Origin of the sequence: Microbulbifer jejuensis (assembly GCF_047289955.1) — a bacterium.
Classification (GTDB): Bacteria; Pseudomonadota; Gammaproteobacteria; order Pseudomonadales; family Cellvibrionaceae; genus Microbulbifer.
On record NZ_JBLBUB010000006.1, the window covers coordinates 68389 to 172879 of the forward strand.

The following is a 104491-nucleotide window of genomic DNA, read 5'->3' on the forward strand; positions in this document are numbered from 1 at the left end:
AGAACGGACACAAGAACGTACTTCCGCATGGAGTAAAGTCCGAGAAACGTTTCATGCGGCGCCGAAAAAAAGTCTAACGGTCAAGGCGTACTTTGCAAAGAGCCTGAAATGAGGTACGCCTTCATGCAAGAACACAGGCAAGAGTTCAGCGTCAAGGCAATGGTGCGGGTTTTGAACGTATCCCGCAGCGGCTTCTACGACTGGGTAGCCAGAGGAACACTCTGTTCCAAGCAACAGCAACATCGGGACCAGCTGGATCGCCAGGTACAGGAGTGTTTTACGGCCAGCAAAAAACGCAGTGGCGCTCCGCGGCTGACAAAGGAACTGGCAAGCCGAGGTAATGTGTATAACCGTAAGACAGTTGCTGCCAGCATGTGGCGGCAGGGGCTGCGGGCTAAGGCAGCCAAGAAGTATAAGGCCACTACCTCCTCGAAACACAATCTGCCGGTGGCTTCCAATCTACTGAAGCAGAACTTCAATGCTACGGCGGCGAATCAGAAATGGGTTGGGGACATCACCTATTTATGGACAGAAGAAGGCTGGCTATACCTGGCTGTAGTGATAGATCTCTACAGCCGCCTGGTTGTCGGCTGGGCGATGTCAGAGCGAATGACGGCCACACTGGTCTGTGATGCTTTGCGTATGGCCCTGAGGCGACGAAAAATGCCTAGGGGAGTTATCGTGCACTCTGATCGGGGGAGCCAATACTGCTCCCGAGATTATCAGTCGCCGATCAAAGCGCATAATCTGGAATGTAGCATGAGCGCGAAGGGAAACTGCTACGACAACGCTTGCGCAGAAACATTTTTCCACTCACTAAAAGTAGAATCGATTCATGGCGAACGCTTTCCAACAAGACTGGCGATGCGTGAAACGGTGTTTGAATACATAGAAGTGGATTACAATCGAACCCGCCTTCACAGCGCCAACGGCTACCTCAGCCCAGAAGCGTTTGAGGCACAGCAAGCTGCTTAATGGCGTGTCCGTTGCTGGTGGGCAAGATCACTCGGTAACACCCCCATCGAAAGATATCGCAATAGAGACTTCCTCTGTATCTTAGTCTTTTTGAGTGTCTGCACAATATCAAAATCAGAGGAAAGGCTGCTATTTCAGGTTTGCTTAATTTACTGCTGAGCTAACTCCCTGGAATCCATAAAGAGCCATAGATTTTTACTATCCACTCAAAAAAATGCTCTTCCCTTACCCGCTGGATTATCAACTGTAAAGTGGTGGCAGACCCAAAAGACATTGCCAATACTCACAGGTTAAACCGACCTGCGGACGGCGGTACTATTCTCCATTGCTCCAGTGACCCGTACCGTTGACTTCTCCGGATATAGTTCCGGCACGGGCGGGAAGTTCTCCCTACATCCCGATAAGAGAGGCAAACAATTTGGTACGATCGTATAAATGAATACGTCATACACAGGAAGCTGGAGCGACCTTCCTACTACAATGACGTAAAAAACTACGTTATCGGGGGGATCAATCCTGCTTTTTTAGCAATTTTTTTATGAATAAGTGTCTGATCCGCTTGACTCTATAGTCCGTACCTCTCGCACATCCATACATAACGAGAATATTGGAAGTACGGGAGTTATCTGCGGGAAAATAGAAAGAGTACCAGGCTGCCAAAGGTTTATCCGGTAAATGAAAATTACGCCAAATACTATTGAGTATCTGAAGGTATTTGGGTATCACGGAACTGAGTTTACCTGTTTGTAATCATTGGCCTCTACTCGAGGCGAACGGCTGGCTGGCAACCTGATCAGAGAATGTACACTGCACGGGAGGTACAAGGGTTGAGTGTGCTTACGAACCTGCCCTCAAATTAGAGACACTTATCCATTAATAAATTTATTCTTTGCCGCCCTGCCCAAAAGAGTCACCGGTTTTATGAAGTTGAAATGTGTTGATTACTTCGTGTAACTGCCAGGCACCGGAAATTGCTGAATATTTTGGTACTTACTACCGGGTCGGAAGGAAAGAATACCCCTCTCCCAGGACACACTGTGAATACATCCTTGTACGCTCGTAATCGGCATCCATGCCTCATACGATCCTGGGAGAGGGGTATTCTTCCCTCCTGCTTTACTAGTAGACAGAAGTTGTAATGATGGTAACAAGCCGTCAAGGACTGCTCAGGTACTAATCTATAGGGAGATTTGCCGAACTGATTTTAGAAAAAAGAAATTTCTTGTCCAGCCAAACGGATGACAGGCCGCATATTTTGGCGCACCACAGCAACATCCTGCCATAGACTGCTCGCCTCTCCTAAGGTGTTGCCTGATAAAGTTGTCAATAACGGCAGCTTTAAACCACCACTACAGGAAACTCCAGTATTTTGTCCTCTGCCTGCCTCATCATCCAAGCGTACTCACCTCTCCACTGGGTAGTCTGGATTGTCGGTTTAAAAAACAACTGCCAGGCCACTTAACAGGTGAATGCAATACAGAGACGACTATTTTCTTGCGGAAGGCACTGCTGCTAAAAGAGAAAGAAAAACTGCAAAACCAAACGGTCATTGACAAACAGGGTAAAGACCTACTGGTCATTATAAATTTTTCTTCATAATTGGTTAACTGTATCCGCACAAACACCTTTCTTAACGGAAAAAATTACAAATATTTTTTTTGCAAAAGAAATAATTATGGCACTTATTTCATCATTGTAGTAGTGACAATCGTTTATTAAATTCTCGATTGGGGTTATCCTGACACGGTCATTTTCGAGAGGGGAATTGATAAAAATGCAATCGGTATGTAGAGCACAAAGTCATTACTGAAATTTTTGCATACTTTCCTTGACTTTTGAATGCCGCCTGGGCTAGGCAGGACATTGTAGCCACTCAATGAAATAAGCTTCTCCCAGACTTTATCTGTGTTCAAGCAGGCTGCATGATTAGATGCTGGAAATACAGCGAAAAATAAAAAAAGGGAAAAGGCTCCAAAACGCAATTTAGAATAAATTTACTCAACTGGTGACTTAAATTTGGCACTACCCAATACATTGAATTCTTTTTTCCTGGAATACTAATCGCTCAATAAATTTAATACCAGAGCTGCAATCTACTTCATTCCGATAAAATTTAGTGAACAACCAAGCAGCCTCGTAAGACTGCGCTCACATTTCATGCCAGGGAACCCACTTTTGGAAGTCATATTCGAGCACTGGGCTAGTATTAGCCCTCAATAAAAATGGAATTAATTTGTTCAAGATCAGACACAGATTTCTAGAAAGAAAAAACCACCAGGTCATTTCTATGATTAAGGGCTCTGTTTTCATGCAGGCTGATACCCCCATGTTAACTCGACTCACTCATCCGGTTTTTATATGATTAACCACTGCGAAAGAGTTATTTCCACATGGATGAATGAGTACGGCTCCGGTCTGCGGCGCTATTTCGCACCACGGGTAAACAATGCCGATATTGACGATCTGGTACAGGAGGTTTTCTTCCAACTGCACTTGCAGGTAAGGCAACAGGAAACGGAGATCCACAACCCACAAAGCTACATCTTTACCGTTGCCAGAAATCTATTGATTAGCCGAAGCCGACATCAGAAATCCAGATCCCGTACCTTCCAAGATGCACTTGAATACGAATTCGAGATACCCGACGTTATTTCTCCCGAGCGGGCCGTTATCGGTATGCAGGAGTATCGTCGTGTAGTCAAGGCGATTGTCGGCCTACCGCCACGGGCACGGGCCGCTTTTCAGTTTCATCGGTTCGAGGATATGACGTATCAGGATATTGCCGAACAGATGAATATTTCCAAGGAGTCTGTAAAGGAGCTTATTCACCGCGCACTGGTGCGGATAAGACAGGTTATGGAGGACGAAACATGACATTGCAAACCCATTCCGATCACAAAACACAGCGTGCGGCCGCCACCTACTGGTTCAACGAGCTGCGTTCAGGCGATATGAACGAACAAGAACAGTATTGGTTCACCCAGTGGCTTTGCCAGACACGGGAAAATTGTTTGGCCTACCGGCAAATGGAGTGCGACTGGGCATTTTTCGATGCAATTGCCGAAGATGCGGCAATCCTGGCGGCGAGGGAGGAGGATCGCAATACTTTTTTGGGCAATGGGGTGAGCTGCGTCACGCTGTTTGCAGCGACAACCGGCCAAGCCCTGCTCTCTGCCGGTCTGGCGGGTGGCTAATCGCCAGTATAGCCTCAGCACCCCCGAATAAGTTCACCAAACAATTCCCTGACTTTGATCTTGGCATCGTTTAGTGCACTACGACCCTTGCCGGTAATGGTGTAAACGCGTCTCGGGCTGCGCCCACCACTCTCTCGGCTGGAAATCAGATAGCCTTTTCTTTCCAGCCCATGCAGCATCGGGTAAAGGGTGCCGGCACTAATATCGTAGCCATGCCGCTGTAACTCCTCCATGATTCCAAGCCCAAATACAGGCTCTATGGCTGCATGATACAGAATGTGCAGGCGGATCAGGCCACCGTAGAGATCCTTGTCTGTCATTTTTGCTTCTTTGTCATTTTTTGTCCCCAGGCAGCCTCATATGGCCACCCTGGGAAGGTTGCTGGTACAAAAGCCTGCAAGCTCTACCCCCCAAAGGGCTCGCGCCGGCATCCACTGGTACCGAGTTCAACTGGATGCCCGTTAGGCTACCGGTAGCCGGACCTTACCGGAAGCATCGGGAATAGTCATGGGACCCTCTGCTTATGCTTACTTCCGGGCAGAATCCACAAGCGTGACGGCAACCTGTCTTTTCCAGGCTTTTCGAGAGGCCTTTCACAGCTTGTAACTGGAGTCCAAAGCGACAATTTGCGATTGAACCAATATGGGGAGTTTGGTATTTTATCGAAATTCGATATTGTTGTGGAGAAATGCCTGATGAAAGCGGGAATCCTTATAAAAACCTGGATCGGCAGCATTTTTCTGATGGCCGCCGTGGGGATTGGCGTAGCCCAGCCGGGAAAAGAAAAGCAGGCTACGACCCATTGGCTGACAGATGCAGAAAGCAATTCGACTCGTTTCACCAGACTGCAGCGCTATCTGCGGGGATTTGACCAGCCGATGTGGGAGGTGGGTGAGCGCTTTGAATCCATCTATGAAGCATTGAGGCGCGATAACTTTGCCCTTGCCAGCTACCATTGGAGCAAAATTCGTACCACCATACAAAATGGGTATCTGAAGCGCCCGGCACGCAAGGCCAATGCGGATGCTATATTACTCGGCAGCACTTGGGAAACCGTGGACCGGGACTTTCAATCAAAAGATCCAGCCAGGGCCTGGACGGGGTTTGCCAGGGCGAGGGCCGCCTGTTTGGCTTGCCATGTGGCGGAATCCGTCCCTTTTATGAATAATCAGCCGGTTTTCGAGCTGTACGCACCTTCGCGGAAGGAGACACAGTGAACTCTGTTTTTTTCGGTGGGCATGAGGCCAGGGCTTGCGCCAGTGCCACCATCTTCATTCGGCTGGCGGTGGGCCTCGCGGTGTTCTTCCCAGAAGGCCTGCAAAAGCTGCTGTTCGCCGATATTCTCGGGGCCGGACGCTTTACGGGAATCGGCATTCCGTTGCCCGGGTTTTTCGGCCCCTTTGTGGGTGTGGTTGAAATTCTGTGCGGCTTGATGATCATTTTTGGCATTGGCACGCGTTTAGCGACGATCCCGCTGATTATCACCATGTGTGTTGCGCTGCTTTCCACCAAGCTGCCTATTCTACTGGGACACGACTGGTGGATCTTTCACGTATCCGAAATGGGCCGCTACGGTTTCTGGAGTGCTCAGCACGAAGCCAGGGCGGATATGGTGATGCTGCTAAGCCTCATGTTTCTCTTTATCACGGGTGCCGGACGCTGGTCGTTCGATCACTGGCTATGGGCCCGTCAAAACGCGCGCCTGGGAGCTTCTTCAACCAACAGTTAACGCACATCCAGTGCACGGCGGGCGCCCAACTGCAAACCTTTTTCTCAACACCGCTAGCTCTACCCCGGCACCACCGGCAGTGGGTGGGCTGGCGAGGCCTTTGAAAACCAGCAGCACCACAAACCGGCAACAACATTTCAGATTCCAGACTCCCTTCTTGACTGCCGGGTGATTTAACAATCTCTGCCAAGCAATCGCATAATTTCACAGTTTTCATTTTTAGATAGTTTTAGCCCACTACTTATTGGCTGATCGATTACTGGGTGGTTTTCATTTTAGTCATTGACAACTAAGTGGGTTACAAAATAGCGGAGGTGGCCATTATGGGCAAGGGTGTCTGGGTCTAAGCGCACTTTCCTGAGCTGTGCGTCAATAGCAATTTTAAGGAACACGGATTCAACCATGAATTTGATATCCAGGCTTCTGGTGGAAACAACATGGCACAAACTGGCAGGAGGCCTGGATTCAACTTTTACTCACCGCGTAGCACCTGGAATGAGTCAGGCGGACCAGACTGCCTGCCTTTCCAATTGTACCATCCGACGTACCGATTCTCGCCCAAGGTACTGTATGACACCGTTTCCCAGAACCCATGGGTCAAAGCAACTGGCGCTAAGCACAATTTGTCACGCTCTCCAATCCACGCATTCAGGTTATCGCTGAGGGTGTGCCGCCAGGTTTTACCTGACCACAAAAAACAGTATCCGCTGGCTAAATCAGCCTAAATGCCACAAAAGTTTCTCGGATCACGATCCAGAGACGCATTCTTAGGAAGGGTTGCAAGCCCAGCTTTAACTTTGGTTCACGGTGAGTGTGATTTTTGACTAACGCGTCAAATAAAAAACCCCACCCTACAAGGACATAGCCATTGTGCATTTGCTATGGACAATAGGGCAATTGAAATTAACAATTATCATGAAATTATATATATAATAGAAAGCCAAGATATACAGGGAACTGGCCTATTAAATAATGGTCTGTTGTCACTCATGGAATATCATTCAGGAGAATAGTCACCAGAATGCTCTCTATTTCACAGACCCTCTACCCTGAGGCATTGGGAGTATGTCAAGGTGACGCCATTGAGGGCACCCTATACACGGGAACATTGATGCAGCACCCGCGCAGTAGTGAGGACCCATTTTGAAAGCTTCGAGTGCAATTCGCAATTTCGTAGAACACCCCCTAACCAATTTATGTGTTGGCCTGTTGCTCTTTGGTAGCGGCTTTGCTGAGGCCTATGAAAGCCTGCATAGTGACCTTACAAACATGAACTTCGGCGCCCACCACGGGCTGATGCTGTTTGGCACATTAAACGTACTTGCAAGCATCCCGGATATCATAGAGGGGGTTGGCTCCGGGGCGAATTACCTTGAGCATCGAGCCAAGCGGCATCAACCGTCAGATAAAGACAATCAAGAAGCTGCGTAACGGCACCCCGCCCTCTTGGGCGGGCTTCTCACTTTTCAGACAACGACCAGCGGTTTCCGGATTTACGCTTTCCTCCACCAATAAACGAACACTTCCTCCGCCTTCAGTTACACTATACCCTGCCGCTTAACATTGATCGCCGAATCAATATCTAGATTTTAGATGACACGGTCTATTCGAAAAAATATACCCTAGAGAGGGTTATTTTCGGGTAGGGGATGTGCAGATATTTATTGACGCCGGAAAGGGGCGCCGAACCGCTAGCGCAATTTGTCTCCCTTTTCGACCGGCCGCAGCAACTCTGTCAATGGAATCCAAATGGCATCAGATCGCCTTAACTGGTTTTTTACGATTGCCGCCAATATCGGCGTTATACTCGGTCTGGGTTTTCTGATACTTGAAATCCGCCAGAGCACTCTTGCGACACAAGCAACACTGAATCTTAATCTGGTTACCTACGGGCGAGAAAACGCTGAACTGCTGGCTTCTAGCGATGAACTGGCCGATATCGTCTTTCGCGGGGAGCAGGACCCAACCTCCCTCTCTCCTTTGGAACTAGAGAGATTCCTTATCTTCACGACATGGCGGATGACGGCATGGGAGACCGCATTTTTGAATTATGATACCGGTGTTGTGGCCGACCGTTATTGGATAAGCTTCAATACCTGGTACTCAAGGTTAGTAAAAAGCAAGCCTGGGTACCTATACTGGTGGCTGGCATCTCGTCATGGTTTTGACCTCTATTTTCGCGAGCATGTGGATCAGGTACTCGGGCTCGAATCGGATAGTACTACCAGGCGGCAACAATAGTTTATCATTTGCGATGGCTATTGTTTTGGGTAGTTTGTGCGCGAACTTTATAAAGCCTGCAGAAGCGTTTGCGCTCGATACACGCTGGGGCTTATCTGTGTTTGGGTACCGTAAAGAGATGGGTTAAGATTTTGAACACTGCCAATTTATCCGTAACTCAGGCACGGGAAATTACTGCCCCCGACTTAGATGTTGATCTACCATCCATAATCTGTCCTGCCCCCAAACAACCAGGGAGTCAATGATCATGGCTGGCACGCCCCAGAGCCCGTACTCGTAGATCTCCTGACGGTTCATCTCGGCAAAATCACGCCAGTTTTCACTCATTAATGCACTTTCACAGCTTGGCCAATCAAGTGCTAATTCATGACACAATGACCGCAGGTTTTTCAGATTGGAAATATCAATTGCTTTTGACCAGCTTGCTTTGGTCATGGCGAGCACATACTCACGCTCCTTACCCATATTTTTGGCAACATAAAAAAGAGCCAGGGCATTTTCTACACCTTTGCCCAGGGGATCGGAAATATAGCCGAAGGGGATATCATGACGGTTAGCTTCACGCTTGGCATCTAGCAAAATATATAATCGCTTGGAGGTGGGGACCGATAATCCTCTCATCACCATAGGCAGTATGGGTTTAAGTTCCAATTCACATTGGTAGTGATCTGCCAGGGCAAACAATCTGGTTAATAAGATATATGAATAGGGGCTTCGAAAAGAGAAATAACAGCTAAGGACTTTACCTTTTCCAGAGTCCGCTGTCCCTGTAAAATTGTTTTGATCAGGACTTGGAAATAAAAGTTCTCCATCGGTTAAGCGTCGTTCCAGGTAATGAAGCCTATCGATCCCCCAGTATTTTTCACCAGCATACTCAATCATAGCGGTTAGGTAGTGGCCACGTTTTATCATAACCGTGTTATTGTCAGTGAGCTGTTGTTGTAATATCGGGATATTTGCACTTTGAATACCAGGAATGGCTGTATGTGCTACCCACAAGGATTTAAAAATCGCGGCAATGGCTTTCCATGGATGAGAGCCTTGTGCCGCCTCACACAATACCAGGCTTGCCTTCTCGGAGAGGCTGCTACGCTTTACCGGCGGCTCCAGATTATAGGCGCGCGCTAAACGCTGGCAATCCTCTAAGGCATAATCAGCCAGTAATTGGCGTTCTGGATAACAGCTATCTTCTAGGTGAGTAACAATAATTGGACGGAGTTCACAAGCGTATTTCTCACAAAACTGGGGAAGTACCTGGCTCAACAAATAGGAATATGGATCATCGGCACGAAGATAGCAATCTCCATGGCCCTGCTTGCGGCGCTTCAGCAATTTTTTTTCAGCCCGCCGATAGATCTTTGCTCTTCTTTTGTCACTGGTATACCAGCGAGCAAACATCGAGATTAAACGTTTCTTTACAGTCAACACTAGGCCCTAACGTAGTTTACAATCAATTTAAAAGCCAATATTCCCAGCGAGCCTGCCAATGCTAACCCAGAGTGGGGAGCCAGGGATACTGCGTCGCCCCCTTGCCGCTCCCAATCCTTTTTTGCCATATCCGGCAACATCAATCAATAACAAACCAACTAAAGTTTTGGGTTAGATGCAACAATATTACCAATCGCACACTTGTGCTTTATCAGGCTTTTACTCTGCATCCATTAAAAACAAGAAATTTCTGAGCAGTTAGCTGCAACTGCCCTAACTTACAGAATACTTCAGGCATGAGTATTAAGACATGAACAGCCTCATATCATCGATAGGATATCCAGCTGTTTGCTTTTAGAGTCAACGGTAGAAAACAGCCCTATACTCGATTAAATTCAATTTATGAGACATTCTAAAAGATAAATGAGATTATGTAAATCGTGCGGATATCGGATAAACAATAAATGTGGCGATGATGTGACAATATAAGGGCAATTCAGGCCCTGCCTGTCTTCTGTCGCCACTCCCGCCCATTCATTCCTGCGCCCTATCCCCCCCATCCACTTTCATTGATGACCCAACAAGTATGACCGCCAGGATCAGGGCCCTTCCATGCAACATCTGGCACAGGCCAGGAGCTGTATTGCCAAGTCAACTTTTACGGTGTTTTTCCCTTTTTAATCGGTACATTTTGGCTATTGCATCGAGAAACTAAAATCACTTTCTCTGCTCGATTGTAAAAAGTTCTTCAAAGCGATATAAGGTACAAAGTGATCTAGGCAGTGCCGGGAAATCAACCACGAAAGGTTTCTGAAACCGGAACCGGCGGCAGGCAATGGTCAACTTTGTAAGAGAGAGCAATAGCAACCCGTCAAACCAACTATATCTGATTTAACAATCACCTATAGGAGGTTTTACACAATCGCCAGGATGACGGGATACAGCTATGTAGCAAAACCTTATGTGGTGTATTTCTTTGAACAGGTACAACCTGAAATTCAGCGTCAATACAAAAGATGGATTCATGGAGGGCTTCACTGATGCCAACTGGACGACAATTACTCAATCAGCTGGAAGTAGATTCACCCGTTTTTGGCGTTGCCTACTCAATCATTAGTTGGTCCGGCCTTGCCAAAGGCGTTTCCATTTCTCCATCCGGCATTACCAAACTTTTAGGGAAACTGGTGGAAGATGGCCATGCAACCACTTTTATGATTGAGAATGGCAACATCACCATGACAGGGATGAGTGATGAAGGCTGGGTTTTTTATGGGGGCCCAATAGGCAGGACCAACTGGGCCAGAAACACCCAGAATGCAAACACGGACGTTTATTATACAAAATGCACTGCAGAGGATGTAATAAAATACAAACAAATACAAGATGAACTGGAAAATGCCGACAACACCCAGTACCACGAGGTCTGGCCCAATATCCCCGGCAGAACACGATACGAGAACTGCATAAGTTCCAGCCATATGATTGTACACAAAATGGGCTTTGGCACCGCTCTGGCCACCCAGGGGGTATGGATACCTTCAATCAGTAACTGGGCAACCTGGACGGCCACAAAGATGTCCGCCTGGAAGCACAAGCGGTTTGCACATGTAAATACACATATGCCTTAAACCTCTGCATACGAGGGGGTTTTCTCCATATACAGTTAATGCCCGGCAATCTGCCTGGTTGCCGGACCAGTTTGGCACGGAAGCTTGCCACCATAGCCCCCTGAGCTACAAATAACCCCGTGCAAGCGAGGCAGTATTTTCAAGAGCAAACCCGGCAGGCCCTGCAGCTCCGTTCGGTCATTGTGTGAGAAAAACAGGTATGCCCCGATTTGCTTTACTCTCCCGACTTCTCTCTACCCCAACCTTCCCTCAGCGTCTATAAACAGCACTCTTTTACAAATTTCCAGACAAGGAAATTTCCGCGAATACTATTGCTTTAACCAGAGGGGAATCCTTAAGATAGGCCGCCGGCAGTAATTTGACTTTCCTGCCGAAAACCTCCTGCCCGGCAATCCAATACTTACAAAGCAAAGAAAACTGCCCGATGCTCAGCTATACACTGGTTAAACAGGTCCATATCACTACTGCAGTGATCAGTCTCTTTCTATTTCTCCTGAGAGTAGGGTTGGATTTCGGCAAAAAAAACCACTGGCGGCAAACGCCATTACGCCTGGCGCCCCATATCAATGATACTTTATTGCTGTCGGCAGCCATTACCCTGGCGATTCTCGGGAATTGGAATCCGGTTTTATACCACTGGCTTGCAGCGAAATTGGTGTTGGTATTAGGCTATATCGTTGCAGGCTTCATGGCCCTGCGTCCAACGCTTTCCCGGCGTACCCGTATCATGGCCGCCCTGTTGGCGCTCGCGCAGATAGCGCTCATCTTCTACCTGGCAATCATTAAACCGGTACTTTGGTAGGTTTTCTCAGCTGTATACACCCGGCAATCAAATAGAAATCCATAGGCTACGGATTGCCCTCCCATAAAATATGGCGCAACTGGTTGCTACGGTGCGTATTTTGGAGAGTGGAGAGACAAAAATGTGCACCGGGAAGGGCTTAACCCGGCTGCCTAACAAGACGGAAATGCAGCCGGGGCAAGGCGCCCCGGCTTAATACTGCGCTTACAAAAGTGCTTAATTGAGCTTCTCTTTAATCCGCGCCGCTTTACCAGTCAGGCTGCGCAGGTAGTACAGTTTGGCCTGGCGCACATCACCACGGCGTTTTACCTTAATGCTGTCAACCAGTGGACTATGGGTCTGGAAAGTACGCTCTACACCAACACCGTGGGAGATTTTACGCACGGTGAATGAGGAGTTCAGGCCGCGATTACGCTTACCGATCACCACCCCCTCAAACGCCTGCAAGCGCTCGCGGTTCCCCTCTTTTACTTTCACCTGAACGATAACGGTATCACCGGGTGCGAAAGGAGGCACCTCGCTCTTTAGCTGCTCTTGCTCCAATTGCTGGATAATTTTGTTGGTCATTTGGATTGCTCCCAAACAGGGTTTGTGTAGCTTCTCAGCTAGTTTACCGAACTACTCCCGCCTCCCGGCGAATCCGGCATCAAGTTTTCAGGAATTTCGCTCCCGCCGGATTTCTGCCAGCAATTGCTTCTGTTCCTCACTCAGCTCCAACCCCTCCAGAAGATCGGGTCGGCGCTGTTGTGTGCGTGCCAGGGCCTGTTTGAGGCGCCAGCGGCGTATTTTCTCATGGTTGCCCGAAAGCAACACTTCAGGCACCACCTCCCCCCGGTACACTTCGGGCCGGGTGTAGTGAGGGCAATCCAGCAGGCCTGTGGAAAAAGAATCTTCAACCACCGACTGAGTGTGCCCGAGGGCACCGGGTATCAAGCGGATGATTGCATCCATCATTACCATAGCAGCCAGCTCACCACCACTGAGGACATAGTCACCAATAGACCATTCCTCGTCGATCAGGGACTCTATGATACGCTCATCCACCCCTTCATAGCGCCCCGCCAGCAGTACCAGATTTCCGGCAATCGAAAGCGCTTCGATTCCACCCTGGTCCAGCTGCTGTCCCTGCGGAGAAAGATAGATACTCCGTACAGGCTCACCCTCCGCTCCGGCCCAGGCACGTGCAGCCTCCAGAGCCCGGTATAGGGGTTCAGCCAACATCACCATTCCGGGACCACCACCATAGGGGCGGTCATCCACGGTACAGTGCCTGTCACTGGTGAAATCCCGGGGGTTCCAGCAACGCACCTCCAGCAGGCCCGCTTTCACAGCCCGTCCGCTGACACCATACTCGGTCAGTGCGGCAAACATTTCCGGGAAAATGCTTACCAGAGCGATTTTCTTCATTATCGCTCCAATGCTTTAAAAATCCGGGTCCCAGTCGACGGTGACCACACCGGCCTGCAGGTCTATATCTAGGATAAACTGGCCTGGCAGATAGGGAATTAAACGCTCGCGCCTGTCCGTACCGCCACGTACTACCAACACATCGTTGGCACCCGTTTCCATCATATGCGCGACTCTACCAAAGTCCTGCACTGCACCCTGAAAGTGGCTGATTACCCGCAAGCCCTCGAGTTGGTGCCAGTAATACTCGCCCCGTTCGAGCGTGGGCATAAAATCACGCACAACCGCTATTTCGCGCTGACAGATCTCCGTCGCCTTATCGCGATCGTCTATGCCTTTGATATGTACAACCAAACCCTTACCGTGGCATCTGCCAGCATCTATTTCAAGGGTTTCCCAGCCTTTCGGCCCGCGCAATCTCCAACTGGGGAACTGCAGGATGCTGTCCATCGGCTCTGTATAGGAGTGTACCTTTACCCAACCGCGCACACCATAAGCCATCGTTATGCGCCCAACAGTGACCAAATCTTCGGAATTATTCCCCTCTTCTGTCACAAGCGCACTACCACGGGCCAATCAGGCAGATTCTTTCAGCAGCTTGCTGACACGATCAGAAACCTGCGCACCTCGACCCAGCCAGAAGTCCACGCGTTCGCGGTCAATCCGCAGACGCTCTTCCTGGCCACGAGCAACCGGGTTGAAGAAGCCAACACGCTCTATAAAACGACCGTCGCGAGCATTGCGACTGTCGGTAACTGTCAGGTGATAAAACGGGCGCTTTTTAGCACCACCACGAGCCAAGCGAATGGTTACCATGTAACTTTCCTGTAGGTTCAAGACTGGGTGACCGCACTCTTCGGCCACCGAAATAACTTTGCCGGCAGCGCACCGGACTGAAAGGCGGCGTATTCTAATGCAGCACCAGGAATTTGTATAGCGCTGTATCAGCCCCCACCCAGCGGCCTGGGGCGCTACTTTTTCTTAAGCCCAGGCGGTAAGCCACCGGGCATACCACCCATTCCTCCCATACCGCCAGGCATACCCCCGCCCATACCGGGCAAGCCGCTCATGCCACGCATCATCTTACCCATACCACCCCCCTTGAGCTTCTTCATCATCTTGCCCATCTGTTTGTGCTGCTTGAGCAGGCGGTTCAGGTCCTGCAGGTGGGTTCCGGATCCGGCAACGATTCGGCGCTTGCGGGAACCATTGAGGAGTTCGGGACTGCGGCGTTCAGCCGGGGTCATGGAGGAGATGAGCGCATCCATACGCTTGAACTCTTTGCCCATATCTGCCTGCTGTGCGGCCTGGGCCAAACCACCCATACCCGGCATCTTTTCCAGCAGGGAACCAAAGCCACCCATATTTTGCATCTGCTGCAGCTGGTCGCGCAGGTCTTCCAGGTCGAAACCTTTACCCTTCTGCACCTTCTTGACCAGCTTTTCAGCCTTGCCCTTATCAATCTTCTGTTCTGCCTCTTCAATCAGAGACAGGATATCCCCCATACCGAGAATACGGGAGGCAATACGGTCCGGATGAAAGGTCTCCAGCGCATCGGCCTTTTCACCGACACCGATAAACTTGATGGGCTTGCCGGTCACCTGACGCACAGACAACGCTGCACCACCGCGGGCATCACCATCGGCCTTGGTAAGGATGATACCGGTTAGCGATAGAGCCTTATCGAAGGCGCTGGCGGTATTCACAGCATCCTGACCGATCATGGCATCAATCACGAACAGGGTTTCAGCCGGGTTCAACGCGTGGTGCAACTCGCGGATCTCGTCCATCAGCTGGGCATCAATATGCAGGCGCCCCGCAGTATCCACAATCAATACATCGGCAAACTGTTTGCGCGCGGCCTCAATCGCCCCCTTGGCGATATCCAGAGGTTTTTGCTCCGGGGTAGAGGGATGGAACTGTGCCCCCACCTCACTCGCCAGGGTTTCCAATTGTTTGATGGCAGCCGGGCGATATACGTCAGCGCTCACCACCATCACTTTCTTCTTCTCCCGCTCCTGCAGGTACCTGGCCAGTTTGGCAACACTGGTGGTTTTACCAGCCCCTTGCAGGCCGGCCATAAGGATAACTGCGGGGGGCTGGACAGCCAGCTTGAGGGGCTCTGCAGCTGCCCCCATGACCTTTACCAACTCATCCTGAACAATCTTGACGAACTGTTGGCCCGGATTCAGGGCCTTGCTCACTTTCTGCCCCACCGCTGCGGTGCGCACCTGCTGCACAAAGGCCTTTACAACCGGCAGGGCGACATCCGCCTCAAGCAATGCCTTTCGCACCTCGCGCAGGGTATCGCGGACATTGTCATCGGTCAGGCGCGCCTTGCCGGTGACTTTCTTTAGAGCCGCTGATAAGCGGTCACTCAGGTTATCGAACATAAATTCGCCTCGATTTCTCCGGTTGCGGATTGGACCCCGGTGCGCAGGGTCGCGGAACCATTCACAACACCCTGTCTGAGGCGCGGCAGTATAGCCCAGGTACCCGCGCAGCCGAAATAACACCAAACCTTTCCTGTTCAAGCGGGCTGTGACACACTTCCAGTCAGTTGCAATCATGATACGGATCGAATCAATGGCGGCTTACGCCCACTGGACAGCCATCACACTCTACCTGGCCACTACCGCTGTTGCGGCGACAGCCCTTGCCCACAAGCGCCAACCAGACAACAGACTGCTTCTGGCACTACTTGCCGCAGCGTTGACAACCCATGCGATCTCCCTGGTGCATACCCTGTTTTCCCCCCTGGGCTATCGCTTCGACCTGCTGGCGATGCTGTCACTGGTTACCTGGGTGGTTAACCTGCTGCTGTTAATGCTTGCGGCGAAGCGACCCCTGACCTTGCTGATTTTGATTTTTGCCCCCATAGGGGCAATCACAGAATTCGCCGCCTCGCATACCTGGGGCGCAGTCACCCCACACGGCCAGCTCTCCACGGGTATTGCAGTCCACGCACTGCTCTCAATACTCGCCTACTCACTGCTAACCCTGGCGACACTGCAGGCCATCTATCTCTACTATATGAACCAACAACTGCACAAACACCGACCGGTGGGGGCCGCCCGCTTACTACCCCCTTTACAGAGCATGGAGTCGCTGCTTTTCGGCCTTATCACTTTAGGCCAGTTACTTTTGACCGCTTCTCTGGTGACAGGCTTTGTCTTTGTAGGCAACCTGTTTGAGCAGGGACCCATGCACAAAACCCTACTCTCCATCATCGCCTGGGTGCTTTACAGCATTCTGCTCTGGGGACACTGGCAGTGGGGCTGGCGCGGCAACACGGCTGTACGCTGGACTCTGTGCGCCTTTGCCACTCTGATGCTGGCCTACTTTGGCAGCAAGCTGGTTATGGAAGTGATTCTCCAGCGCGGGTAGCGGGAGAAAAGAATATGACCCGAATACTTGCAGAGGTCGGCATTCTGTTCCAATATCTCCGCTTCGAATCAAAAAGAGTTCTCCCTTGAACGAGATCCACCCGGGCCTGCTGTTCAGCCTGCTGGCCCTGCTGGTCGTCATATCAGCTTTTTTTTCCAGTTCTGAAACCAGCATGATGGCGCTGAACCGCTATCGCCTGCGGCACCAGGCCAAAAGCGGGCATCGCGGAGCCAAACGCGTCATGGCGCTGCTTGCGCGACCCGACAAGCTGATCGGAGTCATTCTGATCGGTAACAATCTGGTCAATATCCTCGCCTCTGTCATTGCCGGCGCAGTGTTTACTAAACTCTACGGGGATGCCGGGGTGTTTTATGCCACCGCAGCACTCACTATCGTGATCCTGATTTTTGCCGAAGTAACACCAAAAACCATTGCCGCTTTACACCCGGAAAAAGTCGCTTTTCCTGCCTCATGGATTTTGCAACCGCTGCTGTGGCTACTCACTCCACTGGTGTTGTTAGTCGGCAGTATTTCCAATGGTTTGGCGCGCCTGGTGGGCGTCGAGACCACTGCAGGGGGCGAATCAGAACACCTGGCCCCGGAGGAACTCAGGACTGTGGTTTTTGAGTCCGGTGCCCGGCTTCCCAGCAAACACCAAGGGATGCTCCTCAACGTACTGGATCTGGATCAGGCCACTGTTGAAGACATTATGATTCCCCGCAACGAAGTCATGGGTGTGGATTTGGAGCACACTGCCGAGCAGATACTCCAACAGCTGGCTGAGAGCAGCTATACCCGTCTGCCGGTCTTTACAGGCGATATCAACCAGGTGACTGGTATCCTGCATCTGCGCCGCGCCGCACAGATATTGCGCGATGGCCCACATAATTTTTCCACGGCGCGCCTCAAGTCTTTCACCGATGACCCCTACTTTGTACCCGAGGCTACACCACTGCCCACACTGTTGATGAATTTCCAGAAAACCAAACGCCGTATGGGGCTGGTGGTGGATGAGTACGGCGAAGTGATGGGCATTGTTACTCTGGAGGACCTGTTGGAGGAAATCGTCGGTGATTTCACCGCAAGTCCGGTGCCCAGCGATGACCAAGAGATTATCGCCGTCGGGGATGGCTGGTATAGAATAGAGGGCGGCACATCCATTCGCGATATCAATCGCACCCTGGGTTGGCACCTGCCAACCGATGGCCCCAAAACCTTTAACGGTCTGGCCATGGAGCACCTGGAAAGCATCCCCGATGGTAACATCAGTCTCTATATCCTGAATTACCTGGTGGAGATTGAGGAAGTTTCCAACACAATGATCACTCGCGCACGCGCTAAGAAAATCAATGCCTAGGGCGAGGCCCAACAGCCAATCACTAAGCCAAATCCATCAACACTTGTCTTACCGGGGCAAAGCTCGCCCTGTGTACAGGGCTGGGGCCAAGCTGCTGCAATGCCTGCAGGTGCACTTTGGTTGGGTAACCTTTGTGCCGGGCCAATCCATATCCTGGATATTTTTTATCAAGCTCCACCAGCTCCCGGTCCCGCGTCACTTTTGCCAGAATAGAAGCCGCTGCAATGGCTGCAACCCGGTTATCCCCCTTCACCACCGTATCACACGGATAAGACCAGTTCGGCTTTTTATTGCCGTCCACCAAAACATATTCCGGCTGTACAGGCAGCTGTTCCACAGCGCGGCACATGGCCAGTAAACTGGCCTGTAGAATATTGATTCGATCAATCTCCTGCACCGTGGCACGGGCAATAGAATAACTCAGTGCACAAGCACAAATCTGGTCATAGAGTAACTCTCGCTTTTTTTCACTCAGTTTTTTTGAGTCGGCGAGACCCTCAATGGGGTTGGCCGGATCGAGAATGACCGCCGCCGCAACGACATCGCCAGCCAGGGGGCCGCGCCCCACCTCATCGACACCGGCAAGCAAAACGCCCTGATAAGTACAAATATAAGGGGGAAGCGCTTTCTTAGGACACATCCATCTCTATCCACTTTGCTCCAATAGGTTGCAAACAGCATCCGCCGCACGCTCAGAAGCATTGCAGCGCAACTGTTGGTGGAGTTCATTAAACTCCCGTTGCAGTTGATCCCCCAACAGGGGATCCTCAAAGTAGCGCATCAACGCAGCCCCAAGGTTTTCCGGAGTGGCATCGCTTTGCAATATTTCCGGCACCAACTCCTTCTGCGCCAGCAGGTTGGGCAGCGACACCCAGGGGGTATGTAGCATTCGGGAAATAATAGCGTAGGAGACTCTGCCCAATTTGTAAGCCACCACCATCGGTTTTTTCAACAGCATCGTTTCCAAAGTGGCAGTGCCAGAGGCGATCAGCACACAGTCGGCAACGGTAAGTGCCGTTTGAGCGTGGCCTTCCAGCACAGTTACCGGAAGCTCGGTAAAACCCTGTAACTGCCGGTTGATCTCTGAGAGGCGCAGCCTGTTGGCGGCGGGCAGGACAAACTTGATATCCGGATTGCGCTGGTGACACCAGCGGGCAGTCTGCAAGAACAGTGACCCTAGTAAGCGCACTTCTCCTGCACGACTGCCTGGCAGCAGGGCGATGACTCTATCGCTATCCGCAAAGCCCAGTTCCCGGCGCTTTGCAGAGCCATTGACCTGCAGTGGAATATCATCGGCAAGGGGATGTCCGACGAAGGTTACCGGCACTTGGTTTTCCCGGTAAAATTTGGCCTCAAAGGGCAGCAATGTCAGCATATGGTTCACTGCGCGGGCAATCTTTTTGACCCTTCCCCGCCGCCAGGCCCACACTGAGGGACTGACATAGTGCACGGTTTTGATCCCCTCGGTTTTGAGGGATTCCTCCAGAGACAAATTGAAATCCGGCGCGTCGATGCCGATAAAGAGATCCGGTGGATTTTTGATAAAATACTGACAAAGGGAGCGGCGGATCTTTAATAATTCCGGCAGGCGCTTCAAGGGCTCTACCAGCCCCATCACCGACAGGCGCTCCATGGCATACAGGGAGTTTGCGCCCAAAGCCAGCATACGCGGGCCAGCGATACCTTCAAATGCCACCCCGGGCAGGCGCTTTTGCAATGCAGCCATTAGACTTGCGCCCAGAATATCCCCCGAGGCCTCACCAACAACCACACCAATGCGAAACGGCTTATTCTTTTCTGACACGCCTTAAAATCCCTCTGGATGAAAGCCGGCCCCACGAGACCAGGCGCAATTCACTCAAAGACCAAACCGGGAAGCCGCGAAGTTGCCCATCCCTGTGTGAATTTCGTGAGGTTAACGGACGATACCGCGGGTGGAAAATTCTAATGAATCAATCCACGGCTGAATGACAGCAGATTGTTCGCGCAGCTCCACCAACGCCTGCAAAGCCTCCTGTTGCGTCAGCCCGCGTCTATACACAATTTTATAGGCCTTGCCAATCAACGCGGTTTCCTCGCGGGAGAATCCGCGGCGACGCAACCCTTCCACGTTAATGGTTTTTGCTTCAGCCGGGTTTCCGGCAACCATCACATACGCCGGTACATCTTTGCCAACCGCAGCCCCCATACCAAGAAAGGCGTGCTCGCCGATGTTACAGTATTGGTGTACCAAACTATACCCACTGAGGATGGCCCAATCCCGCACGACTACGTGGCCAGCAAGGGCCACATTGTTGACCAGGATGGTATTGTTGCAGATTAGGCTGTCGTGACCGACATGGGCGTAGGCCATGATCAGATTATCATTGCCGATGGTCGTCTCTCCACGGTCCTGCACTGTGCCACGGTGAATGGTTACCCCTTCTCGGATAACATTATTATCGCCAACCACCAGCGTGGTCTGCTCTCCCCGGTACTTCTTATCAGGGGTATCCTGACCAACCGAAGCAAACTGGTAAATTCGGTTGTTCTTCCCCAGACTGCTCGGACCACTCAGAACCACGTGCGAGGCAATATCACAACCATCCCCTATTTCCACTCCAGCTCCGACAATAGAGTAGGCGCCGATACTCACCCCAGAACCAATGACTGCCGTTGGATCGACAATCGCTGTGGGGTGGATAGTTGTCTGCATTCTGGAACCTACTCCTCAGGTAGTGGACACTGCGGATACCATAAGCTTAATGCCAATAAGAAGCCAGAAAGTGCACAATTGGCAATTCTCATGCAGGAGGTGAAACGGCTACACTTTTTTCACTGCGCACAGGATCTCAGCAGAAGCTGCCAGCGCATCACCGACACTGGCCTTACAGGAGAACTTCCAGATATTGCGGCGTACAGAGACTGACACAGATTCAAGATCCAGTCGGTCACCGGGAATCACCTGGCGCTTGAAGCGCACCTTATCGACACCGCCAAAGAGGTACAGGTAGCCATCCTCAGGCTTCTTGCCAGAGCTTTTGAAGCCAAGAATCCCGGAAACCTGTGCCATGGCTTCAATAATCATAACCCCGGGGAAGATTGGCATCTGCGGAAAATGCCCGTTGAAAACCTCTTCATTTACCGAAATGTTCTTATAACCCTTGATACACTTTCCTGTTTCGAATTCCACAACGCGGTCCACCAGCAAAAAAGGATAGCGGTGTGGCAGGTACTCGCGAATTTCGCATACATCCATCATTCCAAATGCCCCCAGAAACCACTTCGGGGCGATAAACGCCCCGAAAACAACAAAGCCAAGTTTGATCCACTCAATACCAGCCGGTTCAGTCCTCCCGGCCGATGTGGCGGGACAACGCTTTCAGCTGTTTTTCCAGGTCCTTCAACCTGCGCGCCATTTTGTCCAGCCGCCCAAAACGCACCGCGTTGCGGCGCCAGGTAGGGCTATCGGAAAAAGGCAGGGCACCAGAATAACTGCCTGGGCTGTCAATGGACTTGGTCACAAACGTATCGGCAGTCACGGTGCAGCCATCGGCAATCGTCACATGCCCTGCGATACGCGAGCACCCAGCCAGGGCGCAGTGCCGCCCAATGACTGCACTGCCGGCAATCCCGGAACAAGCAGCAATGGCTGAATAGTCACCAATCTTCACATTGTGCGCGATTTGAACCAGATTGTCGATCTTAACCCCTCTGCCAATAACGGTATCGCCCAGGGCCCCGCGATCAACACAGGTATTGGCTCCTATTTCGACGTCATCACCAATATTCACGCCGCCGAGCTGATAGATCTTGATCCATTCCTGCTGGTGATGCGCAAAGCCGAAACCATCGGCTCCGATCACCGCCTGGCTATGAATAATACAATCTCTGCCAAGGCTGCAACGGTGATGCACAACAGCACCGGCGTGCAAACAACTGCCCGCACCTATGATAGCTCCCTCCCCCACAAAGCAGTTGGCCCCCAGAGAGACATTGGGGCCAATTTTGGCATGCTTTTCTACTACAACGCCGGCGGCCACACTGGCACTGGAGGAAATTTCAGCATCGGGGTGAACCACTGCCGAGGGATGAATACCGACTTCCACCTGCGGAGCCGTGTTAAACAGGGCGCTCGCACGGGCAAAAGCGAGATAGGGATCTTCGACACAGAGCACCGAAACCGGGCACTCATCGGCAAATTCCTCGGTAACCAGCACCGCACCGGCACCCGTATCTTTAAGGAAGCGGCGATAGGGGGAACTGGCCAGGAAAGTCAGATCACTGGCTCTGGCATCCTGCAATGTACTGAGAGCGGAAATTTTGTATCGGGAGTCTACACCAGGTGCCAGACGCAGCTCTGCACCCAGCGCTCGCGCAAGCCGGGCCAGGGACAAATTGTCACTCATGGGGGCTAGGGTTTACTTTTCTGCATTCATGCGCTTTACGACTGCCTCAGTGAGGTCAACCTGGGGACTGGCAAAAAACGCTGTATTGGCATCCAAAACCAAATCCAGCTTTTGCTCTTTGATAATCGCTTCCAGCGCGGCCTTGGCCTTGGGTCCCAAAGAAGCTTGTATTTCCTGACCCACCTGGGCTTCTATCGCACGCAACTTTTTAACCGTGGTTTCGAAATCGGAGCGCTTGAAATTGGCCTTGCGCTGATACTCAGTCTTCTGCTCGTCGGACCAGGTCACACTGTTTTTCTGGGCATCCTCTGCCATTTTCTGCAGCTCAGAGCGAATCGACTCCGCACTGCTTTGCAGTTTGGAATATTCCGCGCTGGTTTTTAAGGAATTCACTTTGGACTTGGCTACATCCGTGCTCATGATGGCAGCCTGCAGGTTTAATATCCCAATCTTGGTCTGCGCCAGTGCGGCGCCGGACAAGGTCAACCCAACCAGCAGAACCACGATAGTTTTTACATTTTTAAGCACTTTTGTTTCTCCAATCAATGTTATTTTCACTGCGCTCGATTTGCACCAAAGATGCCTTTTCCTGTGAGTCTGTGAGGTTAGAAGCTGTTGCCCAGGGTAAACTGGAAGACTTCCTCATCATCATCCTCGTTTTTCTTCAGTGGTTTGGCCAAACTGAAGGTAAGCGGGCCAAAGCCGGTAATCCAGGTCAGACCCAAACCTGCGGAAACATTCATTTTACCAAAATCCACATCGTAACAGTTTATCTGGGTATCTCCACAGCTGGTGTCGAATACATTGCCCGCGTCGATAAAGAAAGCCGACTGCAGAGACCGCTGATCCTTGATAAATGGCAATGGGAAAATCACCTCTGCGCTACCTTCAATTAAGATATTACCGCCAAAGGGGTCCGCATCATCAATCGGAAACGTTACTAACTGGCCATTAGAGTCTACCTCGTAACAACCTTGGGTGATTTCTCCATCCGCGGTCGCACAAGGCAGTCGAGCAGCAAGAACCTCTGCAGGTGTAGATCTGGGGCCCAGGGTATTGCGCTCAAACCCGCGAACCGAGCCAAATCCCCCGGCATAAAAATTCTCAAAGAACGGTAATTCATCGAGGTCCCCATAACTATCTCCGTAACCCAAACGAGTGCGCAGACGCAAAGTCAGACTCCTGGTGAGTGGGCGGAAATACTGGCCGGTATAAATAAACTTGTAATATTCAAGGTCACTGCCAGGCACCGTAAACTCCACGGAAAAATTCTGAGAGGCCCCGCGTGTGGCCAGAATCCCACGATTTAAGGTAGAGCGCGCATAAGAGGCGGTCAAACTCAAGCTATCAAAGGCATCCCCGTTGCGATCAATAAAGCCATCGGAAGGAAACAAGTCATCACTGAGGGGCATTGCCAAGTCCAAGTCTACAGGTTCTTCCTCCTCGGAAGCTGAAACCACTCGATCAGACTCTGCCTTGGTAATAACTCCGTCTATCCCAATTAAACGGGTAGGACTTGAAGCAATTTCTTGCACAGAGTTCGAACTTGTAGAAAGTTCGAGATGACTAAGCCCAATATTCAAACCCACACGGGATATTTCCGAGACCGGATAGCCAAAACTCACACCACCACCGTAAGTTTCAGTATTAAACTCTGAGAGACCAACCTCGGAATAGTCGTTCTCCCGATAATAAATATTGAAGCCACGGCTGACACCATCTGGCGTAAAGTACGGGTCCAGATAGGAAAAGTTAACCGCGGTCTGGTACGTTGAAGCATTCAATCCAATGCCAACCGACTTGCCCGTACCCATCCAGTTGCTTTCCTGGATATTGGCCCCCAGCACAAGGCCGCTGGTCTCGGCATAACCGAGGGTTCCGCCAATAGAGCCTGAGGGTTGCTCCTCGACCGTGTACTCCACATCAATTTGGTCCGAGGTTCCCGGAACTTCGGTAGTTTCAACCTCAACTTCCTTAAAGAAGCCGAGCCGTTCGAGGCGGACTTTCGACTGTTCGATACGTGCAGACGAGGCCGAAGCCGATTCCATCTGGCGCATTTCCCGGCGCAATACCTCATCCGAGGTGCGGGTATTGCCGCGAAAATTGATACGGCGCACATAGGCGCGCTTGCCCGGGTTAATAAAGAAGGTCACCTTGACTGTCTTTTCTTCTCTATTCGGCTCGGGGATACCGTTGACCTCTGCAAAGGTATACCCTTCATTGCCCAGGCGCTTGGTAATATAATCAGAAGTGGTGGTCATCAGTACCTGGGAGAAAGTCTGGCCCTCGCGCACAAGCAGTAAGCGCTGGATTTCCTCTTCCGGCACAATCGGGTCACCGGCCAGATCCACCTCGCTCACGGTGTAAACATCGCCCTCAATCACATTCACGGTAATAAATACACTGCGCTTGTCCGGGCTCAGGGAAACCTGGGTGGAGTCGATCTGGAAGTCAAGATAGCCGCGATCAAGGTAATAAGACTCCAGACGCTCCAGGTCGCCAGTGAGTTTCTCGCGGGAATATTTGTCGTCACTGCGCAGCCAGGACAACCAGCCTGTGGTTTGTAGTTCAAAAAACTCCGCCAGCTCCTCATCGGAGAAGGCGCGATTGCCGACGACATTGATATGCTTGATGGCAGCGACCGAGCCCTCATCCACAATAATCTTGAGCTCCACCTGGTTTCGCGGCAACTCCTTCACTTCGGTTTGTACACTGGCACCGTAACGCCCCTGTGCCACATATTGCCGCTGCAGCTCCTGGGCCAACCCTTCCAGGGTGGCGCGCTTAAAGATCTGGCCTTCGGCAAGGCCATTTTCCTGCATGCCTTTCAACAGGTCTTCCGTTGAGATGGCTTTGTTACCGGTAATTTCGATCTTGGAAATTGCCGGGCGCTCCCGCAGTGTGACAACCAGGACGCCATTTTCACGGCCGATCTGAATGTCTTCAAAGTAACCGGTGCGAAAAAGTGCTCGGGTCGCACCCTGAATATCCAGAGCCTCAATCTCATCGCCCACTCGAACCGGGAGCGCAGAGAAGACTGTACCGGCCGAAACGCGCTGCAAGCCTTCCACGCGGATATCGTTGACCACGAACGACTGCGCTATCGCACTCAATGGCAATATCAGCCCGAGGGAGGCCGCTTTGAGGAAATCTTTCATCTACTAATTCCGAGTCTTTTTATTCGCACACCAGGGGCGAAAGCACCCTGAGAGTACCCGCTTTCCGGACCATTTCCTTTTGCACTCTGTGGGCGGTAACAATCCAACAGATCACAAGCGCAAAATGTCATTGTATAAAGCCAATCCCATGATGCAGAGGACCAGTGCCATGCCCACTTGCATCCCAATCACCTGAACCCGCTCTGACACAGGTGAGCCCTTGATCGCCTCAATACCATAGTAGAGGAGATGGCCGCCATCGAGTACCGGTATAGGGAGCAGATTGAGTACACCGAGCGTGATACTGAGCAGCGCCAGCAGGGACAGGAAGGACTGCCAGCCCGCCTCTGCAGAAGTACCCGCCACTTTAGCAATGGTAATAGGACCACTCAAGTTTTTGGTTGAAATTTGACCAAATATCAACTTCTTCAGGCTATTCAAGGTAAACAGGGTTTTATCCCAGGTTTCCTGCAACCCTTTGTGGAAGGCCCCACCAATGCCGTAGTGAAAAACCCGTACTCGGTCCTTCGGCCAGGGTTTTGAAAATGGCAGCACACCTATCTGACCGCCAAGTTCACCACTGTCAAGGGTAACCTCTGTGGGGGTCACCGGCAGGGTCAGTCGCTCACCCTGTCGCTCCACTTCAACCTGGATTGGGACTCCGGCATGGGCACGCACATACCCACTCCAGGCATCCCAGTCAGAAAATGCCTGGCCATCGGTCCCGACAACCTGATCACCGGCGCGAAGACCAGCGGCACTGGCAGCGCTGCCCTCGACAACGCGATAAAGCGTCATACTGGCCGATGGCGTCCAGAGTTCCAACCCTACCCCGACCAATGGGTCTGGCACCTCCTGCTCCGACAGCCAGCGGTCAATGTCTGCCGCTGCATGGTACTCAAGGTTTGAATCTGGGTAGCGCACAGAGAACTCTATGGCGCCACTATCCCCGAGGCGATTGGCCAGACGCCAGTTCAGCGCCTGCCGGGTTGGGGTTGCCTCACCATCCACAGCGATGATTTCCTGGCCGGGCTCAAGCCCCGCAGCCTCGGCAATACTACCGGGCTTCACAGCGTGGACTATAGGCACAGGGCCGGCAACCCCACCCATAAACACCACCCAAAATAAAACAACCGCCAGGAGGAAGTTGGCTACCGGCCCGGCCGCAGCAATGGCAATGCGCGCCCAAACGCTCTTGCGGTTGAAGGCTTGTTCCACCTGGTTGGCGGCAACAGGCCCCTCCCGCTCATCCAACATCTTGACGTAGCCGCCAAGGGGGATGGCCGAGAGTGTAAATTCCGTACCGTGACGATCATAGCGTGAGATAAGGCGGCGGCCAAAACCGACCGAAAAACGCAGCACTTTAACCCCAAAGAGGCGTGCTACAAGGAAGTGCCCAAACTCGTGGAAAGATACCAGTACACCGAGAGCCACCAGGGCCCAGATTACCGTCTGAATCAGGTCCATATGCAATTACAGTTTCTTTTCATGCGCAAACCCCGCCATTATACGCCCTATCCTATGACTAGAGAGCCCCTATTACCTGTCGGGCCAGTTCTCGCGCATTGTGATCAGTGGCTTCGACTGTATCCAGCCCGGTCAGTTCAACGACTGGAGCACGATTCATGACTTTCTCTATAGCCGTTGGAATGCTGGTAAACGCCAACCGCCCCTGTAAAAAGGCCTCAACCGCCACTTCGTTAGCCGCATTCAGGACTGTGGGCGCACTGCCCGCTGCATCAATCGCCTCTCTGGCCAAACGCAGACACGGGAAGCGTTGAAAGTCCGGCGCCTGAAAGTCGAGGCGCCCCAAGGCTATCAGATCAAGGGCGGAAACACCTGCATCAATGCGCTGCGGAAAAGCCAGCGCATGGGCAATTGGGGTACGCATATCCGGATTCCCCATCTGCGCCAGCAGCGACCCGTCCCGGTACTGCACCATGGAGTGCACAATACTCTGCGGATGCACCACTACCTCAATCTGTTCGGGGCGTGCACTGAACAGAAAACAGGCCTCAATGAATTCCAGCCCCTTATTCATCATGGTGGCGGAGTCTACGGAAATCTTCCGCCCCATGGACCAGTTCGGGTGTGCACAGGCCTCATCCGGTGTTACCCCGTGCAGATCCTCTCTGGCACGGGTTCGAAAAGGACCACCGGAGCCGGTGAGCAGTATCTTTTCAACACCCGAGTTTTCCAGGCTCTCACAGGGGTACGGCAGACACTGAAAGATGGCATTATGCTCACTATCAATAGGCAGCAATTGTGCGCCATTGGCCCGCAGCGCGCGCAGGAACACCGGCCCGGCCATCACCAGTGCCTCTTTATTTGCCAGCAGCACTTTTTTGCCAGACTCCACCGCAGCGAGGGTTGGGCGCAATCCGGCGGCACCGATGATCGCCGCCATCACGGTGTCCACCGCGGTGTCTGCAGCCACCTTGCACAGCCCTTCCACGCCCGATAAAACTTCGGTGGCAACCTCACCGGTCAGCAGAGCCCGCAATTCCTGTGCGCGCCGCTCGCCGGCGACCACGGCGAAGCGGGGGCTGAAGCGCCTGCATTGCTGAGCCAGCTCGGCCACCCGGTTGTGGGCCGTCAAGGCGTAAATCGAATACTGTTGCGGGTGGCGCGCGAGTACATCGAGCGTACTGACCCCAACTGAGCCTGTAGAGCCGAGCACAGTCACGGTTTGCGGAGATGTATTTTGCATGGGTTCTCGCTGTACCTCCGGGCCAAAAGGACTCCCGCCACACCAACACTCCCGGCTCAGCCCCAGTGGCGGGAGCGCGGAGAGACACTTGCTAGAAATTTATAGGCACCGGCTAAAGATATTTGTGCAGCTCACTGGCCAGTGCGGCCATGGTAAACACCGGCAAAGCCGCACAAAGGCTGTCTATCCTGTCCATAACCCCACCGTGGCCAGGCAATATTCGGCTGCTGTCCTTGATGCCCCGGTGACGCTTAAACATACTCTCCAGCAAATCGCCGATAACCGAAGCGAGCGCCGTTACCAACACCCCAAAAGTAAAGAGAAGGGTGTTCTTCAGGGGAAGCTGAAACAGGAAAGAGGTTGCAAGCGCAAGGATCAGGCAGGCACCCAACCCCCCGAAAAAACCCTCCCACGACTTGCCGGGACTCACCTCTCGGGCCAGTTTGCGCCTGCCGAACTTACGCCCGACAAAGTAGGCCCCCACATCCGCTGCCACAACAATGGCCACAACGTAAAGCACCAGCCAAGCTCCATGATCCAGCCCGCGCAGGATCACCAGGGACAACCAACTGGGCACCAATACAACCAGACCAACCAGACCGCGAACCCAGCGGTTTCCCCACAGCATGGCACTGGCCGGATAACTCTGTACCCATAAAAAAGCCAGCGCCCACCAGCCACAGGCAACCGCCAGTATTTGACGTCCGCGGTCAATATCCGGAGAGCTGAAATCCATTGAGAATACATACTGGGCAGTTGCTATTAAGGCGCCGCCCAGAGAGGTGAGAAAAACGAAGCGCAGGGCGCGGTTGAGGTTGGAAAGGTTGGCCCACTCCCAGCCACCCAGCAAAATCACAGCGACAAACACCAGCGAATACCACTGCATGGGCAACAGAAACAAAACCCCGGAAAACAGTGCCAGCAAGACCAACGCAGTAATTATTCTTTGTTTTAGCACCGCAAACCCCTTATCTCTGCACCTGTACTCTGCCTGCATAAACTGCGCCAATCAAGCGCACCGTATAAAGTATCCCCGAAAACTTTGTGCCGGCAAAAAACGATTGCGCTTCCAGCCGGTATCAATCAGGCCAGCACAGCACTACCACCCGCCGCAGCTCGCCCACCAAAGCGTCGGTCACGCTGTTTAAACGTTGCGATTGCCTCATCCAGGGCAGCCTCGTCAAAATCAGGCCACAATATATTGGTAAAAAAGAATTCACTGTAAGCGGCTTGCCACAAAATAAAGTTGCTGATGCGCTGCTCCCCACTGGATCTGATTAACAGGTCTACCGGTGGCAAATCGGCGAGTTGCATATGGCCTTCCACTGCCTCCTCACCAATGGACTCTACTGTGCGCTTGCCATCCACGACCTCTTCTGCAAGCCTGCGCGCAGCCTGGGCAATATCCCAGCGCCCGCCGTAATCCGCCGCGATCACCAGGTCTCCCTGCCCCCCCCTGCGGGTGATATCCTCCGCCTCGGCAATGGCGCGCTGAAGACGCAGAGAAAAGCGGTCCCGCCGCCCAATCACCCTCAGGCGCACACCTTCGTCGCACATACGCCGGGCCTCCTTGCGCAAATAGGAGTGGAACAGGCGCATCAACAGCGCCACCTCTTTAGGCGGCCGCTGCCAGTTCTCACTGGAAAAAGCGAACAGCGTCAGCGCTTTTACATCACGACTTCTGCACGCAGACAACAGGTCACGGATGCGCTCAACCCCCGCTTTGTGACCTGCCGAAGGAGAGAGGCCACGGCGTGCGGCCCAGCGCCCGTTGCCATCCATAATGATGGCGATATGCCTGGGGCCGGGACCAGTCACATCGGTACCACCGAAGGCCATTAAATTTCCATCAGATCTTTTTCTTTGGCCACAAGTGCCTGATCGACACCTGCAACAAACTGATCGGTAATCTTCTGGATCTCTTCGCCAGTGCGGCGCTCGTCATCCTCTGAAATCTCCTTATCCTTCACCAAAGTCTTCACCACAGTCAATGCGTCGCGGCGGATATTGCGAATGGAAACACGTGCAGTTTCTGCCTCGCCCTTAGCCTGGCGAATAAAATTCTTGCGGGTTTCCTCGGTCAGCGCAGGCATGGGGATACGAATAACCGCACCTGCAGTGCTGGGGTTCAATCCCAGATCGGACTTCATAATCGCCTTTTCAATATCCGGCACCAGGCTCTTTTCCCAGGGCGTTACCGACAGAGTACGTGCATCTTCAACGATGATATTGGCCACCTGGGACAGCGGCGTATCGGTGCCGTAATAAGAGACATGGATACTATCGAGAATACTTGGGTGCGCGCGACCGGTACGGATTTTATTGAAATTGCCGGCCAGTGCGTCGAGCGCTTTACCCATTCGGGCCTTGGCATCCTGCTTGATATCTTCAATCACGATTTCAGCTCCTCTTCAATTAGCGTGCCTTCCTCACCGCCAACCACGATATTGAGCAGCGCACCGGCTTTATCCATGCGAAAAACCCGCACGGGCATGTTGTGCTCACGGCAAAGACAAATTGCGGTCAAATCCATCACACCCAGCTTTTTATTCAACACTTCATCGTAGGTCAGTTGGTCGTAACGAGCTGCAGAAGGATCGAGCACCGGGTCGGCCGAGTAGACACCATCCACCTTGGTCGCCTTAAGCACCAACTCCGCCTCAATCTCGATCCCGCGCAAACACGCTGCGGAGTCTGTGGTAAAAAAGGGATTACCGGTGCCAGCAGCAAAAATCAGCACCTCGCCCCGCTCCAGATAACGAATTGCTGCGCGGCGGTCATAATGGTCAACAATACCGCTCATTTGAATTGAGGACATGACTCGTGAGGTGATATCAGACCTCTCCAGAGCGTCGCGCAGGGCCAGAGCGTTCATCACCGTGGCCAACATTCCCATATGGTCGCCCGTCACGCGGTCGAGACCAGCGGCACTTAGCGCGGCGCCACGGAACAGATTGCCACCCCCGACAACCAAGCCAACCTGCACGCCAATACCCACCAGTTGGCCAATCTCCAGGGCCATTTTATCCAGCACCTTGGGACTGATGCCAAAGCCCTGATCACCCATCAGCTCTTCGCCGCTGAGTTTTAAGAGAATTCTCTTATATTTGCGATCCTTAATACCGGGCATGCGTCGGTCCTCTCCTGGGTACCTGTTTAGTGGCCAAGCATTGGCGTCGAAAATTACACTATAGCTGTTATTTGCACAGGGAGATGTGCCACTGCAGCCACAGAGAGCCGAGCACAAACACCTCACCTGTGCGCAGGCACCATTGGCGCCCTCATCACACGATCAGGAAGTGGACTTAACCTGCGCGGCAACTTCCGCTGCGAAGTCCACCTCTTCTTTCTCGATCCCTTCACCCACTTCGAAACGTACAAAGGAAACCACATCGGCACCGGCCTCTTTCACCAGCTTACCGATACTCACATCCGGGTTTTTAACAAACGGCTGTTCAACCAGGCTGTTCTCTTTCAGGAACTTCTTGATTCGACCACCCATCATCTTCTCAACGATTTCCGCCGGCTTGCCATCCATGTCGGGCTGTGCCTTGATGATGTCCTTCTCTTTCTCAAGCACATCCGCTGGCATATCCTCCGGCTTGTTCACCTGCGGATTGACCGCGGTCACGTGCATGGCAACGTCTTTCGCCAACTCAGCAGTGCTGCCAGTGAGGGCCACCAGGGCGGCGATTCGGTTGTTAGAGTGCACGTAAGCGCCGACTACCGGGGCTTCCACCAGTTGGATACGACGCACACCGATATTCTCGCCAATCTTCTGTACCAGGGCTTCGCGAGCAGCCTCCAGCTCGCCTTCCATCAGCGCAGCAACATCCCGTTGGCGTTCAGAGAAGGCCTTGTCGACCACCTTTGTAACAAACGCCTGAAAATTATTGTCACGGGCAACGAAGTCGGTTTCCGAGTTCACCTCAACCAGCACGCCGAAGCTGCCGTCTTCGGCAACCTTTCCGGCAACAACGCCATCTGCAGCAGTGCGACCTGCCTTCTTCGCCGCCTTCAGACCGGAGGCTTTGCGCAGATCCTCAATCGCTTTCTCGATATCGCCATCCGCTGCAGTGAGTGCCTTTTTACACTCCATCATCGGGAGACCGGTGCGCTCGCGCAATTCTTTTACCATAGACGCGGTAATCGCCATGATTAAATCCTCGGAGTTCTATAACTAATAATTAGAAAAAAGGGGCCGTAACCTGGGCCCCTTTTTTAAGTTCGCAGTGTAACGCTATTGGGCTACACCATGGCATCCTGCAAATTACTCTGCAGCCGCCTCATCATCATTGGCTTCAACGTATTCATCTTTCTTGGTCCCCGCACTGCCAGTCTCGGCCGCACCTGCGAGCACTGCGTCAGCAACCGCTGTGGTGTAAAGCTTGATAGCGCGGATCGCATCGTCGTTGCCGGGAATCACGTAGTCAACGCCAGAGGGGTCACTATTGGTATCGACAACGCCGATGACCGGAATGCCCAGCTTGTTCGCCTCCTGGATAGCGATACGCTCGTGCTCAACATCGATAACAAAGACCACGTCAGGCAGGCCACCCATATCCTTGATACCACCTATCGAGCGCTCCAACTTCTCCATGGTGCGGGTGCGCATCAAAGCTTCCTTTTTGGTCAGCTTTTCAAAAGTGCCGTCCCGGGATTGGTTTTCCAGATCGCGAAAACGCTTGATGGAAGCGCGGATCGTTTTGTAGTTGGTGAGCATTCCACCCAGCCAGCGGTTGCTGACGTAGGGCTGGCCACAGCGTTCGGCCTGCTCTTTGACAGATTTCTGCGCGGCGCGCTTGGTGCCTACGAACAGAATCTTTTTTTTCTGGGCAGCCATCCCCTTGATCACCTGCAGGGCTTCATTGAAAGCCGGCACAGTGTGCTCCAGGTTGATGATGTGAATTTTGTTGCGGGCGCCAAAGATGAATTGGCCCATCTTCGGATTCCAATAGCGGGTCTGGTGACCAAAATGGACACCAGCCTGCAACATGTCGCGCATGCTTACTTGCGGCATAATAAACCTTTTAATGTACGGGTTAAACTTCCACACATCCCATGCATCAACCCCTCTCGAGGCACCCAGACACATGTGCCGATGCGTGTGCGGCATTTTTCGCCCCCAAAGCACCAAGCATCGGGAGCGGCGCGCTTTATACCACAATCCCCAACCCGAGTGAAGTTAGGCCGGCAATTTCACGCATGTAAAAAGCCAATCCCGACGCAATCGGGACTGGCAAACGATGCCCCGCCAACGGCAATCCGCTACAATGGCGCCTTGTGTGGGCTCCCCCCCTAACCCAGAGACAAAGGAAACGCATGACCTCAACCATCAAGACCCCGGAACAGATCGCCAAGATGCGCACTGCAGGTCGCCTCGCTGCAGAGGTCCTGGAAATGATTGGCGAGTATGTCGTCCCCGGAGTCACTACGGAAGAACTGGACCAGCGCTGCCACGACCACATAGTCAATGTACAAAAAGCGATTCCCGCCTGCCTCGGCTACCGCGGCTTCCCCAAATCCATCTGCACTTCGGTCAACGAAGTGGTCTGCCACGGTATACCATCCAACAGCAAGACCCTGAAAAAGGGCGACATCATTAATATCGACGTCACCGTCATCAAGGATGGCTGGTACGGCGACACCAGCAAAATGTTCTTTGCCGGCAAACCCGCGGCACATGCCGAGCGCCTGGTGCGCATCACCCAGGAGGGCCTGTACAAGGCCATCGAGATGGTGCGCCCAGGCACGACCCTCGGCGACATAGGCCACGTTATACAACGACACGCAGAAAAAAATTACTACTCCGTAGTGCGTGATTTCTGTGGCCATGGTATCGGCGACACCTTCCACGAAGAACCTCAAATATTGCACTACGGGCAGCCGGGCACCGGGGAGGCACTGAGGGAGGGCATGACCTTTACGATCGAGCCAATGATCAACGCCGGCAAAGCCGCTACCCGTGTCCTCAGTGACGGTTGGACCGCCATCACTAAAGACCGTCGCCTGTCTGCGCAGTGGGAACACACCATGGCAGTCACCAGCAACGGGGTTGAGGTACTGACTGCACGTAGCGAAGAGCATTTTTAGCCCCAGCACTGTACATCGCCCAACACTCAGCTTCGGTTAATCATGATGCAAAGACCCGCTGCGGCATTCCCGTAACAGAACACAGCCAAACGGACCTATCCATGCAGCCGGCCAGCCCCCCCTACTTCGAGCGCCCCCTGTTTTTCTTCGACCAGGCCCGCTTTCGCAAGGATCTCGCCACTGGCAACAAGCCGCCCTTACAGGTTTTCAAGGACGCCGTCAGCGCGGCAGAGCGCCAGATGGCGGAACGATTCCGCGAAGGGGAGGACGTAAGTACCCTGGTACATGAGCGCGCACTGTTTGTGGACTGCCTGCTGCACTACGCCTGGCACCAACACCTCTGGAAGCCCGGTATCGGACTGCTCGCCGTCGGGGGCTACGGCCGGGGTGAACTGCACCCACACTCGGACATCGACCTGCTGATACTCAGCGACGGCAGCCTCGATGCCGATAGTGTGGACAATATCGAGCAGTTCGTGACTTTTCTCTGGGATCTGGGCCTGGATATCGGTCACTCGGTGCGCAGCGTGAAGGAGTGCCTGGCATTGGCCGCGCAGGATATTACCGTTGCCACCAACCTCACCGAGTCCCGCACCATTGTCGGGGACGAGAAACCCGGAAAGCGGCTGGCGATGGACATCGACCGCAGCAAGCCCTGGCCCGCAGAAGCATTTTTCCTCGCCAAGCTCGCCGAGCAGGAAGCGCGCCACAACCGCCAGCAGGCGGCGGAAAATATCCTGGAACCCAACATCAAAAACGCCCCCGGCGGGCTGCGGGATATCCAGACCATCACCTGGGTTGCCAAGTACTTCTTCCCCGTGCGCACCCTGAAACAACTACAGGGCAGGCTGTTAACCGAGGAGGAATTTGTCATTCTCCGCTCCGGCGAAACCTTCCTGTGGCGTCTGCGCTACGGCCTGCATCTGCTTGCCGGGCGTGCTGAGGAACGCCTGCTGTTCGATTATCAAAGAGCACTGGCAAAACAATTTGGCTACCTAGACACGGACTCACAGCTGGCAGTAGAGCAGTTTATGCACAATTACTACCGTATTGTCATGTCACTGCGTGAACTCAACGATGTACTCCTGCAGTATCTCAGCGAGGTAATCCTGCAGCGCGGCAGGGCGCACACTATCACCCCGATAAATGCGCGCTTCCAACTGTACGACGATGCCATTGAGGTTACCCGCCCGCAGGTTTTTAGCGAGCACCCCTCGGCGCTGCTGGAAATCTTCCTGCTGATGGCTCAAAACCCAAAGATCACCGGCGTACGCGCCGCCACCATTCGCCTGATACGGGCACACCGCCTCTTGATCAACGAAGACTTTCGTGCCAATCCGGCCAATAGCGCGTTGTTTATGCAGTTGCTACGCGCACCGCGCGGCCTCTCCAGCCAGCTCACACGCATGACCCGCTACGGCATTCTGGGGCGCTACCTGCCGGAGTTCGGACGGGTCACCGGACAGATGCAGCACGACCTCTTCCACATCTATACCGTGGATGCGCACACCCTGCAGGTTGTGCGCAATATGCGCAGCTTCCGCAGCCCCGAGGCGCAGGAGCGGTTTCCCATTGCCGCGGAGATACTCGGGCGCATGCGCCATCCGGAGCTGCTGTATATCGCCGGTCTCTACCACGATATCGCCAAGGGCCGCGGTGGCGACCACTCAAAACTCGGCGTGGTGGATGCCGGTAATTTCTGCCAGCGCCACCAGCTGCCCGCGCGGGACCAGCGCCTGGTCTGCTGGCTTGTGGAAAAGCACCTGCTGATGAGCCAGGTATCCCAAAAGCAGGACATCAGCGACCCGGAAGTGGTGCACGCCTTCGCCCGCGAAGTGGGCGACCGCGAGCACCTGGATTACCTCTACGCTTTGACAGTGGCAGATATTAATGCCACCAATCCGGAGCTCTGGAATAGCTGGCGCGCCAGCCTTTTGCGCCAGCTCTATCAGGCCACTCAGCACGCCCTGCGCCGGGGGCTAGAGAACCCCATTGATCGCGAGGAGATTATTGACGAAACCCGCAGCCAGGCCCTGGAGAAGCTGAGCGCTCTGGGACTGTCCAAGGCTGCGGTGGAGAGTATTTGGGCGCAGATGGGCGAGGACTACTTCGTGCGCGAGAGCGCTGACAACATTAGCTGGCACACCGCCGCGATCCACGAGCTGCACGGTAGTGCCCCGCTGGAGCGGATCGATACCCTGGTATTAACCCGCAATTCCGGCCCCGGCGAGCACGACGGTGCCACCCAGGTCTTTGTGTACACGCCCGACAAAGCCAACGTGTTCGCCGCCGTAGTAACCGGTCTCGATTTGCTCAATCTGAGCGTGCACGATGCGCGCCTGTATAACTCCGCCTCGGGCTACACCCTCGACACCTTTTACGTACTGGATGAATCCGGCCAACCCCTGCTGGACGAACCGCAGCGGCTGCAGCAGATTCGCGATACGCTGCAGCGGGAACTGGCCCTGGTGGAGGACTACTCCAAGGTCATCCAGCGGCGCACATCCCGGCGCCTGAAAATGTTTGAACTGGAGAGTCGAGCGCACCTGTCCAGCGAGCCCGGTGACCACTACAGCACCCTGGAGATAACCAGTGCAGACAGGCCCGGCCTACTCGCGCGTATCGCGCGTATTTTTATTGCCCACGGCCTGCGCCTGCACAACGCCAGAATATCCACCCTGGGGGAGCGCGTGGAGGATGTCTTCCATATTACCGATGCCGAGGGCCGGCCTCTCTGTGGAACAGAGGCCAACCGCGCACTGGAGGAGGCCATCTGCCGGGAACTGGACGACTACCGGGCGCCACAGCAGCCATAAATTGAGACCGCGGATAACACTGCCATGAACCCCAATCTGGATCGGCTGCAGCCCTATCCCTTCAGCAAACTCCTGGCTTTGAAAGCGGGCCTAAAACCGGCGGATAAAGCGCATATTGCCCTCTCTATTGGCGAACCGAAACACGCGCCACCGGCGTTTGTCTACGATGAACTCATCAAGCATCTGGACAAGCTTCCGAGCTATCCACTCACCAAAGGTATAGCGCCTCTGCGGGCGGCCATTGCCAACTGGCTGCGGGCGCGCTTTCAGCTCGCAAGCGTCTGTGCCGAAACCCAGGTATTGCCGGTCAGCGGTACCCGCGAAGCGCTGTTTGCCTTCGCCCAGACCATGGTGTCACCGGGCAGCAAAGTACTGATGCCCAACCCCTTCTACCAGATCTATGAAGGGGGTGCCCTGCTCGCCGGTGCCGAACCGCATTTTGTCAACTGCCAGGCCGCACATGGTTTCAAGCCGGATTTCGCCGCGGTTTCCGCGGCGGTGTGGCGCCAGTGCGATCTTCTGTATCTCTGCTCGCCGGGTAACCCCACCGGCGCCCTGCTGGACGCTGCAGATTTTCGTCAGCTGATCCAGTTGGCGGACCGCTACGATTTCACCATTGCCGCAGACGAGTGCTACTCGGAACTCTATTTCGACGAAGGGGCTCCCCCAATCGGACTCCTACAGGCTTGCGAGGATATCGGCCGCAACGACTTCCGCCGCTGCGTGGTTTTTCACAGCCTGTCAAAGCGCTCCAACTTACCGGGGTTGCGCTCTGGGTTTGTCGCAGGCGATGCACAACTGCTGGAAAAATTCTTGCTCTATCGCACCTATCACGGCTGCGCCATGCCACTCCACACACAGTACGCCTCCATCGCAGCCTGGCGGGATGAACAGCACGTGCGGCAAAATCGCGCGCTCTATCGGGAGAAGTTTACCGCCGTGCTGGATATTCTCGACGGCTGCCTCGATGTGCAACGGCCCCAGGCCAGCTTTTATCTGTGGCCCTTAGTCGGCGATGGCGAACATTTTGCCACAGAGCTTTTTCGGCAACAGAACGTCACCGTGCTCCCGGGAGCCTATCTGGCCCGCGACAGCGGAGACGTGAATCCCGGCAGCAACTATGTGCGCATCGCACTGGTGGCGACACTGCAGGAATGTGTGCAAGCCGCACAGCGTATTCGAACCTTCTGCCGCTAGGGCACAGAGCCCCCGGCAAATAAATACCATCACAGGAGCCCACCCTCAGGCGTATCAAAGCATGGCAGTAAAAAATCTACTGAAGCGAGAGCGGGTCACCTATATCCAGCAGCGACTGGAGGCACTCTATCCGGAAACCCCCGTCCCGCTCAAGCATAAAGACCCCTATACCCTGCTGGTGGCAGTGCTGCTGTCCGCCCAATGCACCGACGAACGCGTCAATCAGGTCACCCCCGCGCTCTGGAAGCTGGCGGATAACCCCCAAGACATGGCCCTGGTGCCGGTGGAAAAAATCCAGACGGTTATCCGTCCCTGCGGGCTGTCACCGCAGAAATCCAAGGCGATCAGCAAACTGTCACAGATTCTGGTCAATGAATACCACTGTGCCGTACCGGAAAATATGGCCGCACTGGAGACCCTGCCCGGCGTCGGCCACAAAACCGCCAGCGTCGTGATGTCGCAGGCATTCCACCACCCGGCCTTCCCGGTTGACACCCATATTCATCGCCTGGCCCAGCGCTGGGGGCTCACCAGCGGCAGGAATGTCATCCAGACCGAAAAGGATCTGAAACGGCTTTTCCCCAAAGAAAGGTGGAATAAATTGCATTTGCAGATTATTTTCTACGGCCGGGAATTCTGCTCCGCGCGGGGCTGTGACGGTACCCAGTGCGAGATCTGCACCACCTGTTACCCCATGCGCAAAAACCCAAAAAAAACCAAAAAGGCGTGACTGTGATTACTCTCTACGGCATTAAAAACTGCGACACCGTAAAGAAAGCCCGCAAGTGGCTTGAGAAAAATGGGATCGATTACCACTTTCACGATTTCCGTGAAGACGGCATGCAAGCTGTGCCCCTCAAGCGCTGGCTGGGGGAGTTCGGCTGGCAGGAAGTGCTGAACCGCCGATCCACCAGTTGGCGGGCTCTCAGCGACGAACAGAAACACTGTATGGACAACGATACGGCACTGGTACTCGCCAGCGAGACACCCACCCTCATCAGACGCCCAGTGACCAGTACCGCAAACAACACCCGCTTCGGTTTTAAAGAAGCGGAATTCGCCCAGCTCACCGGCCAGCCCAACTAGGAGAGAACATTGATGGACAACACCTACAGTATCGGGTTTGGTATCGGTACCTGCAATAGCAAGGGCGACTGGCTGGAAGTCTTCTACCCCAAGCCGCTGTTTAAGCCCAGCACCGCCGTTGCCGCTGCGGTGAAAGAAACCCTGCACGTTAACGGCGGCAACCACAGCCTCCCTCTGAGTGCCACCCATCTGCCCATCCTCGCAGACAAGCTGCAGCGCGCTGGCGCCGCCGAGCAGGCAGAAATTCTCCAGCGGTTCGCCACCACCGGGCGCCCTCTCGCCGTTGTTGTGCTCTGCAGTGATACGCCACCGCAATCGGTACCCGAGGCCTACCTGAAATTACACCTGCTCTCCCACCGCCTGGTGAAACCCCACGAGACCAATCTGGAGGGCATCTTTGCCAGACTGGTCAATGTCGCCTGGACTAACCAGGGCGCGATTGATCTGGCAGAGCTACCCCAGCGCCAGTTGGAGGCAAGACTTAAGGGCGAATACCTGGCGGTGTCCTGTGTGGATAAATTCCCCAGGATGGCCGATTACGTGGTACCCGCCGGGGTCCGCATCGCCCATACCGCACGGGTGCGCCTCGGCGCCTATCTGGGCGCAGGTACCACCATCATGCATGAGGGTTTTGTCAATTTTAACGCCGGCACCCAGGGCCCCAATATGATCGAAGGGCGTATCTCCGCCGGGGTCTTTGTCCACAAGGGCTCAGACCTCGGTGGCGGCAGTTCCACTATGGGCACCCTGTCCGGTGGCGGAAATATCGTAATTTCCGTGGGCGAAAACTGCCTGCTCGGTGCCAACGCCGGCATCGGTATTCCCCTGGGAGATCGCTGCACTGTGGAGGCCGGTCTCTACATCACCGCCGGCACCAAAGTTGCCCTGATGGATGACAACGGCCAGTTGGTAGAGTACATCAAGGCGCGCGAACTGGCCGGCAAGTCCGACCTGCTCTTTCGCAGGAATTCCACCAATGGTGCGGTGGAGTGCTTGACCAACCAAAGCGCCATCGAGCTGAATGCCGCCCTGCACAGCAACTAGCCCGGTTAAGCGCAGGGCCGGTGCCACTGCAATCTGCGCTTTCGACTCCACAGCGCCCGCAAAAGACAAAAAATCGATACAGGAATGCCCTCGTGACCCCAACCCTGGAACTCGCCGTTGACCTGATTCGCCGCCGCTCCATCACCCCTGAAGATGCCGGTTGTATGGACCTGATGATCCAGCGCCTGGAAAACATCGGCTTTCAAACGGTCAGCCTGCGCCGCGGTGATACCGACAATGTCTGGGCAGTTCGCAACGGGCAAGGTGCGGGCCCGCTGCTCGCTTTCGCCGGCCATACCGATGTGGTGCCAACCGGCCCTGAGGAACACTGGCGCAGCCCGCCCTTCGAACCGCAGATACGGGACGGCTTCCTGTATGGTCGCGGCGCCGCCGATATGAAAGGCTCCCTTGCCGCCATGGTCGTGGCCTGTGAAACGTTTGTGGCAGAGTATCCTGAACACTGCGGACGCATTGCTTTTCTGGTCACGAGCGACGAGGAAGGACCGGCAATCAACGGCACCGTCAAAGTGATCGAATGGCTACAGGAGAGGGGAGAACAGATCGACTGCTGTATTGTCGGGGAACCTTCCAGCAGCGAGCATCTCGGTGATGTCATCAAAAACGGTCGGCGTGGCTCGTTGGGCCTGGCACTGAAGGTGTTCGGTGTACAGGGCCACGTGGCCTACCCCCACCTGGCCAAAAACCCCATCCATGCAATGGCCCCGGCACTGGCCGAACTGAGCACCGAACAGTGGGATCAAGGCAACCAATTTTTCCCCGCCACAACTTTTCAGGTGTCCAATATCAATGGGGGCACCGGAGCCAGTAATGTCATCCCCGCAGAAGTACATCTTCTGTGCAATTGGCGCTTTTCAACGGAATCCTCCGCAGAGGAACTGGAACTGCGCGCGCGTCGTATTTTGGACAAGCACAATCTGCTCTATGAGGCAGTCTTCAACCTTTCCGGGTCTCCTTTCCTCACCGCAGAGGGGCCTCTGGTTCGCGCAGTGCAGGAGGCAATTCTCAAGATCACGGGAAAAGAAACAACGCTATCCACCGCCGGAGGTACCTCGGACGGCCGCTTTATCGCACCAACAGGCGCACAGGTGGTGGAACTCGGCCCGGTGAATGCCACTATCCACCAGATCGACGAGTGCGTGAAAACACAACACCTGGACCAGCTCAAGGATATCTACCGGGAAATATTACGGCAGCTGCTGGCCCGCCAGTAAGCGGTCTCGAGGTGCTACGCAGGCAGGACAATGCGCCCCAATGGTTCACACAATCCGGCCACGCAGGATTCCCAAAGGGCAGCTTACTAAAAGCACTGGCCAACCCGGGGCTCTCCCTCCACCCTCCCATGGTATGCTCAGCCTGACAATAACAACGAGGCAATTCCAAGCGGGATGCCAAATGAGGTGGCATTCTCCCGTTATTACGCTGGCAATTCTATATTTCGTATTAAAGAGAACATGCTTATTTCCGCAGCGTCACAACAAACCCATGCACAGCTAGCACTCGATCCCTTTCAGTATACAAAAGGGATAACAATCAGATTCATCAGGTTGGAGTGTGTACTACCAACAATTCTCCAATAAAAGTGGGAGCGCACCTTTGAATACCCGCAACTGTTTTTTCGGTCTGGTTCTGTTTTTGCTAGGCGCCTGCCAGCGGGATACCGCAGGGGTTATTGATCAGGCCAGTGAGGCCAGCATCGCAACCCAGGAATACAACCAACAGTTTGCCCCTGAATTGGATTTGTCCTCCTCGGCAGAGTTTGAACAAGCCACACGGGGCCTGATTGCCGAAGCGCCCCTGGAAAGTATTGAACACAGTCAGGGGGGTATCCTTTGGGAACCATCCGCCTATGGTTTTATTCAGGGAAAAGCACCGGCAACCGTCAATCCGAGCCTTTGGCGACAGGCCGCCTTGAACAATATTCGCGGTTTGTTCAGAGTGACTGACGGCGTGTACCAACTGCGCGGGTTTGATCTGGCCAATATGACAATCATTGAGGGGGACACGGGCTGGATACTGATTGACCCTTTAACCACAATCGAAACCGCCGGCAGTGCCTTGCGGTTTGCACAAGCCCAGTTGGGCGCCAAACCCATTACCGGCATTATTTTTACCCACAGCCATATCGACCATTTCGGTGGTGTGATGGGCGTGGTATCCCCTGCCGATCTTGAAGTGGGCAATATCGTAGTTGTTGCGCCCGAAGGTTTTATGGAGGCAGCGACCAGTGAGAATATTGTCACCGGTCCAGCGATGACCCGGCGCGCCATGTTTATGTATGGAAAGCGATTACCGCGCTCTGTGACCGGCCATCTTGATTCGGGGCTTGGTAAAGAACCCGTATTTGGCAGTACCAGTATTTTAACACCCACGATAACGATTGATCAGTTGAGACAGCATGAAACGATCGATGGCGTGGAATTTATTTTCCAGAATGCACCCGGCAGTGAAGCGCCTGCTGAACTTATGTTTTATCTGCCAGCCAAAAACGCCTTTTGTGGTGCTGAGGTGGTTTCAAGAACCCAGCACAATTTATATACTCTGCGTGGCGCGAAGGTGCGCAATGCCTTAAGTTGGAGCAAGGCCATAGAAAATGCCCGAACCCAGTTTTCTCAGGCCGACATTTATTTTGGCAGTCACCACTGGCCAATCTGGGGCAGGGACCATATTCAGGCATTCTTAACCAAGCAGGCCGATCTTTACCGCTTTATTCACGATCAAACCCTGCGTTATGCCAACCAGGGCAGCACCCCAAAAGAAATTGCGGAAAAGATTCGTATCCCAAGCTCACTGTCTTCCGTCTTTTATAATCGCGGTTACTACGGCACCCTCAGCCACAACAGCAAGGCCGTGTACCAGTATTATTTTGGCTGGTATGACGGCAATCCTGCCAACCTGAATCCACTGCCCCCTTCACTGGCTGGCAAGAAATACCTGGCATATATGGGCGGCGCTGATGCTGTAGTAAAGAAAGCCAGGGATTCCTTCGCCAAAGGGGAGTATCGCTGGGTCGCGGAGGTGCTGAACCACGTCATCTTTGCTGAACCCACACACACAGAGGCAAAACGACTTCTGGCCGATGCTTATCAACAATTGGCCTACCAGGCAGAGTCTGCTCCCTGGCGGGATACTTATCTGACAGCATCCTATGAATTACTGAACGGCCCCCCCAGCCAGGGGGTGAATATGAATGATGCGATCGAACTGTTGCGGGAGACCCCGGTTGAACACTTTATGCAGGCTTTGAGCGTCAGGCTGAAAGCCGAGGACGCCGAAGATCTGCAGTTGGTGATTGGTATCCATTTTACCGATATCGGCCAGACGTTTACCCTGCAGCTACGCAATTCAGTCTTACACTACCGCAGCGGTGAAATCCCTGCCGGGACCAATGCCCGGCTATCCATTACACATCCACTGTTTATTGATCTGCTGGTGGGCCGCGCTGGGCTCAGTGAGATACTGGGATCTGAAGATATTCGCCTTGAAGGCAGCAAACTGGATTTTTTGAAGTTTATCTCCCTGTTTGATACACCCAAGGGCAACTTCCCTATTGTCGAGCCATAAAAGGGATTGTGAGTACGATGTAAACTCACAACGCAGAGATGAAACGTCCAAATACAGATAGGGCTGGAAATAACCTGAACTGCCTATGCACCAGCGTCCCTTAGGCCACAATCGACCTATTCCAAATTCTTGTATGGCTTGCAGAGGCCAGCAGTGAAGATCACTGGCAAAAAATGTCCCGGGCCCTTTGCGGGGATACTACCTTGCGCCCACACTCTTCTGCCACCGCTACCAGGGCTTCAATCAACTGGCCATTGCCATTGGAACGATCCCCGTCAGGCAGATAAAATGTATCCTCAACCCCCGTGCGCAAATGTCCACCCAGTTCGGCCGTCTTGCGGTGCACCGGCCAGATTTCGTCCCGTCCAATCACTGTAGTTTGCCAAAGACTGCCGGGCTTCATATATTTGGGCATCAATGCCAATAGCTCAGGGTCAGCGGGCATTCCAGAGGCTACCCCCATCACCAGATTGTAATTGGGCTTGTCCACCATGCCCACATCCGCATACATGCCAACTGAGCGCACAATGCCCAGGTCGAAACACTCAAACTCTGGTCTTGTGCCCACTTCAGCACAAACCCCAAGCAGCTCCGCCACTTTGTCTACGGGGTTGTCGAACACCATCGGCGGCCAAGCCCAGGACCCGTTGGCACGCGCCTTCAGATAGTTGAGACTGCCGGCATTGCAGGCGGCGATCTCCGGCTTGCCGGCGCGCACACATGCCAGAGGACCGCGTTGGTCGCGCCCAATGGTACCGGTGGAAAAATTCAGAATAACGCCCGGACATTTATCCCGAATCGCAGCGGCAATTTCCAGTGCTACTTGCGGGTCCCAACTGGGCAGGTGCCCCTTCCCGCGCTCCTGGTTACGAAAGTGCACGTGCATAACCGAGGCCCCGGCATCATAGGCTTCACGGGCAGAGTTCGCCATTTCCTCCGGTGTTACCGGTACCGGATGTTGCTGAGGATTGGTGAGCACCCCGGTCAGGGCGCAGGTAATAACCACTTCATCGGACATCGCGGCTCTCCTGAATGTTCTATTAAGGCCCTCTGGAAGGCCAATATTTCTAAACCGATTCCAGCGAATGCGTACAGACAGGCCGGCAACAGAGACCAAGCGCTTGCTTGGGTACAGCAGCCTAGCACAGGGCAAGCGCCAGAAAAAGACACCTTGTAACCACGCTACCCGCCCTGCAGAATGCCCGAAAACCGCTAAGGAAGTGAAAGCCCAATGATTGAGGCCCCTGTGACGAAAACCGCCCCCTACGGCAGCTGGAAATCCGCAATCAGTGCCAAGCTCATTGCCAAAGCCAGCGTGCGTCTGTCGGAAACCAGTTTGTACAAGGGGCGCTATTACTGGCTGGAATCCCGCCCGGCCGAGCAGGGTCGCAATGTGCTGGTTGAATACTGCTCGCAACAGGGGCGGCGGGACCTGATTTCGGCCCCCTTGGGCATCCGCTCCAAAGCCCACGAGTACGGCGGTGGCAGCTATCTGGTGCAGGGAGATACCCTGTTTTTTGTGCTTGCCGAGGACCAGTGTCTCTACCGCATGCCGTTAAGCGGTGCCCAGCCCGAGGCCATTACCCCCAGGCGGGATTGCCGCTATGCGGACCTGGTGTTCGACGAAAAACGCAACCGCCTTATTTGTGTGGAGGAGGACCATTGCGACCACAGTAAAGGGGTGGAAGCCCGTGCACGCATTATCGCAATCGATCTGGACAAACCTATGCCCCGTACACCCAGGGTTTTGCTGGAAGGGGCGGACTTTTACTCCAACCCGGCCCTGAATGCCGAGGGCAACAAATTGAGTTTTCTGCGCTGGCACCACCCCAACCTCCCCTGGGATGCCACCGAGTTGTGTATTGCCGCAATGGACGATAAAGGGGAAATCAGCGGAGTCATGCAAGTTGCTGGTGGGGAAAACGAGTCGATTTTCCAGCCTCAGTGGTCGCCAAAAGGGGAACTCTTCTATGTTTCAGATCGCAACAACTGGTGGAACCTCTACCGTCTGGGTTCCGACACGCCTCTGTGGGAAAAAAAAGCAGAGTTCGCCACACCCCAGTGGACGTTCGGCATGTCCACTTACGGCTTTATCGGTATCGAGGACATTCTTTGCACCTATACAGAGGCCGGCCGTTGGCACCTGGCGCAGATCAATACTCTGACCGGTGTGCATCAAACCATTCAACAACCCTATTGCGATATCGAAAGCCTGCGCTGCGAAAACGGCATAGCCGTGATGATTGCCGCCGGCTCAGACCGGTTTCCCGCCGTAGTCGCGTTTAACCGCGCCAACCAAGCCCTCCGAGTGGCTGCCAAGAGTAACAGCCATGATTTACCGGCCAACCTCTTTTCCAGTGCCCGCGAAGTTGCCTTTACCGTGGATGGCCGGGCGGTATACGGCTTTTATTACCCACCATACAACCCGCAGTTTGGCGCTCCGGAGACTGAAAAGCCCCCGCTCATTGTCTTCAGCCACGGCGGCCCAACCGGTGCCACCTCTGCCGGTCTCAACCTGAAAGTACAGTACTGGACCAGCCGTGGCTTTGCCATTTTGGATGTCAATTACTCCGGCAGCACTGGCTACGGGCGCAGGTATCGTGACCGCCTCGCACACAAGTGGGGGCTCTACGATGTGGAAGAGGTTTGCGCCGGAGCGCACTATTTGGTTTCCCAGGGCCTGGCAGACCCGGAGCGGCTCTTGATCAAAGGCGGCAGTGCCGGCGGCTATACCGTGCTCGCTGCCCTGACTTTCCAAGATACCTTCAAAGCCGGCGCCAGCCACTATGGCATCGGCGAATTGAGCAGCCTGGCCAAGGACACCCACAAGTTTGAATCCCGCTATCTGGACAAACTGGTCGGCCCCTGGCCCGCAGCAGAAGCCGTTTACCGTGAACGCTCGCCGATCTACCACGTGGAAAAGTTGCGCTGTCCGGTGATCTTCTTTCAGGGTATGGAGGACAAGGTGGTCCCGCCCAACCAGGCCAAAACCATGGTACAAGCACTGAAGCTTCGCGGAATTCCGGTATCTCTGATCACCTTTGCCAACGAGGGTCACGGTTTTCGCAGTGGAGACAGCATTGAGGTGGCTCTGGAGGGGGAACTGGAATTTTACAGCCGTATTTTTGGCTTTCCACTGGCAGAACCCGGTCCAGGTATTGATATTGAGAATCTTGCTTAGATGCCCCCTGGCAATAAGGGAAATTACATGACCGGGATGGGGACCTGTAGTTGCCTGGAAACCCAGTGGGTTACCAGGCTGAAAGTCGTGCGTTGAAAGCTATTGTTTATACTCGATCAAATTGATAGACCAAATCTTGACCCCGGCATCTGTCACCACCTCGGCCTCATCACCCACCGCCTTGTTCAAAAGCGCCCTGGCCATGGGGGAGTCGACGGATATGTAGTCTTTACGGCTAAAGATCTCGTCATACCCCACGATGCGAAACTTCAGCACCGCACCCTCATCATCCTCTACCTCCACCCAGGCACCAAAGAAGACTTTGCCTTCCTGTTCGCGGCTGTACTCGACAACCTTGAGCGTCTCTATGCGCTTTCGCAGATAGCGGACACGACGATCAATCTCCCGCAGACGTTTTTTATTGTACTGATAGTCCGCATTCTCACTGCGATCTCCCAGGCTGGCGGCCCAGGTAACCCGCTTTGTAACATCGGGGCGTTCTACGCGCCAGAGCGCATCGAGTTCTTCTTTGAGCGCTTCATAGCCCTGCTTCGTTATTAGTAGCGTTTTCACTGAAAACCTGCATATTTAAATTTCTGAAGATTTCCCCGGCCACCCCTTCCAGATCAGAGACATACCCAGATACATTAATCACCCAATAACCAGGGGCCGCTGAATCAATAATAACCAGCGAGGAAAAGGGTAGCCTACCCGCTTCAATGAGGAAAGTGGTCAATTTTAGGGATCATTGCCCCAGGCTCTCACAGGAGCCTAAAACGGAATGCGCCCTACCCCGGATGGGGCAAGCCCTGCCTGAAAACCGCGCTGTCGCAACTGCCAGCCACTGCGACCCTCGAAAGAACCCGGGAAAGCGGCGACGGTACACTTTTTGACCCGGCACCCAAACAAACTGCCGGGCAGATGGAGCACAGGCTATTGCCGGCTCGAACCCAAAAGCCTGGCAACCCTGCGCAGTTGTGCTGGGAATGCCAAGAATAATGATCAACCCAAGTATGCAATGCCTAATTTGTTGCCCAACCAGTTCCCCCTGTGAACAATAGGGGGGTTGAAGTAAAGGGAATGGATCTCTATGCGAAATTTCAACGATATTACAGCACCGGTGATCGACCGGTTTGGTGGTGAAGGCAATCTCGAAGCCAGGCTTGTCAAGCCCAAACTGCCACAATACCTAATGCTTATCCCAAACAGCCAGTGGCTATCTGCAGCCGCCAAAGCCGTATTTCAGGCGGGGTTCAGCTGGAACGTTATAGAGAAGAAATGGCCGGGCATTGAGCCGGTTTTTCACGGTTTTGATTTGTCTTTTTGTCGCTATCTGTCTGAGGAGGCCCTCGATAACCTGATGCACCAGAAGGGGATGGTACGGCATTGGAAAAAGACCCGATCCATTCAAAAAAATGCGGATTTCTTTTGGCACCTGTCCCATACCCATGGCAGCCTGGGAAACTACTTTGCCAGTTGGAATGCCGGTAACTATGTGCAAAACCTGAAACTACTGAGGAGGGGAGGCCACAGACTGGGGGGGAAAACTGCCCAGGTGTTTCTGCGCCGAATGGGGGTGGATACTCTGATTTTTGCCAGTGACACGGTACGGGCTTTGGTTCGGGAAGGCGTCGTGGAAAAGTCTCCCTCATCGAAAAAAGACTGGGCCGCCCTGCAGCAGGCGGTTGATATCTGGCAGGCGCAGTCCAACCGCAGCTTGAATGAAATCAGCCAGATCTTATCGTTTTCGGTGGGGTAGGCGCGGTGGTTTTCTTTTAAACCAGCCGTTTGACCAGCGCGCATAAAGACCCATTGAAACAACCTTAAGCAACCCAATAGGTTCCTGATCTTCCAGCAATAGCAGGGCAAAGGTGGGGTGAGAAAGTTTCAACTGTACGAAATACCCCGGATCAATCCTTTTTGATATTGATCCTTGCGCTGAGCACATGGTCCTCCCAGCAGCCATTAATCAACAAATAGCGTTTTGCAGTGCCTTCGATCGTAAAATCCAGGTTGCGCAAAAGTGCTGCGGAGCGATGGTTATCGGGCATGTAGTTAGCCATCACCCGGTTTAGTTTCAATACATCGAAGGCATAGGCCACTACATGGCCACACAGTGTTTTCATCACGCCCCGTCCCTCATAGTGTTGGTCTACCCCATAACCCATGTTGCACGCCTGAAACGGCCCCCGAATAATATTGGTCAGAGAGCAGACGGCAATAACCCTGGAAGCGCCCGGTAGAATACCCAGAAAGTGGATAGATCGCCCTTGCAGAAACTCACTCTGCCAAGCCTGCAGTCGCCGCTCCCAGACCGGGATTGTGTGATATGCACCGCTTCTGGTGGGTTCCCACCGCCGCAGGTGATCCGTATTTCTGAGATAAAAATCAGACAGTGCTTCCCCATCACCCACCCCAGCCAATCGAATATCCACCAGTCCTACAAACACTACCTATCTCCAAGCGGCAAGGAGCCGTCAAACCAAGCGGATAACGCCGCTGCAGATCCGAATAGCAGAGTCCTTTGCCGGTTTATGCCATTTTTATTGGATTTACTCAGCTGCGGATACCGGAGGGTCTATTCCTATCGCGTCACGCAAGAATTTCCACCCCAGTGCCCTGCCACACGCATATCCTTTCTCCAGCAGATCGGCCTCCTGGGTAAAGCGTTTTACCGGAAAATGTTCCGGAGGCGCTATCACCGAGATGCGGCAATCTTCTGGGGGAGATTCAATGAAGTCCAGGGCCCGGTTGTATCTTCCCCCCCGATCCAGCACCGTTTCAAACAGGCGCGCGTGGTCATGGAAAAACTGCTTGATAAATTTTGGCGCGGGCCCGACTCGCTTCCGATATCCCCGTGGACGCGACAGCACAATGGTTATATCACGGGCACCTTGCCGGTAAGCCCAAATAACCGGGATAGAATCCGCCAGGCCCCCGTCAGTCATCGGTTCACCATTTACCGGGGGGAAATTCCGGTACACGACCGGAATAGCGCAGGATGCGGGAAACACCTCATGCATATTGTGCGGCGTTACGCGCACATAGCAGGCCCGGCCGCTGGCGATACTGGTAGTCACTGCATAAAGTGGCACCGCATTTTCTGTATAGCGCTGGATATTGAGGGGCTCATCCTTGTAAGAAGCGTGCCACAACCAGCTGATATCACAGAAGTGACCGCCCCGTAAATAACGGCGCCAGTCGATAAAATCCACCCGTCGCGCGTGATCCAACAAAATCCTGCGGCTGCGACCGTGGTCCCCCGCCAGGTAGCCAATCAGGTTGGTGGAGCCCGCGGAGACACCGATGGCAAAATCAAAGGGCCGGTAATCCGCCTCAATAAAGGCATCCAGCGCCCCGGCCGCAAAGATGCCCCGCATAGCACCCCCTTCCACCACCAGTGCGGAAAGAGGCGCCTTATCCATACCTGCAGTACTCATAGATTCACCACCGCTATCACTGTGCATACTGTATTACGCCTCTGTAACCCCCTGTCCAGCCGGGAGGCAAGCAACACCGGCAACCCCCCCACTCCCCGTGCCGTGACAGAATGCTTTTGCCAAGGGGGGTTGAACAACACTATGATTGCGATACCTAAGCCAGCCATCTTCCAAAAAAACCTCTATGCAATCCGCTGTTTTTCAAGCGCCCTGGAGCCGTCAGCTCAAATTGATCACTGCGCTGAGCACGGCTTTGCTACTGGCGATCCCCCTTATCCTGACGCTAAAAACTCCGGAATCTCCCTCCCCCCTCTATAGCATCGCCATTGCCCTGCCGCTCGCCATACTGCTGTTCTGCGCCCTGTTTGCCATCCGCGGCTACACTCTCCGGGACAACACCCTGCTGATTCTCCGTCCCGGTTGGAAAACCGCCATTCCCCTGGACGGTTTGACCGAAGCCCAGGCAAGTCCCTCCGCGATGCAAGGATCGGTGCGCATATTTGGCAATGGGGGACTGTTTGGCTATATCGGCCTCTTTCAGAACAAGACACTGGGGCGCTACAGGGCTTTTGCCACCAATCATGATACCGCCGTGGTACTGCGTTTTCGCACAAAAACCCTGGTAATCACCCCCGATAGGCCCGAGCAGATGGCGGAAGTACTTCGGCAATGCCGCTAGTCCTCTACCAGCCGGGTTGGGCTGCTCACTGGCGCACTTGGCATTTTCCCGGGGGGACAGCATACTGCCCCTGAAACTCGCACAACTGAAAGGAAGCCGATGAAGAAAATGATTGTCGCCCTGGCGATTTCCTTGGGCACACTATCGGTGAGCGCCCATTCTGCCTGCGTGATTCTTTTGCATGGCCTGGCCAAGTCCGATGCCTCCATGACCAGATTGGAGCAGGCGATCAGTGCCGCAGGCTACAAAACCGTCAATGTGAACTATCCCTCCACAAAATTTCCCATTGAGGAGTTGGCCGGAAAAGCCATCACCCCGGCACTGGCTACCTGTGCCGATCAAGGCGAAGTCAATTTTGTCACCCACTCCTTGGGCGGGATTCTTGTCCGTCAGTACCTGAGTCAGGCGGGGATTGAAAACCTGAGCCGTGTGGTTATGCTGGGACCACCCAATAGCGGCAGTGAAGTGGTAGACAAACTCGGCCATTTCCCGGGCTTTCAGTTTGTCTTTGGCGATGCCGGCTTGCAGCTCGGCACCGGTGCCCTGAGTGTTCCCAACAAACTGGGGCGGGCAGAGTTCGATGTGGGCATCATCGCCGGCACCCGCAGTATCAACCTGATACTATCTCAGCTGATTCCAGACACAGATGACGGTAAAGTCTCGGTCTCCAGTACCAGGCTCGAGGGGATGAATGACCACCTGGAAATGCCGGTTACCCACGTATTTATGATGAAAGACAGAAGAGTCATTGCACAGGTTCTCCACTATCTGAAACACGGCAGTTTCGCCCGCAAGAACAATACCACAATTGCTGATTAATGCGATGTCCACCCTCTTCGACTGGCGCAAGCACCGCTTCGATTCAGGCAACGCAACCAGTCAATATTCATCCTTCCTTCGGCCAGAGCCGGAATCCCTGCTTGGGCCATGCAGGGAATTTTAAAATCCACCCTTGTACGTTTTGTGAAAGCCAGCATTCAGTTTGTCGACCAAAGCGTCCGGGGCTACGCGACCTGGTCCCGCCATGAGCGACAGAACGCTCAGCGCGGCCCACAGTTCCAGCGCGGCCTTTACACAAAACAACCCCAAAACTCAGGGTGAAACAAGATGCAGTGGCAATGGTGCAGCTTTAGTGAACTCTCAATCGACCAGCTCTATGAAATACTGCGGGCCCGCCAGCAGGTCTTTACCGTAGAACAGAACTGCCCCTACCAGGATGCCGATGGCAAAGACCAGTACGCCTGGCATCTGACCTGCTGGGACAGCAACCACAAGACCCCACAACTTATGGCCTACCTGCGCGTCTTGTTTCCGGGCAAGAAGTATCGCGAACCCGCCATCGGGCGGGTACTCACCACGGAATCCAGCCGCGCTGCCGGACTCGGCAAAGCACTGATGTGCCGGGCTGTCCAACATACTCTGGACGAGTATCCCAAAACGGCTATTCGTATTTCCGCTCAGGAGCACCTCAGCCGGTTTTATGCAGAGTTTGGTTTCGAGCAGGTATCTGCTCCCTACGAGGAGGACGGCATACCCCATATAGAAATGCTGCGCCCGGCACCCTGATCGATACCGGCCAGGCTAAATAACTAGCCGCTACTGACAGCACCACTGACTGAGGGGGCAGGGTTGCACTCGCGACGACGCACCCAGGTATACAGGCAGGAGGCAGCGATACCGGCTGCCGTTAGCAACCATACAGCGTTGGCCACCAGTGAGGCGCGCACAAAGGAATCCGCTCCAAAAATAGAGACATGCGTTATCACCGCCAGCAGGCAAGTGACAATAGTGGCCCCCCTGAGCAGCATGGACCACCCCGCCACTGTGCCAAAAAATGCAGCAACCACACTCAAAACAACTGTGGTTAACCAAAACACCTGCACCGCAGACACAGCAAAGACCAGGTAAGTCACTGCGCTTAAGGCGATGGCAAATGGTATTCCCCACACCTGGGCCATCCACACGCGCTCCAAGCGCACCGCAGGTGCGCCCCTCTGACGCTTGCGTATCAGCCAAATATTAATACCGGAAACCACCAGCACACACATGCCGACCCCCAGCAGGAAGTAGGCGATTTTCACCGGGAAGCCGGAAAAATGGCCGAAGTGCAAGCGGAAATTGGAAGCGTACACCTGCTTACCGGCCTCCCCGTCAGACCAGCCCTCCTTGTGCATTAACCGGCCCTGGGCGTTGAACCGATAACGCTCTCCCCACACCAGGCGCCCGGGAACCCGGGTGACAATCTCAACCATCTGCCCTTCGCGGCCAGGGTGAAATATGCGCAGACGATTCTGCTCATGGCCCGGTGCCAGCCGTGACATCTCCGCAAGAATCTTTTCAAAGTCTGGCAGCGGCACCTGCCCGGCATCTTGCGCTATCGCAGACTCCTCCCTATACAGCATCGCCTCCACCTTCTCCACATCGCCGCCGAAGAAAAGCCCCGCAATCGCAAAGGCCACCACCTGTGACAGACCGATAAAGGCTCCCGTGACAGCAATCGCCAGGTGGAAAGGTGCGGCCCAGACACCCAGGCGGTTGTGCAGGTCCACCTGCTGTAAGCGCCTGGAACCCGCCATACGAAAAGAGAAGGCATCCTTGAGGATTTTAGGATGTGCCAGCAAGCCGGACAGGATCAGCGCCGCCATCAACACACCGATCAACCCTACCAGTGGCACCCCCAGTACCACCGGCAGATTCAGGGCAAAGTGCAGATAGGTGAGAAAGTGGGTCCAATCGTGAGAGACTGTACCCTGCAGCGAGCCATCCTCTCCCAGATGCCGTTCAATTTTGCCAACACGCACAACCAATCTCGGCATATCCGAGTTGGGAATGGTAAAGGTGACTGAATTGAATTTTTCCCCCTGTGCGCTCGCCAGTGCGCTGACCTGCTCTGTGGCAGTTGCGTAAACAGCGGGTTTGACCTCCAGGGTTTCCAGCTCGGAAGCCTGCTCCCAGCGCTCAAATTCGTTGTAGAAAACCGCCAGGGTACCGCTGACACACACAATATACAGCAGTGTGGACAGGGTCAGGCCCAGAACCGAATGCCCGTCGGTCATATCGCGTACAAAGGCCGGTGAGGGTTTGAGGGAGAATTTCACGATACCTTCCTATTCCACAGCACGGGCACTGCACACCCGCTTATACAGCAGGCAACAGATACAGGCCGCTCGCCGCTAAAAACAGCACCAGGGCTGCACCCGGGCGCAGCAGTTTCCGATCAGCACAACACCAGACAACCGCCAGGGTCCAGAATGTGATGGCAACAAATCCCGCACCAATCAGGCGACTGCTGTCGACCAGATTGGCTACCCCAAAGAACAACAGCCCTGCAGCCACGCCGCTCAGCGCCGGCAGAATAACCACCGCCAGGCATCTCGCAATACCACGCAACCCTATTAAATTCGCAGCCCTCGCGGGAGCAGGTTTGGTTGTCACCCTGTGTTTATCCTGTCGAGGTGGGCCACTGGGCCAGTCCCCGTTGAGCGCAATCAAACCAAAGACCCCCAACATGACGATCAGGGTGGCAATACTGATTCCATACTCAACACCGACCACCGCACTCCACCCCCAGGCGGAAACCACTACCAATGCCCAACCGAGCCAGCGGCGTACTGGCTGTACGCCAGTGTGCAACCAGGCCCTGTACAAAGTCACTATGCCGGCGAGGGCGCTGAGGCTGGCCAGCCCAGCGATGATGTAGATTGCATTTGGCATAAATACCACAAAGAAAGTCTTTGGCTCGCTCGATGAGTTCCCCTGAACAGACAATTTGTCCAGTCAATGCGTCACAGGGACAAGCCGCTACTGTCCCTGGCCGACGCACCCCGAAAACTCCTGCAATTTCGCCCAAAGGCGCCTGTATTGCAAGGACGGTGATCACATAGGGTTTGCAGGCCCTGTCAGATCGCCGGGATTATTGTTAAAAGGGCGAGACGTGTACCCGCACACACGCCATGCCGGTAAAAGCCCTGGAAGCAAACTCAGAAGGTGTAACGCGCTTCTGCCGTCACATAACGGCGCTCGCCGTAAAAACAGTCCCCGCGGCTCAGGCAAGAGGTGGTGTGGATTTCATCCGTCAGGTTTTTTACATTTAGCTGGAAATTCCAGCTTTCCAGGGTGTAGCCGATAGTTGCGTCGTACAGGGTGTAAGAGGGGTTTTTGGTAGGGAAATCCGCGAAAACGAAATCGTAATAGGTGACATTGGCTGGGTCCATAGCTACCAGTTGTGCATGCACTTTATCTATGCCTGTGTAGCTGTCACTGACGTAGCGCGCTCCCAACCCAATACTAAGACCCGGAGCCCAATCACTGAAATCATAATCTCCCCAAACAGAGAACTGCTGCCCGGGCACAGCCTCAAGTTCGGTGCCAACCTCGAATGGATTGCTACTCTCTATAATCTCACTATCAAGATGACTGTAGTTAGCAACCAGAGTGAAGTTACCCCACTGTCCACTGGCCTCAAGCTCAAGACCATCGATCTTCGCTTCGCCGATTTGCCGTAACCTATTATCAATACCGGGGGCTATGCGATTCTTCTGCTGAATTTCATAGACAGAAGCCGTCATCAAAATATTAGTACCCTCCGGCTGGAATTTTATACCCGCTTCAATCTGTTCACCTTTAACAGGGTCGAAGATACGCCCTTCTCCACCAGGATCAGATAGCACTGCCTCAAAGGATTCAGAGTAGCTGACGTAGGGAGATATGCCACTATCGAAGGTATACAGTATGCCAAATCTTTTGGTAACCTCTCTCTCTTTCTGCCTTGAGCCGACACTCTCAGGCACATTGCCATATATTCTTGATGATGTTCTATCTTCACGCAAACCGGCATTAAAGATGAAGTTCCCAAGTGCCACTTGATCTTGGAAATAAAAACCTACTTGATCAGTATTGGTGTCTGAGATTTTTCTTTCCAGATTCTCCAACCCTTCTGGTACATAACCATAAACAGGGTCAAAAATATCAATAACACCACCGAGACTGCGCTCTCTGAGAATACTGTCATCTATTTCAGCTTTCTGACTATCAACACCAAATGAAATCTGATGCTCAAAAGAACCTGTAGAAAGCGCTCCTGAGAGACGCAGGTCGAAAATCAAAAGATCACTCTTTGCATCCTTCATATAGACAGTTCGTGACACTTCACGAAGATCTTTTTGTAAACGAAGTGCTGGCGTATAGTCAGCATACATTGAATTATAATCGACCTCCCCCTTTGAATACCGAAGGTTTGCATTGATGCCCCAGCTATCATTTAAACGGTGGTCTATCCACAAACTATAAGCGGTTTGCTCAGTATCATATTTATCCCAACCGGGCTCACTTAAAAATACATTGGTTGCAATCTCGCCATGTACATTTTCAACAATAGTGCCGCCCCAAGGTAAAAAGGCTGCAGTTGTGCCTGACTCATCCTCTTGATAATTAGCTAGAAAAGTAATTTCTGTATCCGCACTGGGGCGCCAGGAGATAGAAGGCATAAACAAAGTGCTGTTATCCTCGACATGATCCACCTGGGCATCGGCATCACGGGCATAACCCACTACGCGATAGAGCCATTTGCCTTCACTGTCCAACGCACCAGTCACATCGCCGGCAATCACTTTGCGGTCGTAGTCACCACCCTGCACCATTAGCTCACCGCCAAATTCGCTCTGGGGACGCTTGGAAACCAGATTGACAATCCCGCCTGTAGAGCCCTGGCCGTAGAGCACAGAGGAAGGGCCTTTGAGGATTTCCACCCGTTCAAAAGCGTAAAGATTGGCACGGGCACTGGTATAGCTGCCAAAAATGGACTGCAAACCATCAATAAACATCACGGGATCTACCCCGCGCACAGAGGACCAGTCACCACGGGCATCCACACCAAACAAACCGCCATTCACACCGGCGGAATATTGCAGCACATCCTGTACAGATTTGGAGCCGGTAGCATCAAAGAAGTCTTTATCGCGCAGTGAAATAGAAAAAGGCGTCTCATCGACCGGGATATCCAGCTTGCCGATAGAAGTCTGGCGGGACAGATTCAGCGTGCCGGTAACCTGAACTTCCTCCAGGCGCTCGCGCCTGTCTTCGGCTGCAATCACCGCAGTAGAACTGCCGGCAGCAACAGCGAGTGCCAACAGGGAGCGGCTGAGGCCAGCCACAACAAGAGACATATTTTGGCACAAACCTTGGCTTCGAGCGCTACCCATGGAGATCCCTCAGTACTCAATAAGACATGTATTGACCGCAGCCGGTGTGTACGGTCTCGAATCCTGCGGATACTAATGGTAATGGTTATCACTTGCAATATTGTTGAGGTGTTTTTTGCTATCAGTTGCACCCCATCGTGAAAAGGTCATGACAAGAGCCCTGTGGAGTGCGGCATATGGTGGGATTTGAGGGTGTTGTTATTCTCAGGCAGCCGATCCCTACGCCCCAGCAGGTGCTGCCTTTATTATTCCTCAAGCCAGGACTGCCAGAGAAAGGCCGGGATCTTTTCCTGTTTGTCAAATGCAACGGGAAGGAAAACGAGGGCAACGCCACGAGGGTACCCGGGCGGGATTGCAGCGGTACAGAGTCTGCACCGCTGCCGCAGGAGGGTCTATTTCAGAGTCGTCCGCCAGGATTATTTTCTGGCGCCGGCACTCGCATCACGGATTGCGCGAAACTCGTTGCCTGGATACCAGTTGGGCCAATCCTGGTTATTGGCCAAGACCAGCCCCAGTTGCAGCCCCAACTGCAGGTCCATGGCTGCCCCCTTTAAATTCCACGCCGGATCATAGGCATCGCCCGGCTTGTGATAGTGATCGCTGAGATATTCCTCACCTTTGCGCCGAGCCCATTCGCGACCGTGCTCCAGGTTGTCGGTGCCGGAGTCAAAATACAGCATGGGAACCCCTTTTTTCGCCAAGCTGAAATGATCCGAGCGATAAAAGTAACCACGCTCAGGGTGCTCCTCGGGAACCAGGTAACGGCCCTGCGCCTTTGCGGCGGTCTCCAGCAACGGTTCCAGTTCGCTGCTGCCATAGCCGATAACAATAATATCCCGGGCTGGCCCGAGCACATTCATGGCATCAAAGTTTATGCCCGCAACCGTTTTCTCCAGGGGCGCAGCGGGGTGCTCAGCGTAATATTTGGAGCCGAGCAGGCCGGATTCCTCAGCGGTGACCGCAACGAAGACCAGTGAGCGGTCGGGGCGTTCAAGTCTTACCGCCTGGGCAGCCATGGCCAGCAGACCGGCAGTACCTGTGGCATTGTCCACGGCGCCATTGAAAATCTGGTCTTCGCCTTTGGCATTGCTGTTTACGCCCAGGTGATCCCAGTGCGCGGTGTACACGATCACCTCATCCGGGCGCTTCCGGCCCGGCAATTTGGCCACCACGTTGCGGGAATTGGAGGTTTGCAGGCTGTTTTGCAGCCGGATATTGGCCTTGAGGCCGAGTGCCTTTGGCTTGAAGTCGCGGGTTTTTGCCGCGGCCATCTCTGTTTGCAGATCCAATTCAGCGGAGCGAAACAATGCCCTGGCAGCATTGTTGGTTATCCAGGCCTCCACCGCGACGCGGTCGACATTGCGGTCGTCGGTTTCCAAGCTGATTTGTGCGCCGGACCAGGAACCGCTGACCACCTCCCACGGATAACCGGCGGCCCCGGTCTCGTGAATGATGATGGCACCCTCAGCACCCTGGCGGGCGGCTTCCTCAAATTTATAACTCCAGCGTCCATAGTAAGTCATGGCGTTGCCATTGAAGAGAGACTCGTCCTTGCTGGCATAGCCGGGGTCATTGACCAAAATGACGGCGGTCTTGCCGGACATGTCCAGGCCAGAGTAGTCGTTCCAGTCATTCTCGGGGGCAACGATGCCATAGCCAACAAATACCAGTTCGCTGTTCTCCAGGGCGGATGCAGAGGTTTGCCGCTGAGTGAAAGCCACCATGTCAGTGATTGGCTGCAGTTCCTGCTCGACACCCGCGCCCGCAATGCGGAGGGGAGTGGATTCGATCTGCATCTCAACGATGGGCACCTGCTGGAACCAGCTCGGCTGGCCATCTGCACCCGTGGCGCCGGGTGTCAGCCCCAGCGTTTTAAATTGTTCTGCCAGATAGCTGACGGTCAGCGCCTCGCCGGTTGTGGCGGGGGCACGTCCCTCGAACTGATCGGAAGCGAGGATCGCAATATGTTTGTGCAGATCTGCAGCGATGGTATCGACCTGGGCCTGCTCAACTTCACCAGGAGTGGGGCTGGAGCCGGTGGTGGTCCCCACTGGATGCTGGTAACGGGTGTGGGCAGCTGCCGGTTCCGCTGCCTGCTGCCCGGTCGCTTTGGGATCGCCTTGGCTGCAGGCGGTGAGTGCGCTGCCGACAGCGATAGTCAGGCCGAGGCGGCGCCAGAGGGATGAGATTTGCATAATGTTGTCCTGTGAGCCTTGCTGCACAGAATTATGCCTGATCTCGATCCATCTAACGACAGCTTGCTGAAGCCTGCTGCAATGGATAAGGGCCAGGTATCAAACAAAAACCGTTAAAACGCACCTGCCCGATACCGTATACAAGGGGCATTCTGGCCGGCATTTGGCCTGGCGCTACGACAAGGTTTTCAGCACTGCCCGGATCGGGTAGAGGATATCGCGGGCCAACTGCTGGCTGCGGGCGGGGGACCACCCCTCGATCGGATCGGGCAGCTTGTTATTATCCTTAAAGGGCATCTCCAAGGTCAGGGCCAGGGTGCGAAACTGGTGCCCGGCCCAGGCGGTGCCTATGGACAGGCTGGCTTCACCGGGCTTGTCGCGCTCGTAGCCGTGTTCGGTCTGGAAATCCGGACTGATCGCCTCGTAGGCACGTTTGAAGGTCTCCTCCAGTTTCGCATGGCGGTCGTCATAGCCGGGAATGCCCTCACAGGCAGCGACAAAGTTGTAGGGCAGTGCCTCGTCCCCATGAATATCCAGAAAAAGTTCCCCGCCGAGCTCCAGCATTTTCTGTCGCACCAGAAAAACCTCCGGACTGCGCTCCAGGCTGGGCTCAAGCCATTCACGATTCAGGTTTGCCCCCGCCGCATTGGTGCGCAGGTGGCCGCGCACACTACCGTCGGGATTCATATTCGGCACCACATAAAAAACGGTATCCGCCAGAAGACTTCGGGCTGTAGGGTTGGCCTCGTCCAGCAGCGCATCCAGAAAGCCTTCCACAAACCATTCCGCCATGGTTTCCCCGGGGTGCTGGCGAGCGATCATCCAGACCCGGTGCCTGGCACTACTGACAGCCCCAACCGTCAGCATGGTCATATCGCGACCGTCGAGGGTCTTGCCGAGACTCTGCATGTGTACCTGATCGCTGCTTTGCGCCCAGGCGAGTAAATCCAGGTGCCGCTCCCAGGAATAAGGGGCGAAATAGGCGAGATAGATACTTGGCTCATCCAGCGTTACGGCGAAATCCAGGCTATTTCCGTCATAGCTGGCGCCGAGACGAAACCAGTGCTGGCGGTCGTAGGAAGCGCACACCCGGTAGTTTTCCCATCCCTCCGGATAGGCGGACTTACCGGCATTCACAATGCGCAGGGGATAACTCGACCCTCTCTCCCCCTCCAGGCGAAAGTGAAACCACTGATAAAAATCGGAATTGTGGTCCTGGCGGATGGCCAACTCAACCGGATTGGTAGTGGAATTGACAACTTCGATATTTCCGCTGTCGAAAGCACTGGTTATATTCATACACGCCCCCCTTTTTTGTTGCTGGGCGCAGGATACAGGGCTCGAGCATTTTTTTCAGGCGCCTGGTGGGGGAAACTGCCACTTTATAAGTAAATTGTCATGTCACCCATCTGATAATTTGGACCGCTTGCAGAAGAGGGGTTGAGGAAATCTGCGCCGGCAGTTACCAGCCCATAAAAGAAAAATAGAACTTGCACTGCACACTTGTGTCAGCTGCCGGGGCGTCAATCCCCCGGTCAAGGAGGCACAATGAGGCCAGTTGTGCAAATAATAAAAAAGCACGGTACCGGATTCGATACCGTGCTTTAGCCAATCCCTGGCGGCACCTGCTGCGACTACTACTCCCTGAAATTTCCGGTGTCGGTCCCAGACAAATGCTTGCTGCCCGGACTGTTCACAAGTGCGTCACTCCACACTGTCAGAAATCAATGACATCTCCATAACATTCCGTAGCAGGCGCTGATTAAAGTTTAGGCAGCTTTTATTGCACTTTGTTGCACCCTGGTGCAGATAGGCGTAAATTTAGTGGCTTTTCCCTTTACCCATGGAAGGATATTTGGCTGGGCAGGCGAGAATGGCGATCCCTTCTCTGGAATTGGCCTGCTGGACCCGAGGCCGGACAGCAGACTGGGATTCCGGATTCGATCATAAGCTGCAAGAGGTTAGAAGTTCATGGGTAGTCGTATTAAGCGCAGCATTGCCCTTAGCAGTGTGTTGGTGATGGTAATCAATGTCAGCGCCTGCGGTTATTTTCTGTATCCTGAGCGCAAAGGCCAGACGGGCGGTCGCGTGGACCCGGCAGTGGTTATTTTGGATGGCGCCGCACTGCTTTTTGGGTTTCTTCCCGGTGTTGTAGCCTTCGCAGTAGACTTCACCAATGGCACAATCTACCTGCCGCCGGGCAGCCCCTCGGTGATCGACCGGCACACCAGCAGTGTCGATACAGACAAGGTACAAAAAGTGACTGACGAAGATGGCCACGCCTGGCTTCAACTATCTATTGAGGGCAAATCTGACGATAGTGGGGATCTGGCAGATCTGGAGGTCATCCTGACAGACGTTACCGGGCAAAAAGTGGATGCTGATGACATTGTCTGGTTGCAGGATGCCGCAGCTTTGCAGGCAGCCATCACCGCTCAAGTCGCGGCACGTTAAGCGCTCCATTAGACGGGAGCTGAACTTTTACCCGGCGCAGAGAAGTACCCCCGTCCGCCGCAGTCTGTTCTGGGCCTTTCGTATACCGGCAGGCCCAGAGACGCCGGTTATTCCAAGAGGGCAATCCCCGGTGATTGTGAGCAGGTAATGGCTAAGGGTTTTTACTACCCTGTCAGAGGCATAAGAACCGGGCTCATCACCCCATCCTTAACAAAATACCATGCCAAAAGCCCTGTCGTCGCAGCAATCCTGAAATACGGCGCATTCGGCACTTTTTTCTTCCAGCCCAGCAGGAGCAAAAATTATGAGTCTCTCGTATTTTTATAATATTCCCGAGCGTCACGTTTACACAATCGCAAACTGGATCATGGTGGTGTACCTCGTCTGGACCGGCGTTCTCTCATTCGGAGAAACCGGCTCCCAAATAATCAGTAACTGGTTCAGTCAGCATCTTCTCTTTTCAAAAATCGACATACCGTGGATGCTTTTGGCATGGCTGATCGGTGCAGTAAAAATTGTGATCGCGATCGGGCTCAGCCAACGTAATCGGCATAGCAGGCGTTATCAATGGTCTGCACTGGCCGCTTTTATACTGCTGATTGCCCCCACCACGCTTCTGCTGACAAACCCGGTGTGGGTGGCGTCCTACGGCGGCTTCCCGTTTATCGGCTCGGGCCAGGGAATCATAAAGTACTTCTCCATGGCTGGCGTGGCCCTGTACTTGTATGCCTCCAGTAGGTCTTCACAAGGGTGTCGGCGCATTGCCATTGGTCTGTGCATTTTTGGCGTCGCCATTGTGATGGGGTGGATTGGTGCGATGAAATTCACCGCCTTTGAGGCGCAGGGTATTTTCCCCCTGATGAGCACCAATCTCTTTTTTTCCTGGACTTACACTGTTTGGACTACCCAGGGGGCCTCAAATTTCATTGGTATCGTCGAATTACTGTTCCTGGTAACGCTGCTACTCGCACCGGTATCCAAACGTATTGGGTTGTTCGGTCTGGCCGGCATCCTGGCCACAGCGATCGGAACCACAACCTTTCTTTTCAATACCCCCGGGTATGACCTCTTTATTCTCGATCTGAATACAACAGGTCAGTTCATCATCAAAGACTGGCTTCTGTTTGCAGCCGCATTAATCTTCTACAGCGCTATGACACGCCGGGAAGGATCCACCACCTAACGAAAGCATGCAACGGGCAGAGCCCCCCAGGGGCTCAGTTCAGTGTTATCGCTCTTTTTGCCCCCAGAGCGATCAGGGGCCGCCAATTGAGGCGGCTACCCCTTACTACCGGGTCGGAGGGAAAGAACACCCCTCTCCCAAGACGCGCTGTGAAATCATCACTGTACGCTCGTAATCGGCATCCATGTCTCATACGATCCTGGCAGCGGGGTATTCTTCCCTCCAGCCTTGCTAGCAACTGTGTCATAGAGAAGTTCTCTACCGCTTGAGCAGAAAAGTGGTCGGACTCAGGGAGTCGATCATTTTGTGGAACCGCACAGCCGTGGACGCCTGGACCCGAAATACCCTGTGCCGCTGCCCCCGCACTTCCCCGGGTCTTATACACCGGGAAGGTCCGCCTGTGCAGCGGATAGGTTTTTGCTGCACACAACTGTTTTTCGGTGCGATACCCTGCAATTCTTGGCTGTTACCCTATCCGGCAACCTCCCCCGCTGGAAAGCCTAGCCCAATAGTAGCCAGGCTGTACCGGCAATAATCAGCGATGCAGTCACACTCAGCACCGCACCCTCACGCACCATATCCTGCATACGCACTTTTCCGGTGCCGTAAGCGATCGCATTGGGTGCTGTGGCCACCGGTAACATGAAAGCGCAGCTGGCACTCATGGCGGCCGGTATCATCAACACCATCGGATCGAAACCTGCAGAAGTGGCCGCTGCCGCAAGTATCGGCATCAGCAGTGTAGCTGTAGCAGTATTGCTGGTAATTTCTGTGAGGAAGGTGACACCGAGACAGAGCAATAGCAACATCACCCAGAGGGGCATGGCGGTCAGGAAGGAAAGTCCGCTGCCCAGCATACTGCTCAGGCCCGAAACGGAAAAGCCTTTGGCCAGGGCGAGACCACCGGCAAAGAGCAGCAACATGCCCCAGGGGATTGTCTCAGCGGTCTGCCAGTCGAGCAAGCGACCGCCTTTCCCGTCGGGAATCATAAACATGGCCACCACAGCGGCAATAGCGACTGTGCTGTCTCCGGCAGATGCAATATCCAGCCACCCACTCCAGCCGCCAAAGGGGGCATTGCGGGTGATCCAAAAAGCAATGGCGAGGCCAAACACCAGCAGTGTGCGCTTTTCCTCTGCACGCCAAGCCCCAACCGCCGGCGGTTCGATTACATTTTTAAGATGGACACCGCGGGTAAGCCAGAGCGTCATAATCGGCAGAGTGGTCACTACTACAGGAAGACCGATCTTCATCCAGCTCACGAAACTGAACGTCCGACCGGTTACCTCCTCATAAATGCCCATAAAAATAACATTTGGAGGCGTACCCAGCGGCGTACCCACGCCCCCGAGACTTGCGCCATAGGCAATACCCAAAATCAGTGCAATGCTCAGTCGTTGATTTTGGATACGGGAGAGAATTGCCAGGGCAATGGGCAGCATCATTAGAGTTGTGGCGGTATTCGAGATCCACATACTGAGAAAACCTGAGGCCAGCATAAACCCCAGAACCAACCGCCGACCGGAGGATACGCCAACGATGCGCAGCATATACAGGGCCAGGCGCTCATGGGCCCCACTCTTTTCCAGAGCCTTGGACAAGATAAAGGCCCCCATGAGCAGCATAATCACATGACTTCCCAGCGATGCCGCCACCATTTTATAATCGGCCACCCCGAATAAGGGTAGAAGTATAAAAGGCACCAGAGAAGTTGCCGGGATAGGCAGTGCCTCGGTAATCCACCAGATCACTGTAAGCAATGTAATAGCCGCAGTGACCGCAGGCAGATACGCCAAATCTAGCTCACGCAAAAACACGTAAAAAAAAACGGCCAACAACGGCCCCAAAACGACAAAGCGCTGGCGCGCAATCGACATACCCACCCCCCAACAATCCAATCTCCCCCAGGCACTATGTGCACCAGAGGAAAATGCCCTTTTTTTCTGTAACCAAAGCGCCGGTCGCTGCCACCCTACTTTTCCGTTACTTCTTAACCAAACACATCCCAGAGTTCCTCCAGGATTACCCCTGAAACATCGCCTTAAATGGGCGAAGAAGCTCGCGCATCAAGGATAATACGGCCCGCAGTGTCATAACACCTCCCTGTCTAAGTATACACCGCTATGATTTGGGAAATTACTACCGGTTCGGAAGGAAAGAATACCCCTCTCCCAGGACGCGTTGTGAATACATCCCTGTATGCTCGCAATCGGCATCCATGCCTTAAACGGTCCTGGGAGAGGGGTATTCTTCCCTTCTGCCATGCTAACCGCGCACACAAGTATCGCGTGTATAGAAATCGCAGAAAATCCTAAAGCAGTATATCCAATAGGATGGAAATCTGGAAACAACGATGCCGGGCCAATGACTCTAACGGACATGGCCACCCCGATATCACGAGCATTAATTAGGATTTACCGGACTGGATCAAGCAAAGTAATGTCACACTGAACCTAGGATAAGGTATACGAATATCCTGCCATCTCAAGTGCAAATCTGAAGATGCGTAACCCGGAAGATAAGCTGTAGCTGGCCATCTACTGGAAACGTGGATAGCCCATTGCGCTTTGGCCTGGTCCTAAGGTAACACTGGAACCGCTGGCGATAAAATAACTGAATCCTTTCGTCAAATCTATCAAAAATCCCGCAGCTTCAAATTAAGATATCCAACCCCCCGACCTCGCAGCAGGCAAGGGATGCACTGCTCCGTTACTGCGCAAGGCCATTAAACCTCAACAGAGCCCCACAGACGACTATGCAAATGTGAGACGAGCTCCTCAAGATTCAATAATCCGTTAATCTGGCACCTTTACAGTCAAATTATTCTTATGTGCATAATCCGGATCACCTCCAAGCCGCTTGTTGCAATTCAGGCCATTGATTGCTCCAATATCATTATTACTCAAAGTAAACCCTGACAATAACAAATTGCTGCGAATGTTATCCAGTTTTTCTGCCTTGGGGATCACAATACGATGCTGTTGCACATTCCATTTCAATATGACTTGTGCCGGAGACACAGAATGATTTTCTGCGATTTCTACAATTAATGGGTCCACTATCGGTTTTTCACTCTGTGGCACACCACTCCAGGAAGATCCGGAACCCAGGGGAGACCAACAGCTAATAGCAATTTTGTGAAACTGGCAGTAATCTACCAGCGGCTGCTGGGTGAAATAAGGATGTAATTCAATTTGATTGCAGACCGGACGAATCTCGGCAAATGTAGCAATTTGTTCGATATCCGTCTTGCGGAAATTCGATAAACCCAGGGCGCGTACCTTCTTCTGCTGATACAGCGCCTCCATAACCTCCCAGGTTTCCCGGGTATAGGCTGGCACTGGCCAGTGAATCAGGTAGAGATCCAGATATTCCAGTTGCAAACGTTCCAGGCTGCGCGCGAAGGCATCGTGGGTTTTGCTACGCCCCTGCTCGGTATCCCAGATTTTACTGGTTATAAAAAATATCTCCCGCGGCAGGCCGGATTCCCTGATCGCGCGCCCCAGGGCGCGCTCATTGCCATACACAGAAGCTGTATCAAACTGCCTATAACCGATCGATATCGCCTTTAGAATGGTATCAGTGACATATTCATTATCCTGTTGCCAGCCGCCCACAGCGGCCAGCCCCATGCCGACCTGGGGAATCTGCACGCCATTATTAAACTCGATAAAGTACATAATCGATATCCCTTCCAGCTACTGCGCTGTGCACTGAACACCACTTCCTATGGCTAAAATTATCCGCTCTCGGCGGTATCGAGTGTAAGAGGTCACCCCCTGTTTCTTGGAAAACCCTACAGTATATAGGTAATGTAATGCCATTCTTTCACTTGCGAGACACTAAAATCACCTTGCAGATTGGTTTAGGTTGAGTATGGTCTCAGACTTTATTTGGGAGGCAGCGAACCGGCGAAGTTAACGCCGCGGCTCACCCAATTGTCAAGGTCTTCGGCAACGGCATCCTCCTCAACATACACCATCCCTTTCAAAGGACGCCCGGTATAGTCCATTGGGCGTGTGTAGCGCTCCGCCAGCGCCTCCTGATAGTGATCAGGCCCTACCCTAACCATCAGTTCTTCGCCGACCACACCACAGGCCATGTTGCCATTTAACATAAACGCCAAGCCCCCAAACATCTGTTTTTCACTGAGGCCCTGGTTTTCCTGTATCAGATTGCGCACTTTTTCTGCCAGGGTTTTGTTATACGCCATAACAATCTCCTTAATTTCTTTTACCGAGCGGGAAGCCATATTTCCACAGTCGCTACAAACCGCATAAATGCAAAGTTGACGAAAGTAAACTCCACTGAAGACAATTCGCCGGAATAGTCCGCCTTCCTAGACGGTTGCGGCGGGTTATTGACAAGTGTCTAATGATGGGTACAGATATCATCCCAAGAGAGAAAAACAACTGCGCCCATTCCAGACAGTCTGCAAATATACCCCTACAGGATCGCGACCGGTCACCACACATCATATGGCTCTGGTAGACGGAGCCCCATCCCCTACCCTGCATAAGCAGCTGCATCCTGGCGATAAAATTTATATTGAATAATCATTTAAGTGTAGCAGGAAATAGCAAGACTTCTTCTTGATAAGATGCCGGCGCAATAGGAGCACTACATCAGTAAAAAGTGGATTTTAACGACATGCACCTTCTGAATAAATCGCCAGGCCGGTGGGATATTCACACTGCTTTTTCAAATATTGATACAAGGGAATATGGTAAATGGCAATTCCAGTGGAATTTACTTGTTGTATCTACCATGCCCGATCTTAATAAGCTATTCACACGAATTTTTTCTGTACGTCAGGGTCACGCTTTCCGGCATTTTTGGCAACGTCTAGAATCGGATTTCTCGAACACAACTTATTTGTAGAATACGGATACGTCTTACATAGGAACAATTGCTGTTATTTGGATGAAACTGCGCTTCTGTAAGGTAAAAACTCCGAAAGTGGACATTCAGGGCCTGAACCAGAGCTGACAGAACACCTACTGAATACCCAACGACCTTTGGCACTTGTAGCGTATTGCAACTCATACGTCTCGATCAGTATTTGGCAACACTTTGAAACAGCGCTCTCCCCTTCAATAAAAGCGGTCGCGGGCGTGCGCAAGCATTTTTCAACTGTGCTTCGGCTTTTGGCAAATACTGAATGCCCATGTGTGGTCGCAACGTCTTTTTGTCAATGCGTTTCACGCAACAGGCGTTGGGATCTGGTCTGTCGCCGGAATCAATTGCCACAGACAGGGGGCTGGAGATCTGACTGGTCCCGCTGATACCAGTGCAATTTCTCATGCAGGCTGACAACGCCACCGACGATAGTCAAAGTCGGCGCCTTTACTGCCTTGTTTTGCGCGAGGTCTGGTAGTGTCTTGAGGTCACCCACAATGACCCGCTGCGCCGGAGTTGTTCCCTTTTCGATCAGTGCCGCGGGCGTTTCCGCTGAGAGACCGTGGCGGGTGAGTTCGGTGCAAATGGTTCGCAGGCCCGTCAAGCCCATATAGAAAACCAGGGTTTGGCCAACAGAGGCCAATTCGCTCCAGGGCAAATCGAGGCTGCCTTCCTGCAGGTGTCCGGTAATAAAACGCACTGACTGGGCGTAATCGCGGTGCGTCAAAGGAATACCCGCATAGCTGGCACACCCGGACGCAGCGGTAATGCCCGGCACCACTTGAAACGGTATGCCGTGCTCGGCCAGTTTGTCGATCTCTTCGCCACCTCGGCCAAAAATAAAGGGATCTCCTCCCTTCAGACGCAGTACCTTTTTGCCTTTGTTGGCTAAATCCACCAACAGCTGGTTGATATCGCTTTGGGGAACCGAATGAAACGCTTTTTTCTTGCCAACATAAATACGCTCGGCATCCCTGCGCACCAGGTCCAGAACCGCCGGGGATACCAGGCGATCATAGAGCACGGCATCGGCCTGCTGCATCAGACGCAGGGCGCGAAAGGTCAGCAAATCGGGATCTCCAGGGCCCCCGCCCACCAGGTAAACCTCGCCAGTCGGTGCAGGACTGCCCTGCCAGACCTGCAGGGCATTGAGCAATGCTTTTTCCCCTTCCGCCAGCTTCCCTGCCTCCATACAGCTGGCGACTGGGCCTGAGAAAACCCACTCCCAAAAATCCTTGCGCCGCGCTTCGGGCAATGCGGCTTTTACCCTGGTGCGCACACGGGCGGCAAGCTCCACCAGGGCGGCAAGCCCCGGGGATAGCAGCGCTTCGATCTGGGCGCGGATACGCCGGGTAAGCACCGGCGCAGCACCGCCACTGTTAATACCAATCGAGAGATCGCCGCGCTCCACCATTGCGGGAAAGGTAAACGTACACAACTGCGGCGCATCCACCACATTGACCGGCAGGTGCCGGGCGCGCGCATCGGCAGAGACCTGCGCATTGACCTCCGCACTATCGGATGCCGCGATCACCAGTTCAGCCCGCTGCAAATAATCGGCGCAGTAGGTTGTCTCAAACAGGGCTCCGTTTGAATCGGACACCAGTTGCCTGAGTTCGGCGGCAATCTCCGGGGCAACCACCCACAGGCGGGCTCCCGCCTTGCATAGCAAGCGGGCTTTGCGGGTGGCAATGGCGCCTCCACCCACAATCAAGCAAGGGCGGTTTTGGACATCAAACGCGAGAGGGAGATAGCGCAACGTCTTATCCCATTAAGTGGCAGACGGGAACAGTATTCCTCCAGAATACCCGGGGTAGTTAACAACCCGGTAGCCGGCCAGAGTGCCGCATCAACACTATGCGGGGAAAGCAGCAATCACTTCCCGGCCGCCCATATAGGGACGCAACACGGCCGGAATTTCCACACTGCCATCTTCGCGCTGGTAGTTCTCCAGTACCGCAACCAAAGCTCGGCCCACCGCGAGGCCGGAGCCATTCAGGGTATGCACCAGCTCCGGTTTGCCGGATTCCGGGTTGCGCCAGCGGGCCTTCATCCGGCGCGCCTGGAAATCACCCACCAGGGAGCAGGAGGAAATTTCCCGGTACCGGTCCTGAGACGGAATCCAAACCTCAATATCGTAGGTCTTGCGCGCGGCAAAACCGATATCTCCACCACAGAGTGCCACAGTGCGATACGGCAGCTGTAACTTTTGCAGAATGGTCTCCGCATGCTGCGTCAGGGTTTCCAGCGCCTCGCCAGACTGGTCCGGGCGGGTCACCCACACCAGCTCCACTTTTTCAAACTGGTGCTGGCGAATCATGCCGCGGGTGTCGCGACCATGGGAGCCGGCCTCGGAGCGGAAACAGGGTGTGTGGGCCACCAGTTTGTGCGGCAGGGACTGGCTGTCTTCAACAATATGGTCGCGGTACAAATTCGTCAGCGGCACTTCCGCAGTCGGAATCAAATAGAAGCTGCGCTCGTCGCTCAGTTTGAACAGGTCTTCCTCAAACTTCGGCAGCTGCGAGGTGCCATACAGGGAATCCCCATTCGCAATGAACGGCACATTGGCCTCTTTGTAGCCGTGCTCTTCAGTGTGAATATCCAGCATAAACTGGGCCAAGGCACGGTGTAGTCTCGCCACCGCTGCGGTCATTACAGCAAAGCGTGAACCTGTGAGCTTGACGGCCACTTCAAAGTCGAGACCGCCGAGCCCGGTACCCAGGTCGACGTGATCTTTGACTTCAAAATCAAAACAGCGCGGTTGTCCCCAGCGCCGGATTTCAACATTATCGTCCTCGCTCTCGCCCTCTGGTACCGACGCATCCAGCAGGTTCGGAATCGCGGACAGAATAGCAGCCAGCTCCTGCTGCAGTTCAGCCAGCGTCTGTTTGGCACTTTGCAACTCGCCGCCCAAGGACTCCACCGCTTTCAGCAGGGGGGCGATATCTTCTCCGGCGGCCTTCATGCGCCCAATATTTTTCGACTTGCTGGTGCGCTCATTTTGCAGATGCTCGGTGTGGACCTGCAGCTCTTTGCGGCGCGCCTCAAGCGCTGTCAGTTTGACCGTATCCAGTGTCACACCACGCTTTTTCAGCGCCGCGGCCACCTGGTCCATATCCGTGCGAATCAGTTTGGGATCGAGCATTGTTTCCAGTTCGCCTGTGCTCAGGCGCCTACCACAAAATATTAAATGGATGTTGTTTAAAAATACCGTGTCGCCAGGGCGACAGCGACTCCCGTGGCTGCCAGGCAGCAAACCAGGCTGCCGAGAATATAGCCAATGGCCACGAATGGTTGGCCATTGTGCCACAGTATCAGGGTATCCAGGGAGAAAGTGGAGAAGGTTGTGAGCGCACCAAACAGGCCCGTCATAAGCAGGAGCCGCCACTCCTCCCCCAGCATCGCGCGGTGAATGATCAGTACGTAGACGATTCCGATTAGAAACGAACCGAGCACATTGACGATCAACGTACCCAGGGGAAACTTGCCGCCGAAAACCGGGTAACTCCAGATGGTGATCAAGTGGCGAAGCACTGCCCCCAAAGCGCCACCCAGGGCAATTGCCAGCCACTGCATTTCGTTTCCCCCGCAGTTCAGGTGTTATCTGTGTAACGCTGAACGGCACTGGTGCGGTTCAGGCGGCGCAGTGTGTCCAGTTTCTCTGCGATTTTCAGTTCCAATCCGCGCGATACCGGATGATAGTATTGCCGACCAGCAATGGCCTCGGGAAAGTAGTTTTCCCCCGCGGCAAAGGCATCGGGTTCATCGTGCGCATAGCGATACTCGGCCCCGTGGGACAGGCTTTTGGCCAGCTTGGTGGGCGCATTGCGCAAATGGATCGGCACCTCGTAACTGGGGTCGCGGCGGATATCCGCCACCGCGCGCTTATAGGCGCTGTACACCGCATTGCTTTTGGCCGCCACCGCCAGGTAGAGAATCGCCTGGGCGATGGCCAGCTCCCCTTCCGGGCTGCCGAGCCGCTCCTGCACATCCCAGGCATTGAGCGCCGACTGCAATGCGCGGGGGTCTGCGTTGCCGATGTCTTCGCTGGCCATGCGCACCACCCTGCGCGCGATATACAGGGGGTCGCAACCGCCGTCGAGCATACGCACAAGCCAGTAGAGCGCCGCATCGGGATCGGAGCCCCGCACCGATTTGTGCAGTGCCGAGATTTGATCGTAAAAATAGTCACCGCCCTTATCGAAGCGCCGCACATCGGCGCTGAGCACCTCGGCGAGCACAACCTCATCGACCTGCAGCGCCCCACCTTCCTCTGTGGCCAGGTCACAGGCAACTTCAAGCAGGTTCAGGGCACTGCGCGCATCCCCATCAGCGGCGCGCGCAATCTTCAGCAGCACCGCTTCTGGCACTGTGACATTGCGATCGACCAGTGCATCGTCGGTTTGCAGGGCGCGCTGCAGCAAGGCCAGTAAATCCGCTTCCGAAATACTGCGCAACAGGTAGACCCGGCAGCGCGACAGCAGCGCGTTATTCAGCTCAAAGGCCGGATTTTCCGTGGTGGCACCGACGAAGGTTACCGTGCCCTCCTCTACATAGGGCAAAAAAGCGTCCTGCTGGGCTTTGTTGAAGCGGTGTACTTCGTCCACAAAAAGGATGGTGCCGCGACCGGATTGCACCCGGCTCTGCTCGGCCTCCGCAACGGCCTGGCGGATATCCTTGACCCCGGCCAAAACCGCGGACAATGTCGAGAAACGGGCATCGCATTCCTGAGCCAGGAGCCGGGCAAAGGTGGTTTTGCCAACGCCCGGCGGCCCCCACAAAATCATCGAGTGCAACTGCCCGCGCTCCACCGCCTCACGCAGCGGTTTCCCCGTTCCCAATAAATGCGACTGGCCCACATAACAGGCCAGGGAGATGGGCCGCATCCGCGCGGCCAGGGGCTGATAGTTCCGGGGGGACTGAAACAGATCACTCATCTCTAATAACGTCGGTACCTGCGGGTGGTTTGAAGTCGAATACCGAGGCGGAAAGCTCGGGGTTGGCCTGAATGTCACTGAAAGTGATCTCGGTGGTCTGGCCCATGCTGTCGCGCACCGTAATCGCCGCGGGCAGCCCGTTTTTGGCAAAACCTATTTCCATGGCTTTAAAGGGCGCCGAGGGATTTTTCGGAACCAAGTGGTAGACGCCGTCTTTCAGGGAGACATTGAACGAATTGCGAATCTCTGCCACCTTGCCGCCGAGTAAGAGCGCAGGTGTTTCTTTGATGCGCTTGTCCACCGGCCGTATCGTCACCTGTTCCAGATCCGGATCGTAAAGCCACAGGGTTTTATTGTTGGTCACCAATAGCTGCGCGTAGGGATCCCCGGTTTCCCAGCGCAGTTTACCGGGCCGCTGTACAGAAAAGCTGCCACTGCTCTTCTGGGTCACTTTGCCGCGCTCATCAAGCAGGGTCTGCTGAAAATTGCCCGACAGCGCAGCGAGGGGCATAAGTCGCTTGCTGAGGTCATCGGTGGCATCGGCCCAGGCCCCTGCGGCAGCAACACTCACCGTCAACAGTAGACTGTGCAGAATGCTTTTCATAGTTGGATTCCAGTAGGTTGAGTTCACAAAGCATAATGGCGGGCCGGTGAACAGGCGCTTAACCCTCTTCCTGCCCGTCCGATGGCGCGTTCATTCAAGGGGGTGGGGGGGCCAATACCTCCCGGTTGCCGTTGTGCCCGGCCGGGGACACAACCCCTGCGGCTTCCATGGCGTCAATAATACGTGCGGCACGATTGTAACCAATCCGCAACTGGCGCTGCACAGAAGAAATGGAAGCCTTGCGTGATTTCGTCACAAAGGCGACTGCCTCATCGTAGAGGGCATCCGCTTCGGGATCCTCGCCCTCCCCCTCTTCAGATTGCAGCCCGGGCACCGGTATACTGTTGTTACTGTCATCGATAATGCCATCGATATATTCGGGTGTACCGCGTCGGCGCCAGTCGGCCACCACCTTGTGTACCTCGTGATCATCCACAAAGGCACCGTGCACCCGCACCGGCACACCGCTTCCCGGAGGCAGGTAGAGCATATCGCCATGGCCGAGCAACTGCTCCGCCCCACCCTGGTCGAGAATGGTGCGGGAATCCACCTTTGAAGAAACCTGGAAACCGATACGGGTGGGCACATTGGCTTTGATCAGGCCGGTGATGACATCCACTGAGGGACGCTGGGTGGCCAGCAGCAGGTGAATACCCGCCGCACGGGCTTTTTGCGCGATGCGCGCGATCAGTTGCTCCACCTTCTTACCGACAATCATCATCATGTCGGCAAACTCATCGATTACCACCACGATGGCCGGCAGCTTGTGCAAAGCCGGGGCCGTTTGTTCCCCTTCCGGAACGCTGGACATGGGGTCCGGCTGCCAAAGCGGGTCGGCAATGGGTTCTCCCGCCTCTTCGGCTTCCTCCACCTTGCGGTTAAAGCCCGCCAGGTTGCGCACCCCCAGCGCGGCCATCAGCTTATAGCGGCGCTCCATCTCCCCGACACACCAGCGCAGACCGTTGGCGGCGTCGTTCATATCCGTGATGACTGGCGTCAGCAGATGGGGAATACCCTCGTAAACCGACAGCTCCAACATCTTCGGGTCCACCAGGATCAGGCGCACCGCTTCCGGCGTCGACTTGTACAACAAGCTGAGCAGCATCACGTTGACGCCCACGGACTTGCCGGAGCCCGTGGTGCCCGCCACCAGCAGGTGTGGCATCTTGGCCAGATCCGCCACCACCGGCTGGCCGGAGATATCGTGTCCCAAAGCCAGGGTCAGGGGGGATTTGGCAGCTTCGTAAACATCGGCAGACAGTACCTCACTCAAGCGCACAATCTGGCGATTCTCATTTGGGATCTCAATCCCCACCACCGATTTCCCCGGGATGACCTCGACAACACGGACACTGATCACCGCCAGCGAGCGCGCCAGATCCTTGGCCAGATTGGAAATCTTGCTGACTTTAACCCCGGCTGCCGGCTGAATTTCAAAACGGGTGACCACCGGGCCAGGCAGCACAGAGACCACTTCAGCCACCACACCGAAGTCCTTGAGTTTCAGCTCCAGCAGACGGGATAACCCCTCCAGGGATTCCCGCGAGAAACCCGCCTTTTTATTCTGGTCCGCCGGGTCCAGTAAGCCCAGCGGTGGCAGAGCGCCGGTGACCGGACCGATTTTGAACAGCTCGCCCTGCTTGTCCTTGGTCGCGCGGGGACTCCGCTTTGGTTTTGGCGCCAGCGCTTCGATCTTCGGCGGCATTCTCTCCACACTGCGCCGCCTCTCCTCCTCCAAAGCGGCTTTGCGCACCACTATGGCCTCCCGTGCCACACGCTGTTCAGCGCGTTTTTGGCGCCAGTGTTTGTAGAACCGGCCGAACAGGGCGAAAAATCCAAGCGCAATGTGGCCAATGGATTCGGCCAGCCTGAGCCAGGAAAGTCCGGTGAACACGGTGATACCAATGGCAAAAATTGCCAGCAGTAAAATGGTTGCTCCCACATAGCCGAGGCTGGCTCCGGCGGCACCGGAAAGGGCCGCACCGATAATACCGCCATTGGAAAAGGGCAGCGGGGTCTCAGCCGGCGCGAAACAGAGGGTTGCCAGCGAGGCGCCGCTGGCAAGTACCAGCAGCAGGCCAAACACCCGTAGCAGGAACAGGGGCCCGTGAAAACGGGCACTGCGATCGCGCAGAATGCGATAGGCACGCCAACCAATCAGCAGGGGCAACAGGTAAGCCATCCAACCCAGCAGAGACAGGCCTACGTCGGCAAGCCAGGCCCCGGTGGGCCCAATTGCATTTTGGAACTGATCGGTTTGCCCTACATGGGACCAGCCGGGGTCCTGTGCATCGTAACTCAGCAGGCTGATTGCCAATAGCAACGCCCCCGCCAGCAGGGCGATCAGAGCCCCCTCTCTGATTAAGCGGGAAATCAGCGGATCCGGCAGGGTATCGCTATTCGCAGCGGTTTCCTCGGTTGCACTCTCGGCCTTCAAAGACTTTCCTCAATACAGTTTTGTTGTTGCCAAAACCCCGGCAAGGGGATCGGTTGCCGGGTGAATCATAAAAGAATTTAGCCCGCAGCGGGTATGCCTTCCCGTTTGGCCGCCCTGTCGGAGTGGACAATTTGGTACAGCAGCGGCAAAACAAACAGTGTCAGCAGTGTCGAGGAGATAATTCCGCCGATCACCACCGTCGCCAGCGGTCGCTGCACCTCGGCGCCAGTGCCGGTATTGAGCGCCATGGGGACAAAGCCGAGGCTCGCCACCAATGCGGTCATGAGTACCGGACGCAGGCGGATCAATGCGCCATCAACAATGGCAGAATGCAGTGCCCCACCCGCCCGGCGCAGCTGGCGGATAAAGGACAGCATAACCAGGCCATTCAGCACCGCTACGCCGGAGAGGGCAATAAAGCCCACCCCTGCAGAGATAGACAGCGGCATTCCCCGCAACCACAGGGCCAGCACACCCCCGGTAAGTGCCAGAGGCACGCCAGTGAAAATAATCAGCGCATCCCTGAGTGTGCCAAAAGCCATCACCAGCAGACCGAGAATCACCATTAGCGTCAAAGGTACAACGACCGAGAGGCGCTGGCTAGCGGATTCCAATTGCTCAAAAGTACCACCGTATACCAGCCAGTAGCCGGGTGGCAGAGGCACGTCGCGCTCGATCCGCGCGCGCGCTTCCTGCACAAAAGAACCGAGGTCCCGGTTGCGCACATTGGCGGTGACCACGACCCGGCGCTTGCCATTTTCCCGGCTGATCTGGTTGGGGGCCGGGGCCATCTCCAGCCTGGCCACTTCAGACAGGGGCACATAGGTGCCCAGTGGGCTGTCGGGGGGCAGGGGTACAGGGAGATCTCCCAGCTTTTCATAGTCGCGGCGCAGGTTCTCCGGCAGGCGCACCACCAGGGGGAAACGGCGATCGCCTTCGTAAATCAGACCGGCCTGCTCGCCGCCGATGGCAGTAGCCACCAGATCCTGCAGGGTTCGCAGGTCGATGCCGTAGCGTGCCAGCGCCAGCCGCTCGGGCACCACCGACAGTACCGGCAACCCTTCCACCTGTTCCATGCGGGCATCCGCCACCCCATCAATTCCGTTCAATACCCGCAGTATTGCATTGGAAGACGCCTCCAGTTGTTCCAGGTCATCGCCAAACACTTTGATCCCCAAGTCTGCGCGCACTCCGGAAATCAACTCATTAAAGCGCATCTGGATTGGCTGGGTAAATTCGTAGTTGTTACCCGGCAACTGCCGCACGGCCTGTTCGATATCCGCCACCAGTGCTTTCTGGGGCAGTTTCGGGTTGGGCCACTGGTCCCGCGGTTTCAGAATGACAAAATTATCGGCCACATTCGGCGGCATCGGGTCGGTTGCCACCTCCGGCGTACCGATTTTTGCAAAGACCTTGTCCACCTGGGGAAACGCCCCGATGCGCGCCTCCAGCAAGCGCTGCATTTCCACCGACTGCGCCAGTCCGGTGCCGGGGATACGCAGGGCGTGCAGGGCAATGTCGCCCTCATTGAGCTGCGGAATAAATTCAGACCCCAGGGTGGTTGCCAGCCAGCCGCAATACAGCACCAGTGTCACTGCCCCACCGAGCACCCACCAGCGCACCTTCAAGGCGGCCAGCAACAGCGGCCTGTAGAGGGATTTGGCGGCCACAATCACCCGGTTTTCCCGCGCACTGATCCTGCCGGTCAAAAACACCGCCACTGCGGCGGGCACCACCGTCAAGGAGAGCACCAGTGCGGCGAGCAGGGCCATCACCACCGTGGCCGCCATGGGGTGGAACATCTTGCCTTCCACCCCGGTGAGGCTGAACAGCGGTATGTAAACCACGGTGATAATCAGCACACCGAACAGACTCGGGCGAATCACTTCGTTGGTGGCCAGAAATACCAGCTCCAGGCGCTCCTTGAGCGGCAGCTTGCCGCCATTGCGGTGCTGGGCCTCCGCCAGGCGGCGAATGGCATTTTCCACAATAATCACCGCACCATCGACAATCAGGCCAAAATCCAGCGCTCCCAGACTCATCAGGTTGGCGGACACCCCCACCTGTACCATGCCGGTAATGGTGGCGAGCATGGACAGGGGAATGACCGCTGCGGTAATAACGGCGGCGCGGATATTACCCAATAACAGAAGCAGAACCCCAATCACCAGAAGCGCCCCTTCAACGAGGTTCTTGCGCACCGTGGAAATGGCTTTGTCCACCAGAGTGGTACGATCATAGACCGCCTCAACCCTGATACCCTCAGGCACGGTGGATTGCACCCGCTCGAGGGCTTGTGCCACATTGTGCGCGACCTCGCGGGAGTTTGCCCCCACCAGCATCATGGCCGTACCCAGCACGGTCTCGCGCCCATCGCGGGTGGCGGCGCCGGTGCGCAGCTCCTTCCCAATCGCCACCTCCGCCACGTCGGAAATTTTGACCGGTACCCCGGCGCGACTGGTAATCACCACATCCTCGATATCCGCAATAGTGGCCAACTGCCCGGGAGAGCGGACCAGTAACTGGCGGCCGTTATTTTCCAGATAGCCGGCACCGCGATTCTCGTTGTTGCGCTCAAGCGCTGCGGCAATGTCCTGCATGGACACGGCAAAATTGAGCAGCTTGCGCGGATCGGGTGTGACATGGTACTGCTTGTTATAGCCGCCGATGGTATTCAATTCAGTGACACCGGGCACCAGTGAAAGCTGCGGTTTGATGATCCAGTCCTGGATTTCCCGCAATGCCGTAGTGTCGTAGGGCTGCCCGTTTGGCTGGGTGGCACCGGGCAGGGCTTCCACCGTGTAAGTGAAGATTTCCCCCAACCCGGTGGCAATAGGCCCCATCTTCGGCGCGAGACCCGGGGGGAGCGCACCCTCAATCGCGCCAAGGCGGCTGTCGATCAGGTTGCGGGCAAAGTAAAGATCGGTGCCCTCTTGAAAAATCACCGTCACCTGTGACAGGCCGTAGCGCGACAGGGAGCGGGTATAGGCCAGGTTTGGCAGTCCGGACAGTGCGGTTTCCACCGGGTAGGTAATCCGCTGTTCCACTTCCAAAGGGGAGTAGCCCAGTGCCTCGGTATTGATCTGTACCTGGACATTGGTGATATCTGGGACCGCATCAATCGGCAGTTTCTGATAACTCCAAAGCCCCAGGCCCACCAGTACAAAAACCAGGGACAACACGAAGTAGCGCCGCTCAATAGAGAAGCGCAGGATGCTCTCAATCATCTCATGGCCTCACTCAATGGCTGTGCGCAGCACCGGATTTTTCAAAGTCCGCTTTGATCAAATAGCTGTTTTCTGTGACATAGCGCTCGCCCACAGTGAGGCCGCTGAGCACTTCCGTCACAGTGCCATCGCTGCGGCCCAGTGCCAGTGGGCGGGCCTCATAGGTTTGCCCGACTTTGACAAACACCACCGTAGTTTCGCGCAGTGGTTGCAGCGCGCGGTTCTCCACCACCAGGGGAACCCGGTTTTCACTGGTCACCACCTGGCCCTGCACCATCAGATCCGTGGTCCACAGATTGTCCGGATTTTCAATCAGCGCGCGGGCTATGGCAAAAGGCTGGCCGTTGCCCCCGGGGGCGAGACTGGTAATGGTGGAATCAAAAGTGCGCTCCCCTGCGCTGATGGACACCCTCTGCCCGCGGCTGATCTTGTCTCGGCGCCCGGGGAATACCCTCAGTTCCGCCCACAGCCGGCTGTAGTTGGCAATGGTAAACAGCACCCGCTCCCCACTGAACTCCCCGAGGCTGGCCTGTTTGTCGATAACCTGTCCGCGGATTGGCGCCACCAGGGGATAGACCTGCAGGCTGTCATTGGATTCAATGGCCGCGAGCTTTTGTCCTTTTTCCACCAGATCCCCAAGTCCTTTCTCGATGGCCACAAGCGTACCGGGATAGCGGGCGCGCACATGGCTGATACTGCGGTGGTCAATCGCGGTTTTACCGTACAGGGTGACACTTTCCCCAATGGTGCCGGGGCCTGCTACGGCCGTCCTGATACCTGCTTTGTGCGCGGTTTTATCCGGGATCTGTATACGGCTTTCACGGAATTTATGCTCCCGGTGAGCCCGCTCGCCGCCGTGGGACACCTGTTCGCCAGGGTAGTTGTCATGACGGTTTTGCTCTGTTTCAGTGGTATGGGTCTGGCCCGCGACCGAGAGCCCCGGAAAGAGGAGCGGGAGTATCAATAGCACCCGCTGAATGATTTTCTTTGCTCTGCTCATTACTCAATCCAAAATTATTGACGGCTTTCCAAGCCCAGAGGCCCGAGTGGCCCGGCGGTCAGTTGTTCAATCTCGGCACCGAACAGCAGCACGGATCGCGCCGCCTCAATTCGGGCGCGCTCCGCACCGATTAACGCTTCCCGTGCGGCAATCAGATCCAAATAGGAATCCCGCCCGTGGCGATATGACCGCTCCACCTCCCCGAGTGCCTGGCGAAGGTTCGGGATAACGGAATCCTGCAGCGTGAATACTGTGTCGAGGGCCTGCTTGCGGTTGGAAACGGCGAGGTAAAGTTGCGGGTAGAGTTGCAATAGCGCGGCTTTTCGGCGCAGTGCCACAGCTTCCAGTTCCGCCGTGGCACTGATCAGGGCGCCCCGGTTGCGTTTGGCGGTAAACAGGGGCAGATTAAAACCCGCCAATGCGGTTGTCTCATCCACCGCCCTGTTGACCAGAACGCCGGCGTACCAGCCCAGATCCGGGCTGGAGTTGGCCTGGACCAGGCGCAGTTGCGAGGCCCGCAGGCGCTCTTCGGAAGCGAAGCGGGCAATTGCCGGGTTTTCCTGTGCACGGGCATAGAGTTCCTCAAAGCTGGCACCGGGTGCAAAGCGGTATAGCGCACGGGCATCCACATCGAATGCCTGCTCCGGTTGCCCCCAAAGTGCAGACAGCGCGTACTTGCGATAGACCAGCATGCTCTGCTCGGACTGCTCGGCCAGAACCGCTTTGGCCAGTGTGGATTCTGCGCGCATTCGCTCTGAAACAGGACTGGCCGCGGCAATCACCCGCTCACTGACCATTTTCAGTGTTTCCCGTGCCAACGAGACCTTCTCTTTGGCGAGCACTACCAACTCCTCGGCAGCGAGCACCTGCGTGTAGCGGCGGATCACTTCGCCGAGCAAATCCAGTGCCCTGGCCTGTTCTTCGGCAATCAGCACATCGAGTTGGGCGCTGACCACATCGACTCGCATCTGGCGCTTGCCGCCCAGCTCAATCACTGAAGACAACGCCACCACCAGCTCCAGCTCATTTGCGGCGGCGTCCTCAGGATCGGGCGCCTCATCCGGTTCATCACCGCCGAAATGCTTGCGTTCTGTCTCAAACCTGAAGTCGAAGGCAGGGCGCAAGGCCGCCGTTCGCGCGGCACCAGCCAGTTTCTTTCTCTGTAACGGGAATACCGCGAGTTGTGGGTTTTGCGCCAGCGTCCGCGCGATGGCATCCGGCAGTGTCAGCAATTCCCCCTTCTGCGCAACCACAGCCTCCGCAGGCAAGTACAAAATGGCCACCACGAGCGGCCAGGCGGCCCGGCGGCAGGTCACGCCCGCAAAGAGCCTGTGGAAAAAATCCATGAATATCTCCCAAGTCACATCCCGGTTGGCGCGAGCGGGCCTTTCGACGCTCTGTTCCCGCGCAGCAATACAACAATCAGACTTGGGTTATAGGTGGGCGCAGAAGGGGTGCAAAGTAACCACTAGGTACAGCGACGCGTGCTAACTCGCGATAAATAATGCCGCCCCGGCGTATTGGTAGAAAGGGTTGCCCCAGCAGCCCGGTAAAAGAGCTTCCGTGGCAGTGGCAACAATGATTACAGAAATCCAGAAGAGGCGCTGAGAGATCGGGCTCGCCGGCGGCAGACATGCCCTCTAATTCGGCATGGGTGTAGGCACTGCCCGGTTGATCCGCCGGGGACTCACCAGGCCCATCCACCGGGTCCAGATGGTGCAGGGAAAAATGACCGGAAACAGCCTGCAAGGCTTCGTGACTGTCATAGAAAGCACCCGCCGTCTGCAGAACCAGAAGCGCAACCAGCAAAAATGACCATCGGACAACGCACATAGCAGCAGATCATAAGACTCTTACGCTGGACTCTAGCAAACAAGTCCGGTCAGCTCAAACAGATCCACCATCAGCCAATGGGCTCAACAGGTAAATGCCGGGCCAGTCATCATCAATCCCACAGCCTTATCCGCCTCCCGGTCCTTTGCCGCCACCTTTCACGAATCAATTAACTACCGTTTGGCTCCTCTTTTAGAGCTTCGCGCTCACGGTGATTCAAAGACCAGTAACCGCCGCAGGGCAGAGGCCGCTGCTGTCGGTAGCGCTACCAATTTTCTGATCATGCCCCTGAGCGGGCAGACTACTTTTTGGTGTCCTCAGGCCCGCCTTCCACATAGGATTTACTGATTCGGCGCAGTATTTTCAGCTGTTTGCCAAAGTTCCGGCATGGCGTGCACATCGCCAGATGAAACCTGAGCCTGGCCTGCTCACGCACATTCAGGCTGCGCTCCTGGGATTCGGACATCAGCCGTGTGGCTTCCCGACACGATTTCATCAAACTCAACCCTCCACGCCAAACCAGTTATCTTCAAGACATTCGCGCAAACGCAATCGTGCGCGATGGAGTGTCACATTCAGGTTGCTCACAGAAATTTCTGCCGAGGCACAGATTTCGTGACTCTCCAGTTCTATGAACTCCCGCATCATAAAAAGCTGCGCCTGGCGTGCGGGAAGATGGCTGAGACAGGCTTCAAAGATCCTCCAGAAATGCTTGTCATAAATTGCCGACTCGGGATCGACCCACTTCTTCGGGCGCTCACTCTTTTGCCAGTGGTCGCTCTGATCAAACAGCTCATCGTGATTGTGCGCCTCCCTATCCTTTCGCACGAGCTGGTCTGCATCGACAAAGCGCCGGCGCTGCCGCAAGATATCCGCAATCTTGTTCTTAAGGATTGCAAATACCCAGGTCTTCAGTGCCGAACAGCCGCTAAAGCTACGGGAGTTCTTCAAGGCCCCCATCAAAGCCTCCTGCACGGCGTCTTCCGAAAGTTGGGCGTCTTGCAGTTGCAAGCGGGCAAATCGCAGCATCTGCTGGCGTAAATCCACAAGAAACTGTGAATTTTGCAGAGATGCTTGCGCACTTGATCCAGGAGAGGCGTCAGGGGTAAGGTGATCGCTCAATTACGTTCCCTCATAATCTCAATGCAGAAACTGAGGATAGTAACCAAAAAACCAGAATTATCTAATAAACAGCCTCAACTGGCATCAAAAGGCAATTTTCCCTTTTTGCCAGGCACAATTACTTAGTCGTGAAAACACTGCGCTTGTTACAGACGCCAGGCAAGGGCAAAAAGACACGCACCGGGGCGCACTGTTGTCCCATAAAAATCACCCCGACAGAGGTATGATCAATGCACGAAATTGTACAGGAATACTACGGACGCCAACTAAAAGGCACCTCGGACCTGAAAACCGATGCCTGCTGCGATGCCAGTGCCGTACCCGCTTGGCTCAAGCCATTGCTGGCAAACATCCACCCGGAGGTTCTGTCGCGCTACTACGGTTGTGGGCTCGTGTGCCCACCATTGCTGGAGGGCTGCCGGGTGCTGGATCTCGGCTGTGGTTCCGGCCGCGATGTCTACCTGCTGTCGCAATTGGTGGGCGCTTCCGGGGAAGTGGTTGGCGTAGACATGACCGATGAACAACTGGACGTAGCCCAGCGCTATTGTGCGCACCACGCCGAGACATTCGGTTACAGCAACGTCACTTTCCTGCACGGCTACATCGAACAGCTGGCGGATCTCGACTTGTCCCCCGGCAGTTTCGACGTCATCGTATCCAATTGCGTCGTGAACCTGTCTACCGACAAAGGCGCTGTGCTGCGCGGTTTGCACCGGTTGCTGAAGGAAGGGGGCGAATTTTATTTCTCCGACGTCTATGCAGACCGGCGGGTACCAAGCACCCTGCGCTCGGACCCGGAACTTTTTGGTGAGTGCCTGGGCGGCGCCCTCTATTGGAATGACTTCCTGGCCCTGGCGCAGGACAGCGGCTTCCGAGATAGCCGACTGGTGGAGAGCCGCCCACTGGAGGTCACCAACCCTACCCTCTCCGAGCGCTGCGGCTCTGTGGGTTTTTATTCCGCCACCTACCGCCTGTTTAAGCTCGAACAGCTTGAGAAGGACTGCGAGGACTACGGCCAGGCGGTGGTCTACAAGGGCACTATCGCCGGCAGCCCGGACAAATTCACCCTCGACGGGCACCATACCATCGAGAAAGGCCGGGTTTTTCCCGTGTGCGGCAATACCTGGAGAATGCTGGCCGGAACGCGACTGGCCCCGCACTTTGACTTTATCGGCGACTTTTCCCAACACTTTGGGCTCTTCCCTGGGTGCGGCCGCGAAATACCATTTGGCAACGGAGGAAATCAGGATTCCGAGTCAGGGGGCCAATGCTGCTGAGGCGCTGCCAGGCATACTCCGCGAAGCTACAACCATCTGCGAAAATCAGGATTGGCACGGATCGGCGGCTTTTTTGATTAAGCCGCCGATCAGAAGCTTTGCCGGGGGACATCCTGCAGCCATCAACCCAATCTTAAAAAGTGATCCCCCTCGATCACCGAACAGAGAAAGCGGGGGATCGTCTCCTCAAGCCAATAGGTTGGGTACCAAAGACTACCACTGACAAAACCCACATGCCCCCCCTGCTGCGACACCTCAAGCTGCACTGCCGAACTGACCTCCTGCCCGGTGGGAATGGCCGAGGGACAGACAAAGGGATCATCAATTGCGTTGATGATCAGTGTCGGTACGCGAATATCTTTTAACAGGGGCTTGCTGGAGGCCTGGGTATAGTAGTCATCCACATTGCGGAACCCGTGCAGGGGTGCGGTAAACGCATGATCAAAACAGCGGAAATTGACGAAACTGCCCCCGTCATTCACATTCGGCAGGACCGCTGCCATACCTGGGTCCGCCGCCTTCTGCCTGAGTGTCATGCGCAGACAGCCCAGCAGATGGCGCTGGTACAATTTCGACAACCCGGTATTGATACGGCGACTGCAGGCATGCAGGTCCATCGGCGAAGACACCGCAACCGCAGCTACAATTGTGCTGCAGGCTCCATCCTCCCCCAGCATCTTGAGCAATACATTGCCCCCGAGGGAATAGCCGACAACCATAATGGGCGTCGAGGGAAACGCTTTTTGCAATTGGCCAACCAACCAGCGCGGGTCTTCGCTGTCTCCGCTGTGGTAAGCCCGGGGCAAACGGTTGGGAATTCCACCACAGCCTCGGAAATGCATCACCGCGACCTGGAACTGACGTTTCAGCAGAGATGCCATCAACCCCTGGACATAGGACGACCTAACAGACCCTTCCAATCCGTGCAGCACCAATACCAATGGGGAGGCGGGGTTATCTTCCAGAGGGCGGGGGGCATGCAGTGCAAGGCAATCGCCGTCGGGGGTTTCATACCATCGACAGTCAGTGCCTATCCAGGGGGAGGGACGGTGGAAGCGGCCAAAAACCGTTTGCACATGACAATTGCCGAGGCCAGTGGCAGGTGAGAACTTCTCCATCATTTATTCGGCCCAGCTGACACTGTGGGTCCCCCGCATGCCCTTCAGGTAACGCCAGCAGTGGCGAATCCAGAAACCTGTCGCACAGATGCGGATTGAAACACCGACCCATAACGCAGACTGACCAAGCAGAACAGATTTCGCATCTATACGGGCACTCCGATTGTCCCCCCAAACCATATACGAACCCATTCAGTATATAACCCACGCCCCCCGGCTGCCGCAGAGTAACCTGCAGCCGGATTGATATACCCGGCCACTATCACAGCGGGCACCAGGTACAGTGACGCCGATTCCCGATTCCCGATTCTGACGCAACTGCAGGGACCGTGTGGTTTTCAAGGTTCTGTACGAGCCTATGGCCGGCGCGGCTAAGATCCTCTCCAAATCCGGCAGCCCGCTTGCATTTGGGCCAGCGTCAATCGCTCCCGGCAGGCCGGTAAGCCCAGGCCCTAGGCACTGCCGAGCCAGCGCGCCAGCGTTTCCCGCAGCAGGTCCTTGTTGAGGGGTTTGGTCAGGTAATCATCCATTCCAGCCAGCAGGCAACGGCCTTCAAACTGCTCTTCCGTGGTACTGGTAAGCGCGACGATGGGCAGGCGATCACCCGGCCTGTGTTCAGACTCCCAGCGCCGGAGCACCTCGATGATCTCCGCACTGTGGTCCGTATTCTGCTGACAGTCCACCAATACCAGGTCGTAGCGGCCATCGGAGAGGCGTATCAGCGCCTCTTCGACATTGGCGGCGACATCCACTTCATAGCCCAGCACCTGCAGCATGTCTTCTGTTACCCACTGGTGTGGGCGAGACTCCTCCACCAGCAGCAGGGAAAACTGGCGCGGTTGATCGGCACCACCGGCTAATACGCGGTGGCGGGTCCTTTTTGCACCACCGAACAGACCCGCTACCACGGCGTCGTGTAGCTCCTTGTGGGTGGCCGGGCGACCCAGGCTCTGGGCAGGCGGCAGCACCGCTTGCAGGCGGGCAAACGCCGCCTTCTGGCCAAAGCCCATCAGGCAAACCAAAGGGCATGCCTTTCCCTCCGATTGGGCCTTTGTGAAGAAACGGGTCAGTGAATCCAACAGGTGAGTGTCTCCCATGGCAGGCGCCAAAACGACCAGCCGGTTGCGCTCAATAGCCTGATCCAACAGCTGGTATAAATCATTTTCGCAGCCGGAACACCAGCGCCAGGATTCTACTTCCATGCCGAAGGAGCGGAGTATCTGTGCCAGACCAATGATAAAGAGCCCTTTCTGGTGAAGCAGCAACGCTTCACCATCCTGCAAACGCCGGTCCGGCGTGAGGTAAGTCCGCTGGTTTGGCTCCACGATGAATTTGATCACCACCTGATAGCGGTTGCCATCCGGGGTAGAATTTAGCTGCAGACAGCCGCCCATGGCCTCGGCCAGGCCTTTGGCAATCGACAGGCCCAGGCCGGTGGTCACCTGGGTGGTGTCCACACGGGAAAATGCACCGAACAGTTCGCTCTCGTCGGGGAGAATCTCACCCTGCCCATCGTCCATCAGGGAAATGTTCAATTGCCCTTCAGTCGCGGTGACCGGGGTGAAACTCACTTCACCCCAGAGTTCGCCACGCTGGGCGATACCGGTAGCGGAATCCACCAGGTTGCGGATCAACTGGGCGGTTTTGCGGTTATCCCCGGTCACCACCACTGGCAGATTGTCATCGATCTGGAAGTTGAACTCCAGATTGTGGCCGTGGGCGGCGCGGGCGGCAAACTTGAAGGACTTCTCAAGGGTTTTGACCAGATTAAACGGCCCCTCGCGCAGGCGGATATGCTTGCGCGCCACACGCGTGAACAAACCCACATTGTCCACCAGCTTGAGCTGCTGGGTGCCGGCGCTCTTGGCCAGTTTCACCCACTCCCGCTGGCGTTCGTTCAAGGGTTCCGCCTCCAGCAGTGCCAACGCCCCCAGGGCTTCCGATAACTGGCTGCGAAACTCCTGGCCGATATTGGCGATAAACTCGTTGGTCAGCTCCACCGCCGCCTCGGAGTGCGTGCGTGCCACGGCGAGTTTGCTGGCACGCTGCTGCAGCTCCTGCATGGCGGACAGCCCCTCCCAATAGTATTTCGATTGGCCGCGCGCCTGGTGTGCGGAAAGCCAGATAAAGGTGAGTGTGAGGGCGCCGTAAATGGTGCCGAGGAATAATCCAGAAATAAGCGCCACTACTGAGGCGGGCAACAGGGCGCCTGCGATAACCCAGGTGAAGACACGGTGGTAGGGAGCGAAGACCGGGAACACACTGGAGAAGAGGATAACGGTGTAAAGCCAAAGAAAGTGTGTTTCAGGCGCAAACCCCATCAGGTACACATAGCAAACCAGTATCAGTCCCCACCAGCAGGTCGCAAGAATGGTGAGAACGAAGTAGCGGTTGCGCCAGCGACTCGGCCCGGCACTGTATAAGCGGTCGAAACCGAATACAAACCAACCCCGCACTGCCGTCAACACCACCAGGACAATTCCAAGGAACAACAGCAACTGGGGGTGCTCCAGGCGCATATCGCCGATCATGGCAGCGATCACAAAAGCGCACAGTGTCAGGATGATGCCCCGCCGGCTGTACTTGGCAATACGCACGTCGGTGGCCCGGCAGAGACGCCGGTCTTTTTGCACCTTGAGTTCAGGGCGATCAATTAAAGGCATTGCAACCTTCCCCGGGACGCTGTGTATACCGTGGCATAGCAGTCACTTAACCTATTCCGAGTACTTCGACCAGTACCGTTTTTATAATAAATCCGAGCAGTCCAAGGCCCAGCGCCAAAAACAGAATAAAGGTCCCAAACCTGCCCGCCTTGGAGTCCTTGGCCAGGCTCCAGACGATAAACGTCATAAACAGGATGAGCGCACCTATCCCCAACCAGAGAGCATAGTGTTCGAACTGCTCAAATGTCATGGGGATATCCGCTTAAAAAAGTGGCGCGCATTGTACAGTGCTTGAAAACAACTGGTAAGGCTTTTCAAAATACAGTTGACCAACGCAGTCACTACCTATGACCAACAATTCACATCTCGCGATGGCAGTCGCCCTCCTCCTGGGCCTCTGTACCGCAGCGCAGGCGGCGAACTTCCTTCTCTCGGTAGCGGCTGTCGTGCCAACACCTGGGCAGGGGTTCACCGGACAGAAAGCACAGCTCTGTCTTGTCGAATACCTCAGGGTCCTGCACCTCCTCACCCCAGAGGTAGCGGCCAACCACCGTCAGTTCATAGGGGTTTGAAAGCGTTACAACATCGGCCACCTCTACCAAATGCCTGGTGGTTACATCTTTGAACAGCATAGTGGCACCTTTTTCCACTTTCTGATTTCAGTATAGGGTTTCGGGTGACAATTTCGGATAAATGTGCCGGTATCCTCTGGCGTAAGGGCGCTGTCCATCGCGCCTTCCTGTAGAAACCAGCGCGTGACTCTCTGGTAAAAAAAACGATGTATAGGAACGGAGGCGTGTGGGAGCCCGCCCCCGAGGGGCAGCGGGTGGTGCTAAAAAGGCCGCGATCAGCCTTCGATAGTCAGGCGCGCAGAGACCATGCCCTGCTCGGGAAGGGCGTCCAGGTTGATGGTGCGCACGGCGAGCTGCGCCTGTATCAGCTGATTCAGCCAGGGCTGTAGGTCCTGGTAGCGGACCTCCTCGATCCACAGGCGGATGCGGTTGTCTCCTTCCGGTTCGAAACGCTTGATGGCGACCTGGTGCTGTTTGGCGGCGCCTGTCACCCGTTGCAGCAGGGTGCCGGATGCCTTGGCGCCGGCGTTGGCAGGCGTGATGCGCCCCAGTACCGGGCGCTGGGATTGCATCCAGTGGACCAGCTCGCGGGATTCCTGCGCGCGGGCGTGGGCCTCATCGAAGAAAGTCTTGGCCGGCACGAACAGGCCGTAGACGATAAACAATCCACCGGCAACAAAGCCGAGAATGCTTAAAGCGCGCTGGTCACTGGGGGACAATTCCCGCCATTTCTGCCGCCACTGTTCGATCTGTTCTTTCATTTTGCACTACTATCAAATATTTTCTGCATTTGGGCAAGTTGCCCGCTTACCCACCCGGCAGCCAACATTTGCCGGATACATTAAAGATCAACGCAAACGCACGCGACCGGATACCCCGTCTTTCAGTTCATTGGCCCCGAGCAAATCGGCGCGCAGGCCGTTGCCGGACAAACTGCTGACAAAGGCATCCAGATCCGACAGGGTGGACGCCTGCAGTTGCAGTACCATCTCACCGCGCTGTCCGTCAAAACGCAGAGACTGTATCTTAAGTTCTTTACCCCTGTGCTCGGTCCACACCCCACTCAGTTGCTGCATCTGTGTGGAAAAGGCACCACCCTGGCTGCCGGCATTCTTGAGCAGGCCCTCGAGTTGTCGGCGCAACTGCGCCGAAGGGCGCGTATTGGGGAACAATTCCGCAAACAGGGCACGGGCTTGGCTTTCCGCCTGCTCGGCCTGCCACTGATAGTAGGCCCCGGCACCCACAAAGAAGAGCAGTTGGGCAGCAAAGCAGAAAGCGGCCACCTTGGCCGGTTTCAGCCACCAGACGCGCTCCGCATCACCGCCCGACAGTTGGTAATCCCCGCTCAGAAGATTGCCGAGTTTGCCAGGCATAAAACGCTGCAGAAAAACCGTTTCCGGCGCTGTTTGGTTGCACTGTAAACGGTCACCGAAGAGCGATTCCAGCTCGGCCACAATAAGGCCGTCGCCCTCCCCCGCGCCCAGCAGCACCAGGCTTTTCTCCCCCGGCTCCCCGGTGGTCTCCCCCTGCGTGTGCTCCGGGGCACTGTCGTCCAGAATCGAGCCGAGCAGTGGTTGCAGGTATTCGCGACGGAACGTCAGCCCCTGGCCGCTGTGCTGCCAGAGATGGGCCTGTTCATGCTCGAGCCATAGGACCAGGTCATCTCCGAGCAGATCCAGCACCTGATATTCCGCCACGGCCGCCACCAGAGGCCATTTCAGTCGCTCCACCTGCGTGTGCAACGCAGCTATTTTGTTTCTGGCAACCGCAGTGATACTGCACTGGTCGCCCTCCCTGGGGGCACAGGTAAAGTGCAGATTCTCGACGTCCTCGGCCAGGCACTCCTCCACCATATAGCCGATCGCATTGGCCTGGCGCCGCGCGGCTTTGGGTATCGTCTCAACACCACTCCAGACCCAATTTCCAGGCAACAGCAGTAGCGCCCTGGTACCCTCGGGAAAACTCGGCGGTGCCATCGTTTCCGGGGTGTCTGTGGCCTCATATCCGGGGTTGAACGCTGAAAGAAAGGCATCATCAAGCGCCACCTGCTCCCAGGAAGCGTCTTTCCATTGGAACAGTTTCAGGCTGTTATTCGCGCCCTCGGTAAGCCGTAGCAAGACTAGGGAGGGTGCTGGCGGGGTGGCAGGCATGCCGATTTCATTCAGGCTTTTCTTTGTAAACATACGATTTTATGGGCTATCCACTCTCTTCACTCTCGGGTGTCGTCGCCGTCGAGAAGCTCCTGCATCATTGCTAAGGAAAAAGTCCGGCGCTGGCGCTGGAGCACTTTGGCCTTTCCATCGGAGTCATCCAGCCACAGGGCCGTCTCCCAATACTGACGGTAATCGCCGGTATCTCCCAGTTGGACAGCAATACGGGCGATAAAGTACTGGCTGTGAAAGGCAAAATAGGTCGTTTTGCTGATATTGAGATCAGCCAGATCTCCGGAATCGTGCAGTATGCCGTCGGATTCACGCAACTGTTCCAGCTTGGCCATATCCACCGCTGGGTCTACCGCTTCAATCAATTCCCGGGTGGCCAGGTTGATATTGATCTTGGTGTCACTTTCCGGCAGTGCGCAGAGGAAGGGGGCCAGTTTCTGCCAGTCCTCCGCTTCCATCCCCTGCACCGAAGACAGCTCGGATATCTCACTGATTTGCGTGTCCGGGGTGCGGTGGGCCATTTCCCGTCCGAGGTAGCCATCATCCTCGGTGGCCGTGGAACGGGGCGTGTCCCCAGTGTCAATCCAGTCGGCGATGGCCCCGGCCAAATCCAACTTGCCGGTGACATCGCGCACCAGCCGCTGGAAGATAACAAACAGATCGGGGTCACTGCTGTCTTGCAGAGTATTGACATTGAAACATGAATTCAAGTCTTTGATATTGATGCGGATTTTCCCATAATCGGGATTGAACTGCAGGGCCGGTGCGGCCCAGGCCTCCAGCGCATGGTCGGCGGAATCCGCCGCCGCTTTATCCTCTTCGAAGTCCTTTTCCAGAGCGACTCTGGCCCAGGCCTCGGCGCCCCCGACAAACTCCGCCAGTTGGGTGTTGGCAAGCAACGCTCCACTGCGGGTGATGGCAATCTGGTCGCGGATGATGGCATGGGTGACCGCAGCAATGGCGATCACCATCACCAGCAGCACCGTGATCAGGGCAACACCCCGCTGGTGGCCGAAAGCATGCATTGCGTTAACTCCTTTTTTCACTACCGCCGCCCCCTGGACCACTTCACGGGGAATTAGCCGGTGGGGCATCGGCACTGACCGTGGGCAGGGGAAAGATTCTGCGGATTTCACCATGCTGACGGGTGAGCAACACAAACTCTATGGCCTTTGGCAGGCGGGCATCGGCACTGGTGGGGGGAGTCGGGCCACCCACCGGCGGCCACTGGGTAACCCAGGCATCGCTGGCGGGATCGAAATAGCGCAGAGACAGGCTCTCCACCCTCATCATCAGGGGTTCCACCAGCGGCTCCGAATCCGGGGCCCTGTCCAAAACCTGCCAGCGGCTGCGCAGCAGCAGGGCACCCGGGTCCTCCTCTTCTGTAAAGGAACTGCGTTCATCGGCTTCCAGATAGCCAATGCTGTAGGCGAGGCGCTGCAATTCACCCCGTGGCTCCGCGGTGAGGTTCGCCGCACCCAGCCGGGTAAACTCGAATTCATCCTCATCCCCACGCAGTGCCGGTTCATAACCGCTGCTATAGGCATCCTTGACCGGTCTCGCGGTCAGCTGACGCAGGTCGTCCTCAAGGCGATACAGGGCCATGGAGAACCGGCGCAGGGTTTCCGCACGCTGCTCAACCAGCCGGTCGGTACTGTTAAAAATATCCAGCAGCGCAAAGGAGCCGACACTGATAATGGCCACCAGCACCAACACCACAAGCACTTCGACCAGGGTAAAGCCGGACTGGCCTTTGCATAAAGGGGGGGGCGTCATACCAGCTACTCCCTTGCCGCCCAGGCATCCAGGGTGAGGGTCGGGTTTTCCGCATCGGGATGGCGCACCTGGATAATGATATGGCGCAGGCGCTCTTCGTTGGTGTCCTCCACCCGTGCAGCCACCGCCCACTCGCGCAGGGCAAAAGTGACCTCTTCTGTCTGCTCGCCCACCGGGGGCCAGGGGGTTTGTAAGCGCATCTGGGAAAGCACCTGTTGCGCCACCCAGTTGGCGGCGAGCCGCTCTTCCATCACGCGCTGCTGGCGTACGCTGCGCTGCGTCGCCTGCAGCACGCTGGCGGCGATGACACCGAAGATCACCAGTGCAACCAGCACTTCAACCAGGGTAAAGCCACCCTGGGGCGCACAATGCCTGCGGTTAAAATGCATCGGCCTGCCACTCCAACTGCAAGCCGTACAGGCTACTGTAGGAAATCGTGGCCCCCCGGGCAAAGTCGCCGTCCTCCACCAGGTACACCACCAGCTCCACCGGCAGGACCTCCCCACTGGAAAGGGCCACAAATTGGGGCCTCGCGTCCACTGCTTCGTCACTCTCCTCCTCGGCAAACTCCGTCGACTCCGCTACGGGGAGTTCCGCCTCGGCAATCACTTCCAGGCGCACATTGGGGGGGAGTTCATGCATCATAAAGCGCGCTGCGCGGGCACCGGCCAGGGCGGCATCCGGGTCCTGCCAGGCCATTGTGGCGGGATCAAAACGCACCACGCGGTAGGACTCGGCCTTGAGGACCACGCCGTAATGGACCTTGTCGATCAAGGCGCGATCCGCGACCAGTTGCAGCAGTGCGGAAAGGCGCTGGACCTCGCCGGTCCAGACCCGCGCGCCGGAACTCCCCAGGGAGAGAATGGCCATCCCCGCCAGTGTGGCAATGATGACAATCACTACCAATATCTCCACCAGGGTAAACCCACGGCTGTGAGCGGGTCTTTTTCGACCGTGTCTTCTGTGCATGCGGCGCTGCCTGACCTTGGCCTACAGGTCCGCGACGAAGATGTCGGCGGCTTCGCCCTCGCCACCGGGCTTGCCATCAGAACCCAGGCTGAAGAGGTCAAAGGCACCGGCACTGCCGGGACTGAGGTACTGATATTCATTGCCCCAGGGGTCTTTGGGCGCTTTTTTCAGGTAGGGTTCGGTCCAGTTCTTGACTTCCGGAAAGCCGGACGGGCGGGCAACCAACGCCTCCAGCCCCTGGTCGGAGCTTGGATATACGAAATTATCCATGCGGTACATGTCCAGTGCCGTTTCGATTGCGCGCAGGTCCACCCGGGCCGCCTTCATGCGGGCCTCACCGGTTCTGCTGAGCACATTGGGTACCACCAGGGCACCGAGAATGCCGAGGATCACGATGACCACCATGATCTCGATCAGGGTAAAACCGCTGCTTCTACGTACACTTTTCATTTTCTTCTCCTCATCACCTGGGTTCAGGGTGGCCCGTGGTTAAATAACCAGTTCATTCATGCTTAAAATCGGCATCATAATGGCCATTACGATAAACAGTACGATAGCGGCCATCACCAGTAACATAATCGGTTCGAACAGGCTCACAAAAGCGGTTACCGCCCCCTGCAAATCCTGTTCCTGGGATTGAGCCGCACGGTGCAGCATCTCGTCCAGGGTACCGGATGACTCTCCGCTGGCAATCATATAGATCATCATTGGCGGAAAATATCCAATATCCTCCAGGGCCCGCCGCAGACTGCCGCCCTCACGTACCGACTTTTGTGCGGCCTGCAAACGCTCCTTGAGAAAATCATTGCTCATCACGCCGCCGGCAATCCCCATCGCCTGTACCAAAGGCACACTGCTGCCGGTAAGGATCGCCAGGGTGCCCACATAGCGGGCACTCTGACTGCCGCGCACGATCCAGCCGATCAGGGGCAATTCCAGCAGGCGGTGATGAAATCGATATCGCACTGCCGGGCGGCGCAACATCAGGATAATCCCGGCGACGACCACCCCCAGTGCGGGCGGCACCAGCCAGCCCCAGGCGGAGATAAAATCGCTCAGGCCGACCAGGATGCGGGTTGCGAGCGGCAGCACCTGGCCGGTCCCGGTAAATACCTCGATCACGTCCGGCACCACATACACCATCAGACCGGTCACCACCAGAACACAGATAAATACCAGCACCACCGGGTAGATCAGCGCCAACTGCACCTTCTGGCGAAACTGCTGCTGCCCTTCGGTATAGTCACCGAGGCGCTCAAGGACGGTATCCAGGTGCCCCGAGTGCTCGCCGGCCTCCACCGTGGCGCGGTAGAGTTGGGGAAAAGCCCGGGGAAAGCTGCCCAGTGCCTGAGCAAAGCTGTGCCCTTCCAGCACCTTGCCACGCACCGCCAACACCACCCGGCGAATCTTCTGGTTGCGGCTCTGGTTGGCGATGGCCCCCAATGTCTCTTCCAAGGGGATTCCCGCGCGCAGCAGGGTGGCAATCTGGCGGGTCAGCAGGGCCAGATTTTTGATACTGAGGCCGGGACTGGCGGACAAAAAATTGCCGGCTCCCTTTTCAGCCCGCTCAGTGGCCGGAGCCACCTCCAGGGGCACCATGCCCTTTGCGCGCAACTGCTGGCGCGCAGCGCGGGCACTGTCCGCTTCCAGGGTACCGCGGCTCTTGCGGCCGGAAGCCGCGAGGGCGGTGTATTCAAACGCGGCCACAATCAGGACTCCTGGGTAACCCGCAGCACTTCCTCAAGGGAAGTCCTGCCCGCCAAAACCTTGGCAACACCATCATCGCGAATGCTCGGCGCCACTTTGCGCGCCTCCAGCACCAGCTTGTTTTCGGAAGCGCGATCATGGATCAACTGGCGCATGACTTCGTTGAGGGGCACCAGTTCGTAGATACCGATCCGCCCCACATAACCGCTGTGGCTGCAGGCTTCACAGCCATTGGGACGGTAAATGATCGTTTCCGCTTCCGGGTCGACGCCGAGCACCCTGCGCTCGCTCTCATCGGCCCTGTGGGGCTGCCTGCATTCCGGGCAAAGCACCCGCACGAGACGCTGGGCAAGCACACCGATCAGGCTTGAGGACAACAGGAAAGGCTCGATACCCATATCCACCAGGCGGGTCACCGCGCCCAGGGCGGTATTGGTATGCAGTGTCGAGAGGACCAGATGGCCGGTGAGGCTGGCCTGGATGGCAATCTGCATGGTTTCCAGGTCGCGAATCTCGCCGACCATCACCACATCCGGGTCCTGGCGCAGGATGGCGCGCAAGCCGCGGGCAAACGTCATATCGGCCTTGGTGTTAACCTGGGTCTGACCAATCCCTTCCAGGTTGTATTCCACCGGGTCCTCCACGGTGAGAATATTTTTCTCGCGACTGTTGATACTGCCAAGGCCCGTGTACAGGGTGGTGGTTTTTCCGGAACCCGTGGGGCCGGTCACCAGAATAATCCCGTGGGGATGGGCGAGCAGATCGGTCATGACGCGCAGATCCTCTGCCGCCATGCCCAGATTGGTTAAGTCCATCTTGCCCGCCTGCTTGTCGAGCAGGCGCATCACCACCCGCTCCCCCGCGGAGGAAGGCATGGTGGAGACACGCACATCCACTTCGCGCCCTGCCATCAACAGGGAGATACGGCCGTCCTGGGGAATGCGTTTCTCGGCGATATCCAGTTTGGCCATCACCTTGATACGGGAGGCCAGCAGGGGTGCCAGTGCGCGCCGGGGCTGTAGGACCTCGCGCAGAACCCCATCGACCCTGAAGCGCACCACCAGGCGCTTTTCAAAGGTCTCGATATGGATATCGGAAGCGCCCTGTTTCAGCGACTCGGCAAAGATCGCATTGATCAGTTTGACGATGGGTGCATCGTCCTCCTGCTCCAGCAGGTCTTCGGTTTCCGGTAAGGCATCGGCCACCGCGGCCAGGTCCAGGTCCTCACCGAGACCCTCGACCCCGGAGAGGTTGCCACCTTCACGGTTCTCGTAGAGGCGTTGCAGCGCCACCTGAAACACCTCGTCTGCAACCACCTGCAGACTGACAGGGCCGCCAAAAACGCGCTGAACCTCGGCAACAGCCGCAGGGTTCACCGGCGCCACATATTGGCACAGAGCCCCCCCCTCCTGCTCCACCAGCAGCACCCGGTGGCGCTTGGCGAATGCGTAGGGCAGGCGGCGTACGGTTGGAACCTCTAAAGCTGTTTCAACCGTCATTTCCCTTCCTCGATCTCCAGCACCTCAACCGGCACCTCGTCGATCAATTCCACAGCTCCACCATCAATGGAACCATCCACGGGTGCGGGGCTTTCGTTGTAGGTACCCGTTGGCGGCATCAGGTCAGGCAATGCATCACCGCGGTGCCAGTCCCACAGCAGGCTGGTCCTGTCTTTAATGAAAATCTGCTTCTGCTGCATGTCCATATAGCGTTTGCGGGTTTCTTCATAACCGGCTACTTGGGTACTCAGGATCTTGGGGCGCAGGAACACCATCAGATTGGTTTTGTTGACTTCTTTTCTATTGTTGCGGAAGAGGCGGCCGATGCCGGGAATATCCCCCAGTAAAGGCACCTTCTGGATACTATCGATCACCTTGTCTTGAATTAGCCCGCCCAGCACCAGGATTGCGCCGTCATCAATCAATACCTTGGTGCGAATTTCGCGTTTGCTGGTGATAATATCCGAAGCCCCAACGCTCTCTTCTGCAGCACGGGAAAGCACATCTTCCACCTTCTGTTCAATTTCCAGTGTCACAGAATTGTTGTTATTCACTCTTGGAGTGACTTTCAGGGTGGTCCCCACGTCTTGGCGCTGAATGGTGGTGAAGGGGTCATCATTACTGCCGGAGAGCAGCTGCTCTCCGGTAATAAAAGGCACATTCTCCCCAACAAGGATTTCCGCCTCCTCGTTATCCAATGCCATAATCGTCGGGGTAGCCAGAATATTCGCATTGGCTTCCGTGGCCAGTGCGTTAATGGCCAAGCGGATATCCATACCGCTCAAATAACCCAGGTGTAATGCATTTTCCCCGGTAAGACTGCCAATAGGCAACGAGAAGGGATTCAGGTTGCCCTCAGCATCTACACCTGGTGTGTTGTTCCACCCCGCAACCACATTGTCGTCAGCACCAGCAATCCAGCTTATACCCAGTTCATTGGTAGTGTCCTCGTTCACTTCGACAATCAGTGCCTCAATCAATACCTGGGCACGGCGCACATCGAGCTTCGCAATCACCCCCTTCATGGTTTCCAGCAGCGCTGGTGGCGCAGTCAATACCAGGGCATTAAGGGATTCGTTCACCTGAATACTCACCTCGACATCGGCGGCCTGCTGGTCCTTTTCCGCATTCTGGATACTGCCGCTCATGCCTTCAAGAATCGGTTTCAGGTCCGCAGCGTTAGAGTACTGCACATAGACCACAGCGGTATTGCCATCGCCATCCAGTGGCTGGTCCAAACGGCCGATAACGGTCTTGATCTGCTGGCGGGTTACCGGGTCCCCGGTCAGGAGAATACTGTTGGAACGCTCATCCACGGCAATACGCAGTGGCTGGACTTCTCTACCTGCCTGCTTGCCGCCACCGGACTGCAGCAACTCATTGAGCACCTGTTTCACCTCTTTGGCAGAGGCAAACAGCAGTGGTACCACTTCAATATCGATGGCACCGGCGCGGTCCAACTGCCGCACCAGGCGCACAATCTGATCGATGTTCGCCGCACGGTCGGCAATGATCAGGGTATTGGTATCGGCATAGGCGGCCAAATGGCCAGTCTGTGGGATAAGCGGCCGCAGCATGGCGATTAACTGGGCCGCAGAAATATTTTCAACCCGCACGGTGCGTACAACCAGGGATTCAGCGGGCGCTAGGGTATTTTCGTCGGCCACAGGAATCGCCTGCTGCTTGGCGAGCGCATCGGGCACCACTTTCCAGGTGCCGCCCTGGCCTATCAGACTGAAACCATTCACCTGAAGCACCGACATAAACACATCGAAGGCCTCATCGTGGGTCATGGGGTCACCGGCAACAACCGTCACTTTTCCCTTGACGTTGGGGTGAACAATAATATTTTTTCCGGTGAAGTCCGCCGCCCAATTAATCAAGTCGCGAATATCTGCGTTGTCGAGAGAGAGTGTTACCCTTTCGGGGCCCTGAGCCAGCGCTGCAATAGACACAAAAAAACTCAATCCGACCGCAATCAGCCATCGATACAACATTTTAATCATTATTTATGGGGCTCTAGTAAATGTAAAAAAACCAAAACGATCCAGTGGGGTGGGTTCATTTAGGCTGGAGCTGCGCGCGACGCTCGCGGGCCAGTTCGCGCAGTTTTTCCATCCGCTCCCGGATGCTCTGTTGGTTTTCCTCTCTTCTGACCGTGCTCCTGGCACTGGTTTGGCTGGCTCTGCGTGCCAGATTGGAATAATTTCTCATGGGAACATCGGGGCGGCCATCCACTTCCGGGTAGGTCAATTTTTCCATCCCGCCATTACGACGAAGAACGACGTGATCCACCTCAATAGAATACAGCTCCGCCCCACCCGGCAGGACATCCCCCACAAACAGGCGCTTTGCCGGTTTGCCCTTCTCAGCCACCAGGGCACTGGCCCTGTCCTTGTTGCTATTGTCCAGCACACCAGAGAGCACGATATTCAGCTGGGTAGCGGGGAGGTTGGCGAGGTCAACTTCAGGAACAACCTCTTTTTTCCTGGCTTCAGCGAGACCGAAGAAAGGGGTATTTGGAATAGAAACCGACTGGGATACGCTCGCTTCGCGGTGTGTGCGTTCTGCCAGCAGGGACACTTGCGGTTTGGCAGGCATGAGCAGGGCACTATAGGCGAACAGATTGCCGGACAGCCACAAAAGACCGACAGCGGAGGCTGCCATGGTACTTCTGGACAACACCTTGTGTGGACCGCCCTGGCGAACCCTGGTACCAATTGAGCTGATGGCTTGCGTTAACGGGGACATGGATATACCCACTTTTAAGTCCAGTTTTTTGAGTTATTGGTTTTTGGCGTCTATTTTCTTGCTTCAGCCCGGGAAAGGCAACGCCCTCACCCAATTAAACGCGGAAACCACCCCATTTCGCCCCTAATAGCACGTCAGTTCCACCTGAAAATAGAAAAGGCGGCTCACTGCCGCCTTTTCCAATACTGGAGAGTATAGTAAATAAGGATTACAGCTTTGCTTCAAGCTCGGGAACCGCTTCAAACAAATCCGCCACCAGGCCGTAGTCCGCAACAGAGAATATGGGTGCATCCCCATCCTTGTTGATGGCCACAATTACCTTGGAGTCCTTCATACCCGCCAAATGTTGGATGGCGCCGGAAATACCGACGGCAATGTACAGGTCGGGAGCGACGATCTTGCCAGTTTGGCCCACCTGCATATCGTTGGGCACAAAACCGGCATCTACTGCAGCGCGGGAGGCACCAACCGCTCCGCCGAGTTTGTCGGCCAGCTTGTTCAACATCTCGAAGTTGTCGCCATTTTGCATTCCACGCCCACCAGAGATGACCACACGGGCCGCGGTAAGTTCCGGACGGTCGGATTTGGCGAGTTCTTCGCCGACGAAAGAAGAAACACCCGCGTCATCAGCACTGTCTATTGACTCAATGGTAGCGCTACCTCCCTCAGCGGCCACGGCGTCGAAGGCAGTGGCACGGACTGAGATCACCTTGATGGTATCGCTGCTCTGTACAGTTGCGACAACATTGCCGGCGTAAATCGGGCGCTTGAAGGTATCGGCGCTCTCTACGGTAATAATGTCGGAAATCGGCTGTACATCCAGTAGCGCGGCGGCGCGTGGCAGCATGTTTTTGCCTGTGGTGGTGGCCGGCGCCAGGATATGACTGAAGTCTCTGCCCAGGTCGGCAACCAGCCTGGCTGTATTTTCAGCCAGCTGATGAGCGTAAGCGGCATTATCTGCCAGCAATACCTTGGAAACACCATCTACTTTCGCGGCGGCCTCTGCAACGGCGGCACAGTCGGCGCCGGCAATTAATACCGCAATATCACCACCGATGGCCTTGGCCGCAGCAACGGTGCTGAGTGTTGCCCCCTTCAGCTCGGCATTATCGTGTTCTGCAATAACCAGGATGCTCATCAGATTACCTTCGCCTCGTTCTTAAGTTTCTCTACCAACTCCGCCACGTCGGCCACTTTCACTCCGGCCTGACGCTCTGCCGGCGGCTCAACGTTCAGGGTTTTGGTGCGCGGAGCAATATCCACACCCAGTGCGTCTGGGGTGGTGATGTCGAGAGGCTTTTTCTTGGCCTTCATGATATTGGGCAGGGACGCGTAGCGCGGTTCATTCAGGCGCAGATCGGTGGTTACAATGGCCGGTAATTTTAACTCGACAGTCTGCAGGCCGCCGTCGATCTCACGGGTAACCCGGACGGCATCCCCTTCCACAACCACCTCAGAAGCGAAAGTGCCCTGCCCCATACCAGTCAATGCGCCCAGCATCTGCCCAGTCTGGTTGTTGTCTCCATCGATAGACTGTTTGCCCAGAATCACCATTTGCGGCTCCTCCTTTTCAACAATCGCCTTCAGGCACTTGGCCACGGCCAGCGGTTGCAGCTCGGCATCGGTTTCCACCAGAATGCCGCGGTCAGCCCCCAGCGCCAGCGCGGTGCGGATTTGCTCCTGGCACGACTTGGGACCCATGGAAACGGCAACTATCTCGCTGACAACGCCTTTTTCCTTCAGGCGCACCGCCTCTTCCACTGCAATTTCGCAGAAGGGATTGATAGACATTTTGACATTGGCGATATCAACGTCAGAGCCATCCGCCTTGGGGCGAACCTTGACGTTGTAGTCGACAACGCGTTTCACAGCTACAAGAACTTTCATGGAAATCCTGTCTCAAATATGCTTTTTAACAGCCGCGACTGACTATTCACATCGCGAACGGATATGGCGTTCTAGTCAAACAAGTGTTTGAACGGCGTGTATGGTGGCGGTTCTATAGCGTAAAATCAATAGCCAAATAGAGGTCGCGCCTGCCATTCATAAAATCTATTTCCCGAAATAAAAACCGTCGATCTCTCTCCCAACCCCTTGAAATACAGCGTATTTGCCATAGCAAATGAATAGTCAGGCAATTGGTAGGGATCATTAAACGCCTATATAATCCGGCATCAATAGCATCGACAAGGCCAAGTGGCCGCAAAAGTGGAATACAACCGCCGAGGAGAGTGCCGTGGAACGGGAATCAATGGAATACGATGTAGTGATCGTGGGTGCCGGTCCCGCCGGACTGGCATCGGCCTGCCGACTCCGCCAGCTCAACGAGGATATCTCCGTATGTGTGGTGGAAAAAGGTTCCGAGGTCGGCGCCCATATTCTTTCAGGAGCGGTCTTTGAGCCAACCGCGTTGAATGAACTTTTCCCCGACTGGAAAGCGCGCGGGGCCCCCCTCCATACCGGGGTCACAGGCGACGATATCTTCGTGCTGCGCAATGGCGAAAAATCCATCAAAGTCCCCAACCTCTTTGTGCCCAGCACCATGCACAACGCCGGCAACTACATTATCAGCCTGGGCAACCTGTGCCGCTGGCTGGCTGAGCAGGCGGAAAACCTGGGGGTGGACATTTTCCCCGGTTTTGCCGCTGCTGAAATTCTCTACAGTGCGGAGGGTGCCGTAAAAGGGATTGCCACCGGTGATATGGGGGTTGGCATCAATGGCGAGCACAAAGATACCTATATGCCGGGTATGGAACTACACGCCAAGTACACCCTGTTTGCCGAGGGTTGCCGCGGCCACCTGGGCAAGCAGCTGATCGAACGCTTCAAGCTGGACGCTGACACCGATCCGCAGCACTACGGCATTGGCATCAAGGAAATCTGGAAAGTGCCCGCAGACAGGCACCAGCCGGGCCTGGTGGTACACACCGCCGGCTGGCCCCTGAACCAGAGCAGCACCCAGGGTGGCGGTTTCGTGTATCACATGGAGGACAACCAAGTGGTAGTGGGCCTGATTACCGATCTGGCCTACAGCAACCCCCATGTCAATCCATACGAAGAATTCCAACGCTACAAACACCACCCGGTGATCAGGCAATACCTGCAGGGGGGCCAACGCATGACCTACGGCGCGCGCGCCCTGGTCAAAGGCGGCCTGCAGTCCCTGCCAAAGATGACCTTCCCCGGTGGCCTGCTGATCGGCGACAACGCCGGCACCATGAACTCCGCAAAGATCAAGGGCAATCACACGGCAATGAAATCCGGCATGATCGCCGCTGAAAGCATCGTGGAAGCCATTGCCGCCGGGCACACGTCTAGAGAACTGACTAGCTACACCAAGAGCTTCCGCAACAGCTGGGCCTGCAAGGAACTACAGCTACAACGCAACTTCAGCCCGGCCCAGCACAAGTGGGGCAATATCCTCGGCTCCGCCTATGCGTTTATGGATCTTAACCTGTTCAGGGGCAAGCTACCCTGGACTCTGCGCGACCCCAAAGCCGACCACACTCAGTTGAGGCCGGCGGCGGATTGTAAAAAGGTCCCCTACGCAAAACCCGATGGCGTACTTAGCTTCGACAAGCTGTCTTCCGTGTTTATCTCAAACACCAACCACGAGGAAGACCAGCCCTGCCACCTGATTTTGAAAGATGCCGAGATTCCGTTAAACCACAACCTGCCGATCTACGACGAGCCGGCGCAGCGCTACTGCCCTGCCGGTGTGTATGAAGTGGTTGAGGATGCCAACGGTAAACGCTTCCAGATCAACGCGCAGAACTGTGTACACTGTAAGACTTGTGATATTAAAGATCCCACCCAGAATATTGTCTGGGTAGCACCGGAAGGCGGCGGTGGCCCCAATTATCCAAATATGTAATCTATAGGGTTCCTATAAAATGGCGCAAATAATAGTGCGCCATTTTTTATTTGGGATTCGCAATCACAAAGACATAAACAGCCGAACAACCCACTGCAAAACAATCAAATTTATCGTTTTTGACAATAATTCACTTAACAGATGATCTTTGGCAAGGTCAAAAAAACGCTAAAAAGTGTGATCCCATCCCAGTTTAGCAATAACTGATAAGCAAAAAGTCAGATAATTCACTAGAATTTGCACTCAACACTTAGCACATAAGCTTACCCAGACTCTCGCTCAAATACGGTCACCCCCTCCCGCTCAATCTCTACCGATTGGCCAAGCAGGTTTTGCATTTTTAGCTTAATTGTCACTTCCTCAGGAGTTATAACCGAATCTGGTGTTTGAGGGTTTGAAAGAAAGCAGCGTATCTGGTTGATTTGTTGTCGCCAAACAGTCAACCAACCAGGAATACGCTGCTATGGATAAGAATACCGTTGTTGAGTTTGCAGGTCGACATGAGACAGT

At 55.1% G+C, this 104491-nt stretch carries 91 protein-coding genes and 1 pseudogene; 28 read left to right on the top strand and 64 right to left on the bottom strand.

The window, feature by feature from the left end:
- A pseudogene (locus tag ACL7TT_RS05385) lies at positions 1-975 on the top strand (IS3 family transposase); the annotation flags it as partial.
- Between the two features lie 1204 nt (positions 976-2179).
- Here the strand turns inward: ACL7TT_RS05385 and ACL7TT_RS05390 are convergent.
- Positions 2180-2371 (bottom strand): hypothetical protein, encoded by a 192-nt coding sequence (locus ACL7TT_RS05390; RefSeq protein ID WP_413393755.1) that lies wholly within the window; start codon positions 2369-2371, stop codon positions 2180-2182.
- Positions 2372-3369: 998 nt separating this feature from the next.
- Between ACL7TT_RS05390 and ACL7TT_RS05395 the strand changes: the two genes are divergently transcribed.
- Together ACL7TT_RS05395 and ACL7TT_RS05400 are read left to right on the top strand one after the other, a co-directional pair.
- Entirely contained in the window at positions 3370-3849 is a 480-nt protein-coding gene (locus tag ACL7TT_RS05395; protein ID WP_413393756.1) for an RNA polymerase sigma factor, read from the top strand.
- The gene (locus ACL7TT_RS05400; RefSeq protein ID WP_413393758.1) at positions 3846-4169 is read left to right on the top strand and encodes a DUF4880 domain-containing protein; all 324 of its coding nucleotides are present in this window, start codon (positions 3846-3848) and stop codon (positions 4167-4169) included. The genes ACL7TT_RS05395 and ACL7TT_RS05400 overlap by 4 nt, the downstream gene beginning before the upstream one ends.
- A gap of 14 nt (positions 4170-4183) precedes the next feature.
- Here ACL7TT_RS05400 and ACL7TT_RS05405 read toward each other — a convergent pair whose 3' ends face one another.
- Positions 4184-4489, bottom strand: coding sequence for a PadR family transcriptional regulator (locus ACL7TT_RS05405; protein ID WP_299946174.1), 306 nt, complete (start codon positions 4487-4489; stop codon positions 4184-4186).
- 375 nt (positions 4490-4864) lie between these two features.
- On the opposite strand from ACL7TT_RS05405, the gene ACL7TT_RS05410 reads away from it, so the two are divergent.
- The 4 genes from ACL7TT_RS05410 (at position 4865) to ACL7TT_RS05425 (ending at position 8139) form a co-directional block, all read left to right on the top strand.
- Positions 4865-5386 carry a hypothetical protein gene (locus tag ACL7TT_RS05410; protein WP_413393760.1) on the top strand — a complete coding sequence of 174 codons (522 nt, stop codon included), beginning with the start codon at positions 4865-4867 and terminating at the stop codon, positions 5384-5386.
- Positions 5383-5898, top strand: a complete 516-nt coding sequence (locus tag ACL7TT_RS05415; protein WP_413393762.1) for a DoxX family protein — start codon at positions 5383-5385, stop codon at positions 5896-5898. Before ACL7TT_RS05410 ends, ACL7TT_RS05415 begins: the two co-directional genes overlap by 4 nt.
- Positions 5899-7041: 1143 nt before the next feature.
- Positions 7042-7329, top strand: a complete 288-nt coding sequence (locus tag ACL7TT_RS05420; protein ID WP_299946168.1) for a hypothetical protein — start codon at positions 7042-7044, stop codon at positions 7327-7329.
- A 318-nt stretch (positions 7330-7647) separates the two neighbouring features.
- Entirely contained in the window at positions 7648-8139 is a 492-nt protein-coding gene (locus ACL7TT_RS05425) for a hypothetical protein (RefSeq protein ID WP_299946165.1), read from the top strand.
- 171 nt (positions 8140-8310) lie between these two features.
- Here the strand turns inward: ACL7TT_RS05425 and ACL7TT_RS05430 are convergent, their stop codons facing one another.
- Positions 8311-9564, bottom strand: coding sequence for a DsbA family protein (locus ACL7TT_RS05430; protein WP_299946162.1), 1254 nt, complete (start codon positions 9562-9564; stop codon positions 8311-8313).
- A gap of 1043 nt (positions 9565-10607) precedes the next feature.
- On the opposite strand from ACL7TT_RS05430, the gene ACL7TT_RS05435 reads away from it, so the two are divergent.
- Entirely contained in the window at positions 10608-11195 is a 588-nt protein-coding gene (locus tag ACL7TT_RS05435; RefSeq protein ID WP_299946160.1) for a hypothetical protein, read from the top strand.
- A gap of 424 nt (positions 11196-11619) precedes the next feature.
- Positions 11620-11997: a SirB2 family protein gene (locus tag ACL7TT_RS05440; protein WP_413393765.1), complete on the top strand. Its 378-nt coding sequence runs from the start codon at positions 11620-11622 to the stop codon at positions 11995-11997.
- Between the two features lie 216 nt (positions 11998-12213).
- On the opposite strand, the gene rplS is transcribed toward ACL7TT_RS05440, so the two are convergent.
- The 5 genes from rplS to ffh all read right to left on the bottom strand — a co-directional run bounded on the left by rplS (position 12214) and on the right by ffh (position 15797).
- Complete coding sequence (gene rplS, locus ACL7TT_RS05445) at positions 12214-12570, bottom strand: 50S ribosomal protein L19 (protein WP_286037023.1); 357 nt, start codon at positions 12568-12570, stop codon at positions 12214-12216.
- A gap of 81 nt (positions 12571-12651) precedes the next feature.
- A complete protein-coding gene (trmD, locus tag ACL7TT_RS05450) occupies positions 12652-13404 on the bottom strand; it encodes a tRNA (guanosine(37)-N1)-methyltransferase TrmD (RefSeq protein WP_413393767.1) in 753 nt (250 codons plus the stop codon).
- Positions 13405-13419: 15 nt separating this feature from the next.
- Positions 13420-13959 (bottom strand): ribosome maturation factor RimM, encoded by a 540-nt coding sequence (gene rimM, locus ACL7TT_RS05455; RefSeq protein WP_413393769.1) that lies wholly within the window; start codon positions 13957-13959, stop codon positions 13420-13422.
- A 21-nt stretch (positions 13960-13980) separates the two neighbouring features.
- On the bottom strand, positions 13981-14220 hold the full coding sequence (gene rpsP / locus ACL7TT_RS05460) for a 30S ribosomal protein S16 (RefSeq protein ID WP_299946152.1): 240 nt from the start codon (positions 14218-14220) through the stop codon (positions 13981-13983).
- Positions 14221-14375: 155 nt separating this feature from the next.
- Entirely contained in the window at positions 14376-15797 is a 1422-nt protein-coding gene (gene ffh / locus ACL7TT_RS05465) for a signal recognition particle protein (RefSeq protein WP_413393771.1), read from the bottom strand.
- A gap of 175 nt (positions 15798-15972) precedes the next feature.
- On the opposite strand from ffh, the gene ACL7TT_RS05470 reads away from it, so the two are divergent.
- A complete protein-coding gene (locus ACL7TT_RS05470) occupies positions 15973-16791 on the top strand; it encodes a cytochrome C assembly family protein (RefSeq protein ID WP_413393772.1) in 819 nt (272 codons plus the stop codon).
- Positions 16792-16876: 85 nt separating this feature from the next.
- Positions 16877-18148, top strand: a complete 1272-nt coding sequence (locus tag ACL7TT_RS05475) for an HlyC/CorC family transporter (RefSeq protein ID WP_413393774.1) — start codon at positions 16877-16879, stop codon at positions 18146-18148.
- 22 nt (positions 18149-18170) lie between these two features.
- Here the strand turns inward: ACL7TT_RS05475 and rnhB are convergent, their stop codons facing one another.
- From rnhB to rpsB, 15 genes are all read right to left on the bottom strand, one after another.
- Positions 18171-18788, bottom strand: coding sequence for a ribonuclease HII (rnhB, locus tag ACL7TT_RS05480; protein WP_413393775.1), 618 nt, complete (start codon positions 18786-18788; stop codon positions 18171-18173).
- Positions 18789-18794: 6 nt separating this feature from the next.
- Complete coding sequence (gene lpxB, locus ACL7TT_RS05485) at positions 18795-19952, bottom strand: lipid-A-disaccharide synthase (RefSeq protein WP_413393776.1); 1158 nt, start codon at positions 19950-19952, stop codon at positions 18795-18797.
- Positions 19953-20063: 111 nt separating this feature from the next.
- Positions 20064-20843 carry an acyl-ACP--UDP-N-acetylglucosamine O-acyltransferase gene (lpxA, locus tag ACL7TT_RS05490; RefSeq protein ID WP_413393777.1) on the bottom strand — a complete coding sequence of 260 codons (780 nt, stop codon included), beginning with the start codon at positions 20841-20843 and terminating at the stop codon, positions 20064-20066.
- Positions 20844-20951: 108 nt separating this feature from the next.
- Positions 20952-21389: a 3-hydroxyacyl-ACP dehydratase FabZ gene (fabZ, locus tag ACL7TT_RS05495; RefSeq protein ID WP_299946136.1), complete on the bottom strand. Its 438-nt coding sequence runs from the start codon at positions 21387-21389 to the stop codon at positions 20952-20954.
- 85 nt (positions 21390-21474) lie between these two features.
- Positions 21475-22536 carry a UDP-3-O-(3-hydroxymyristoyl)glucosamine N-acyltransferase gene (gene lpxD / locus ACL7TT_RS05500; protein ID WP_413393778.1) on the bottom strand — a complete coding sequence of 354 codons (1062 nt, stop codon included), beginning with the start codon at positions 22534-22536 and terminating at the stop codon, positions 21475-21477.
- A gap of 12 nt (positions 22537-22548) precedes the next feature.
- On the bottom strand, positions 22549-23064 hold the full coding sequence (locus tag ACL7TT_RS05505; protein WP_413393779.1) for an OmpH/Skp family outer membrane protein: 516 nt from the start codon (positions 23062-23064) through the stop codon (positions 22549-22551).
- 77 nt (positions 23065-23141) lie between these two features.
- A complete protein-coding gene (gene bamA / locus ACL7TT_RS05510) occupies positions 23142-25694 on the bottom strand; it encodes an outer membrane protein assembly factor BamA (protein ID WP_413393780.1) in 2553 nt (850 codons plus the stop codon).
- 111 nt (positions 25695-25805) lie between these two features.
- Entirely contained in the window at positions 25806-27161 is a 1356-nt protein-coding gene (gene rseP, locus ACL7TT_RS05515; protein ID WP_413393782.1) for an RIP metalloprotease RseP, read from the bottom strand.
- 58 nt (positions 27162-27219) lie between these two features.
- The gene (gene ispC, locus ACL7TT_RS05520) at positions 27220-28404 is read right to left on the bottom strand and encodes a 1-deoxy-D-xylulose-5-phosphate reductoisomerase (protein WP_413393783.1); all 1185 of its coding nucleotides are present in this window, start codon (positions 28402-28404) and stop codon (positions 27220-27222) included.
- Between the two features lie 112 nt (positions 28405-28516).
- Positions 28517-29362, bottom strand: a complete 846-nt coding sequence (locus tag ACL7TT_RS05525) for a phosphatidate cytidylyltransferase (RefSeq protein WP_299946119.1) — start codon at positions 29360-29362, stop codon at positions 28517-28519.
- Positions 29363-29487: 125 nt separating this feature from the next.
- Positions 29488-30243: a polyprenyl diphosphate synthase gene (gene uppS / locus ACL7TT_RS05530; protein WP_413393784.1), complete on the bottom strand. Its 756-nt coding sequence runs from the start codon at positions 30241-30243 to the stop codon at positions 29488-29490.
- On the bottom strand, positions 30243-30800 hold the full coding sequence (gene frr / locus ACL7TT_RS05535; RefSeq protein ID WP_413393785.1) for a ribosome recycling factor: 558 nt from the start codon (positions 30798-30800) through the stop codon (positions 30243-30245). The genes uppS and frr overlap by 1 nt, the downstream gene beginning before the upstream one ends.
- Positions 30797-31534 (bottom strand): UMP kinase, encoded by a 738-nt coding sequence (gene pyrH, locus ACL7TT_RS05540; protein ID WP_299946113.1) that lies wholly within the window; start codon positions 31532-31534, stop codon positions 30797-30799. Before pyrH ends, frr begins: the two co-directional genes overlap by 4 nt.
- Positions 31535-31696: 162 nt before the next feature.
- Positions 31697-32560 carry a translation elongation factor Ts gene (gene tsf / locus ACL7TT_RS05545; protein WP_413393786.1) on the bottom strand — a complete coding sequence of 288 codons (864 nt, stop codon included), beginning with the start codon at positions 32558-32560 and terminating at the stop codon, positions 31697-31699.
- A gap of 114 nt (positions 32561-32674) precedes the next feature.
- The gene (rpsB, locus tag ACL7TT_RS05550) at positions 32675-33424 is read right to left on the bottom strand and encodes a 30S ribosomal protein S2 (RefSeq protein WP_413393787.1); all 750 of its coding nucleotides are present in this window, start codon (positions 33422-33424) and stop codon (positions 32675-32677) included.
- 302 nt (positions 33425-33726) lie between these two features.
- Here rpsB and map point away from each other — a divergent pair, with 302 nt between their 5' ends.
- From map to ACL7TT_RS05590, 8 genes are all read left to right on the top strand, one after another.
- Positions 33727-34497 (top strand): type I methionyl aminopeptidase, encoded by a 771-nt coding sequence (gene map / locus ACL7TT_RS05555; RefSeq protein WP_299946106.1) that lies wholly within the window; start codon positions 33727-33729, stop codon positions 34495-34497.
- 101 nt (positions 34498-34598) lie between these two features.
- A complete protein-coding gene (locus tag ACL7TT_RS05560) occupies positions 34599-37313 on the top strand; it encodes a [protein-PII] uridylyltransferase (RefSeq protein ID WP_413393789.1) in 2715 nt (904 codons plus the stop codon).
- Between the two features lie 24 nt (positions 37314-37337).
- Positions 37338-38510 carry a succinyldiaminopimelate transaminase gene (gene dapC / locus ACL7TT_RS05565; protein ID WP_413393791.1) on the top strand — a complete coding sequence of 391 codons (1173 nt, stop codon included), beginning with the start codon at positions 37338-37340 and terminating at the stop codon, positions 38508-38510.
- 61 nt (positions 38511-38571) lie between these two features.
- Positions 38572-39240 carry an endonuclease III gene (gene nth / locus ACL7TT_RS05570; RefSeq protein ID WP_413393793.1) on the top strand — a complete coding sequence of 223 codons (669 nt, stop codon included), beginning with the start codon at positions 38572-38574 and terminating at the stop codon, positions 39238-39240.
- A 2-nt stretch (positions 39241-39242) separates the two neighbouring features.
- Positions 39243-39596 carry an ArsC family reductase gene (locus tag ACL7TT_RS05575; RefSeq protein ID WP_413393795.1) on the top strand — a complete coding sequence of 118 codons (354 nt, stop codon included), beginning with the start codon at positions 39243-39245 and terminating at the stop codon, positions 39594-39596.
- A gap of 12 nt (positions 39597-39608) precedes the next feature.
- A complete protein-coding gene (gene dapD, locus ACL7TT_RS05580; RefSeq protein WP_413393797.1) occupies positions 39609-40640 on the top strand; it encodes a 2,3,4,5-tetrahydropyridine-2,6-dicarboxylate N-succinyltransferase in 1032 nt (343 codons plus the stop codon).
- 92 nt (positions 40641-40732) lie between these two features.
- Positions 40733-41872 (top strand): succinyl-diaminopimelate desuccinylase, encoded by a 1140-nt coding sequence (gene dapE / locus ACL7TT_RS05585; protein ID WP_413393799.1) that lies wholly within the window; start codon positions 40733-40735, stop codon positions 41870-41872.
- Positions 41873-42254: 382 nt separating this feature from the next.
- Complete coding sequence (locus ACL7TT_RS05590; RefSeq protein ID WP_413393801.1) at positions 42255-44222, top strand: alkyl/aryl-sulfatase; 1968 nt, start codon at positions 42255-42257, stop codon at positions 44220-44222.
- Positions 44223-44382: 160 nt separating this feature from the next.
- Here the strand turns inward: ACL7TT_RS05590 and ACL7TT_RS05595 are convergent, their stop codons facing one another.
- Positions 44383-45240, bottom strand: a complete 858-nt coding sequence (locus ACL7TT_RS05595; protein WP_413393803.1) for a beta-keto acid cleavage family enzyme — start codon at positions 45238-45240, stop codon at positions 44383-44385.
- Between the two features lie 213 nt (positions 45241-45453).
- Here ACL7TT_RS05595 and ACL7TT_RS05600 point away from each other — a divergent pair, with 213 nt between their 5' ends.
- Complete coding sequence (locus tag ACL7TT_RS05600) at positions 45454-47403, top strand: S9 family peptidase (RefSeq protein WP_413393805.1); 1950 nt, start codon at positions 45454-45456, stop codon at positions 47401-47403.
- Between the two features lie 99 nt (positions 47404-47502).
- On the opposite strand, the gene greB is transcribed toward ACL7TT_RS05600, so the two are convergent.
- The gene (gene greB, locus ACL7TT_RS05605; protein ID WP_299942814.1) at positions 47503-47976 is read right to left on the bottom strand and encodes a transcription elongation factor GreB; all 474 of its coding nucleotides are present in this window, start codon (positions 47974-47976) and stop codon (positions 47503-47505) included.
- A gap of 517 nt (positions 47977-48493) precedes the next feature.
- Here greB and ACL7TT_RS05610 point away from each other — a divergent pair.
- Positions 48494-49162, top strand: coding sequence for a DNA-3-methyladenine glycosylase I (locus tag ACL7TT_RS05610; protein ID WP_413393807.1), 669 nt, complete (start codon positions 48494-48496; stop codon positions 49160-49162).
- 151 nt (positions 49163-49313) lie between these two features.
- On the opposite strand, the gene ACL7TT_RS05615 is transcribed toward ACL7TT_RS05610, so the two are convergent.
- Both ACL7TT_RS05615 and ACL7TT_RS05620 read right to left on the bottom strand, forming a co-directional pair.
- Positions 49314-49853, bottom strand: a complete 540-nt coding sequence (locus ACL7TT_RS05615) for a GNAT family N-acetyltransferase (protein WP_413393809.1) — start codon at positions 49851-49853, stop codon at positions 49314-49316.
- Positions 49854-49955: 102 nt separating this feature from the next.
- Positions 49956-50843, bottom strand: coding sequence for a patatin-like phospholipase family protein (locus tag ACL7TT_RS05620; protein ID WP_413393811.1), 888 nt, complete (start codon positions 50841-50843; stop codon positions 49956-49958).
- 184 nt (positions 50844-51027) lie between these two features.
- Between ACL7TT_RS05620 and ACL7TT_RS05625 the strand changes: the two genes are divergently transcribed.
- The 3 genes from ACL7TT_RS05625 (at position 51028) to ACL7TT_RS05635 (ending at position 53088) form a co-directional block, all read left to right on the top strand.
- A complete protein-coding gene (locus tag ACL7TT_RS05625) occupies positions 51028-51522 on the top strand; it encodes a PH domain-containing protein (RefSeq protein ID WP_299942820.1) in 495 nt (164 codons plus the stop codon).
- A gap of 99 nt (positions 51523-51621) precedes the next feature.
- Positions 51622-52341, top strand: coding sequence for an esterase/lipase family protein (locus tag ACL7TT_RS05630; RefSeq protein ID WP_299942822.1), 720 nt, complete (start codon positions 51622-51624; stop codon positions 52339-52341).
- Between the two features lie 288 nt (positions 52342-52629).
- Positions 52630-53088, top strand: coding sequence for a GNAT family N-acetyltransferase (locus ACL7TT_RS05635; protein WP_299942823.1), 459 nt, complete (start codon positions 52630-52632; stop codon positions 53086-53088).
- Between the two features lie 23 nt (positions 53089-53111).
- Here ACL7TT_RS05635 and ACL7TT_RS05640 read toward each other — a convergent pair whose 3' ends face one another.
- The 5 genes from ACL7TT_RS05640 to ACL7TT_RS05660 form a co-directional block, all read right to left on the bottom strand.
- Entirely contained in the window at positions 53112-54620 is a 1509-nt protein-coding gene (locus ACL7TT_RS05640; protein ID WP_413393814.1) for a PepSY-associated TM helix domain-containing protein, read from the bottom strand.
- A gap of 40 nt (positions 54621-54660) precedes the next feature.
- The gene (locus ACL7TT_RS05645) at positions 54661-55236 is read right to left on the bottom strand and encodes a hypothetical protein (protein ID WP_299942827.1); all 576 of its coding nucleotides are present in this window, start codon (positions 55234-55236) and stop codon (positions 54661-54663) included.
- Positions 55237-55502: 266 nt separating this feature from the next.
- Positions 55503-57722, bottom strand: coding sequence for a TonB-dependent siderophore receptor (locus ACL7TT_RS05650; RefSeq protein ID WP_413393816.1), 2220 nt, complete (start codon positions 57720-57722; stop codon positions 55503-55505).
- A gap of 416 nt (positions 57723-58138) precedes the next feature.
- Complete coding sequence (locus tag ACL7TT_RS05655) at positions 58139-59917, bottom strand: M28 family metallopeptidase (protein ID WP_413393818.1); 1779 nt, start codon at positions 59915-59917, stop codon at positions 58139-58141.
- Positions 59918-60091: 174 nt separating this feature from the next.
- Positions 60092-61216 carry a M14 family metallopeptidase gene (locus ACL7TT_RS05660; protein WP_413393820.1) on the bottom strand — a complete coding sequence of 375 codons (1125 nt, stop codon included), beginning with the start codon at positions 61214-61216 and terminating at the stop codon, positions 60092-60094.
- Positions 61217-61888: 672 nt separating this feature from the next.
- On the opposite strand from ACL7TT_RS05660, the gene ACL7TT_RS05665 reads away from it, so the two are divergent.
- Entirely contained in the window at positions 61889-62371 is a 483-nt protein-coding gene (locus tag ACL7TT_RS05665; protein WP_413393822.1) for a hypothetical protein, read from the top strand.
- A 304-nt stretch (positions 62372-62675) separates the two neighbouring features.
- Positions 62676-63554, top strand: a complete 879-nt coding sequence (locus ACL7TT_RS05670; protein WP_299942837.1) for a DUF417 family protein — start codon at positions 62676-62678, stop codon at positions 63552-63554.
- Between the two features lie 500 nt (positions 63555-64054).
- Here ACL7TT_RS05670 and ACL7TT_RS05675 read toward each other — a convergent pair whose 3' ends face one another.
- The 15 genes from ACL7TT_RS05675 to ACL7TT_RS05745 all read right to left on the bottom strand — a co-directional run bounded on the left by ACL7TT_RS05675 (position 64055) and on the right by ACL7TT_RS05745 (position 83613).
- Positions 64055-65431 carry an SLC13 family permease gene (locus tag ACL7TT_RS05675; RefSeq protein ID WP_299942839.1) on the bottom strand — a complete coding sequence of 459 codons (1377 nt, stop codon included), beginning with the start codon at positions 65429-65431 and terminating at the stop codon, positions 64055-64057.
- 918 nt (positions 65432-66349) lie between these two features.
- Positions 66350-67234, bottom strand: coding sequence for an aldo/keto reductase (locus ACL7TT_RS05680; RefSeq protein ID WP_299942841.1), 885 nt, complete (start codon positions 67232-67234; stop codon positions 66350-66352).
- Positions 67235-67443: 209 nt separating this feature from the next.
- Positions 67444-67767, bottom strand: a complete 324-nt coding sequence (locus tag ACL7TT_RS05685) for a TfoX/Sxy family protein (protein WP_299942843.1) — start codon at positions 67765-67767, stop codon at positions 67444-67446.
- Between the two features lie 1026 nt (positions 67768-68793).
- Positions 68794-70212 carry a siroheme synthase CysG gene (cysG, locus tag ACL7TT_RS05690; protein ID WP_413393825.1) on the bottom strand — a complete coding sequence of 473 codons (1419 nt, stop codon included), beginning with the start codon at positions 70210-70212 and terminating at the stop codon, positions 68794-68796.
- 96 nt (positions 70213-70308) lie between these two features.
- Complete coding sequence (gene serS, locus ACL7TT_RS05695; RefSeq protein ID WP_413393827.1) at positions 70309-71598, bottom strand: serine--tRNA ligase; 1290 nt, start codon at positions 71596-71598, stop codon at positions 70309-70311.
- A 56-nt stretch (positions 71599-71654) separates the two neighbouring features.
- Entirely contained in the window at positions 71655-72029 is a 375-nt protein-coding gene (gene crcB, locus ACL7TT_RS05700; RefSeq protein WP_299942848.1) for a fluoride efflux transporter CrcB, read from the bottom strand.
- A gap of 17 nt (positions 72030-72046) precedes the next feature.
- A complete protein-coding gene (locus ACL7TT_RS05705; protein ID WP_413393829.1) occupies positions 72047-73390 on the bottom strand; it encodes a replication-associated recombination protein A in 1344 nt (447 codons plus the stop codon).
- A complete protein-coding gene (gene lolA / locus ACL7TT_RS05710) occupies positions 73383-73994 on the bottom strand; it encodes an outer membrane lipoprotein chaperone LolA (RefSeq protein ID WP_299942852.1) in 612 nt (203 codons plus the stop codon). Before lolA ends, ACL7TT_RS05705 begins: the two co-directional genes overlap by 8 nt.
- 94 nt (positions 73995-74088) lie before the next feature.
- The gene (locus tag ACL7TT_RS05715; protein WP_299942854.1) at positions 74089-76431 is read right to left on the bottom strand and encodes a DNA translocase FtsK; all 2343 of its coding nucleotides are present in this window, start codon (positions 76429-76431) and stop codon (positions 74089-74091) included.
- A gap of 77 nt (positions 76432-76508) precedes the next feature.
- The gene (locus ACL7TT_RS05720) at positions 76509-79658 is read right to left on the bottom strand and encodes an efflux RND transporter permease subunit (protein ID WP_413393831.1); all 3150 of its coding nucleotides are present in this window, start codon (positions 79656-79658) and stop codon (positions 76509-76511) included.
- 13 nt (positions 79659-79671) lie between these two features.
- The gene (locus ACL7TT_RS05725) at positions 79672-80658 is read right to left on the bottom strand and encodes an efflux RND transporter periplasmic adaptor subunit (RefSeq protein WP_413393833.1); all 987 of its coding nucleotides are present in this window, start codon (positions 80656-80658) and stop codon (positions 79672-79674) included.
- Between the two features lie 14 nt (positions 80659-80672).
- Positions 80673-82004: a TolC family protein gene (locus ACL7TT_RS05730; RefSeq protein WP_413393835.1), complete on the bottom strand. Its 1332-nt coding sequence runs from the start codon at positions 82002-82004 to the stop codon at positions 80673-80675.
- Positions 82005-82080: 76 nt separating this feature from the next.
- Positions 82081-82491, bottom strand: a complete 411-nt coding sequence (locus ACL7TT_RS05735; RefSeq protein ID WP_413393837.1) for a hypothetical protein — start codon at positions 82489-82491, stop codon at positions 82081-82083.
- A 301-nt stretch (positions 82492-82792) separates the two neighbouring features.
- A complete protein-coding gene (locus ACL7TT_RS05740; protein WP_299942925.1) occupies positions 82793-82987 on the bottom strand; it encodes a zf-HC2 domain-containing protein in 195 nt (64 codons plus the stop codon).
- A gap of 5 nt (positions 82988-82992) precedes the next feature.
- Complete coding sequence (locus tag ACL7TT_RS05745; protein WP_299942863.1) at positions 82993-83613, bottom strand: RNA polymerase factor sigma-70; 621 nt, start codon at positions 83611-83613, stop codon at positions 82993-82995.
- A 230-nt stretch (positions 83614-83843) separates the two neighbouring features.
- On the opposite strand from ACL7TT_RS05745, the gene ACL7TT_RS05750 reads away from it, so the two are divergent.
- Complete coding sequence (locus ACL7TT_RS05750) at positions 83844-84890, top strand: methyltransferase domain-containing protein (protein WP_413393839.1); 1047 nt, start codon at positions 83844-83846, stop codon at positions 84888-84890.
- A 122-nt stretch (positions 84891-85012) separates the two neighbouring features.
- On the opposite strand, the gene ACL7TT_RS05755 is transcribed toward ACL7TT_RS05750, so the two are convergent.
- The 17 genes from ACL7TT_RS05755 to ACL7TT_RS05835 all read right to left on the bottom strand — a co-directional run bounded on the left by ACL7TT_RS05755 (position 85013) and on the right by ACL7TT_RS05835 (position 101994).
- Positions 85013-86011 (bottom strand): hydrolase, encoded by a 999-nt coding sequence (locus ACL7TT_RS05755; RefSeq protein ID WP_413393842.1) that lies wholly within the window; start codon positions 86009-86011, stop codon positions 85013-85015.
- Positions 86012-86460: 449 nt separating this feature from the next.
- On the bottom strand, positions 86461-88671 hold the full coding sequence (locus tag ACL7TT_RS05760) for a hybrid sensor histidine kinase/response regulator (protein WP_413393844.1): 2211 nt from the start codon (positions 88669-88671) through the stop codon (positions 86461-86463).
- Positions 88672-88717: 46 nt separating this feature from the next.
- The gene (locus ACL7TT_RS05765) at positions 88718-88921 is read right to left on the bottom strand and encodes a DUF2788 domain-containing protein (protein WP_299942870.1); all 204 of its coding nucleotides are present in this window, start codon (positions 88919-88921) and stop codon (positions 88718-88720) included.
- Positions 88922-89030: 109 nt separating this feature from the next.
- Entirely contained in the window at positions 89031-89303 is a 273-nt protein-coding gene (locus tag ACL7TT_RS05770) for an acetyltransferase (RefSeq protein ID WP_299942872.1), read from the bottom strand.
- A gap of 215 nt (positions 89304-89518) precedes the next feature.
- Positions 89519-90004, bottom strand: a complete 486-nt coding sequence (gene gspM, locus ACL7TT_RS05775) for a type II secretion system protein GspM (protein WP_413393847.1) — start codon at positions 90002-90004, stop codon at positions 89519-89521.
- Between the two features lie 87 nt (positions 90005-90091).
- On the bottom strand, positions 90092-91426 hold the full coding sequence (gene gspL, locus ACL7TT_RS05780) for a type II secretion system protein GspL (protein ID WP_413393849.1): 1335 nt from the start codon (positions 91424-91426) through the stop codon (positions 90092-90094).
- A 26-nt stretch (positions 91427-91452) separates the two neighbouring features.
- On the bottom strand, positions 91453-92430 hold the full coding sequence (gene gspK, locus ACL7TT_RS05785) for a type II secretion system minor pseudopilin GspK (protein ID WP_413393851.1): 978 nt from the start codon (positions 92428-92430) through the stop codon (positions 91453-91455).
- A 43-nt stretch (positions 92431-92473) separates the two neighbouring features.
- A complete protein-coding gene (gspJ, locus tag ACL7TT_RS05790) occupies positions 92474-93181 on the bottom strand; it encodes a type II secretion system minor pseudopilin GspJ (RefSeq protein WP_413393853.1) in 708 nt (235 codons plus the stop codon).
- A 5-nt stretch (positions 93182-93186) separates the two neighbouring features.
- Entirely contained in the window at positions 93187-93570 is a 384-nt protein-coding gene (gspI, locus tag ACL7TT_RS05795) for a type II secretion system minor pseudopilin GspI (protein ID WP_413393855.1), read from the bottom strand.
- A complete protein-coding gene (gene gspH, locus ACL7TT_RS05800) occupies positions 93560-94150 on the bottom strand; it encodes a type II secretion system minor pseudopilin GspH (RefSeq protein ID WP_413393857.1) in 591 nt (196 codons plus the stop codon). The genes gspI and gspH overlap by 11 nt, the downstream gene beginning before the upstream one ends.
- A 21-nt stretch (positions 94151-94171) precedes the next feature.
- On the bottom strand, positions 94172-94600 hold the full coding sequence (gene gspG, locus ACL7TT_RS05805; RefSeq protein WP_299942885.1) for a type II secretion system major pseudopilin GspG: 429 nt from the start codon (positions 94598-94600) through the stop codon (positions 94172-94174).
- A 39-nt stretch (positions 94601-94639) separates the two neighbouring features.
- The gene (gspF, locus tag ACL7TT_RS05810) at positions 94640-95857 is read right to left on the bottom strand and encodes a type II secretion system inner membrane protein GspF (RefSeq protein ID WP_413393859.1); all 1218 of its coding nucleotides are present in this window, start codon (positions 95855-95857) and stop codon (positions 94640-94642) included.
- Between the two features lie 2 nt (positions 95858-95859).
- Positions 95860-97356, bottom strand: a complete 1497-nt coding sequence (gene gspE / locus ACL7TT_RS05815) for a type II secretion system ATPase GspE (protein WP_413393861.1) — start codon at positions 97354-97356, stop codon at positions 95860-95862.
- Positions 97353-99362: a type II secretion system secretin GspD gene (gene gspD / locus ACL7TT_RS05820; RefSeq protein ID WP_413393863.1), complete on the bottom strand. Its 2010-nt coding sequence runs from the start codon at positions 99360-99362 to the stop codon at positions 97353-97355. Before gspD ends, gspE begins: the two co-directional genes overlap by 4 nt.
- Positions 99363-99417: 55 nt before the next feature.
- Entirely contained in the window at positions 99418-100107 is a 690-nt protein-coding gene (locus ACL7TT_RS05825) for a type II secretion system protein N (protein ID WP_413393865.1), read from the bottom strand.
- 208 nt (positions 100108-100315) lie between these two features.
- On the bottom strand, positions 100316-101245 hold the full coding sequence (locus ACL7TT_RS05830; RefSeq protein ID WP_413393867.1) for an FAD-binding protein: 930 nt from the start codon (positions 101243-101245) through the stop codon (positions 100316-100318).
- Positions 101245-101994 carry an electron transfer flavoprotein subunit beta/FixA family protein gene (locus tag ACL7TT_RS05835; RefSeq protein ID WP_413393869.1) on the bottom strand — a complete coding sequence of 250 codons (750 nt, stop codon included), beginning with the start codon at positions 101992-101994 and terminating at the stop codon, positions 101245-101247. Before ACL7TT_RS05835 ends, ACL7TT_RS05830 begins: the two co-directional genes overlap by 1 nt.
- A 349-nt stretch (positions 101995-102343) precedes the next feature.
- On the opposite strand from ACL7TT_RS05835, the gene ACL7TT_RS05840 reads away from it, so the two are divergent.
- On the top strand, positions 102344-103981 hold the full coding sequence (locus ACL7TT_RS05840; RefSeq protein ID WP_413393871.1) for an electron transfer flavoprotein-ubiquinone oxidoreductase: 1638 nt from the start codon (positions 102344-102346) through the stop codon (positions 103979-103981).
- Positions 103982-104491 lie beyond the last annotated feature (510 nt).

What these genes read in the sequence shown, in the direction of transcription:
- ACL7TT_RS05435 (WP_299946160.1), top strand. Translation starts at nt 10,608, where the DNA reads ATGCCAACTGGACGACAATTACTCAATCAGCTGGAAGTAGATTCACCC.
- rpsP (WP_299946152.1), bottom strand. Translation starts at nt 14,220, where the DNA reads ATGGTAACCATTCGCTTGGCTCGTGGTGGTGCTAAAAAGCGCCCGTTT.
- ACL7TT_RS05630 (WP_299942822.1), top strand. Translation starts at nt 51,622, where the DNA reads ATGAAGAAAATGATTGTCGCCCTGGCGATTTCCTTGGGCACACTATCG.
- ACL7TT_RS05645 (WP_299942827.1), bottom strand. Translation starts at nt 55,236, where the DNA reads ATGCCAAATGCAATCTACATCATCGCTGGGCTGGCCAGCCTCAGCGCC.
- ACL7TT_RS05635 (WP_299942823.1), top strand. Translation starts at nt 52,630, where the DNA reads ATGCAGTGGCAATGGTGCAGCTTTAGTGAACTCTCAATCGACCAGCTC.
- ACL7TT_RS05410 (WP_413393760.1), top strand. Translation starts at nt 4,865, where the DNA reads ATGAAAGCGGGAATCCTTATAAAAACCTGGATCGGCAGCATTTTTCTG.
- ACL7TT_RS05595 (WP_413393803.1), bottom strand. Translation starts at nt 45,240, where the DNA reads ATGTCCGATGAAGTGGTTATTACCTGCGCCCTGACCGGGGTGCTCACC.
- ACL7TT_RS05750 (WP_413393839.1), top strand. Translation starts at nt 83,844, where the DNA reads ATGCACGAAATTGTACAGGAATACTACGGACGCCAACTAAAAGGCACC.
- ACL7TT_RS05770 (WP_299942872.1), bottom strand. Translation starts at nt 89,303, where the DNA reads ATGCTGTTCAAAGATGTAACCACCAGGCATTTGGTAGAGGTGGCCGAT.
- gspE (WP_413393861.1), bottom strand. Translation starts at nt 97,356, where the DNA reads ATGACGGTTGAAACAGCTTTAGAGGTTCCAACCGTACGCCGCCTGCCC.
- ACL7TT_RS05665 (WP_413393822.1), top strand. Translation starts at nt 61,889, where the DNA reads ATGGGTAGTCGTATTAAGCGCAGCATTGCCCTTAGCAGTGTGTTGGTG.
- trmD (WP_413393767.1), bottom strand. Translation starts at nt 13,404, where the DNA reads ATGAAGAAAATCGCTCTGGTAAGCATTTTCCCGGAAATGTTTGCCGCA.
- ACL7TT_RS05725 (WP_413393833.1), bottom strand. Translation starts at nt 80,658, where the DNA reads ATGAGCAGAGCAAAGAAAATCATTCAGCGGGTGCTATTGATACTCCCG.
- ACL7TT_RS05830 (WP_413393867.1), bottom strand. Translation starts at nt 101,245, where the DNA reads ATGAGCATCCTGGTTATTGCAGAACACGATAATGCCGAGCTGAAGGGG.
- ACL7TT_RS05610 (WP_413393807.1), top strand. Translation starts at nt 48,494, where the DNA reads ATGCGAAATTTCAACGATATTACAGCACCGGTGATCGACCGGTTTGGT.
- uppS (WP_413393784.1), bottom strand. Translation starts at nt 30,243, where the DNA reads ATGGCCTTCGGTGGTACCGATGTGACTGGTCCCGGCCCCAGGCATATC.
- serS (WP_413393827.1), bottom strand. Translation starts at nt 71,598, where the DNA reads ATGCTCGATCCCAAACTGATTCGCACGGATATGGACCAGGTGGCCGCG.
- ACL7TT_RS05660 (WP_413393820.1), bottom strand. Translation starts at nt 61,216, where the DNA reads ATGAATATAACCAGTGCTTTCGACAGCGGAAATATCGAAGTTGTCAAT.
- ACL7TT_RS05650 (WP_413393816.1), bottom strand. Translation starts at nt 57,722, where the DNA reads ATGGGTAGCGCTCGAAGCCAAGGTTTGTGCCAAAATATGTCTCTTGTT.
- map (WP_299946106.1), top strand. Translation starts at nt 33,727, where the DNA reads ATGACCTCAACCATCAAGACCCCGGAACAGATCGCCAAGATGCGCACT.
- gspH (WP_413393857.1), bottom strand. Translation starts at nt 94,150, where the DNA reads ATGCACAGAAGACACGGTCGAAAAAGACCCGCTCACAGCCGTGGGTTT.
- pyrH (WP_299946113.1), bottom strand. Translation starts at nt 31,534, where the DNA reads ATGCCCGGTATTAAGGATCGCAAATATAAGAGAATTCTCTTAAAACTC.
- gspK (WP_413393851.1), bottom strand. Translation starts at nt 92,430, where the DNA reads ATGCATGCTTTCGGCCACCAGCGGGGTGTTGCCCTGATCACGGTGCTG.
- ACL7TT_RS05395 (WP_413393756.1), top strand. Translation starts at nt 3,370, where the DNA reads ATGAATGAGTACGGCTCCGGTCTGCGGCGCTATTTCGCACCACGGGTA.
- gspL (WP_413393849.1), bottom strand. Translation starts at nt 91,426, where the DNA reads ATGTTTACAAAGAAAAGCCTGAATGAAATCGGCATGCCTGCCACCCCG.
- ACL7TT_RS05600 (WP_413393805.1), top strand. Translation starts at nt 45,454, where the DNA reads ATGATTGAGGCCCCTGTGACGAAAACCGCCCCCTACGGCAGCTGGAAA.
- ACL7TT_RS05735 (WP_413393837.1), bottom strand. Translation starts at nt 82,491, where the DNA reads ATGTGCGTTGTCCGATGGTCATTTTTGCTGGTTGCGCTTCTGGTTCTG.
- ACL7TT_RS05670 (WP_299942837.1), top strand. Translation starts at nt 62,676, where the DNA reads ATGAGTCTCTCGTATTTTTATAATATTCCCGAGCGTCACGTTTACACA.
- ACL7TT_RS05765 (WP_299942870.1), bottom strand. Translation starts at nt 88,921, where the DNA reads ATGACATTTGAGCAGTTCGAACACTATGCTCTCTGGTTGGGGATAGGT.
- ACL7TT_RS05655 (WP_413393818.1), bottom strand. Translation starts at nt 59,917, where the DNA reads ATGCAAATCTCATCCCTCTGGCGCCGCCTCGGCCTGACTATCGCTGTC.
- gspM (WP_413393847.1), bottom strand. Translation starts at nt 90,004, where the DNA reads ATGAAAGAACAGATCGAACAGTGGCGGCAGAAATGGCGGGAATTGTCC.
- ACL7TT_RS05720 (WP_413393831.1), bottom strand. Translation starts at nt 79,658, where the DNA reads ATGATTGAGAGCATCCTGCGCTTCTCTATTGAGCGGCGCTACTTCGTG.
- dapC (WP_413393791.1), top strand. Translation starts at nt 37,338, where the DNA reads ATGAACCCCAATCTGGATCGGCTGCAGCCCTATCCCTTCAGCAAACTC.
- rnhB (WP_413393775.1), bottom strand. Translation starts at nt 18,788, where the DNA reads ATGTGTCCTAAGAAAGCGCTTCCCCCTTATATTTGTACTTATCAGGGC.
- ispC (WP_413393783.1), bottom strand. Translation starts at nt 28,404, where the DNA reads ATGCAAAATACATCTCCGCAAACCGTGACTGTGCTCGGCTCTACAGGC.
- gspG (WP_299942885.1), bottom strand. Translation starts at nt 94,600, where the DNA reads ATGAAAAGTGTACGTAGAAGCAGCGGTTTTACCCTGATCGAGATCATG.
- ACL7TT_RS05825 (WP_413393865.1), bottom strand. Translation starts at nt 100,107, where the DNA reads ATGTCCCCGTTAACGCAAGCCATCAGCTCAATTGGTACCAGGGTTCGC.
- lpxD (WP_413393778.1), bottom strand. Translation starts at nt 22,536, where the DNA reads ATGAGTGACAATTTGTCCCTGGCCCGGCTTGCGCGAGCGCTGGGTGCA.
- rseP (WP_413393782.1), bottom strand. Translation starts at nt 27,161, where the DNA reads ATGGACCTGATTCAGACGGTAATCTGGGCCCTGGTGGCTCTCGGTGTA.
- gspI (WP_413393855.1), bottom strand. Translation starts at nt 93,570, where the DNA reads ATGCATTTTAACCGCAGGCATTGTGCGCCCCAGGGTGGCTTTACCCTG.
- ACL7TT_RS05760 (WP_413393844.1), bottom strand. Translation starts at nt 88,671, where the DNA reads ATGCCTTTAATTGATCGCCCTGAACTCAAGGTGCAAAAAGACCGGCGT.
- ACL7TT_RS05620 (WP_413393811.1), bottom strand. Translation starts at nt 50,843, where the DNA reads ATGAGTACTGCAGGTATGGATAAGGCGCCTCTTTCCGCACTGGTGGTG.
- ACL7TT_RS05440 (WP_413393765.1), top strand. Translation starts at nt 11,620, where the DNA reads ATGCTCAGCTATACACTGGTTAAACAGGTCCATATCACTACTGCAGTG.
- ACL7TT_RS05560 (WP_413393789.1), top strand. Translation starts at nt 34,599, where the DNA reads ATGCAGCCGGCCAGCCCCCCCTACTTCGAGCGCCCCCTGTTTTTCTTC.
- ACL7TT_RS05425 (WP_299946165.1), top strand. Translation starts at nt 7,648, where the DNA reads ATGGCATCAGATCGCCTTAACTGGTTTTTTACGATTGCCGCCAATATC.
- ACL7TT_RS05835 (WP_413393869.1), bottom strand. Translation starts at nt 101,994, where the DNA reads ATGAAAGTTCTTGTAGCTGTGAAACGCGTTGTCGACTACAACGTCAAG.
- ACL7TT_RS05755 (WP_413393842.1), bottom strand. Translation starts at nt 86,011, where the DNA reads ATGATGGAGAAGTTCTCACCTGCCACTGGCCTCGGCAATTGTCATGTG.
- ACL7TT_RS05470 (WP_413393772.1), top strand. Translation starts at nt 15,973, where the DNA reads ATGATACGGATCGAATCAATGGCGGCTTACGCCCACTGGACAGCCATC.
- ACL7TT_RS05730 (WP_413393835.1), bottom strand. Translation starts at nt 82,004, where the DNA reads ATGGATTTTTTCCACAGGCTCTTTGCGGGCGTGACCTGCCGCCGGGCC.
- ACL7TT_RS05625 (WP_299942820.1), top strand. Translation starts at nt 51,028, where the DNA reads ATGCAATCCGCTGTTTTTCAAGCGCCCTGGAGCCGTCAGCTCAAATTG.
- gspJ (WP_413393853.1), bottom strand. Translation starts at nt 93,181, where the DNA reads ATGACGCCCCCCCCTTTATGCAAAGGCCAGTCCGGCTTTACCCTGGTC.
- gspD (WP_413393863.1), bottom strand. Translation starts at nt 99,362, where the DNA reads ATGATTAAAATGTTGTATCGATGGCTGATTGCGGTCGGATTGAGTTTT.
- rpsB (WP_413393787.1), bottom strand. Translation starts at nt 33,424, where the DNA reads ATGCCGCAAGTAAGCATGCGCGACATGTTGCAGGCTGGTGTCCATTTT.
- ACL7TT_RS05705 (WP_413393829.1), bottom strand. Translation starts at nt 73,390, where the DNA reads ATGAGTGATCTGTTTCAGTCCCCCCGGAACTATCAGCCCCTGGCCGCG.
- lolA (WP_299942852.1), bottom strand. Translation starts at nt 73,994, where the DNA reads ATGAAAAGCATTCTGCACAGTCTACTGTTGACGGTGAGTGTTGCTGCC.
- ACL7TT_RS05405 (WP_299946174.1), bottom strand. Translation starts at nt 4,489, where the DNA reads ATGACAGACAAGGATCTCTACGGTGGCCTGATCCGCCTGCACATTCTG.
- ACL7TT_RS05675 (WP_299942839.1), bottom strand. Translation starts at nt 65,431, where the DNA reads ATGTCGATTGCGCGCCAGCGCTTTGTCGTTTTGGGGCCGTTGTTGGCC.
- fabZ (WP_299946136.1), bottom strand. Translation starts at nt 21,389, where the DNA reads ATGATGGATGTATGCGAAATTCGCGAGTACCTGCCACACCGCTATCCT.
- dapD (WP_413393797.1), top strand. Translation starts at nt 39,609, where the DNA reads ATGGACAACACCTACAGTATCGGGTTTGGTATCGGTACCTGCAATAGC.
- crcB (WP_299942848.1), bottom strand. Translation starts at nt 72,029, where the DNA reads ATGCAGTGGCTGGCAATTGCCCTGGGTGGCGCTTTGGGGGCAGTGCTT.
- ACL7TT_RS05740 (WP_299942925.1), bottom strand. Translation starts at nt 82,987, where the DNA reads ATGAAATCGTGTCGGGAAGCCACACGGCTGATGTCCGAATCCCAGGAG.
- nth (WP_413393793.1), top strand. Translation starts at nt 38,572, where the DNA reads ATGGCAGTAAAAAATCTACTGAAGCGAGAGCGGGTCACCTATATCCAG.
- bamA (WP_413393780.1), bottom strand. Translation starts at nt 25,694, where the DNA reads ATGAAAGATTTCCTCAAAGCGGCCTCCCTCGGGCTGATATTGCCATTG.
- ffh (WP_413393771.1), bottom strand. Translation starts at nt 15,797, where the DNA reads ATGTTCGATAACCTGAGTGACCGCTTATCAGCGGCTCTAAAGAAAGTC.
- ACL7TT_RS05400 (WP_413393758.1), top strand. Translation starts at nt 3,846, where the DNA reads ATGACATTGCAAACCCATTCCGATCACAAAACACAGCGTGCGGCCGCC.
- lpxA (WP_413393777.1), bottom strand. Translation starts at nt 20,843, where the DNA reads ATGCAGACAACTATCCACCCCACAGCGATTGTCGATCCAACGGCAGTC.
- ACL7TT_RS05680 (WP_299942841.1), bottom strand. Translation starts at nt 67,234, where the DNA reads ATGTACTTTATCGAGTTTAATAATGGCGTGCAGATTCCCCAGGTCGGC.
- tsf (WP_413393786.1), bottom strand. Translation starts at nt 32,560, where the DNA reads ATGGCGATTACCGCGTCTATGGTAAAAGAATTGCGCGAGCGCACCGGT.
- ACL7TT_RS05685 (WP_299942843.1), bottom strand. Translation starts at nt 67,767, where the DNA reads ATGGCGTATAACAAAACCCTGGCAGAAAAAGTGCGCAATCTGATACAG.